This is a genomic window from Myxococcaceae bacterium JPH2 (assembly GCA_016458225.1).
Lineage (GTDB): Bacteria > Myxococcota > Myxococcia > Myxococcales > Myxococcaceae > Citreicoccus.
In genome coordinates this window covers 230001-344057 of the sequence record JAEMGR010000010.1, presented here as the reverse complement: position 1 = coordinate 344057, position 114057 = coordinate 230001, and the positions used below count along the sequence as shown (strand labels likewise).

107 protein-coding genes and 2 tRNA genes (1 of these 109 cut by a window edge) are annotated in these 114057 nt (G+C 68.4%); 56 read left to right on the top strand and 53 right to left on the bottom strand.

Annotated elements, in window-relative coordinates; all coding sequences use genetic code 11:
* From JGU66_18850 to JGU66_18840, 3 genes are all read right to left on the bottom strand, one after another.
* Positions 1-231, bottom strand: the 5' portion of a protein-coding gene (locus tag JGU66_18850; protein ID MBJ6762828.1) for an MBL fold metallo-hydrolase. The gene continues 1359 nt to the left of window position 1, outside the view; the window shows 231 of its 1590 coding nt (coding positions 1-231); the start codon lies at positions 229-231; the stop codon falls past the left edge of the window.
* Positions 232-516: 285 nt separating this feature from the next.
* Positions 517-1068: a hypothetical protein gene (locus JGU66_18845; protein ID MBJ6762827.1), complete on the bottom strand. Its 552-nt coding sequence runs from the start codon at positions 1066-1068 to the stop codon at positions 517-519.
* A gap of 42 nt (positions 1069-1110) precedes the next feature.
* Positions 1111-1992, bottom strand: a complete 882-nt coding sequence (locus tag JGU66_18840; protein MBJ6762826.1) for an NAD(P)-dependent oxidoreductase — start codon at positions 1990-1992, stop codon at positions 1111-1113.
* Between the two features lie 150 nt (positions 1993-2142).
* Here JGU66_18840 and JGU66_18835 point away from each other — a divergent pair, with 150 nt between their 5' ends.
* Positions 2143-2514: a hypothetical protein gene (locus tag JGU66_18835; GenBank protein ID MBJ6762825.1), complete on the top strand. Its 372-nt coding sequence runs from the start codon at positions 2143-2145 to the stop codon at positions 2512-2514.
* Positions 2515-3290: 776 nt separating this feature from the next.
* On the opposite strand, the gene JGU66_18830 is transcribed toward JGU66_18835, so the two are convergent.
* The 4 genes from JGU66_18830 to JGU66_18815 form a co-directional block, all read right to left on the bottom strand.
* Positions 3291-4760 carry a tyrosine-type recombinase/integrase gene (locus JGU66_18830; protein ID MBJ6762824.1) on the bottom strand — a complete coding sequence of 490 codons (1470 nt, stop codon included), beginning with the start codon at positions 4758-4760 and terminating at the stop codon, positions 3291-3293.
* Positions 4761-4785: 25 nt separating this feature from the next.
* Positions 4786-4989, bottom strand: a complete 204-nt coding sequence (locus JGU66_18825; GenBank protein MBJ6762823.1) for a helix-turn-helix domain-containing protein — start codon at positions 4987-4989, stop codon at positions 4786-4788.
* Between the two features lie 536 nt (positions 4990-5525).
* Entirely contained in the window at positions 5526-6401 is an 876-nt protein-coding gene (locus JGU66_18820; protein ID MBJ6762822.1) for a hypothetical protein, read from the bottom strand.
* Between the two features lie 52 nt (positions 6402-6453).
* Positions 6454-6744: a hypothetical protein gene (locus JGU66_18815; GenBank protein MBJ6762821.1), complete on the bottom strand. Its 291-nt coding sequence runs from the start codon at positions 6742-6744 to the stop codon at positions 6454-6456.
* A gap of 224 nt (positions 6745-6968) precedes the next feature.
* Here JGU66_18815 and JGU66_18810 point away from each other — a divergent pair, with 224 nt between their 5' ends.
* The 4 genes from JGU66_18810 to JGU66_18795 all read left to right on the top strand — a co-directional run bounded on the left by JGU66_18810 (position 6969) and on the right by JGU66_18795 (position 9603).
* Positions 6969-7169: a hypothetical protein gene (locus JGU66_18810; protein ID MBJ6762820.1), complete on the top strand. Its 201-nt coding sequence runs from the start codon at positions 6969-6971 to the stop codon at positions 7167-7169.
* 44 nt (positions 7170-7213) lie between these two features.
* Positions 7214-7561 carry a hypothetical protein gene (locus JGU66_18805; GenBank protein ID MBJ6762819.1) on the top strand — a complete coding sequence of 116 codons (348 nt, stop codon included), beginning with the start codon at positions 7214-7216 and terminating at the stop codon, positions 7559-7561.
* Positions 7558-7785, top strand: a complete 228-nt coding sequence (locus tag JGU66_18800; GenBank protein ID MBJ6762818.1) for a hypothetical protein — start codon at positions 7558-7560, stop codon at positions 7783-7785. Before JGU66_18805 ends, JGU66_18800 begins: the two co-directional genes overlap by 4 nt.
* A gap of 111 nt (positions 7786-7896) precedes the next feature.
* A complete protein-coding gene (locus JGU66_18795; GenBank protein ID MBJ6762817.1) occupies positions 7897-9603 on the top strand; it encodes an amidohydrolase family protein in 1707 nt (568 codons plus the stop codon).
* An 87-nt stretch (positions 9604-9690) separates the two neighbouring features.
* Here JGU66_18795 and grrM read toward each other — a convergent pair whose 3' ends face one another.
* Positions 9691-10860: a GRRM system radical SAM/SPASM domain protein gene (grrM, locus tag JGU66_18790; protein ID MBJ6762816.1), complete on the bottom strand. Its 1170-nt coding sequence runs from the start codon at positions 10858-10860 to the stop codon at positions 9691-9693.
* 790 nt (positions 10861-11650) lie between these two features.
* Between grrM and JGU66_18785 the strand changes: the two genes are divergently transcribed.
* Together JGU66_18785 and JGU66_18780 are read left to right on the top strand one after the other, a co-directional pair.
* Positions 11651-12370, top strand: a complete 720-nt coding sequence (locus JGU66_18785; GenBank protein MBJ6762815.1) for a TIGR02269 family lipoprotein — start codon at positions 11651-11653, stop codon at positions 12368-12370.
* Positions 12370-13101, top strand: coding sequence for a hypothetical protein (locus JGU66_18780; protein MBJ6762814.1), 732 nt, complete (start codon positions 12370-12372; stop codon positions 13099-13101). The genes JGU66_18785 and JGU66_18780 overlap by 1 nt, the downstream gene beginning before the upstream one ends.
* Before the next feature lie 276 nt (positions 13102-13377).
* Here JGU66_18780 and JGU66_18775 read toward each other — a convergent pair whose 3' ends face one another.
* The 18 genes from JGU66_18775 to JGU66_18690 form a co-directional block, all read right to left on the bottom strand.
* On the bottom strand, positions 13378-14007 hold the full coding sequence (locus tag JGU66_18775) for a hypothetical protein (protein ID MBJ6762813.1): 630 nt from the start codon (positions 14005-14007) through the stop codon (positions 13378-13380).
* A 50-nt stretch (positions 14008-14057) separates the two neighbouring features.
* A complete protein-coding gene (locus JGU66_18770; protein MBJ6762812.1) occupies positions 14058-14939 on the bottom strand; it encodes a hypothetical protein in 882 nt (293 codons plus the stop codon).
* A gap of 6 nt (positions 14940-14945) precedes the next feature.
* Positions 14946-17855: a hypothetical protein gene (locus JGU66_18765; protein MBJ6762811.1), complete on the bottom strand. Its 2910-nt coding sequence runs from the start codon at positions 17853-17855 to the stop codon at positions 14946-14948.
* A 3-nt stretch (positions 17856-17858) separates the two neighbouring features.
* Positions 17859-18035: a hypothetical protein gene (locus JGU66_18760; protein MBJ6762810.1), complete on the bottom strand. Its 177-nt coding sequence runs from the start codon at positions 18033-18035 to the stop codon at positions 17859-17861.
* Positions 18036-18058: 23 nt separating this feature from the next.
* A complete protein-coding gene (locus JGU66_18755) occupies positions 18059-18445 on the bottom strand; it encodes a phage tail protein (protein ID MBJ6762809.1) in 387 nt (128 codons plus the stop codon).
* Between the two features lie 42 nt (positions 18446-18487).
* A complete protein-coding gene (locus JGU66_18750; protein ID MBJ6762808.1) occupies positions 18488-18922 on the bottom strand; it encodes a hypothetical protein in 435 nt (144 codons plus the stop codon).
* A 14-nt stretch (positions 18923-18936) separates the two neighbouring features.
* Positions 18937-19350 (bottom strand): hypothetical protein, encoded by a 414-nt coding sequence (locus tag JGU66_18745; protein MBJ6762807.1) that lies wholly within the window; start codon positions 19348-19350, stop codon positions 18937-18939.
* 24 nt (positions 19351-19374) lie between these two features.
* A complete protein-coding gene (locus tag JGU66_18740; protein MBJ6762806.1) occupies positions 19375-19785 on the bottom strand; it encodes a hypothetical protein in 411 nt (136 codons plus the stop codon).
* A complete protein-coding gene (locus JGU66_18735) occupies positions 19785-20108 on the bottom strand; it encodes a hypothetical protein (protein MBJ6762805.1) in 324 nt (107 codons plus the stop codon). The genes JGU66_18740 and JGU66_18735 overlap by 1 nt, the downstream gene beginning before the upstream one ends.
* Positions 20105-20764, bottom strand: coding sequence for a hypothetical protein (locus JGU66_18730; protein MBJ6762804.1), 660 nt, complete (start codon positions 20762-20764; stop codon positions 20105-20107). Before JGU66_18730 ends, JGU66_18735 begins: the two co-directional genes overlap by 4 nt.
* An 84-nt stretch (positions 20765-20848) precedes the next feature.
* The gene (locus tag JGU66_18725; GenBank protein ID MBJ6762803.1) at positions 20849-21289 is read right to left on the bottom strand and encodes a hypothetical protein; all 441 of its coding nucleotides are present in this window, start codon (positions 21287-21289) and stop codon (positions 20849-20851) included.
* 65 nt (positions 21290-21354) lie between these two features.
* A complete protein-coding gene (locus JGU66_18720; GenBank protein ID MBJ6762802.1) occupies positions 21355-22563 on the bottom strand; it encodes a phage major capsid protein in 1209 nt (402 codons plus the stop codon).
* Positions 22564-22609: 46 nt separating this feature from the next.
* Positions 22610-23647, bottom strand: a complete 1038-nt coding sequence (locus tag JGU66_18715) for a DUF305 domain-containing protein (protein ID MBJ6762801.1) — start codon at positions 23645-23647, stop codon at positions 22610-22612.
* A gap of 17 nt (positions 23648-23664) precedes the next feature.
* Positions 23665-25026: a phage portal protein gene (locus JGU66_18710; protein MBJ6762800.1), complete on the bottom strand. Its 1362-nt coding sequence runs from the start codon at positions 25024-25026 to the stop codon at positions 23665-23667.
* 42 nt (positions 25027-25068) lie between these two features.
* A complete protein-coding gene (locus JGU66_18705; protein ID MBJ6762799.1) occupies positions 25069-26040 on the bottom strand; it encodes a hypothetical protein in 972 nt (323 codons plus the stop codon).
* 37 nt (positions 26041-26077) lie between these two features.
* Entirely contained in the window at positions 26078-27577 is a 1500-nt protein-coding gene (locus JGU66_18700; protein ID MBJ6762798.1) for a DNA-packaging protein, read from the bottom strand.
* Positions 27574-28092, bottom strand: a complete 519-nt coding sequence (locus tag JGU66_18695) for a hypothetical protein (protein MBJ6762797.1) — start codon at positions 28090-28092, stop codon at positions 27574-27576. The genes JGU66_18700 and JGU66_18695 overlap by 4 nt, the downstream gene beginning before the upstream one ends.
* A gap of 63 nt (positions 28093-28155) precedes the next feature.
* On the bottom strand, positions 28156-28488 hold the full coding sequence (locus JGU66_18690) for a hypothetical protein (GenBank protein MBJ6762796.1): 333 nt from the start codon (positions 28486-28488) through the stop codon (positions 28156-28158).
* A 441-nt stretch (positions 28489-28929) separates the two neighbouring features.
* Between JGU66_18690 and JGU66_18685 the strand changes: the two genes are divergently transcribed.
* A complete protein-coding gene (locus JGU66_18685) occupies positions 28930-29244 on the top strand; it encodes an HNH endonuclease (protein ID MBJ6762795.1) in 315 nt (104 codons plus the stop codon).
* 115 nt (positions 29245-29359) lie between these two features.
* Here JGU66_18685 and JGU66_18680 read toward each other — a convergent pair whose 3' ends face one another.
* Both JGU66_18680 and JGU66_18675 read right to left on the bottom strand, forming a co-directional pair.
* Positions 29360-29917 (bottom strand): sce7726 family protein, encoded by a 558-nt coding sequence (locus JGU66_18680; GenBank protein ID MBJ6762794.1) that lies wholly within the window; start codon positions 29915-29917, stop codon positions 29360-29362.
* 378 nt (positions 29918-30295) lie between these two features.
* Complete coding sequence (locus tag JGU66_18675) at positions 30296-30556, bottom strand: hypothetical protein (protein ID MBJ6762793.1); 261 nt, start codon at positions 30554-30556, stop codon at positions 30296-30298.
* Between the two features lie 47 nt (positions 30557-30603).
* Between JGU66_18675 and JGU66_18670 the strand changes: the two genes are divergently transcribed.
* The gene (locus JGU66_18670; GenBank protein ID MBJ6762792.1) at positions 30604-31134 is read left to right on the top strand and encodes a RusA family crossover junction endodeoxyribonuclease; all 531 of its coding nucleotides are present in this window, start codon (positions 30604-30606) and stop codon (positions 31132-31134) included.
* 41 nt (positions 31135-31175) lie between these two features.
* The gene (locus tag JGU66_18665) at positions 31176-31430 is read left to right on the top strand and encodes a hypothetical protein (GenBank protein ID MBJ6762791.1); all 255 of its coding nucleotides are present in this window, start codon (positions 31176-31178) and stop codon (positions 31428-31430) included.
* Between the two features lie 104 nt (positions 31431-31534).
* Here the strand turns inward: JGU66_18665 and JGU66_18660 are convergent, their stop codons facing one another.
* Positions 31535-31792, bottom strand: a complete 258-nt coding sequence (locus JGU66_18660) for a hypothetical protein (protein ID MBJ6762790.1) — start codon at positions 31790-31792, stop codon at positions 31535-31537.
* A 118-nt stretch (positions 31793-31910) separates the two neighbouring features.
* Between JGU66_18660 and JGU66_18655 the strand changes: the two genes are divergently transcribed.
* Positions 31911-32429: a C40 family peptidase gene (locus JGU66_18655; protein MBJ6762789.1), complete on the top strand. Its 519-nt coding sequence runs from the start codon at positions 31911-31913 to the stop codon at positions 32427-32429.
* A 48-nt stretch (positions 32430-32477) separates the two neighbouring features.
* Positions 32478-34919: a fibronectin type III domain-containing protein gene (locus JGU66_18650; protein ID MBJ6762788.1), complete on the top strand. Its 2442-nt coding sequence runs from the start codon at positions 32478-32480 to the stop codon at positions 34917-34919.
* A 45-nt stretch (positions 34920-34964) separates the two neighbouring features.
* Here the strand turns inward: JGU66_18650 and JGU66_18645 are convergent, their stop codons facing one another.
* The 10 genes from JGU66_18645 to JGU66_18600 all read right to left on the bottom strand — a co-directional run bounded on the left by JGU66_18645 (position 34965) and on the right by JGU66_18600 (position 41421).
* Positions 34965-35699 carry a hypothetical protein gene (locus JGU66_18645; protein MBJ6762787.1) on the bottom strand — a complete coding sequence of 245 codons (735 nt, stop codon included), beginning with the start codon at positions 35697-35699 and terminating at the stop codon, positions 34965-34967.
* 91 nt (positions 35700-35790) lie between these two features.
* Positions 35791-36075 (bottom strand): hypothetical protein, encoded by a 285-nt coding sequence (locus tag JGU66_18640; GenBank protein MBJ6762786.1) that lies wholly within the window; start codon positions 36073-36075, stop codon positions 35791-35793.
* Entirely contained in the window at positions 36075-36863 is a 789-nt protein-coding gene (locus JGU66_18635; GenBank protein MBJ6762785.1) for a hypothetical protein, read from the bottom strand. The genes JGU66_18640 and JGU66_18635 overlap by 1 nt, the downstream gene beginning before the upstream one ends.
* Positions 36864-36872: 9 nt before the next feature.
* A complete protein-coding gene (locus JGU66_18630) occupies positions 36873-37577 on the bottom strand; it encodes a hypothetical protein (protein MBJ6762784.1) in 705 nt (234 codons plus the stop codon).
* Complete coding sequence (locus JGU66_18625) at positions 37574-38524, bottom strand: ATP-binding protein (protein ID MBJ6762783.1); 951 nt, start codon at positions 38522-38524, stop codon at positions 37574-37576. The genes JGU66_18630 and JGU66_18625 overlap by 4 nt, the downstream gene beginning before the upstream one ends.
* Positions 38521-39582, bottom strand: a complete 1062-nt coding sequence (locus tag JGU66_18620; protein MBJ6762782.1) for a hypothetical protein — start codon at positions 39580-39582, stop codon at positions 38521-38523. Before JGU66_18620 ends, JGU66_18625 begins: the two co-directional genes overlap by 4 nt.
* A 172-nt stretch (positions 39583-39754) precedes the next feature.
* Positions 39755-40156, bottom strand: coding sequence for a hypothetical protein (locus JGU66_18615; protein ID MBJ6762781.1), 402 nt, complete (start codon positions 40154-40156; stop codon positions 39755-39757).
* Positions 40149-40493 carry a hypothetical protein gene (locus JGU66_18610; protein ID MBJ6762780.1) on the bottom strand — a complete coding sequence of 115 codons (345 nt, stop codon included), beginning with the start codon at positions 40491-40493 and terminating at the stop codon, positions 40149-40151. Before JGU66_18610 ends, JGU66_18615 begins: the two co-directional genes overlap by 8 nt.
* Before the next feature lie 225 nt (positions 40494-40718).
* A complete protein-coding gene (locus JGU66_18605) occupies positions 40719-40940 on the bottom strand; it encodes a hypothetical protein (GenBank protein MBJ6762779.1) in 222 nt (73 codons plus the stop codon).
* A 407-nt stretch (positions 40941-41347) separates the two neighbouring features.
* Positions 41348-41421: transfer RNA gene (locus tag JGU66_18600), tRNA-Arg, on the bottom strand.
* 558 nt (positions 41422-41979) lie between these two features.
* Between JGU66_18600 and lepB the strand changes: the two genes are divergently transcribed.
* A complete protein-coding gene (lepB, locus tag JGU66_18595) occupies positions 41980-42927 on the top strand; it encodes a signal peptidase I (protein MBJ6762778.1) in 948 nt (315 codons plus the stop codon).
* A 129-nt stretch (positions 42928-43056) separates the two neighbouring features.
* Here the strand turns inward: lepB and JGU66_18590 are convergent, their stop codons facing one another.
* The 3 genes from JGU66_18590 to JGU66_18580 form a co-directional block, all read right to left on the bottom strand.
* Complete coding sequence (locus tag JGU66_18590) at positions 43057-44505, bottom strand: endonuclease/exonuclease/phosphatase family protein (protein ID MBJ6762777.1); 1449 nt, start codon at positions 44503-44505, stop codon at positions 43057-43059.
* A gap of 262 nt (positions 44506-44767) precedes the next feature.
* Positions 44768-45910 carry a hypothetical protein gene (locus JGU66_18585; protein ID MBJ6762776.1) on the bottom strand — a complete coding sequence of 381 codons (1143 nt, stop codon included), beginning with the start codon at positions 45908-45910 and terminating at the stop codon, positions 44768-44770.
* A gap of 109 nt (positions 45911-46019) precedes the next feature.
* Positions 46020-46793: an SDR family oxidoreductase gene (locus JGU66_18580; GenBank protein MBJ6762775.1), complete on the bottom strand. Its 774-nt coding sequence runs from the start codon at positions 46791-46793 to the stop codon at positions 46020-46022.
* 251 nt (positions 46794-47044) lie between these two features.
* On the opposite strand from JGU66_18580, the gene JGU66_18575 reads away from it, so the two are divergent.
* From JGU66_18575 to JGU66_18480, 20 genes are all read left to right on the top strand, one after another.
* On the top strand, positions 47045-48340 hold the full coding sequence (locus JGU66_18575; protein ID MBJ6762774.1) for a hypothetical protein: 1296 nt from the start codon (positions 47045-47047) through the stop codon (positions 48338-48340).
* 534 nt (positions 48341-48874) lie between these two features.
* On the top strand, positions 48875-50422 hold the full coding sequence (locus tag JGU66_18570) for a phage tail sheath family protein (protein MBJ6762773.1): 1548 nt from the start codon (positions 48875-48877) through the stop codon (positions 50420-50422).
* 11 nt (positions 50423-50433) lie between these two features.
* Positions 50434-50964 (top strand): phage tail protein, encoded by a 531-nt coding sequence (locus JGU66_18565; GenBank protein MBJ6762772.1) that lies wholly within the window; start codon positions 50434-50436, stop codon positions 50962-50964.
* Between the two features lie 14 nt (positions 50965-50978).
* Positions 50979-51710, top strand: coding sequence for a hypothetical protein (locus JGU66_18560; protein ID MBJ6762771.1), 732 nt, complete (start codon positions 50979-50981; stop codon positions 51708-51710).
* Positions 51707-52705 (top strand): hypothetical protein, encoded by a 999-nt coding sequence (locus JGU66_18555; protein MBJ6762770.1) that lies wholly within the window; start codon positions 51707-51709, stop codon positions 52703-52705. Before JGU66_18560 ends, JGU66_18555 begins: the two co-directional genes overlap by 4 nt.
* Complete coding sequence (locus tag JGU66_18550; GenBank protein MBJ6762769.1) at positions 52702-53898, top strand: DUF4255 domain-containing protein; 1197 nt, start codon at positions 52702-52704, stop codon at positions 53896-53898. Before JGU66_18555 ends, JGU66_18550 begins: the two co-directional genes overlap by 4 nt.
* A complete protein-coding gene (locus JGU66_18545; protein MBJ6762768.1) occupies positions 53895-55868 on the top strand; it encodes an ATP-binding protein in 1974 nt (657 codons plus the stop codon). The genes JGU66_18550 and JGU66_18545 overlap by 4 nt, the downstream gene beginning before the upstream one ends.
* On the top strand, positions 55865-56140 hold the full coding sequence (locus JGU66_18540; GenBank protein ID MBJ6762767.1) for a hypothetical protein: 276 nt from the start codon (positions 55865-55867) through the stop codon (positions 56138-56140). Before JGU66_18545 ends, JGU66_18540 begins: the two co-directional genes overlap by 4 nt.
* Positions 56137-56775, top strand: a complete 639-nt coding sequence (locus tag JGU66_18535; GenBank protein MBJ6762766.1) for a hypothetical protein — start codon at positions 56137-56139, stop codon at positions 56773-56775. The genes JGU66_18540 and JGU66_18535 overlap by 4 nt, the downstream gene beginning before the upstream one ends.
* Before the next feature lie 7 nt (positions 56776-56782).
* On the top strand, positions 56783-57073 hold the full coding sequence (locus tag JGU66_18530) for a LysM domain-containing protein (GenBank protein ID MBJ6762765.1): 291 nt from the start codon (positions 56783-56785) through the stop codon (positions 57071-57073).
* Positions 57074-57079: 6 nt separating this feature from the next.
* Positions 57080-58222, top strand: a complete 1143-nt coding sequence (locus tag JGU66_18525) for a hypothetical protein (protein ID MBJ6762764.1) — start codon at positions 57080-57082, stop codon at positions 58220-58222.
* The gene (locus JGU66_18520) at positions 58219-58767 is read left to right on the top strand and encodes a baseplate assembly protein (protein MBJ6762763.1); all 549 of its coding nucleotides are present in this window, start codon (positions 58219-58221) and stop codon (positions 58765-58767) included. The genes JGU66_18525 and JGU66_18520 overlap by 4 nt, the downstream gene beginning before the upstream one ends.
* Before the next feature lie 4 nt (positions 58768-58771).
* Positions 58772-59107 carry a hypothetical protein gene (locus JGU66_18515; protein ID MBJ6762762.1) on the top strand — a complete coding sequence of 112 codons (336 nt, stop codon included), beginning with the start codon at positions 58772-58774 and terminating at the stop codon, positions 59105-59107.
* A 1-nt stretch (position 59108) separates the two neighbouring features.
* On the top strand, positions 59109-59465 hold the full coding sequence (locus JGU66_18510; GenBank protein MBJ6762761.1) for a GPW/gp25 family protein: 357 nt from the start codon (positions 59109-59111) through the stop codon (positions 59463-59465).
* 1 nt (position 59466) lies between these two features.
* Positions 59467-62067: a putative baseplate assembly protein gene (locus JGU66_18505; protein ID MBJ6762760.1), complete on the top strand. Its 2601-nt coding sequence runs from the start codon at positions 59467-59469 to the stop codon at positions 62065-62067.
* The gene (locus JGU66_18500) at positions 62064-64595 is read left to right on the top strand and encodes a putative baseplate assembly protein (protein ID MBJ6762759.1); all 2532 of its coding nucleotides are present in this window, start codon (positions 62064-62066) and stop codon (positions 64593-64595) included. The genes JGU66_18505 and JGU66_18500 overlap by 4 nt, the downstream gene beginning before the upstream one ends.
* The gene (locus JGU66_18495; GenBank protein MBJ6762758.1) at positions 64592-66808 is read left to right on the top strand and encodes a hypothetical protein; all 2217 of its coding nucleotides are present in this window, start codon (positions 64592-64594) and stop codon (positions 66806-66808) included. The genes JGU66_18500 and JGU66_18495 overlap by 4 nt, the downstream gene beginning before the upstream one ends.
* 9 nt (positions 66809-66817) lie before the next feature.
* Complete coding sequence (locus tag JGU66_18490; GenBank protein MBJ6762757.1) at positions 66818-71338, top strand: hypothetical protein; 4521 nt, start codon at positions 66818-66820, stop codon at positions 71336-71338.
* A 109-nt stretch (positions 71339-71447) separates the two neighbouring features.
* Positions 71448-77756 (top strand): DUF4157 domain-containing protein, encoded by a 6309-nt coding sequence (locus JGU66_18485; GenBank protein ID MBJ6762756.1) that lies wholly within the window; start codon positions 71448-71450, stop codon positions 77754-77756.
* Positions 77757-77791: 35 nt separating this feature from the next.
* Positions 77792-78376, top strand: coding sequence for a hypothetical protein (locus JGU66_18480; GenBank protein MBJ6762755.1), 585 nt, complete (start codon positions 77792-77794; stop codon positions 78374-78376).
* Positions 78377-78453: 77 nt separating this feature from the next.
* Here the strand turns inward: JGU66_18480 and JGU66_18475 are convergent.
* Positions 78454-78527, bottom strand: a tRNA-Ile gene (locus tag JGU66_18475).
* A gap of 287 nt (positions 78528-78814) precedes the next feature.
* Between JGU66_18475 and JGU66_18470 the strand changes: the two genes are divergently transcribed.
* The gene (locus JGU66_18470) at positions 78815-79426 is read left to right on the top strand and encodes a DUF2716 domain-containing protein (GenBank protein ID MBJ6762754.1); all 612 of its coding nucleotides are present in this window, start codon (positions 78815-78817) and stop codon (positions 79424-79426) included.
* A 16-nt stretch (positions 79427-79442) separates the two neighbouring features.
* Here JGU66_18470 and JGU66_18465 read toward each other — a convergent pair whose 3' ends face one another.
* Both JGU66_18465 and JGU66_18460 read right to left on the bottom strand, forming a co-directional pair.
* On the bottom strand, positions 79443-80075 hold the full coding sequence (locus JGU66_18465; protein ID MBJ6762753.1) for a DUF4349 domain-containing protein: 633 nt from the start codon (positions 80073-80075) through the stop codon (positions 79443-79445).
* 116 nt (positions 80076-80191) lie between these two features.
* A complete protein-coding gene (locus tag JGU66_18460; protein MBJ6762752.1) occupies positions 80192-80404 on the bottom strand; it encodes a hypothetical protein in 213 nt (70 codons plus the stop codon).
* Between the two features lie 139 nt (positions 80405-80543).
* On the opposite strand from JGU66_18460, the gene JGU66_18455 reads away from it, so the two are divergent.
* The 8 genes from JGU66_18455 (at position 80544) to JGU66_18420 (ending at position 90540) form a co-directional block, all read left to right on the top strand.
* Entirely contained in the window at positions 80544-81158 is a 615-nt protein-coding gene (locus JGU66_18455) for a hypothetical protein (GenBank protein ID MBJ6762751.1), read from the top strand.
* A 27-nt stretch (positions 81159-81185) separates the two neighbouring features.
* Entirely contained in the window at positions 81186-81698 is a 513-nt protein-coding gene (locus tag JGU66_18450) for an FHA domain-containing protein (GenBank protein ID MBJ6762750.1), read from the top strand.
* 70 nt (positions 81699-81768) lie between these two features.
* Complete coding sequence (locus JGU66_18445; protein ID MBJ6762749.1) at positions 81769-83046, top strand: Stp1/IreP family PP2C-type Ser/Thr phosphatase; 1278 nt, start codon at positions 81769-81771, stop codon at positions 83044-83046.
* A 97-nt stretch (positions 83047-83143) separates the two neighbouring features.
* On the top strand, positions 83144-86125 hold the full coding sequence (locus JGU66_18440; protein MBJ6762748.1) for a carboxypeptidase regulatory-like domain-containing protein: 2982 nt from the start codon (positions 83144-83146) through the stop codon (positions 86123-86125).
* Positions 86126-86177: 52 nt separating this feature from the next.
* Complete coding sequence (coaBC, locus tag JGU66_18435; GenBank protein ID MBJ6762747.1) at positions 86178-87404, top strand: bifunctional phosphopantothenoylcysteine decarboxylase/phosphopantothenate--cysteine ligase CoaBC; 1227 nt, start codon at positions 86178-86180, stop codon at positions 87402-87404.
* Positions 87405-87474: 70 nt separating this feature from the next.
* Positions 87475-88458: a uracil-DNA glycosylase gene (locus JGU66_18430; protein MBJ6762746.1), complete on the top strand. Its 984-nt coding sequence runs from the start codon at positions 87475-87477 to the stop codon at positions 88456-88458.
* Between the two features lie 28 nt (positions 88459-88486).
* Positions 88487-89494: an alpha/beta hydrolase gene (locus JGU66_18425; GenBank protein ID MBJ6762745.1), complete on the top strand. Its 1008-nt coding sequence runs from the start codon at positions 88487-88489 to the stop codon at positions 89492-89494.
* A gap of 14 nt (positions 89495-89508) precedes the next feature.
* Positions 89509-90540, top strand: a complete 1032-nt coding sequence (locus JGU66_18420; GenBank protein MBJ6762744.1) for an L-erythro-3,5-diaminohexanoate dehydrogenase — start codon at positions 89509-89511, stop codon at positions 90538-90540.
* A 15-nt stretch (positions 90541-90555) separates the two neighbouring features.
* Here JGU66_18420 and JGU66_18415 read toward each other — a convergent pair whose 3' ends face one another.
* The gene (locus JGU66_18415; GenBank protein ID MBJ6762743.1) at positions 90556-92292 is read right to left on the bottom strand and encodes a fibronectin type III domain-containing protein; all 1737 of its coding nucleotides are present in this window, start codon (positions 92290-92292) and stop codon (positions 90556-90558) included.
* 677 nt (positions 92293-92969) lie between these two features.
* Between JGU66_18415 and JGU66_18410 the strand changes: the two genes are divergently transcribed.
* Entirely contained in the window at positions 92970-93575 is a 606-nt protein-coding gene (locus tag JGU66_18410; GenBank protein ID MBJ6762742.1) for a malonic semialdehyde reductase, read from the top strand.
* A 10-nt stretch (positions 93576-93585) separates the two neighbouring features.
* On the opposite strand, the gene JGU66_18405 is transcribed toward JGU66_18410, so the two are convergent.
* Entirely contained in the window at positions 93586-94191 is a 606-nt protein-coding gene (locus JGU66_18405; protein ID MBJ6762741.1) for an ankyrin repeat domain-containing protein, read from the bottom strand.
* Positions 94192-94299: 108 nt separating this feature from the next.
* Positions 94300-95826: a catalase gene (locus JGU66_18400; GenBank protein ID MBJ6762740.1), complete on the bottom strand. Its 1527-nt coding sequence runs from the start codon at positions 95824-95826 to the stop codon at positions 94300-94302.
* A 342-nt stretch (positions 95827-96168) separates the two neighbouring features.
* Between JGU66_18400 and JGU66_18395 the strand changes: the two genes are divergently transcribed.
* The 11 genes from JGU66_18395 to JGU66_18345 all read left to right on the top strand — a co-directional run bounded on the left by JGU66_18395 (position 96169) and on the right by JGU66_18345 (position 104073).
* The gene (locus tag JGU66_18395) at positions 96169-97719 is read left to right on the top strand and encodes a lysine 5,6-aminomutase subunit alpha (GenBank protein MBJ6762739.1); all 1551 of its coding nucleotides are present in this window, start codon (positions 96169-96171) and stop codon (positions 97717-97719) included.
* Positions 97716-98195 carry a hypothetical protein gene (locus JGU66_18390; protein ID MBJ6762738.1) on the top strand — a complete coding sequence of 160 codons (480 nt, stop codon included), beginning with the start codon at positions 97716-97718 and terminating at the stop codon, positions 98193-98195. Before JGU66_18395 ends, JGU66_18390 begins: the two co-directional genes overlap by 4 nt.
* 4 nt (positions 98196-98199) lie before the next feature.
* A complete protein-coding gene (locus JGU66_18385; GenBank protein MBJ6762737.1) occupies positions 98200-98985 on the top strand; it encodes a cobalamin-dependent protein in 786 nt (261 codons plus the stop codon).
* The gene (locus tag JGU66_18380) at positions 98982-99380 is read left to right on the top strand and encodes a 3-aminobutyryl-CoA ammonia lyase (GenBank protein ID MBJ6762736.1); all 399 of its coding nucleotides are present in this window, start codon (positions 98982-98984) and stop codon (positions 99378-99380) included. Before JGU66_18385 ends, JGU66_18380 begins: the two co-directional genes overlap by 4 nt.
* Positions 99377-100207 carry a 3-keto-5-aminohexanoate cleavage protein gene (locus JGU66_18375; protein ID MBJ6762735.1) on the top strand — a complete coding sequence of 277 codons (831 nt, stop codon included), beginning with the start codon at positions 99377-99379 and terminating at the stop codon, positions 100205-100207. Before JGU66_18380 ends, JGU66_18375 begins: the two co-directional genes overlap by 4 nt.
* Positions 100208-100240: 33 nt before the next feature.
* The gene (locus tag JGU66_18370; GenBank protein ID MBJ6762734.1) at positions 100241-101017 is read left to right on the top strand and encodes an SDR family oxidoreductase; all 777 of its coding nucleotides are present in this window, start codon (positions 100241-100243) and stop codon (positions 101015-101017) included.
* Positions 101007-101801 (top strand): class I SAM-dependent methyltransferase, encoded by a 795-nt coding sequence (locus JGU66_18365; protein ID MBJ6762733.1) that lies wholly within the window; start codon positions 101007-101009, stop codon positions 101799-101801. The genes JGU66_18370 and JGU66_18365 overlap by 11 nt, the downstream gene beginning before the upstream one ends.
* Positions 101802-101919: 118 nt before the next feature.
* Positions 101920-102456, top strand: coding sequence for a hypothetical protein (locus JGU66_18360; protein ID MBJ6762732.1), 537 nt, complete (start codon positions 101920-101922; stop codon positions 102454-102456).
* Between the two features lie 123 nt (positions 102457-102579).
* On the top strand, positions 102580-102969 hold the full coding sequence (locus tag JGU66_18355) for a hypothetical protein (protein ID MBJ6762731.1): 390 nt from the start codon (positions 102580-102582) through the stop codon (positions 102967-102969).
* A 181-nt stretch (positions 102970-103150) separates the two neighbouring features.
* Positions 103151-103369: a hypothetical protein gene (locus JGU66_18350; GenBank protein ID MBJ6762730.1), complete on the top strand. Its 219-nt coding sequence runs from the start codon at positions 103151-103153 to the stop codon at positions 103367-103369.
* Positions 103297-104073 (top strand): hypothetical protein, encoded by a 777-nt coding sequence (locus tag JGU66_18345; protein ID MBJ6762729.1) that lies wholly within the window; start codon positions 103297-103299, stop codon positions 104071-104073. The genes JGU66_18350 and JGU66_18345 overlap by 73 nt, the downstream gene beginning before the upstream one ends.
* A 39-nt stretch (positions 104074-104112) precedes the next feature.
* On the opposite strand, the gene JGU66_18340 is transcribed toward JGU66_18345, so the two are convergent.
* The 3 genes from JGU66_18340 to JGU66_18330 all read right to left on the bottom strand — a co-directional run bounded on the left by JGU66_18340 (position 104113) and on the right by JGU66_18330 (position 109452).
* A complete protein-coding gene (locus tag JGU66_18340; GenBank protein ID MBJ6762728.1) occupies positions 104113-105999 on the bottom strand; it encodes a PHB depolymerase family esterase in 1887 nt (628 codons plus the stop codon).
* 233 nt (positions 106000-106232) lie between these two features.
* Complete coding sequence (locus JGU66_18335) at positions 106233-107813, bottom strand: acyl-CoA carboxylase subunit beta (protein ID MBJ6762727.1); 1581 nt, start codon at positions 107811-107813, stop codon at positions 106233-106235.
* Between the two features lie 79 nt (positions 107814-107892).
* Positions 107893-109452: a ChaN family lipoprotein gene (locus JGU66_18330; protein ID MBJ6762726.1), complete on the bottom strand. Its 1560-nt coding sequence runs from the start codon at positions 109450-109452 to the stop codon at positions 107893-107895.
* A 110-nt stretch (positions 109453-109562) separates the two neighbouring features.
* On the opposite strand from JGU66_18330, the gene JGU66_18325 reads away from it, so the two are divergent.
* Positions 109563-112517, top strand: coding sequence for a TonB-dependent receptor (locus tag JGU66_18325; GenBank protein ID MBJ6762725.1), 2955 nt, complete (start codon positions 109563-109565; stop codon positions 112515-112517).
* Positions 112517-113353 (top strand): 5'-nucleotidase C-terminal domain-containing protein, encoded by an 837-nt coding sequence (locus JGU66_18320; GenBank protein ID MBJ6762724.1) that lies wholly within the window; start codon positions 112517-112519, stop codon positions 113351-113353. Before JGU66_18325 ends, JGU66_18320 begins: the two co-directional genes overlap by 1 nt.
* Positions 113354-113384: 31 nt before the next feature.
* On the opposite strand, the gene JGU66_18315 is transcribed toward JGU66_18320, so the two are convergent.
* Positions 113385-113657 (bottom strand): TIGR04563 family protein, encoded by a 273-nt coding sequence (locus JGU66_18315; protein MBJ6762723.1) that lies wholly within the window; start codon positions 113655-113657, stop codon positions 113385-113387.
* A gap of 7 nt (positions 113658-113664) precedes the next feature.
* Positions 113665-113868, bottom strand: a complete 204-nt coding sequence (locus tag JGU66_18310; GenBank protein ID MBJ6762722.1) for a TIGR04563 family protein — start codon at positions 113866-113868, stop codon at positions 113665-113667.
* Positions 113869-114057 lie beyond the last annotated feature (189 nt).

Here is a 114057-nt window from a genome sequence, read left to right as displayed (position 1 = left end):
GACGCGGGCCACCGGGTGGTTGATGAAGGGGCCGCCCATCAGCGCCGGGTTCTGCAGCGCGGCGACGTGCACGTCTGGATTTGCCACGAAGGACTGCATCAACTTCAAATGCAATCGCGTGACAAAGAGCGGCGCGGTGGCGGGAGACAGCAGGAACCACCAGACGTACCACTGGTTGTAGAGCGGCTCGATGGCAACGTCTGGCTTCAGGTACATCGGGCGGTCGAGCATTGGCGGGGAATGTTGTCGAGCAGGGAAACGCCGTCAAGCCCACGGGGCGGGCCCGCCCGAGTGCAATCTTGAAGTCGCGATGAACGCGGCGGGGCCGCTGTCACGAACGACCCAAGGTGGCGAGTAACGCCGAGCGCACCGGGACGCGAAGGTCTGGTGCCTCGGGGCCCCGCGAGAACTCCGAGACGACGTCGAGCGCGCGCGGCCTCGGCTCCGAGCGGGGGCAGCTCGTACTCGACGTGGGCGACGCGCGTGGAGAGGTCGATGTGCGCGGCGTGGTACTTTTCATGCGAGCTTGGGGGGCTGGGTGCGGTGGGGCATCGACGCATCCAGTGGGGCCTCATTGCAGAGGATGCACCCGGCGGCGTGCAGGTAGACGTGATGCAGCTCGCAGCGCCCATATTCCGGGAGGCCTTCATGCCAGCGCCACGTCTTGACCTGGGGCGTTGGGATGGCCTCGCGGGGGAACTGCTCGACCATCTCGCGGACCTGGCGGAGCAGCGTGAGGACCCCGGTGGCGTCATCCAGTTGGAAAGGGAGTCGCTCCCAGCCCTCGCGCGCCATGGCCGCGTCGATGACCTCCAGGAGAAATCGCTTCTGGGCGTCGAAGGCTTCCAGCGTCCACCCGAGCGCGGAGACGTCGAACCCCACCATGCCCAGTCCCAGGATGGTCTGGTCGCTCTCCGCCAGCCAGAGCGCCAACTGCAGCTCCCACTTCGTCCGCGCTCGCGCAGTCGCCGCGAGCGTCAGGACATCGAAGAACGTGGCCAGTGTCCCGTTGCTCGCGTGGACGTAAGGCGCGCCGGGGGCCAGGTCATTCGTGATGTGGTCTCCCATCGGGACACTCCCGCACGGGCGCGCCCCTTGCGGCAAGCGCGCTCAATCCTTTTCCAGGGTGCGGAACACCGCGGGCAGCTCCTGGGGCCCCAGCCCCGCGCCGAGCGCGCGCCGGTAGTTCTCGAGCAACTCCAGGGGGAAGCGCGCGCTGATGCGGGCATCGCGGCTCAGTCGGACGATGTGCTCGATCGCCGCGACATGCGTGTTGAGGCTGCACTGGTCGCCGGAGAAGTCATTGCGCTCGACCATTCCTTGGGCGGCGTCTGCCGTCACGGAGATCAGCCCGAGGAATGAGTTCTTCTGGGCGAAGAACAGCTTCGGGTCGAGCCCCTCGGCCTTGCACATGGCCGCGGCGTGGAGGACTGCCAGGGTGCCACCGTAGTAGGCCTCCAGGATGGCGCAGTCGAGTGTCGCGGCGGAGCCAATCGCCTCGTCGACATAGACCGAGTTCGACGCAATCGCCTGAAGCGTCTCCCGATGGCGCTCAAAGACAGGGCGCGAGCCGGCGTAGAACACGGTGGCGTACTCCGTGGCGACGAAGCTCGGATAGGCGAGGATCGCCGCATCCAGATAGTTCACGCCGTGGGCCTTCGCCCACTCCTGGCCGCTCCGTGCGTCGGCGGGAGACCCGCTGGTGAGCTGGACGAGCGTCGTCCCGGTGAGTGCCGCAGCGACGGAGGGCGTCCCGAACAACTCGGCACTGGCGGCGTAGTTGGACAGCGAGACGACGACGAGTTCTCGGCCCGAGACGGCTTCGCGCAGGTCCTCGAACGCTTGGGTGCTACCGCCCACGGCCTTGGCCTTCGAGTGAGTCCTGTTCCAGACGGCGACGTCATGCCCGGCCGCCGCGAACGCTCGCGCCAGGGCGGTTCCCATGAGTCCACTTCCAATGACTGCAAGCTTCGTCGAACGGTTGGATGACATCTGGATTGGCTCGCTGTCGAAAGGGGAGGTGAGGAAGAAAAGCCGTTTCGTACGTTACTCGCGCGGAACTGCGGAGACGCATTCCAGACCCCATGTCCGTCGCGGGCGTGGAAGCCTCAACCTCAACCCATAGCATCAAAGGACATCCCCATGAAGCGAGCGTCCATCGTTGTTTCGGCGTTGATGATGTCGGTCGGGTTTGCCAGCACTGCCGTGGCGGCCCCCATCACCGTGAATGGCTACGTCTGCTCGGCGACGTACACCCGGCAGCCCAACACCACCTACGGTCAGGGCTACGCGTTCGTGCAGGTGTACACCGGGGCAAACTGCACCGGGAGCTTCGTCGGCAACTACTACTACCTGGGCTCGGGCGCCTCGGCCGGTGGCTACCAGTACAGCGAGGCCGAGCGGCTGGGGTTGTTCGACCGATCCACCCAGGCCGCGACGCAGGGCACGCGAGTCACCTTGTATGTCGAGGGCGCGGGCATCGGCATCCTCGACACGACCTACCGGGGCAACTGACGACGCTGTCAGGAGCGAAGAGGCCGCAGGTACGCAATGACAACCGGCCTGATGATTGTTCATCAGGCCGGTGAGTCCATCGAAGGCCCGTCGTCTGAAGGGTGAGTGTCTGTTGTCACTTGGTGGCTTCGGGAGACTTCGCCCACTTCTTCAAGCCGCAGTTCATGCACCGTCGTGTAAATCCGTTGCGCCAGAGTCCGCGCCGGTGAAACGGCTCCTGACAGCGAGGACACAGCCAGTACTCGCAGCGCAGCGCAGTCACGATGATCGCGAGCAGCCAAGGGAAGGAGAGATAGCTGACCCAGTCCGGAAGGCGCCCCAAGGCGTGCATCTGGTTGCGAGCAAAGTGGAGGAGCGAGAAGAGTCCTCCAATGAGAACGAACCAGAGCGCCGCCGAGCGACGGGCATACTCACGCCAGGCCGCTGCGTAGGGCTCTGCGACTGGAGACACATCACTCATGCATTCCTCACGAGGCGTCGTCGCGAGAGTTCATGGTGGCTCCTCGCCCAGCGGGGCAGAGGGCTGAACTGGCTCGCGATTGCAGATACATCTGAATAACTCCCTCACGCACCGCAGAACAGGAAGCTTGGAGAGGTCAGCCAGCAGCAAACCCATGGGCTGCGGTTTCCTAAACCGCAGGCCCCTCCATCTCCGCGGGCCGGAACTGCGTTCGGCGCCGTAACCCCGAAATGTGCGGAGTGTCCGACAGTGACCTCAAGGGTGTGTGGGGCGCACTCCCAGTCCAACGATCCAAATTCGGAGTCGGCAGGGCCGCCTACGGTCGAGTCCTACGGTCGATACGGGAACGCCCGCTGGAGAGGGCATCGACAGGTGGGAGAATTGCCCACGTGGCGCCCGAGACTTGGCTGGCTCGCTCAAGGGCCAGCCTGCGCTGGAGCAAAAAGGCCAGGAAAATCAGGCTGTTGCGAAGCGGCCCCGACAGGAATCGAACCTGTGGCCTGCGGTTTAGGAAACCGTCGTATGCCATTGGACAGCGCTCCTTTCGTTTGCTCAGTTTTCCTAAGTCTTCAATTGGATTCACGATTTCGGCTGCGGCGCCATGAGGGCGAGTGCTCACCTTTGGCTGGATTTCCTCTCGATTCTTTCCACGAGGAGCCCATGGCGCCAGCATGGCCGCCGTGGCTTCCGCGCCCGCAACAACATGCTCTGGGAGTGCGACGGCGTAGTGCTCTCGCGTGGTCTCCATGTCCGCGTGCCCAAGCACATCCGCCACCAAGCGCAGGTCCTTGGTCACGCTGTATGCCGTGGTGCCCCACGTGCTCCGCAGGTGTTTGAAACGCAGGTCCACCGGGAGGGCCTTCCATCGCGCCTTGCGCCCGCAGTTCGGGCACGTGGCCTGCCCCACCTCGAATGCAGGTGCGTCTTTCCACTTGCACGACCGGCGCAAGCAATATGGGCGCCAAGCCTTGATCATTCCAATGCGGACTAGCGCTCGCGCCATGATGTCATGGACGCGCCAGTGCGCGCTGTGTGGCTCGCTGTCGCCGGGCTTCGGGAAGAGATAGGGGCCAGGGGTCTCCATTTGCGCCTCGATGAACGGGACCAACAGTTCTGGGATGGGCACTCGGCGCTCACGGCCCCCCTTGGTTGTCTGCCGATGACCTCCTCCGGCGATGAGGATGTATCGCTCCCGTAGATTGACCCACTCCTTGCGCATTGCGCGCACTTCGCCCTTGCGGACTCCAGTCATTAGGGCTGTTGCCGCTGGCGCCCGGTACTCGGGCGCCAGCGTCTCAAAGAGACGCGGTAGCATGTCGCGCGGGTAGACACGCACCTGTCTCTTGGGGACCGAGACAGGACCTGCGTCTTTGAAGGGATTGTCGCCCTTGTACTTTTTGGTCTTCGTCCGCATGAAGGTAAAGAGGCCTTGCCCCGTCATGCGGATGTGCTCACGTGTCTGAGGGGCCAGATGCGTGAGCTTCGCCAGCATCATGAGCACGTCATCGGCGGCGACACTCCCGAGCTTTCGCGCCCCAAGCGCCGCTTCGACGTATGCGAGCTTTTCGCGGAGATTCTTGGCGCTGGCGAACTCGACGGGGAGGGCGGCCAGCCGAAGCGCGATTGCTTCAGACACAGTGAGCTCGACCGGGCGCGCATCCGCCAGGCCCTGTCGCTCCATCCATGCGGCCTCTTCAAGTTGGTGCGCCTTGCGGCGCGCCTCTGCGCGCGTGGCCGCTGGGATAACCTCTTTGGCGACCGAGCCATCCGCGCGCCGCCACCTCACCCGAAAGCTCCCCGAGGGTAGCTTCTCACCGCTGGGCATTGTCGCTCCCGCCAGCTGCGCGCCACGCACGCAGCTTGGATGGCTCAAATCGGAGCGCTCCACCAACCTTGTAGTGGGGCACCTTCCGCTCATTGGTGAGCCGATACAGCGTTCTCGGTGAGATCCCCAAGAACTGGGCGGCACGCTCGACCTCCCAGCCATCCTCAAACTGCGCGCTCTGAGTCTCCATGAACTTCCCCCTACTGATACAATTGATACGTCTAATTTTCTGGTATGGACCTGACAGGTTGTCAGGTCGGCCCGAAATGCTTGCGTGACGCAACGGCCTAGCCAGACAGCAACGGTCAGGCCATCGAGCGGCGTCTACGCGGAGTGGGGGCGGGCGTCGGAGCGAGTCTCGGATTGGGCGCACGCGCAGTGCATCGGCGCTCCGATGGGAGACATCGTGTCCAGCGGAAGAGACGGGAGTCGGCCACCGTGGCGCTCGGGTACGAGCTGCTCATCAGGGCGGGGAGGTGTCTTGTCGGGCTAATCATGCGACCCCCAGCAGTAAGTAGCCCTCGCCGTCGGACCATTACAAACGACGGCGAGGGCCGGAGGGCGGGCGCCTCACCGGTGGTGGGGCGTCGGCCTTTGCCGGTCGCCAAGGCGATGCCGAGGCGAAATCTGTGGGGGCGCGAACCGGTAATGGTCCCAGCAACGGGTCGCGAGCGCTACGCGATAAGCGGTAACACAGGGCGACCCCGGAAAGCAAATCGACTGCCGCTACTTATCCCGCTTCGGCGCGGGCTGCTCCACTCCGACCGCGTTGTAGCACTCGCCGTCATGCTCAAAGAGCACGCCGCAGGGCGGCTTCTTACGCTTCACGGCGGTGAAGCATCCAACCTCGATGAACTCCTCCGCCGCGTCCGCATCACAGTTCGAGGTCTTTTGCCCGGGAAGGGGATTCTTGGGGATGGGGCGCGCGATGCCTCCGGAGGGGGCCGTGCGCACCACGAGACTGACCACGTCAACAGGCATGGGCAGGGCAGCCAGGATGTCGCCCTGCGGGATGAGGAGCGCGCCGAACAGCATGGCAGCCACGGCAGCCATCACCGCACTCCCATTCGCGATAGGCCCCTTCGTGCGCCGAACGAACTCGCGCACGCGCCGCTTGATGAATCGGGCGCGCATGCTCGGGAGCCGCGGGCGCTGACGCGCCCGCAGGTGCGCCATCGTGTGCCTCAGTCTCGGAGCCGTCATCGAGCCAGCGATCATCAGTTTGGCCACCCTCAAGCCTCTCTCCATGTTGTCGCGGATGGCGACGGCGTCCGCCCAGGAGGGGACGCCGGAGATGCGCAAGCGCGCTCGCGGTGGCTCGGTGGCGGTCCTCTGTCTGAAGCTGAGGTGCATGTCGTAGTCATGCAACGGGTGCAGGTGCTCAAGCCGCCCGTTGATCTCCATGTCGAGCGCCGGAGCGCCCGTTGCCGAGTCCACCGTTTGCCGCATACGTCCCGTGAGCAGCCCCCTGTAGCGGTGCACGACGAGCGTCGTCGCGCGCTTCCACCAGGTCTGCCTCCGCGTGGTTACGCGCTGGGCCCTCTCGGGCTCGCGCTCCTCGTCGGACGATCGACCCATCCAGATATTCTCGGCGTTCCTCATTGCGGCTCCCGGTGCGTGGGCGGAGTCTACGGGGTGTTCCGGACTCGCAGGGCTACTTCTTGTTGTCGGCCCGCCCTGGGAAGGGGCGCCCATGGTCGGACCGCGCGGAGGCAAGAGACGGCTGGACCAGCTCCGCGACGATGACGGCCACCGTCACCTTGCGGATTTTCGCGCGCTTCTCAAGTTCCGCCCAGTCCTCAACCCCGAGCAGTTCCTCCAAGTCACGCATGTGCCGGAGCGCACGGAAGATGGTGGCAGTCGCCTCTCCACCGGCCTCCTGAGCACCCTTCAAAATCACCTGGATGTCCGCCGGTGCCCTGAAGGTGACGAGCTTCGGCTTCACCTCCGCCGGTGCCGGTGCCGGTGCCGCCGTAGTCGCTGCCTTCCGTGCCATTCGCTCCCTCCAAGTGGGTTAGCCAAGGGGTCTTACCTCGTACTGACTGAGCGCGGCAACGTATGTTCCGAAATCGCCTAGTAACTACCGACAATCATTTTGTATATACAAGTATTGACTGAAGCGTACGAGGAGCGCATAGTCCCCCTCGCAGCACATCAAGGGGGCCGCACATGGGCAGCGAGATGACGGGCAGCACGATGCAGGTCCATTACTTCCGGGTCGAGGAGCCGCTGAAGGATGTGCACAGCCTGGAGAGCGCGCTCCGCGTCGCTGGCACGCGCGCCCTGACCGAGTCGGAGTTGAGCAAGGCCCTCGCGTACTACCGGGCCCTTGAGGCGGAGTTGGAGCGCCTCCAGCCGCGAAACGAGTAGCGGCCCCGGGCGCCCTCCAGACGAGGGCGCCCCTTTCCGGCGGCATGACGACACCCACGACTGCATCCCTCGCCACGCTCCTCGAGGAGGGCGCTGGGGCGCTCGACACGCGGGAGGTGGGCGCCTACGTCGAGCGGTGCGCCGCGGTGCTGGAGCAGCTCCGGGAGGCGCGGGTCGCGGCAGCCGACGCGGAGCTGGCCCTCGCGCGCGAGTCGGACGATTCGTCCGACTGGCACAACCGCTGCGACTGGGCGGGGGAGGCTCGGCGGGCCGTCCTGCGCGCCCTGCACGACGTGGAGGTGCTGCGCACGGAGCTGGAGCGGCACGCGCGCTCCGCACGCCTCCGCGCGCGGGTGGGCGCCCCTTCTGGCGTGAAGGAGGCAACGCCGTGAGCTACTTCCCCCGCCGCACCCGTGTCATCTCTCCAGAGGTTCAGCGCCACCGCGACGGCCGAGCGGACTACTTCGCCAAGCTGGATGCCCTCCAGGGCAAAGCCACGTCCATGCCCACCGAGCCGCCCGATCCCGGCTCCGGTGAGCGGTGCCCCACGTGCCGCGGTCGGATGGACCGCACCAAGTACGGGGCGTTCTGTTTGAGCGGCCTGCACTCAGACTGATTTATCTGAGGCGCCCTCGTGGCGCCGCCTGGGCGGGGCGGGACGCAACCCCCTCGCTCGCCCTGTCCAGGCCCTCAGTCTCACCACGCAGTACAACCAAGAGGTACGCATATGGACTGCCGTCCTGCTGTCTTGTCGTGTCTGCTGTTGGCGCTCGCGTTGCCACCTGCTGCCTGCGCGGGCAATCCCTTGCCGCCGTCGGCCTCTGCAACCCTGTATGTCAATGGGCGTGTCTGGCTGGGAGAGGGGCAACCGGATGGCCAGGCGTTCATGGTCTCCCAAGGACGCATCATCGCCGTGGGCGCCACGCACCAGCTTGAGGCCCGGCCCCATGTCGCCGTGGTGGACCTCAAGGGGCGCCGAGTCATCCCGGCGCTTGTGGATGCGCACTCGCATCCGGAGTCGTTCGCCAACCCCGATTGGATCGCGAATGACACCAAGTGGGTCGAGCGAGGCGAGTACGGTCCCACGGCCGAGGAGGTTCGGGCACTCGTGGCCGCGAAGGCCGCGGAGCGCCCGGCCGGCACACCGGTCGTGGTCTTCGTTGGCATCAATTTCTACAAGACGTGCCCGAAGGACGTGCGCGCCTTCCTTGACGACGTCGCGCCGGCTCACCTCGTGCTTGCCGCCGATTGGGGCGGCCACGGCCTGGCAGTCAATTCGCGGCTCCTTGCTGCGGCAGGGTACGCAGACGGCGCGCCAGACAGTGAGACCGGACGCCTGTCTCGCGACCCGAGCGGCAGGCTGACCGGTTTCATTCAAGAAATGATGGAACTGCCAGTTTTTCAGGCCCTTACGGCCTATCTTCCGGACTCATTCCTCACTGACGGGCTCGTGCAGTACGGCCAGGCATGGGCCGCCTTCGGGGGCGGTGTCGTCTACGACATCAACTTCGCGGTCTCTGGGGCGCGCATCGAGGGCATCCGCGCTGCGGTGGCGAGCCGGACGCGCGTCCCCTTCATTCCGGTTGATATCATCACTGCGAGCGGCCCGCGTCCCGGGCCGCACAACGGCCGGCGCGTCTGGAAACTGTTTCTGGACGGGGCTCCTGGAGACTGCACGGCGGCCCGGCTGCCCCAGCCTCCGCTGGCGTACTCTGAGCCCTCGACCTGCCCGTACACGTTTAATGCACCCTGGTATGGCTCAACCGACGTCAGCAAGGCTTTCGCTGTCTCGGTACTGCGCGACGCGCGAGCAATGGGGGCGCATGTTCTGTTTCATGCCCTCGGCGACGGCGGAGTCGAACTGCTCCTCCAGTCGCTGGCCGAGGTCGGTGGCGGGTCCTGGGCAGGCGCCATCACCATGGAGCATGGCGACCTCGTGACGCGCAGTCAGCTCTCGCGTCTCGCGGCCTATGGCGTGCCAGTCATCCAGAACGCCACGCACCTCGCGTCAGTTCCGGGCCTCACGACGGCCCGCCTCCAAGCGCCTTCGGTCGCAGATACCGAACTGCTCCAGTCAATGCGCGACGCCGGAGTGTCCCTTGCCTTTGGGACGGACGCGTTTGGATATCCGACGTCGCCCTGGCTCGAAATGCAGATTGCCACCACGCATCCATTCAACCAGAGGGAGGCGATCAGTCGGGAAGCGTTCTTGGCGGGTTACACCACCATCGCTTCGAGCGCTCGAGGTCAGGCGCCTGACTCTCAGGGGCGAATCGCTGTCGGACAGCGCGCAAGCTTCGCCATCCTCGACCGGGATGTCATCAATCCGAGGGCGGTCCCTCCGGAGGACCTGCCCAAGACGGTAAGCGTGTTGACCGTCTTGGACGGAGAGGTCGCGTGGAGCGACGGCACATTGGCTCCGCGCTCGCCGTAGCTCTCTGACGTGCCGCGGGCGGTGCAGCACGGGCCGCCCGCTCCTCTCAGCAGTGATCCATGCGTCCAGTTCACCTCTCGGGCGCCGTTATGGTGAACCGCGACGACCAAGCTTTTTCGTCGCGCGGAATGCGTGTGACTTCTCGATGAGGGCGCTAACGACGACGTCGGCCAATGTCTTCCGTTGGAGCTGGCAGAACATTGTCGTCGTTGTGTCAAATGATCCATTCTCGAAGTACTTATTGCCTGGAACGCCGCCTCCACACAGCGAGTAGTAGCCGCACTCACGGCGACAGTTCTCGACTCCAGCCGTGACGTCTCGAGCCATCTGCTGGTAGACGGAATTGGCTCGGATGTCATCAAACGATGCGAGCGAATGTACGTTCCCAACGATGAAATTGTGGTAACGGGAGCTTGTGGCCCCCACTAGCTCCGGCGAGAAAGGAACGATGTCGCCGCGCGACGATACAGAGATCATCGCGCCAGGCTTCGTCACTAGAGGTGCTGGGACGAACTCAGGGTCACGATTCAGATTCTCTGCCACATCGATAATGAACTCGAACTCCCGAATTCCCACGCGCTCTCGGTGTGGCCACCAGAGTTCGAAGAGTTCTGCGATAAAGCGACCATACCGCTCTTGCTGCCGACGGGGGTGGCGAGCAAGTGACGATTGGTCGTGGCTATTCTCTATTTCCTCAATGTTTATCGCGATCTGCGAGATGCCAGCGTCGAGAAAGAATTGCAGGAACGATTCGGCGTGATCGAGCGACTCCGACGTAATGACAGCTAACGCGTGGACGTCAACGCCATGTTTCTGGAGAAGCCGGACACCGCGCATCGTCTTGGCGTGACTGCCCGTGTTTCCCCATGTTCGTCGAGAACCATCATGTATCCACTCTGGGCCGTCGAGGCTAACTCCAACTCCGATCTTATTATCCTGGAAGAAATGGCACCAGTCATCAGTGATCAGGGTGCCATTTGACTGAATCGACTGCGTCGCATCGGCGAGTACTGAGTATGATCGTTGTGCAGCAACGGCGCTGCGGAAGTACGGGAGCCCCACTGTCAGAGGCTCGCCCGCATGCCAGAGCAAGTGCAGGCTCTTCGCAATATGAGTCGACTCTTGGAGACACTCGTAGACTCGCGTGAGCGTCTCGGCAGACATCGGAGAAGTGTTGCGCCGTCCCGGAACATAGCAGTACGTGCAGTTGAGATTGCACAGCGATGTCGGCTGCAGGACGAGGTAGGATAGCGTCACGGTTGCGTCTTGCCGAAGGGGGTCCCAGAGCCGGGTTGAGTTGAGGCGTCGTTAAAGTCGTTCAGCCACTCCGCCTTCTTTTTCTTGATCTTGCCTCTTGCTACGGTCGCGCTTCGGCCGCGAGCGATAGTGACCGAGAGCGACGTGATCAGCCCGCGGTCTACGACAGCAAGCTGCTTAAGAATCGCATTCTTTGTTGAAGATGACCTCTTCCCGCGACGACTGCTGCTCTTCGATTCCGCGTCCTTTGCAGTTGGCTTATCCTGCTTTGTTGGCATGATGCCTCCCTAGAATAGCTTCGCCGCGACTTGGCGAGTCTGTCAACCAGGCATTCCGATCTCTGAGTTCTGTAAGTAGTAATGACGAGGTGCGGCATGTGGCGTTGGCACAGGTCGACTTCCGCCGGAAGTTAACGCGAAACGCGCAGCCACACCACGTGCTTGGACCTGTGGGAGAAAAGCAGGAAGCCGTTTGCCTTCGCCACACAGTTGGGCGCCCTCAATCTCCAGGTGCGCTGGCCTCTCATCGCCGCGCAAGTCCTAGCGGGCAACTGCCACGTCTACCACTCATTGCGAGACGTGCTCCACCTAGCTCGATGCGGTGGACGTCAAGTTCGCCCACCAATTCCAGCATCCCGCACACCAGAGCCAGGAGCACGCCGTTCCACCGAGGTGAGCGGGAGCCACATCGGATGCGACCCCTGTGTCGTCTAATGAACACCCCGTGCCCGTGTGCGCTTGCCGCCTGACTGGGCCTCCTACGCTGCTCCCCTCACACCTCGGGGGAGTGCATGCGTTTGCCGTTGCTGGTGCTGCTGGCTGTGTCGCTGTGGAACTGCGCGTCGGGTCCGGAGCTGCGCGAGGGCTCGCCCCTCGCGGTGTGGCGAGAGGCGGAGGAGCCCGACAGCGAGGACGACGACGGCGACGAGGACAGGTGTCTCGTCCCGGTCTGCGCCACCTCGGGGCACTGCGGCCTCTTTGACTGTCGCGACGTCGCGCCCGGTCGCGTCGTGCGTGCGCTCGACATGGGCGGCGGCGCCGTCATGGTCGCGCCCGGCAGCGGCCCGGCGCGCACATGGGGCAGCGCGCAGGGCCTGCCCGGGGACTCGCTCCCCGTCTTGGTGTTCCGGATGCACTCAGCTCCCGAGGAGGTGCTGCCCAGCGTCAGGGCACGAGAGCAGGCATGGGCCGAGTACAAGACCAAGCGCAAAGAGAAGCACCACATCTTTCCGCGCGCGTTCTGGGAGCACTTCATCGGCCGCGGCATCAACCCCCATCAGTGGGTGATGCCCATTCCGCTGGACATCCACCGCTACATTCACAGGGATGGGCGTGGGGGGCCGTGGAACTCTGATTGGAACGCGTTCATCTCGCACACCGACAGCAATACGTCCAACGACGACTACTTCAGGTTCGCCGGGGCGCTCATGACCAAGTACGGCCTGGTTGGCCCCATGGGCACGTACTGGCAAGCTTGGGACCTGTCGCCCCAGGCGGCACGGGAGAAGTGATGCGGTACTACGAACTGCAATCGACACCAGGGGACAAGCTGGTTTGGAAGGGCCACTACAGCGCCGGCCGCCGGTGGATGCTGCCGTCTGTTGACTGCCCCGAGTGTGGTATCTGGGCGACCGGCTACTCGCTGCCCCTGGTGGACTTGAGTGCATGTCCGCAGCGCATTGAGCTGATTCCGCAGATGCCGGTGTCCCTCGCGAGGTACACGCAGCTCCTGGAGTACGCGCAACCCTATGCCCCCGACGCGCCCCTCGGCCCTGGACAGCACCTTGGGCCACTCGTAGGGACGTCAACGGGCCGGTTCGGGCCAGTCCACTGCTACCCGTCATGGGAGCTGGTCGTGCGGGCGGACACGCTCGCTAGGCTTGAGGCTGCCGGCCTGCGCGGCCTCATCCCCGTGCCCACCCGCATCAGCCAGCGGAGCAAGAGCGCGCCGCCGCTGATAGAGCTCTACGCGCCTCGCGTCGCGCAGTTCATCCCGGAGGGACCGCACAAGGACGCCTGTCCTGTGTGCGGTCGTCCACCGCGGCGCGCGGGCAGGACCGACGTCCTTGATGGGTCCACCATCCCGGACGCGGATGTCTTCGGCGCGACGAACAGCCTTGTGCCCATCGTCTCCGAGCGTTTCGTCGAGGTCGCGAGCGCGCTCGGGCCGAGCGACGTCATCTATCGAGAGCGGTCCGTGCAGGACCTGCGCGGCGACTCGCCAGCGGCGCAGCTCCACTAACGCCAGCGGGCCGCCCCAGTGCACCGGAGCGGCCCGCCTTGCTGTCTCTGCTGCTCGGACATCAGAGGCCGAACGTCCACCGCGCCCCGATGCCCGCCATCCGCTCCCGCCCGTTGGCCTCCCCAAACCCGAAGAGGCCCAGATTGGTCCGGAGCCGAGCCCCCGCCTCCAGGCGCGCGTATCCGCCCGTGAGGCTGGAGACCCCCGCGGTGGCCTCCAGGTACCCTGTCCTGACCGATGTTCCGGTCAGGACTCGCGAGAGCCCCGCGGCAACCTCTAGCCGCGGGGCATCTGAGGGACCGGCGCGCTCGGCACCTGGATGGCCGGCTGGGCCATGATGGCCGCAACGCCGGACGCGCCCAGCTCGAGCGGCCCCAGGGAGACAACGGGCTTCGCCCCACTGGCCTTCATGCGGTCCACGGCGGCCTCGATGAGTCCGCCCAGGTAGACCCCGATGTTCCCGGCGGTCAGCCGGAGGACGTCCTGCAGTTCCTTCAATCCGTGCTCGCCCAGGCTGGCCTTGAGCTGCGCCACAGCGGCGGCCTTGATCTTCGCCAGTTCGTCCGTCGTGAGCACTCCGTCCGCGGCCGCCTTCTCCAACTCCGCGCGCAGCGTCACTTGCACCTCGCGGACGACGGCCTCGGCGAGCGTCGATGCCCGGGACAGGACTTGCGCGAGCTTGGACTCCGTGCCCTGCGCGGACAGCATGCGCGTGAGGGCGTAGAGCGCGGCGGCGATGAGGCCCGCCAGCGCAGTGCACACGACCGGCAGCGCCTGGACGACGGCGCCGACCAGCGCGGACCCGATGGTGGGCTGTGAGGGGTCGCCCGTCGCAGCGAGCGCGATGGCGGGCGCGCCGATGAGCGCCGCCAGGGAGAGGCCGAGGATGTACTTGATACGTTTCATGGTTGGTGTGCTCCAGGTCTGCGAGGGAACGACGAAACACAGAAGGGGCGTCACGTGGCCGGCTGCTGCATCAGTTCAAATTCCAGGCGCTGGCACTGGACGCGCTCGCCGCGCTCGGACCACTCGACGGAGGTCGCTTCAGTCACACTGCCGAGGACCTCGGCCACGCGACCTGGCACGAGCGCGCCAGCCATGTAGTGGTACGGGAGGCGGCCGAACCTGAAGGAGCGGCCCCACTGATACATTTGGCGTGGCCAGGACGCGGGCACCGACGGAATCGGCAGTACGACCAGGTCGTCAAAGCTGATGATGTCCGTCGGGCCGTCGCCCCAGTTCCACCCAAGCCTGATGTGCCCATCGGCATACGCCTCAACCGCGACACCAACCTCCGCCGCGATGTCGCTCTGCGCGAGCCAGGGCTCGCCGTCGAGCCACGAGACGTCATTCAGGCTGTCACAGACGAGGTGATGCCAACCGCCGTCCAGGATGGACGGCCGGCGGACCCATACGGCGATGACGTTGTTCTGCGCGGCACCCAGTCCGACCTGCCACGTGACCTCAGCGAGATCCGGCGCGTGATACAGGAGTTGGAGTCCCGGACCAAACTTGCCCGCAGTCGAGCCGCCCACGCTGATGCCGCCCTCGGTGTAGCTCGCGCACGCGAGCCCCTTGCTACTCGTGAGGCCGTTGATGCCCGCCGTAGTGAAGCCCCAGTAGTGCCCGGCGCCCTCGATGAGCGCGCGCACCGCCTGCGCCTCGTCGACGGACATGGGCGGCGTGCCGCCCGACCAGGTGTCCACAACGGTGCGCACGCCCGACTGTGCCCAGCCGGCAAACGTGCGCTGCTTGCCCCCAAGGTACGTCGGGCGCTGGGTGAGGCCGCGCTCCGTGGAGACGCGGACCTCTATGCCGGAAAGGGACAGATAGGCCATTCCCCACTAAGGGGTGCCGTAGCGTGGCCCGAGCCGCTGCGCGCCGCCAATCGCGCGGCGCGCCCACTCGAATCCGAGACGTCCCGCCAAGTCCTGCGCGCGCTGCATGGCGTCGTCTATGTCCGTGCCGTGGATATTGACTTGCAGCGATCCCACGCCCACCGTCGTGTTGCCGGTGATGGGGCTCGCGCCATGCTCACCCGGGACACCGCCCGTCGCGCGGTCGATGTCCGCTTGCGTGGGGATGCCCGCGCCGGGCACGGAGACACCGCTCGTGCCGGAGCTGCCCTGTCCACCGCGCTCCTCGGGGTCCTCCGCGTCGAAGCGGCGGAGCGCGACTCTCCACGCGCTCGGCACGTTGCTCAGTGCTTCAGTCGCAGCCTGGAGCGCGTCCGTGTTTTTCAACACTTCCGCCGTCTCCTGCGCCTTCGCGAGCGCTGCCGACCAGGACAGGTGCTCCATTTCCTGGATGGCTTTGGCGAGCGACTCCGTGTCCACCTTGACCTTGCCGAGCGAGTTTGCCCAGCCTTTGAGAAATCCAAGCGGGTGGGCGCCAAAGACACTGATATCGCCGAGCGCCTTGAAGACTGACTGGATGGCACCAATGATGCCATTCCACAGTCCGCCGATGCCCTTCACCACCCAAAGGATAGCGATACCAACGTAGCGAATTGTTTCAAAGAGCCCTCGGATGACCACCTCATTGAGCCACATTAGGGGTTTCATTGTCTTCATGAGCCCCTCAATCAACAGCGTCAGCACAGGTTGGAGGCCCTGGAGGAGCAGGGCCACCATGGCAATGGGCTTGAGGAGGGGCTCGATGGAGCGCCCAATCGCATCCAGCAGTGGTTTCAACACGCCCATCACCACGTCGATGATCGGCTTGACCGCCCCGACGAGGGTCTGGGCCCCGCTCGCGAGCGCGCCGAGTCCGTCGGACAGGTCCCCGATGACAGCATTCGTCATCGCGATGAGGTCTTGAAACTGTTTGGAGCCCAGAAACAGTTCCGCGACAGCGCCGATGACCGCGCCCCAGATGCCCCCGGCCTGAAACCCCTCGACTGCGCTGTTGATGACCTGGCCGAGACGCCCAAGGCTGCCGACCACCTTCTGCATGAATCCGTTCTTCGCGTCCTCCAATGCCTGCTCGGCAGCGTCCGCGAACGCCGCGGCCTCATCGCGCATCGTGCGGAACGCCGATTCCCCGGCGTCAGTGGCCGAACGCATTGCCGCGGTCAATTCGGCACGCGCCTCCTCGGACGCATCCGCAGTCAGCTCGGCGAGTTCGTGGTCGTGCTGCTCCTCGGACGCGTAGCGAGTCATTGCCGCGCTGAACGCCGCGGACTCGGCCTCCTCTGCGCGCCGCATCTGCCGCGCCATGTCCTCATCCTGGTACGCCTGGAGCTGCGCGTAACTCAGGTTGCGGCCATGCTCCTTCTTGTCGCGCTCGGCATCCACCTCCGTCTGTCGCCCCTCGGAGTACCGAATGCGCGGCTTGCCGGGCTCGCCGACGTCTTCGAGCTGCATGGCCGAGAGCTTGGCGAGACCGGTGCTTTCTCCGATGGCAGCGCCCAACTGCTTCACGCCGTCGATCGCGTACTTGAGTCCGTCCCCCTTCATCCAGCCGAACTGGTAGTCGAAGACGGCACCGCCGATCGTCTTGGTCGTATCAACAAAGTCTTGCGCGCCGGCCTTGAGCGCATCGGTGATGGCGCTGCCCACCGGGCCCGCCGCACTCTCCATTTTCGCAGTCGCCACGCCGATGACGTTCGCGGCCTTCACTCCGACGGAACCGAGCCCTGCGGCCAAGTCCTGCCCCGTCAGCTTCCCGGCCGCAGCCAGTGCCGCCTCGGTGTCTCGCATCTTCGCCGCGCGCGCGACAGGTGCGAGGAGGCGAGCGGACCCGGAGACCAGGTAGGCGATGAAGTCGAGCTGCTTCTCCACGAGCGCGCGGATGACTGAGGTGATGCCCTCGAACATCGTCGTGAAGACGCCCCAGACCTTCTTCCCCAGGTCCGCCACGACGCCCATCACCTTGCCGATGCCCCTGGTCATGGCGGCGGCTGCATCGCCCGCGATGACGCGCAGGTCTCCCCAGCCCCTGTACAAGCTGCCCACGAGCAGGGTGATTGCCGCGAGCGCCGCAGCGACCGCGAGGATGGGGACCAACGCACTGCCGAACGAGCCGAGCATCTTCCCTATGCTCTGCATCGCGGACGGGGTCGCCTTGGCGAAATCGGCAATCGCTGTGCCCGCCGCCTTGAGCCCCGCGCCGAACGAGGCGAACGTTTGCTTGATCGAGAGTTTGGCCAGTGACGAGCCGATGTCGGCGCGCATCAACGACTGAAACGACTGGGCTGCCTTGGCGGCGGCCGGCCCCACAGTATTGAGCACCGGGCCGAGGCCCTTCATGGTTTCGATGAGGGAGCCAGTCACCTGGATGGCAAGCCCCGCCCCCTTGGCCAACCCCTCGACCACGCCCGCGAGCTTGCCGACAGCCCCAATAGCGAGCCCAGCGCCAGCCACCCATGTGGCCCACTGCGCCGCGTGCTGCTTCAACTCGGGCGAGAGCGCCTGGAATCTCGCTACGAGTCGCGAAACTCCGTCCGTGAGCTGCTTCACGAGCGGACGGAACATGTCTCCAATCTCGGCCACCACTGTGTAGAGGAGATCTCGGAGGCGGGTGATCTCCTTCTTGAGCTTCTCGTTCGACTGCGCGGCGGCGGCGACGGCTGCCGCGATGCCAGCCGCCACCACCATGCCTATCTCGCCGATGTCCTTCGACGCCTCCTTCACCTGCTTCGCGGCCTTCTCGACCGACTTGACGAGCTTGCCAAGGTTGGCGATGGCCTCACCGACTGACGTCGTGACTACGACGTACAGGTCTCCGACTTTCAGTCCGCCTTCGCCTGCCATGACTCACTCTGCCTTTCGATAGACAAACGTTCGGCTTTGGCTCTTGCTACTACCCGCGCCGTTGCCTACTCCGCTCCGTGCGGCCTTGAGTTCCGCCTCTTCTTCCGCGCAGTAAGCGAGGATGTAGACGATGTCCTCCCAGGGCCACGTGCTCACCTCGCGCGGCGAGCAACCCATCATTCGCGCCACCCCGACGAGTGCTCTTAGCTCGGGGTGGCTTCGGAGTTTCCCCGGGCTTCAGCAACCGTCTGGCCGGCGAACGCTGCCGCGAAGTCCCGGCCGTACTGCTCGAGCCAGGGCTCATTCTTGACCGTCGGCATGTCCTCCTGCGTGAAGACGTGGGTCGAGCTGCTCGGGTAGTACAGGCTCGCGATCGCGGTGCGTGCGAGGAAGCGCAAGCCAGCCGCGTAGTCCACGGGCTGGTTGTTGGCGTCGAGGTCCCCAGCCTTCTGGCTCGCCACGAGGACATCGATCTTCTCTCCGCTCGTGGGGCAGCGGATGTCGTACTCGGTCTTGTCGATCTCGATGCGCTTGTGGAACTGCCGGAGGGTGCCCACCGGCTTGCGGTGCTGGATGGTCTCGTTGCTCATGCTGGTCTCCTGGTGTTGCGGGTGTGATGAGAAGAAGGGCCGCTACACGTCGAGCGGCGCACCCTGTCCGTCGAACGCGCACGACAGCTTGCGGACGTCCGTGCTCGGCCCGGTCTCATCAAAGGAGGTGATCTTCACCGCGTACCGGACGCCCTTCTTGCCGGGGGTGCCCGCCTCGTTGGTGATGATGGTCAGGTAGCCATCGGCCCCGCTCATGAAGTGCTGCTTGAGCAGTCCTTGCGACGTGCTGCCCTCGAAGCGGTGGCCGCCGAGGCTGCCGGAGAACTTGCGGAGGGTCAGTGCGGAGCTGCTCCAGCCTCCGCCGCCGTAGTAGTTCTTCGGCGTGGTGTCGGACGTCACGGTGACCGTGACTTCGTTGATTCCGTCGAGCAGGTCGGCCGCCACCATGTCGGCGACGGGGGTGGGCAAGGCGGTGAAGTAAACCTTGCTCAGCATGTTTGAGATGGGTTCGGACATGACGTCGCTTCTCCTTACTTGGGTGGAAACTGCTTGGTGAGATAGTCCTTAAGGGCTTGCGTGACGCCCTTGCGCGCACGTCCGCGGCGCGCCTTGAAAGCCAACTTGAGCCATTCGGGTGCGGGGTCTACGGTCTGTGAGCCCCAGTGAAATCCCTCGTGGATCGCGCCGGCCTGCGGGTGCTCGTATCCGCACGACCAGGACGACGAGAGCGCTGCGGACATGTTGCGGTGGGGGCCCGAGACAAAACCCGACTCGAGGAGATTCGAGTCGTCGTCTGGGTCGCCGCGGGGCACCATGAATCGCGACAGCGAGAGGATATCGGCGACCGCTGCACGCATCGGCACGTCGAGCGCGTCAAGCACCTGCGGCGCGTGCACCTGGAGGTGCTTCAACTTCACGATGTCCAAGACCACCTTGACGGCCATGCCCCTCTTAAGGGGCGCCCTCCGTCATGCCGCGTAGCCGAGCGTGACGGTGAAGGCGAATCGGTGCGCCTCGGCACCGTCCGGCCCCATGTAGCTGGGCATTCCCTGCGCCAGGCACGACGAGTACCCGGGCACCTGCGCCCGGTGAAGGACTGACCAGCAACGCCGCGCCAGCGCTTGGGCGGCCTGGTACTGACGGGGCTCGCCGCGGACGTAGACCTGCACATCGGGCGCGAGCCAGCTCCGGCCCGTGCCGAGGTAGTCGAGCGGGGCATCGCCCGCCACCTCGCGCACGACCACGAGCGCGTGGCGAGCCTGCTCGGGGAACCGCCCCACGTAGAGCGACGGAGGTTTGCTCGACATCGACAGACCGAGCCCGGCCGCATCGAGCACCTGGGCCACGTGCAGTTCGACGTCTCGAAGAGTGGCGCCCATCAGACGAACACCTCGTAGTGGTCGAGATTGCCGCTCATGTTGTAGCGAGGAGTGACGCGGAGAGGTGGTCTCCCCATGGACTCGTCTTGGGGGTCATCCCCAGGACGCCAAAGCAGGTCACCGGAGCGCACCTCGACAGGGGTGTAGTAGACGCCCTCCGTCACGGCCATGTCCCCATTGGTGTCCACCACGCGGCGCGTGCTGCCCTGGTAGCGGCACCGATACGGCACGGGGTCCGCGTACTCGGTCATGCCGCGGGCATCGGACTGGAGCAGCCGCGCGAGGTGAAACCGCTGGTTGAATCGGTGCCCGAGTAGCGTCACGACGACACCCCCACACGCGGGCGGATGTACTGGGCCACGAACTGCCGTGCGCGGGCGGGCAGCGCGGCTACCTGGCCGTCCTCGCCTGTCGTCCGCGTCAGCGACGTATCGCCGATGGACTCCGAGACGACATCGTCCTCCGCGCCGTCACGCTGAATCATCGCAGTGGCCACGAGCTGCGCGGCGAGCGCCACGTGCGCGGGCAGATCCACCGCGAGCGATGGGTCCAACGCGGCCTGACCGGGCGTCACCCAGCCCGCGTCGTAGGTGACGACAACTTCCCCCGTGGCCTCGGCGTCCAATGGCGTGGACGACACGCCCGTTGTCCAGGTACCCGTGAACGGCCCGCGCCGCCCGCGCGCCACCATGCGGCCCATGCGCGGCGACTCCAGCGCGTACGCGTCCGGAGGCACCTCGGCGCCGCGCACCACGACACGCGTCACCTGCCGCACGGCGCCGGAGCCCAGCCACAGGTACGCGCCGCCCTGGCTGGCCACGGCCTCGATGATGCCCGTCCGGCGGTGCAGGGGATAGCCGACGTACTCCGCGAGCGCGAGCGACGCGGCCGTGATGTGCAGAGGGAGCCGCTCGGGGTCGGCGGTGTCGCGCACGCTGGCGGGGAGCTGCGCGACGGTGAGCAAATCTTCAACGGGCATGTGCACCTCAGACGAAAGAAGGGCCGGGAGGCGGACGAATCCACCTCCCGGCCCGCGTCAGCACGACCGGGAGCGTCGCGCCAACTACAGAGGCAGACGCCGCCCGCCACCCAAGACGAACGTCGCGCCCGTCACGACCGCGGGCGCCGTCCCTCCGGTGAACGCCACCGTCTCCACGGTGCGGATGAAGGAATGCCCCGGGGTCGCATACTGGAGATTGAAGTCCTTCTCCGCCGCGACTCCGCCGGCCGTGGCGGTGAGCACGACCGCGTTGTTGTCGATGTCCTTCAACGCCACCCATCCACTGGAGCCGTCCGCCGTCGCACTCGTCTGGAGCGCGTAGGTGATGGTAGTTGCGGTCGGCGTGCCGCTCGCGGCGCCGACGTTGGCGACGATGGTGCCGGAGCCGTAGCCGCTCACGTTGATGGTGTTGCCGTTGCGCGTACCCGCCGCGGCGCTGGCCGGCGGGACGGCCTGGACGTCGGCCTTGTACCGGTGCCCGATGTTGACGATGTCAGAGTGCATAGTGCTCCTGGTGGTGCAGTGAGAGGGAGGAGCGGGCCGGCCCAAGCGAGCGCCGGCCCGAGGTGTCAGTAGTTGATGCCGGTCACCTCGCCGAACGCCTGGCGGTAGCGGAGCAGCCAGTCCACCTGGGTGACACCGCGCATCGTGAACAGGTCCGAGCTGAAGTCGTCGGCGTCCTCGCCCGTCGCCACCTCGAGCGGCACGGCCTCTCCGAAAATGAGCTGCGCGGCCAGGCCGAACCCGAGCGTCTTGTCCCCGGCGAGCAGCTCCCCGCGAATCACCGGGAAGCCGTTGAGCTTCGGCGCCGTCGCGTCGCGCAGCTCCGGGAACACCCAGCCCGCGTTGTCGCGCGTCTGGCGGAGCGCGTAGAACGTGTCCGTGGAGCAGTAGTAGAACGCCTTGTTCGCCTCCAGCCCGCCCGGGATGTTCGCCTTCTCGACCAACTTCATCGCCGCGTCGGTGTCGGTGATCTTGTTGGCCGCCGTCGTCCCGGAGCTGGCGACCACGTTGCCCGAGTCCATCTGGGAGCGGACGCCGTTGGGCTTCGAGGGGCCGGTGCCCTTGATGCCCGTGATGTCCACCTCCTGGGCCACCGCGGCGCTCATGTCCTGGCCGATGAGCGCCGACGAGTCGATGGTGCCGAGCCGGAGAAGATCGTTCGAAACGCGAGCCCGCGCGATGAGCTTGTGGGCGTTGAGGACCAACGCTCCGCCCTTCATGGTGGAGAGCGCGGCCGGCCGCCCCTCCGCCGACCAGTAGACCTGGACTCCCTCGTCCACCACGCCCATGGTGAGCTTGGCGCCGTAGTTGGAGATTGTCCGGACCCCGGCGCGGAAGAGGATGCTGTTCGGGCGAATCAACTCCACCAACTCCGTGGAGACCGTCTCGCGCAGGAAGGAGCCTCCCTGCTCGAAGACGGAGGCGAACTGACCGAGCGCCTTGGTGCGCTCAATGAACTTCCCGAGCTTGTCGAAGTGCTCGCCCTGCGCCTGGCCCAGTGCCTTCGCGCGGGCGAGGTACGCAGCCTTCATCCGGAGTCCCGTGTGCGCATACAGCTTCGCCTGCCGGCTGGGTTCGCTCAGGTCGAGCTGGAGATCCTTCGCGCCGGAGGTGTACGGCCCGGCGTTGGGTGGCGCGCTGGGGCGCGAGGCGATGGCGGCCTCCACGGCCTTGGTCGCGGAGACCTCCACCGCGCGCTGGAGCTGCGGCGGCAGGGCGAGAGGCGGGGTGGTGTCGGTGGTGGACTTCGCCTTGGGCTTCGTCGTCGTGGACATGATCAACCTCTGCAATGCGGTGTGAGAGAGATAAGGGGCGCCCAACTCAGAGGAGCGCGTCGTACGAGCGCAGGTTGCGGACGCTGAACGTGCTGACGTGCAGGGAGGAGAAGCCGTAACCCTTCGCGACGCGGCGGCGCAGTTCCTTCAACTCCTCGGGCGGGATGTCCTCCTCGTCCTCCGGCTCCTGCTCCTCCTGCTCCTCGGCCTCTTCCTCCGGCGTTTCCGTGGACTCCTCTTCGGGCGAGCCTTCGAGCGCGGCCATCCAGTCCTTGAGGACGCCGATGGACTGGCCATCGCGGATGGACTCGGCCAGCGGCACGAGCACGTCATCCTCCGCGCCCGTCGCGAGGAATGCGTCAGCCATTCGCGCCGCGGCCTCCTGGTGCGCGAGCATCGCGGCGGCGAAGGACTTCGGCGTGGGCGGCTCCTCTCCGTCCGCCGGCTCGGACTCGGCATCCTCGGGCGCGGACTCCTCGCCCTCCGGCGCCTCCTTGTCCTCCGGCTCCGCGTCCTCCTCGGGCTCCTCGAGCGCTTCATCGTCTGCCTTCGCGAGCACACCCAGCACCGCGACGTGGCTTTCGAGCAGCTTCGCCATGGCCTGGCGCAAGCTCCGGCCCGGTGACTCGCGCTCGTGCAGTGCACGCAGGCGCACCGCGTCCGCGTTGGCCGGCACGTTGACGATGGAGACCTCCACCAGTTCGACCAGCGGGTAGTCGTAGCCGCCTTCCTGGTTGGGCACGGGCGCGGAACCATCGACGTCCACGAACCCGATGGAGCAGGCGCCGAGCGTGCCCGCCTTCACCTTCGCGGAGACCAGCTTCGAGGTTTCGTCGAGGCCATCGAAGATGGGCTCCATGACCCAGACGTCGCCCTCGCGGTAGCAGCGAGCCTGCCCAATGGCAGGGCTCCACCGGTCGTGCTGCCACAGCAGCGGGACGCGCACCTCGGCGCCCTCGGCCTTGATGCCCAGGACGCGGTCGCGGTGGCGGTCGAGGTTGGAGGAGGTGATGCGGAACACCGGCACTCCGCCCGCGGCGGGCGGAGCACTGGCGGAGAGCAGCTTCTGACGGAGCTTGGCCATGCCCCTGATAAGGGGCGCTAGACGCGGTCCTCTTCGCCTCTCCGGTCGCGCGGCGGCTCGGGCGTCGCGTTGGCCGCGGCGCTCTCGACGTTGTTCCCGCCGCCAGGTCCAGCCCCTGGCATCGCCCCGGGGCGCTTGCCCTCCAGCTCCGGGAGCGCAGGCAACCCAGCGAAGGCGCGGTACTCGTTAAACTGGACGTGCTCGGCCGCCGGGGTCGTCATCGCGCGGAACGTCCGGTCCCACTCCTGGGGCCGCGGGTCGTCGTAATCGAGGATGACACCGCGGTCCACGAGCGGCACCAGGCGGTGTTGGAGAAACGCCCGCCAGAACTCCAGGCGCGGTGCAATCGCATACTCCGCAAGGTGATACTTGGCCGCCTCCGAGGTGCTGCGGTTACTGCTGGAGAGATCGCCCACCAACTCCGGCGGCACGTTGAACGCCTGGCGCACGTAGGCGCGCAGCGCGGCGGCAATCTCCTTCGTTTGCAGCTCGCGGTAGTTCACCTGCACCTGCGCCAGCGAAACTCCGGTGGGCGCTACCCAGACCTTGCCGGCGTTCCTAGGTCCCTGGTGCTCCGCGGCGAATCGCTTCTCCAGGTCAGCCGCTGCCTCGGACGTCGTGCTCCCGTCGTCTGTATTCTTCGTGCCAAGACCGATGACAGCAGTCGGGATGCCGCCGCGCTCGAAGGTCGCCTTCGTCGCCTTGTCGATGGCCTCGATCGTGTCGAGCTTGTCACCCAACGCCATGCCGCGCCCGGCTCCGCGGCCGTCCGGATCCTCGGGGTCGAGCGACTTCGGCCAGAGGACATCGCCCTCGGGGATGAATCCGAAGAACCGCCCATAGGAGACAAAGAACGTTCGTCGCTCGCGCTGCGGCGTCATCGTCACGCAGTGCGGGGGCACCAGCTCCCAGCCGACGATGCGGCCGGCTTCATCCCGGAGAAGCACCATGAATGCTTCCCCTACGAGGTCCACGTGAATCTGGGCGAGCTTGCGGTACTCGCGGCCCGAGTACACAGGGTGCGGCGACTCCATGAGCGCTAGCAGTTCGTGCCGCTCCAGCTCCACCAGTTCGCCCTGCGCCACGGCACCGTCAATCGCCTTGCGCCTCTCCCATCGGTCGAGGGACTTCCAGCGCGGGTCCACATGCTTCTCGGCCCCGGCGCGTAGTTTATAAACGCGCCACCGGGGCGTGGCGACGCCATCGGCGACGGTGTCCACGACGGTGCGCAACCAGTCGTCCTCGCGGTACGCGGCGAGGACTTCGCGGGCGCCCCTCCGAGGGCCGTAGCTCCAGAGGGGCAGCGAGTAGGCGAGACGTTTGATGCCAGCGCCGATGAAGCCGAGCGCCTTCAATGCGCGTCGAAAGAGAGAGGGCATGCCGCCCAGAAGGGGCGGCAAGTTGCATCGGGAGTGCCGGCTCTACTTCGAGCCGAGTCGCTGAAGCAGCTCAACAGCCGTCGCCTGGGGGAGAGGCTCTGCCTGGTCCACGGAGTAGCCGCTCGGCTGCGCCGCGAAGATCGTGCTAGCGGCCTGGGCGAGTAGCACATCCTTGACCTTCTGGTCGGATGTCGTCTCACCCAGGACCGCGAAGGTCTTCAATGCCAGTGCTCGATGCCTGTTGACTATGGCGTTGTGCTGGCTCGCCCTGTAGTTCCGCCCCGCGAGCGCAAGGCCATAGAAGACGACAGACAGAATGACGACGCGCGGCGCGAGAGCAACTAGCAATGCTGGAGCGCTCAATGTGTCAGGAATAGAGGGCGGGAACAACATGGAGGCTCCGGCGAGAAACAGCGCAAAAGCACTGACCCCCAACACCGTATTCAACCACTGTGTAGCAGTTGCAGAGTGAATGTTGGACTCAAGGGCAAAGTGCTCTGACTTGTCGATGGCGATAGTAGTCTTGACTGATTCGCGGGCAGTGGCGAGCAGGTCGTCAATCGCCTTCTTGGTCTCCATTACTTCGGCCGCATATGTCGTCAGTCCTTGTCGGCGCTCTTGCTCGTCTACCGAGAGATCGTGATTGGCAACAATCAGCGGAATGGAGGCAGTGAAGAGCGCCGGGTACGTTACCGCGATCGTATTCTGAAGGGTGCCGAACTGTGCCGTGCTGCTACTTCTTTGGTTATGAAACACCGCCGTCGACTCCAGCACATTGGACAGAGCCTCAGCATGCGTTGCGGCAGCAGTAACGATGTCGTCCGGCACCAAGCTTGTGTCAAGCGTAGCCAGCTTGCGCAGCAGGGCAAGCGATGCGGCTATGGAGTCCCTCTGCGTTTCGAGCCGGAGGGCGCCCCTGTACGCCTCCCCAACGACGCTATTGACCGTCAGCTCTCTAATGGTGGCTGCGTATTTTTTGAATCGCTGGTCCTGCATGAGCAGATGCTTCTTCATATGGCCTAATGCTACGTGAACGCATGCGGACCCTCAATCACTCCGGCTCGCTGCCCGCCGCCCCCACGTTCGTCCGCCGCCGCACGACGTGCTTGTAGATGGGCCAGACCATGGCATCCACGCGGTCATCCCGGGCGTGCCCTCCGGCTTGGCCGGTGAAGCGCGAGAGCTGCTCCTCCAGGTCCTTGTGGCGCCCCACCATGTGCACGAGCCCGGCCTCCGCCTGTACTGACACCGGAGCTGCGCGTTCGGCTTTTGAGTTGCGGGCGCGCTCGGTGAGTAGCTTCACTTTGGCGATCGAACCGATGACGTGCTCCACCATGCCTCGCCCGGCCGTGTTCGTCTCAGCGAAGATCCACGCTCGCGGGCGTCCGCCATCATCCAGCTTCGCAAAAGGCGTCCATGCCCGCAGCGCATCCACGGCCTTCCGCGCCCACGCGCTGGGCTCGGGACTCCGGAGTGAGAGGTCCGCCAGGACGTACGAGTGCTCCCTCCCGTCGGCTTCGCGCCGCACTCCGACCACGACAATGCCGTGCATGTCTGCTGACTTTTTCTCTCCCGTCGCGGGGTCAATCGAGACAACGACGAAGTCGAACTCCTTCGGCATGTCCTTCGGGTCGATGCGCGTCTTGTCCCATCGCACGGCGCGGAACAGCGCAGGGTCCAGGTTGAACTCCAGTTCCCCGTAGAACTCGCGGCGGCCAATCGCAGACGCCGCGGCGTCCCGCGCCTGGAGCACGTAGTCCGCATCCAGGTTGACGCTGTTGTCCAACGTGCTGGAGCGCGAGAGCACGAGCCCCTTGCGGTCCTTGAGGATTTCGCGAAATAGCTCCGTCGGCGCGGGCGTCGTCGTGATGACCTTGCGCGAGGAAAGGCCGAGCTTCCGCATCCTCGAGGAGCTGCCGCGCCCGACGCGCCCGCACTCCTTCCACACCGCAACCGGGTCCTTCTTCCACGCCACGATCTCGTCCAACCACTCGAAGGTGTATCCGTAGCCGCGGAACTTGTCCGCGTCCGCCGCGGGCAGGTAGTCAGCCTTCACTCCGTTTGGCCAGACGAGTTGCTTCTTCGACTTCAGGTGCTCGGGGCGGAACCAGGGCGGCGACAGAGTGATGATGCCACTCGGACCTTCGAGCTGGTTCTTTTGGATCTCCGTGTAGGTCGGACCCACAATCAGGATGCGCGCCTCGGGGTCCGCGCGCGCCTCCCGGATGACAGCGGAGGCGCCAGCGTGAGTCTTGCCCGCGCCGCGCCCTCCGAGGAGAAACCACGTGCGCCACGTTGCGAGCGCCGGGTCCAGCATGTCCGGGGACTGCTGCGCGGGGCGAAGCGAGTACTCCGGCTCGTAGAACAGGACCAGCAGCTCCTGCGTGGTGAGCCCGAGTTTGTCCGCGAATCCTTCCACGCCGCCGAAGCGCTCGCGCAACCGGAGCGCCAACCTATCCAGCGTCGAGTGGCGCCCGTGCGTCTCGGGGCGGACGACAGGGAGTCCAGCGAGAGGGTCCGCGTCCTGCGTGACTTCTTTGGCCTTGGTCATACCCGAGGGGAAGGGGCGGCCGGCGGTGGCAACGTGGCCTTGCGCTCCTCGTCGCCGAGGAACCGCGAGAGGCGATCCGCGAGCGTTTTCTGGGCGTCGTCAGGCGACACCATGTCGAAGGCGCCCTTCTCGGCGTCCTCGGTGCGGACGCGAGCGAAGTTCTTCGGGTCGGACACAGCCAGCCGCCAGTGGACTCCCTTGTCGTTGAACGCGCGGTTGCCGATGTTGTCGAGCTGCGCCCGCATGAGAGCACCGCGGAAATGCGCACCAGCGGCGCCGTACTCCATGACGAACGCCGTGTAGATGTTCGTCTCTCCGCGCTCGATGGCATCGCGCCCGCGCGCGAGCCAGCCCTGGACGACGGTGTCCGTCGTCCCGGACAGGTGCGCCGCATCGCGGAGCGTGAAGCCCTCGGCGATGCAGCGGCACAGCTCGAACCCAAGCCGCTCCGTCAACGTGGTGGCAGGGCCCGGCTTGTTGATCGGCCTGTAACTGTCGAGAGGCTTGATGCTCACCCCCTCGGGGATGTCCGCCTCTGGTTCCTCCCGGTGCCGTGCCATGCCCCCAAGAAGGGGCGGCTACTCCTGCGCGACCGGCGGCGTCGCGAGCTGCTCGGCGCGCGCCATGAGCCGGAGCACCGAGGCCGCGATGGAGGACACGGCCTCCTTGTGCATGTGCATGCCGTTGTCGCCGCAGACGTGCAGCGCCCCGACGAACGCCGCGCCGGCCGTGACGATGGATGCGATGTCCTCCATCCGCACGGGGCGGGTCTCCTCGCGCCAGGGGATGACGCGCGGCTCGGGCAGGGAGGCGCGCGGCACTCCTGACGGAGCGTCAGCGGCGTTCTCGGTCTGCTCCTCGGCGGCGTGGGACTGCGACTGCGCCTCTACAGCGGTCTTGGGTTTGGTCATGTCCCCCTGAAGGGGCGCCAGAGGGCCGCCAAACAACCACCCAAGAACTGGGTAGTTGCCCAGCCGCGACGAAGGAGGAACGCACCAGAGGCCACCCAGGCCCCGAGGTTGGGAAAAAATCGGGGGGTCGTCTCAGAGATAGGCGGGAAATTTTGGAGATTCGCAGAGCCTCGGATTTTTGCGCGCCGAGCAATCCTGTCCGGCGGCCCTCCGGCCGGTTTCCCACCCCGAGGGGGGCGGGCTGTCCCACTTATCCCACCTCGCCGCCGCGCCCCATGTTCCACGTGTGCGCCCCGCGTTCTCTTCGCTCGAAATACGCGGAGTCGTGGATGTCGATGGGGCGACCCGTACTGAGGCGCGGCCGCCCCTCCCTGGAGGGCAGTACCTAAAGTCATACGCTGTACTCAAATGCGTGGAGTCCAGCAGACAGGAGGAGTCGAGATGCGGAAGGTTGGCAGCAAGCGGACGGGGGCGGCGTTCTCGCCACTGGAAGTTCAGGCGGTCTGGAACAAGGCGCAGATTGTTGTCGGCGCGGATCCGAACCGCGTGAGGAAGGACGCCTGTGGCGCGTGGATCCATCTCGACCAGTATGGCAACACGGACTCGGACGCCGGGTGGGAGATCGATCACATCCGTCCGGTTGCGCATAACGGCACCGATGACCTCTCCAATCTCCAGCCGCTGCAGTGGCAGAACAATCGACACAAGAGCGACAACATCCAGTGGGCCTGCGCGGTCACTGCTATCGCCAGGTGACCCAGCCGCTACTTCACTGATGAGCCCATAGGGCGCTGTTGGGCTCATCAGTGACTCCCAAGCCAAACCCCGCCGGCGCCCCATCTTTCACAATGGTGCGATGGGCGCGCGCCGGTCACCTGCGCCAGTCGCCCCGCGCCACCAGCGCCCGCCGCACCTCCGCACGCAGCCGGGCCGCTGGCAGCTCCGCGCACAGGCGCCGGTACAGGGCCGCCTTGGACTTGTTCCGCAGCCCCTTGGCCGCGTTGCGCGACTCCAGGAGGGCGAGCGCTTCTGTGCGCCAGAGCAGTCGCACTGTGGCCGCCGCGTCGGGCTCGGGGTTCCGTCGCCCGCGCCGCACCGACTGCAGCTCGAGCGTGTCCGCCTCCCAGCGCGCCAGCATCAGCCCCCACCACGCGGGCACGAGCTTGGTCACCGCGTCCAGGTGGGCGGGACCGACCACGAGCGTGCACCTGTCGAGGGCCGCGCTGTAGGCGTCCACCTGTCCCGGCAGGCGTCGGAGGGTGTCCGCGTCCGCCTTGATTTCGTATCCGTGCAGGGCGTCAGGGGCGAGGGTGGCCACATCCACGCGGACTCGGCCGTGGTCCAGCCCCAGCTCGTCGAGCACCAGGGCATCAGGAGTCAGCGCGGCTACGAGCTGGCGCAGGGGAGGGCGGACGTCCGAGTCATGCATGCCCGGGGGGAAGGGGCGCCGCTCACTTCGTCCGGGCCTTGTCCGGTACGCTCGGCGGCCACGTCATGCTGCGGCCCGCGCTGCAGGCACGAGAGGATGCACATGCCCGAGGAACTGCCCCCGCCGCGACAAGCCATCTGCAAGCGATGCCGTGCGGTTCTCTGGGATGGGGAGTCGATGTCGACCACCCCGGATTTCCGCCACCGCATGCCCTCCGCCTGTCCTCTTGCCGATGTCGAGCTGAAGCCCAGCGAGTGGGCAGTCTGGCGCCCCAAGAAGGCCCGGCGAGAGCGCCACCGCGGGGCGAAGCTCGCCCGCCGCCTGCGTCCGTAGTCAGAGCCGGCATCGCAGCTCGAGGGGCACGCCCACGAGCGCCACTCACCGCAGCACGGTGGAGACCGTCCCGCCCAGCACACGCGAGGGCGTGACGCCCGTGCCTCCCTGTGGCGGCGCGCCGATGCCGCCCAGGCTCGACCGCTCCGGCCTGTAGCCGCCCAGCACTCGCCGCCCGTGTCCCGCGTCCCGGATGGGTGGCAGCTCCGGCCCCGGTGGCGTGAGTGCCCAGCCATCCAGGGGGACGAGTCCGGGGCGAGGCGGCGGGCGCACCACGCACAGGCACCAGGTCACCACCCGCTTCAAGGTCGCATCGCGCATGTCGGCGGGAAGGGACGGCCCTTCTGCGATGCATGAACGCGACCCTCTATTTCTCCCTCCCGTATCCGCCGTCAGCCAACACGTATTGGGTGCCAGCACGTGGCCGCGGGCTTGTGCCCTCCGATGAAGCCAAGGCGTACAAGGCGGGGGTGGCACAGGGCGCAGCGCTCCGCCGCATCCAGCCCCTGGCGGGCCCCGTCTACATCAGCGTCACCGCGTTTCGGCCGCGCCGCTCGGGCGACTTGGACAACGTGCTCAAGGTCTTGTGCGACTCGCTCAATGACGTCGCGTGGTTGGATGACGACCAGGTGGTGACCATCCACGCGCAGCGCGAGGACGACCCGAAGAACCCGCGCGTCGAGGTGGCGCTCCTGGCCGAGCGCTACGCGACGCCCGACGAGGCCGCCGCCCACCGGCAGGCCCGCGCCGAGCGCGCCGCCAAGGCGAGGGCCACGCGCAACCGCAACCGCGCCGCCAAGGCCCGGGGCGCCTTCTCCTCCCGCCTCAAGCCGAGCGTTGCGGCACCCAGGAAGCCCCGCGCGCCGCGGAAGTCCGCACCCTGACGCCCCTTCTCGGGGGCATGCCGCCCTCCATCGAAACCGCCGTGTTCACCCTGGCCGTGAGCCAGGTCCTCGTCCCGCTCCTGCACGGCCTGCTCTCCCGTCGCCAGTCGCGACAGGAGGCGGCGGTGGAGCAGGTGCCCTTGTTGGTGCAGAGCATGGGCGCCGTTGCCTCCGATGTCCGGGAGATCAAGGCGGAGCTGCGCCGCGTCGGGGAGCACGAGAGCGCGCTGCGGCTGGTGGAGCTGCGCCTCGACGCGTTGGAGGAGTGGAAGACGGAGCAGCGCGCGCGCCAGTAGGGCTGTTTGAGCGGGCCGCGGATGACTCGCGGCCCGCCCTCTACGACAAGCCGGTAGTGCAGGGGAGGGGGCTGCGTAGGCGCTACTGCACAGTTCCCACGCCGTCAGTGTTGTCTGGGGGGACACGCGACAATGCAGGCGTCCCATTCGTTATCGCAGACATCTTCCGCGGAGGCGTTACCGTTGGCGGACCGCATGCAGTCCTTATACGCGTAGTAGCAGGCCGTCGTGCAGACGCTCAGGGGCTGTGCAGACACCCCAGTGGCGGAATCCGCGTTGAGGCTCTCCGCCATCGAGGCGCCCTCTTCGCCGCCACAGCCGGCCAGCATCCCGACAGCCATCAGCCCTGCGATGATCGCCATTCGCATTTGGTTCTCCTGATTTGATGGTTTGTTCTGCCTTGCCAGGATAGCGCTGCCATTCATTGGGCACCAGACGCCCCTTCCGGGGAGTGCACCCGCAGTCCCCCGGAGTCACGTCATGTCCACGTCCCCCCGCCGCGCCGTCTTCCTCGCTTCCGCCCTGTCGCAGATGAACGCCCCCTATCGATGGGGCGGGAAGGGCGAGCGCTCGGACATCGAGGGCCCGAGAGTCTTCGATTGCTCCGGTCTGGTGACTTGGTCACTGCACCAGGCCGGAGGGCCTGACTGGCGCCCCACCCACAACACGGACGTCTTGTGGGCCGAGTGCACGCCCGTCGCGAGCGAGGCCGACCTGCAGCCCGGGGACCTGGTGCTCTACGGGAAGGGCGGCGACCCCGAGCACGTCATGATCTACGTGGGCGCCGGGTGCGTCGTGGGCGCCACGGGCGGGGGCCACAAGACGCTCACCCTCGCCGATGCGTACCAGGCCGGCGCGCGCGTCAGGGCATGGCCGAGCATGCGCTACCGACAGGATGTCTTGGGGTTCCGCCGGCTGCCGTACCTGGATGACGTCCAGTCCGCGCCCACGCCCGCGCTCGGCATCCCGGCCGTGACGGTGCCTGTCCCGCGCGCCTGAGTCGGCGCCCCTTCCTCCTGACGGACTCACCACCCGTCAGGAGATTGCATGCGCGCGCTGTCATTGCAGGACCGGGCCGCCCTTGAGTGCGCGGCCGGATTCGCCTCTGTCCTCCGTGTCCGCGTTCTGCGCGGCACACAGTGGGTGGACCTCTCAACCCTCATGGGCGGCGACATGCTCATGGGGGCCAAGTGGAGCACCAACCTGGACGCCCAGGTGGCCCAGGCGACCCTGAGTGTTGCTCGCAACGGGCCCGATGGCCGGGCGCTGTCCTTGGCCCCGCTCGTGGCCAGCAGCGCCCTCAACAGCGCGGGGCCGATCTTGCGCGTCGGCGCGTGGGTGCTGATTGAGGTAGCGACGGTGCCCCTCGGCACTGCGCGCTCCTCGCCGCTGGTGACCGACGGTTTCCGCGAGGTGTTCCGAGGCCGAATCGACCAGCTCGACGTCGGCGCCGAGGAGATCAACGCCACGTGCTTGGACGCGGCCAGCGTCATCCAAGACACGTTCGCGGAGTCAGAGAAGGAGTACGGCAGCGACGCGGGAACCCCGGTGCAGGTCGTCATGCAAGCCATCCTCAACGACTGGGGCTTGGGCTCGCTCCCGGCGCAACTCGGCGTGGGCCTGTACGTGCCCGTGGATCCGCTCAGCATGCGCGGCAAGTACCTCCAGCGCACGGGGCCCGTCCTCGATGCTCTCCGCGAGCTAGCCGGCCAGATTGGCTGGGACGTGCGCTACAGGTGGCGCGCGGACACCAACGCCTGGGCGCTCAGCCTGTGGAGCCCCGACCGCCTCGCGACGGCGCCCGTGTGGCGGTACGGGCCCGAGCACTACGTGGAGCTGTCGAGCGTGGCCCAGTCGCTCGCCGACATCCGGACGGACGTCGAGGTGGTGTACTCGGACAAGGCGGACAAGGACTCCACCGGGCTCGCGCGACGAAAGAAGGTGTACGCCGAGAACCCGACGGCCCGCGCGCTCTATGGGCGCCGCTGGATGCAGGTGGCGGAGGCCAGCACCAGCAACATCAACACCGCGCCCGAGGCCCAGCGCCTGGCGGATGCGGCGATTGCGGACCTGTCGCGCGCGGCCCTCCAGGTCACGATGCGCCTCCAGGGTGTGCACTGGCACCTCGAGGTGTCGGACCTGGTGGCCGTCGGCGCCAACGGCGTGCACTTCGACACGGACCAGGCTCTCGGCGTTGTGTCCATCGAGTGCGAGTGCGGCAGCAATGGAGAGGCGCGGACTACCGTGCAGCTCCGCGGCGCGCCCTCGACGTCGATCATGCAATGGATGCAGCGCGAGGCGGCGCCCGGGTGCGCGCCCTCGGCGCCATTCACCGGCCCCTCGGCCCCGGTGGATCTCGTGCCGACCCCGACGGTCAACGGCTTCGCGCTCACGTTCAAAGCGTCCGCGAGCGGCGCCACGTGGGACAGCTACGAGCTACACGTGAGCCCGACGGCTGGGTTCGCTCCGTCGTCGGGCACGTTCAAGACGGCATCGAGGGCGACGCGCTTCGAGGTGGCCGACCTCACGCCTGGCGCGAGCTACTACGCGCGAGTCGTGGGGAGGGACAGGACGGGGAACCTGGGAGCGGCGAGCGCGGAGGTGGCTCTCGCTCCTCGGTATGTCGAGCCGCGTATGTTGTTCCCTCGGGTATCGTACGCGGCACTCCCGCTCAACAGTGACTTTGAGGCAGCCACGTCAGGTGTGAACGCCCCGCCCGATGCATGGGTGCTCAATTCGGGAGCGTGGGGAGCCTCGGTTGGGTTCACCTCAGACGCCTATGCAGGCTCGTCGGCGTTGCGATTCATCCCAAGCGCCGCTACGAGCATCTCGTCGCAGCCGTTCGTTGTCCGTGGCGGGGAGACGTGGATTGTGTCTGCCTACGCAAAGCAGGATACGGCTAACGTAGCGGCAGGGCTCCTCGTGTTTGAGTTTCTGAACTCCGCCTTTGTCGCTGTTTCGAATGTCACTGTGTCACTGGGAGGCGCTACCACTCCCGCGAACACCTACTCACGCTTCGCGCTTCAGTCCCAGGTCCCGGCGACTGCCCGCTACGCGATCGTCACTGTGTCGCGATCGAGCACATTCGCAACGGTGCTGACGCTCGACTCCGTCTCCGCAGTGGCGGTGCCCACATTCGAGTCGTGGAGGCGCGTAATGCCTTCAACGGACACGTCCATTTCCAAGTTCGGTGCTGGGTTCGGCAATGAAAACGAGAGTGTTTATGGGCTTGCGGAGTATCGCCGGAATGACCTGGGTGATGTGGAGTTCCGCGGCAACGTGGCAACAACTGCCGCGATTGCCTCGGGGGCAACGCTGCTGGCAAATTCCGTGGACTATCGGCCAAGTCGCGCGCTGAAGTTTTATATGGGCAGCAGCGCCGGGATTATTCCGGTTATAGTGTTGCCCACCGGCGGAGTGACTGTGTCAGTCGGTCTTGCGATGGGTGTTACATTCTCCTTGACGAGCCTGAGGTATTCTCTGAACTGATTGAGAGGCCGCGTGGGACTGCCTCGATGCTGGTTATTATAGGCGCTACAAGTCGTCTGTCGCGCGATCAGCGATCTCATTCTGGAGTTGCAACGCGAGCCTTACGCTCGCGTACCCTAGTTGCACGAGCACTCGGCTTCCTTTCCCCTGGGCAGTGATACTGATTACTGTTTCAGGACCATTCCATTTGGCCTTTAATTCGACGTGCCCCAGAAGGAGCGCTGTCCCGAAGTTCTTCGGGTCACCTCTGAACAGCTCCTGCTTCCAGGTTGTTTCGTCGATGCTTGGCTTTCCGTATTTGCGCTGGAGTAAGTCTTTGAGAGACCTGTAGTCGGCCTCATACTGGTCGGGTGATGAATGCAAATCGTTGACGTTGACCATTACCACTGCCAAGCGATTGCGTGCGAAGAAGAAGAACGATTGCGTGTCGAGGTCCGCCGTCGTTCCGCTTAACGCCCATACCCCGTCTTGAACTTGCTGAAGGCTGGGGTAGAGTTTCTGCACCTCGGCTGGCGACATTCCCCAGCGCGCTTTCTGGAATCCCTCGGCACTGCGATATCCGCTTGGAGGGTTGAAGTACGCCATGTTCGGCGAGCCATCTGCGAGCTTCATCGGAGTTCTGCCGTCAGAACGCTCCATCGCCTTAGGCGATACCTCGCTGCCAGTTTCCGACCTTCTGGCAGTGCCTGCGTCCAGGTATTGGGGCTCGCCCAGCGCTGTCGTGCCTCCATCGGGAAGCGATGATGCTGCCAGGAGTACCAGTGTGGTGACGTAAAGCATTCGCCCCTCGCCGAAAAGGGCAAACGGTAGATCATCGCCTCCCGGTGAAGGCACGCCACGCCCGTTCAGTATCTACTGGGCGTGCCTATCGTCATGGGTAACATCGCGCGCAGCGGACCCGCCACCGCTTGATGTAGCGCCCGGCCTGCTCCCGCTCCCCGGCCAGGACGAGAGAGCCCTCTCGGGCGGGCACGCGCGCACCACACGCGCAGATGCCCGCCCGGAGGTTGACGCGGCGGCCCTGGGGCGCGTTGGCGCACTCCAGGTGCCGCGCGCCCGTGCCGGCCGCGTACTCGACAAACTCACCGCGACGGATACCGCCTCCGCACCCGTCCGCGGTGCACGTCCCGTTCCTCAGCGCGACGATGACGGGCATTAGGCACCTCCCTTGCGCGCGAGGCGCTTGCGCAAACGCGTAAGGGCCGCTTGCTGGATGGCGCGGATGCGCGCGTGGGGCACCGACCAGCGCTCGGCCAGCGTCGCCACCGACGCGGGATGCCCTCCGGGCTCGCCCACGCCCATCCGTGCGGAGAGGGCCGCGCGCTCCAGGCGGGGGAGGCGGTGCAGCTCCGCCATGGCGCGCTCCATCAACGCCAGCGCCCCACGGGCCTCGCCGCTGGCGTCAGCCAGGCCGAGCAGCGCGTCCACCGGCATCGCCGCATGGACGGTGCCGTCGCCCAGGGCGAGCTGAGTGTCAGGGTCCAGGCCCTGGGCGGCCATCGCATCTGCGAGCGGGATGTCCTGCTCGCGGGCAGCGCGCTTGGCCCGCCCCAGCTTGCGCCGCGCGTGGCGGGTGACGTGCACGGCTGAGCGCTCGACTGTTGCCGCCGTCAGCATGCGCTGGCGAGCGAGGGTAGACACGTAGGCCGCGTAACCCGCGCCCTCGCGCCGCGGGTACTTGCGCCAGAGGCGCAGCGTCTCGGCCATCGCCTCTTGGACGAGATCCTCGTGCCGCGCGCCCCACTCGCGGGCGATGCTCCCGGCGATGCGTGCCAGCATAGGCAGGAGGAGTTGCGCGAGGCGGGACTCCGCGAGCCGAGCCGCGGCGCACCCCTCGGGCAGCGCCTGGAGCTGCGCGACGAGGGCCTCAACTTCGCCCGTTGGCGTGAGCGAGCGGACGATGCGGAGGGGCGAGGTACTGGTGACTGACTGAGTCGCGTGCATGGTGTGTCCTCAGCGCAGCGACGGCCGGTCGGCCTCGGTTCGGATTTCGTCGGCAATCTCCGCGAACTGCACCCCTGCGCGCCCGACTGCGACGTGGACGGCTGCCCGCGTGACTCGCGCCTTCCGCGCTGCGCTGGCGAGGGCGCCGTCCTCGAAGTGCCAGTGCATGAACCAGCGCGCATCACGCACGGCCCTGGCTCGCTGCGCACGTGTCGGGGGCAGGTGGGCATGCTGGCGCCGAGCAAGGATGCGCGCAGCGAGCGCGGGCTCAATGCTCGTGACGAGTCTCCGAGCATCGATGTCCGCGGTGATGTCGCAGTCAGGGGCGAGCAGGGTGTCCTCGACGGTGCGCATGTCCGATGCGTTGCGGGTGAGGCGCGCGCTGGTGGACACCTCCCGCGAAGGGGCCCAGGGCAGGCGATGGGGCAGCGTGACGGCGCGCGCGTCTGCCCGCTCGAAGAGTTGGAGCCGGCAGTGAATCCCCCAATACACGCAAGTGGAGAACGCACCGCGCTCCGGCTGCCACCTCCGAGCCCCCTCGACCAGTCCGAGGAGCGCCGCGCTCCGAATGTCCTCGCTGTGATGGGCGAGGCGTCGAGAGCGGGCGAGGAACTCACCAGCCATCGCGAGCGCGAAGTCCTGCCACTGGACACACAGGTCCTGCCGCTCCTTGTCGAGCCTGGGCATGAACTCGGAGCTTGGGGTGCGCTTCATCGTGCGCCCCCCATCCACTGGGCCCCGGGCACCTGCACGTCGCCCGACCAAAGGACGTCCCCTTCGAGCACGAGCGCACGCTCCTTGACCCGCCGCCAGATTCGCCCCGGGCCTGCCTCGCCGCGCTCGCCGTCGAAGCGCTTGGCGATCTCCGCGCAGTTGAGCTGCGAGGTGATGATGGTGAGGGCGCCCCGGCCATAGCGGACGTCCATCAGCTCCGTGAGCGCGGCCTCCGCGGTAGCGGAGAGCTGCTCGGCGCCCCAGTCGTCCAGCACGAGCATTTCGGCGGCGCGCAGCTCCTCGTGCATCTCGTCCCACGCCGAGGCCCGCGCCAGCGTCTGCACGCGCACCAACAGCCCCGGGCGGCGCTGGACGCCACCACCCGGACGGCTGTTCCAGGGGAATGCCTTCGCCCACTGCCACAGGCCATACGTGGCCGCGAGCGTCTTGCCGGCGTCGGCATCGCCGAGCAGCGCGAGCCAGGGGCGCCGCGGGCCGCGGGCAAGCATGCGCTGCGCGAGGGTCGCGCGCATGGCCGGGCGCCCCTCGCACTCGTGGCGCGCATCGAGCGAAAGCGAGTCCCACCAGTACCGCGCCGCAAGCAACGGGATGCGTCGCTCGAGCTGCTTGTGAGGCGCGGCCGACAGGACATCGACGTGCACTTTATTGGCCCCCATGCGCGCGAGTTGCCGGGGGACGTTGGGCGTCTCGCCCTCGATGACCGCCCGCTGGAGCCTGCACTCGTATTCGGCCTGGTGCGCCATGCGCGCCATGTCGCCGAGCGTCCTGGCATGGGGGATGCCGGGGCGCAGGTCGGGGCAATCGCAGAGGACAATCTCGTCGGCCTCGCGCTGGCGGCGCGCGTGCTCCGCGGCGGCGCGCATGATGCGGGCCTTGAGGCAGGTGTCTGCCGAGGGCGGCAGGTCGATGGAGTTGATGGGCGTCATGGGGCGGGGACCTCCTCGGGGGCGTCGGGGTTGGGGATGCTCACTGCGTGCGGCGTGCGGCTCTTGGCCCAGGTGCTGCCGTGCGAGGGGGCACGGCGGGCCTTGTCTGCGGCATGGGCGCTCGGCGGACCCGTGCCGGCGCGGTGCTCGGGCGTCGCGTTGGCCTCCCAGCGCTGGACCAGGTCGCGCAGGGTGTCGCACCGCTGGCGGTACTGCGCGCCGAGCCCATGGCGCCAGCGTTGGAGCACCTCGGGCACTCCGGCGCCGTCCGCCTTCGCCCGCGCCAACAGGGCCAGGGCGGCCGTGTCGTCGCGGTGCGGCTGCCACGTGTACGGTTTGCCCTTGACCTCCAGGTGCACGCGCATCAGGCCGTCTGGGAGAGACTCCTCGCGCACTGCTGCTGGCGGCGCCTCGAATGGCAGCGAGCCATCCGCGTGCCTGGCGGGGGCAGGCTCGGGGCTCGGCGCCATCGTCAGCCCCTGGCGAGGCGAGGGCGAGGTGGGGGCCTCGCGCGCTTCTGCGCGCGGATCCCCTCTCGTCTCCTCTCGTCTCGTCTCTTCTCGTCTAGTCTCGTCTCTTCTAAGGGTGACGTCGTGTGACGCCGTGTGACCGGACGTGACCGCAGGCGTGACGTCGTGTGACCGAGCGCGCTTGTTCTGCGCCTGGATGTCCAGGCCAGTCACACTGGCAGTCGCCCCGGAGGACATGGCGTCCGCCCGGTCCCGCTCGCGCTGCTCCGCCTTCCGGGCGCGGTCCGTCTGCCGGGCCTGTTGCGCGGCCGAGAAGTTGGGGATGACCAAACGGTCTCCCTCAACCTGGAGACACCCGTCCTCCTCCAGTTCGCGGAGGGCGGGCTCAAGGCGCGAGGGCCAGAGATCCATCGCACCCAGCAGGACCGCTACGGCACGGCGACCGTGGCGGCCGAGGGTGAGAATGCCGGCGCGGTCCACCTTGCGCACGAGCTGCAAGAAGAGGCAGCGCGCGTCATAGGAGAGCGCGAGCCAGTTCACCGTGTCGCGCGTGTAAATCTTCACGAAGTGTTCGTCTTCCCAGCGCATGACTACGCTTCCCCCCGAGGAGCGGGGTTGCAGGTGTGGGGGATGTGATGCGCGGCGCACCACCAGGTGAGGCACCCCGAGCACTGGCGCTTGCGTGCGCCGCAGGGGCACGACGGCGCGCGCGGCGGAGGGGGCGTCGTGCTCGGACACTCGGGCGACTGAATCCGGACGGTCACGGCGTCACCCCACGGATTCCGCGAAACACCTCGGACTCCGTCAGCCCCGCCTGGGCGGCAATCCACGCCGCGGTGGACTGGTGCCGGGCGATGTCTGCCCGCGAGCGCGCGCAGTCGCAGCGCGTGGAGCACGTGCCCTCGTCGCGCTCAGCCTCCTTGTGGCCGCTCGTCTTGTGGCCGCACGTGCCGCAGCGGAGAACGGCGACCTGGAGCACCAGCTCCATGGGCGTGGGGGTGACGACGTTGCGGACGTTGCGCCCAGTTCCGAACCGGACCCACCAGCTCCCGTTTGGCTTGCATCCCTTGAACCGTCCGCCGCGCACGGCACGGACGAGGAGCTGCACCCGCCGAAACTCGGCCACGTGACGGTCGATGTAATCCCAGACGGCTTCAGCCACGGGACACCTCGCCCCATCCGAGCCCCACCGCGAACGCGAAGCCGCACGCCTCCTGCTCAACCTGCCGGCGGCGCCGAGCCTCGCGCTCGCTGCGCTCCTCTGCCTCGTCGGCCCGCGTCTCCGCGGCATCGTTCGTCCACTCCGCGGAGTCGAGGTCGCTCCGCAGGCCCTCCACTTCGTGCAACGCGACCTGCGCCTCGCGGTAGGTCGGCGCCATCACCTGGACGTACCGAGCCAGCTCGCGACACAGGGCCGCGTCGGCATGCCCGAGCAACAGCGCACGGTCAGCCGCGATGCTCGCGCTCGACACATCGGACTCTGAAAGCTCAATCGGCACGGGGCACCTCGGGGGACTCGGTGCGCACGACGCGCAGCGCGCGACCGCGCCGCGGCTGCGAGACAGGAAGACGCGGGGAGGGGTGGGACCGCGGCGGGCGATCCGTCGCCATCAGCTCACGCACAGAAAGGGCACCGATGGCCCGGTCCAACAGGAGAGCCGCGCGGCAGAGCACCTTGCGCAGACTGCGGGAGACCCGCCTGTCCAACTCCCGGAGGATGCGCCTCATCGCGCACCATCCTTTCCGGTCAGCTCCTCGAGGGCGGCGTCCAGGTCCGCGATGTCGCGCTCCTGGGCCTGGAGGGCGAGGGCATCCACCATGAGGACAAGGCCCGTCAGGACGTTGGCGGGGATGGCCTTGCGGTCGGACAGCGTCTCCTGGACCTGCATCAGGATGTCGCGGATGTCGTGCAGGGCGGTGTTGGCGCGCCGGACAGGGGCTGCCATCCGGGCGCGCAGCTCGGCGCGGAGGGCTTGGCTGTCTTTGCTCGGAGGCGGGAGGACCGGCCGGCGGGTTGAGCGCGTCATGACGCACCCCCAGACCCATCCCGAGCCCCGGACGGGCGCCCCGGCGTCAGGACCCCGAGGCGCGCAAGCTGCCCGACAGCAGCCTCAAGGGCATGTGGGATACACGCGCGGGCGACTGTCGCGGACTCGGCACAAGCCGGGCAACCCGCCACCGGAGGAACGCACTCTCGGTATGAGTCCGCCAGGGGGGCCAGCGCCAGCGATGCAGGGGCGGGAGGGGCTCCAGTCGGGGCTTTTGCCCACGTGGTGCCCACGACCCGAGCGGCCTTCTCTACGGCCGGATTCCCCCGAGACGAAAACCCCAGGAAAATCCGGCCCTTAGGCAGCGGCCCCGACAGGAATCGAACCTGTGGCCTGCGGTTTAGGAAACCGCCGCTCTATCCAACTGAGCTACGGGACCAACGAACTGGGTACGGCTGAAGCGCGCGCAAGCTACGGCATGTGGCGACGAAACGAAAGGTCCTCGTGAAGCGCCCCCTCGGGGGCGAACGCGTGCTGACCTCCGGCGGCGCAAGATGCCGGCATGAGTGGACCCTGGCACGGCGGGCGTTCGCGTCAGGCACCCTCCGATGCACCGCAGCTCATTTCAGATTGGACTGCGCCACGGGCGCGCGGCGTCCATCGCGAAGAACAGGTGACTCGAGGTTCAGCAGCGCTTCGGCCTGGTCTTGGTCCGCGAGCTTCGGGCGTCCCAGAGGGATGCCATTGATTGACAATAGGGCCCGGGCCTGCCGACTCAAATCAACGGCGCGCCGAGCATCATGACGGGAAAAGAGCTCATTGCAGGCTGGAGCGTGTTGGAGGCGCTGAGTCATTCCCGTTCGAAAGGGATGGGCTACGAATCCATCCTTGCCGGCGATGTTCTCAAGTGCTGGCTTGTCGGATAGAACGATTTTCAATGACGACTGACGCCGTGACAGGCCCCTATTCCCCAGGACGAGCCCGGAGGGTTCTTGCGGTGATCGCCACTCTGCTGACGACTCCTGGAATTGGCCACATCATCATCGGAAGGCCGCGCAGAGCCGCCGCGCTCTTGGCCCTTTCCTTGGCTGTACTTCTCACGGTCCTCTTCGCTCCCGTCATCGGGATGATTGCTTCGAGCGCGGTCTGGATGGTGGTTGTGGTCGATGTGTTGCTCGTCTCGCGTGTCCCTCGCGACTCGCCGCTTCCTAGTAGAAAGAGGACCATCCTCATGTGTCTGGGCTTCTGGGTGCTTGGGGGCCTGCTCGTCAATGGCGTCAAGTCTGGGTGGGCCGAATCGTTCCGAAGCCCCTCCTCCAGCATGAACCCAACGCTGCTCCTGGGCGATCTGTACCTCGTCGACAAGCGTGTATATGGCCTTCGACTCCCTTTCACCAAGCACACTCTGGTCTCATGGGGCGTCCCTCAGCGTGGAGACGTCGTCGTGTTTCAGGTGCCGAATGAAGAGAAAGACTTCGTGAAGCGAATTGTGGGTCTCCCTGGCGAGGTTGTTGCTGTCCAAGATGATGTTCCCGTCGTGGATGGTCGAGCCTTTGGCTCCGTCGCGCGTCCGGACGACTGCTTGGTTGAGCGCGATGCCGACGGAACGTATGAGCGCTGTGTGATTCACCGGGAATCCATTGATGGGCTCGGCTTCGATGTGATCCTGAGGAAGCCCGCCATGCACCGCGAATTTCCCGGGGCGGATCAAGGTTGCCCTGCTGGAATGCAGCGGTCTCAGGAGCCCAATGGCTGTGTTGTTCCCGAGGGCACCGTGTTCGTCATGGGGGACAACAGAGACAACAGTTCCGATTCGAGAGCCTGGGGACCCGTTCCCATCGAAAACATCAAGGGAACTGTTTCGTTCGTCTGGTGGTCGTTCGGCGCTCACCGAATTCAGTGGGAGCGGCTCGGTTCCTTCAAGTCCTCGAAAGGGCCGGGATAAGGTTTTGCCGTGCGCGCCTGGGCGGATCCCTTTGAGAACTGCTACTCCGCCTACCTCGCACCCTGACGGGACTGGTCAGAGGCGAGGAGGCGAGGTGTTGGATGGGACAGCGCGTCCCATTCGCGCAGCTCAGTGTCTCAGGTTGAAGCGGCTGAGGATGGGGTAATGGTCGGAGGTCGTGGAGCTGTACTGTGAAATCTTGGGGTGGAGCACCGTGGTCGAGTCGGGCATGTAGTCGGCCCACAGCTCATTGGTGACGAGCTGGTGATCGATGAAGGTGTTGCGGCTCGCGGTGCTTCCGACTCCCCTTTGTGACAGGGCCTGGGTCGTGAAGGTGTAGCGGCTCGGGTCATCGAGGAACGTGCGATAGGGCGTGTCATACGGCTGGCCAGTCGAGGAGGAAGTGATGGACATGTCCACGTCATCGTTCCAGTCGCCGAGCACGATGGCTCGCTGAGTGGTCGGTTGCCCGTCGAGGTAACTCTTGAGGGCATTTGCCGCGCCAACCCTGCGCGCGTAATCGTCCGGACTCGCAGCGGCCTTCATGTGGACGATGATCGCTGTCACGTCCTCCGTGGTGTCGCCTCGCTTGACGCGCAAGTCCACCCGCAGCGGGGGCCTCCCCGCGAACTCGTAGAGGAAGTCCGTGAGAACGACATCTGCTCGCAGAACTTGAACCACGTCTGACTTATAGAGCACGCCCTCTTTCTGGTCGCCGGGCCCGTAATAGTATGTCCCAGACGACACGCGCGAAGCGTCGTTGGCGAGGAAGCCGTCGTAGCCAGGGAGCAGGGCCTTCAAGGCATTGAACTGCGAGTTGTCGACGATCTCGACCAGACCCCAGAAGTCCACGTCCGCGTTGGCGATGACCGCCTGCGCATTGGCCAACTGCAGTGGCTCGTTACTCGGGCCATGCAGCGTGTCCCCGAACCACTCGATGTTCCAATTGGCCACCGACAGCGGGACGTTGGGGCCGAGGACCACCAGCTCCTTCGTCACCTCTGACGTGACGCCGTGGGGGTCTCGCGCCTGCAGGTGAAGAACATACGTGCCGCGCTCCTGCGAGAGGCCGGACAGCACTCCGTCCTGGGAGAGTGAGAAGCCGCTCGGGAGCGTGTCGTCCTCCATCAGGGACCACTTCAGCGGAGCGCACCCCGTGGCGACGAGGGTCTGCTTGTAATTGACGCCAGTCGTGGCGCTGGGAATCGTGGCATTGGAGATCTCAGGCTCGGGGCAGACCTTCAACGCATACGTGCGGGTGTCCTCGTCACCCGATGCATCTCTCACCGTCACGGTGAGCGAGTAGTCGCCGGCCTCCGTGCCTGAGCCCGTCAGTCGTCCTTCCGCGGTGTAGAAAGAGAAGCCAGGCGGCGGCGTCAGGAAGTAGCGCAGAGGCGGTGCGCCACCCGTCGCCGTGAGGAAGGCCTCGTAGTTGAGTCCCACCGTGGTGGAGGGGAGCTCGACCTCCGGGAGTTCGAGGCCACCATCGGTGGACCTCCGCCCGCCGGAGCAAGCGGACAGCAGGGTGAGGATGGCGACCATCCCCACCATTCGAGAGAGGCCCGCGCTGACGGGCATGGGGGACCCTGGTTGGGTCTGCGAGCACCAGCGCAATGGCTGCATTCCATGTTCGCGCGCCCCCGATGCTTGGGGGCGCTGCGTGAGTGATTCTTTGATGGAGGAGGGCCTGACTTGAGTCCTGCAAAGCATTCGTGTTCCCCGAAGCGTGAGTTCGCAGCCCTCGCCATGCGCAGCCGCACTGGGAGAGCGCCGCGTGGGTTGCCAGGAGCAGACTCCTGCAATCGCTGGGGGAGGGCCTCACGCCCGGTTCACACTTTCTTCATGGTTTACTCATTAATGCTTGATTTGCTGCTTTGTGGGTGGGTTGTGATTCCGACCCCGCGCTCAAGGTGCTTTCGACCCAGGCGCGCCAAGCGGGGACATCGTCGCCGAAGTCCTGGCGGGACAGGGCGCGCAGCACATCGAGCGCGGGCTTCCGTTCAACCAACTGCTTCGTGCCCGCCATCTCCAGGAGGAGGTCCCCTGTCTCCCGGAGGATCCGGTCGCGTGCCGAGGCGTCCTTGTGGACGAGGGCCGAGAGCAGTCCCGCGGCCTTGTTCCGGTCGGTGATGAGTGGTCCTTGGAGTCCGCGCAGGACCTTCTCGAGGGGCACCATCGGGTGGTCCGCTTTCTCCTGCAGCTCCCAGAGGACTCGCATCGCCGCGTTGCGCGGCGCTTCGTGCGGATCGCTCATCGCGGGTACCAAGGCTTCAGCCACTGCTTCGCGCGTGGGGCCATAGGCCAGCAGGTACGCGGCCGTCTCTCGCTTGCTCGGGTCCGTGTCCGTGCGAAGCATCAGGACGAGTGTCGCGAAGTGCTTCGGCACGCCCGCCAGGATGGGCTCCTCCAGCGTCATCAGCTCGGGGTGGCCAGGGCCGTAGAAGCAATGGAAGGCACGGCAGGGCTCCGTGACGTCGGATGAAATGGCGCCCGCTTTGACGAGCTGCCACATGCGTGTCGTGTACGCCGTCCAGGCGGCCAGCAGCCCAGCGGGATCGGCCACCGAGCCCGTGGGGGCTGCATCGTACTGAAGCCTCCACGCGTCCTCGCGGTCCACCACGTCCACGGTGACGCGCAGCGTTCGGTCCTTCTCGTAGGCCGTGACGGAGTTGCGCACCATCGCGAAGCCGTACTGCGCCAACAGCTGCTCCTTGCCCTTCGCCAAGATCTGGATGAACGCGTCGCCGTCCTTCGACGCCATGTCCAGCAGCGTGCCCTCGGCGGGCATCGCGCCGAGGTAGGGCGCCAGCAGCTCCGCCTGGGAATGGCGCCGCGAGCCGAAGGCTTCGATGCCGTCGAACCGATACGTCGTCGGCGATGAGGGTTGGTGCGGCTTCTCGATGGGCGTGTGCGTCTTCGCCGGGTGACTCGCACAACCCACGAGTATCAGCAGGGAAAGGATGCAGCTCAGGCGTCTTGGCATTCCGCTACGAGACCACTCCTCGTCGAGCGCGCGCAACCCTGTTCCCGGTGGCGCGGAGGTCAATGTCTGTCCAATGGGAGGGGCGCACCCCGCGCATGAAGGTTTCGCCTTACACGATGGTGGGAGTGATTCCGCCATCGACACGGATGGCCGCGCCGTTCGTGGCGGCGGAGAGCGGGCTTGCCACATAGGCAACCATCGCCGCGACCTCTTCCGGCTCAATCATTCGCTGGATCAGCGAGGTGGGGCGTTCCTTGGCGAAATAGGCGCGTTCAATCTCCGCGTCGGGTGCATCCGGGTCGTCCGATACGCTCTTGAGGAACGCGACGATGCCCTCCGACCGAGTGGTGCCGGGCAGGACGGAGTTGACCGTCACCCGGGTGCCCTTGGTGGCTGACGCGAGTCCACGGGAGATGGCGAGCTGCGCCGTCTTGGTCATCCCGTAGTGGATCATGTCGGGCGGCACGATGAGCGCCGAGTCGCTGGCGATGAAGATGATGCGGCCCCAGTTTCGCTGGAGCATGACGGGGAAGTACGCGCGAGCGAGCCTGGCGCCGGACAGGACGTTGACCTCGAAGAACCGACGCCAATCGTCGTCGGAAATCTCGGTGAAGGGCTTGGATTCGTAGATGCCCAGGTTGTTGACGAGGATGTCGACGGCGGGCACCGCGGCGAACAGCGCGGCGGCGCCAGCCGCGGTCGAAGGATCCGCGAGCACCCCTCTGGCGCCTGTCTGCGCCGCGGCGGCATCCAGCTTCTGCTGATTCCGACCGCAGATCACCACCTGGGCGCCCTCGGTGACCAGTCGCCGCGCGATGGCAAGGCCGATGCCCGCGGTGGCGCCCGTGACGAGCGCCAGCTTCCCTTTGAGCTGCAGGTCCATGTTCGAGCCTCCTGTGTGCTGCGTCGGCACGTACACGGGTTGCCGGTTGGCCACGAGGGCTTCGTTCGGGGGGGAGTTCACTCGGAAACCTCGACGTGCCCCATGGACGGACGCCCTCCGCGCGGCGCTCCCGTCCGCTGCCAGTCGCGGAGTCCACAATAGGCGGCCCCGCACCGGGTCGTTTGAATTCCTAGGTGGGGCAGGATAGCGCAGGTTGGCGCAATGGATCGGGCGTGCGCCACGGAGGATCCATGCGTTCACGATGGGCTTCGATCCTGTTTCTGGGGATGTCTGTCATTGGCGCGGGATGTGCCCACGGTGGGCGTTCCGAGACGGTCCAGGATTCCCAGCCCCGCTATGAACACGTCTTCCAGAAGCCACTGGCGGAAGCCCTGGGGGAGACGCGCAAGCTGCTTCAGGAGCACGGCTTCGTCTTCGAGAACACCCAGGATGAGACCCAGTTGCTCACCACCTGGAAGCCTCCAGCGCAGAAGGGCTCGGGCAACGTTCAGTTCTCGCGATACCTGGTGACGGGCTTGCGCGTGGCGCCTCGGCAGTCCGTGGTCCGCATCTTCCGGATGTCCACGGTCCAGATGGGGAACGACGTGGAGCATCAGGAGCAGTGGTGGAAGATGCTGCGGGAGCGGGCGGAACAGAACGCGGTCCTTCGCTCCAGGGGGCCCACGCGTCTCTCCGCGGGCCCCGACAACCCCGAAGGCGAGCAGCGCGGCGTTCAGGTGGGCCAGCGAGATCTGGAGCTGGAGAAGGCGCTCACGCTTCGGCTGGAGTCCGCACCGTCCCTGGAGTTGGTGGGCGGCGACATCGTCGACGAGCCGCGACTCACGCCCGTGCGCGAAGCGGACTTCTACGTGGCGCGCTGGAAGGAGCGCGAGTCTCTCCAGGGGAAGTGCGGCGAGCGGGTGCGCGGGCTCGAGCCGCTCATCTCCCCGACGCTCACGCTCTTGATTGGTGAGCAGCTCGGCTCGAACGAGATGCCCCAGTCCGTGGGAGACATCCTCTGTCAGCTCGCCGAGACGGGCCTGCCCGTCGTCCTGGGGCTGTCCATTCCCGCGACCGAGCAGGCGCGTCTGGATGCCTACCTCGCTTCGCCGGGTGCCCCGGCCAATCAGGACAGTCTGCTGGCCGGACGCTTCTGGCAGAGGCCCTATCAAGACGGGCGGAGCAGCCGCGCCTCTGCTAGCCAAGGGCTCGGCGCCAACGGTTCTGGAGATGGGCTTCGCGCAAGGCACGCGATGGGGTTGCGACTTGAACCCGGAGGGGCGCCTCGTCTGTGGCGTCGTGGGCGCGACGCCCATGGACAGGCTCCGCTCCATGCCAGGGCAGAGCGCCTATATCCAGCTCGACGAGAAGACTTCGGACGACGGTGCTCGGGGTGTCTTGTTCGTGGGCACGCTGACGCCCTCACTGCCGGCCATCCTGGGGCCTCACGTCCAGAGTGCTCCGTCCATCTCGCTGCCTTCCTCCACGAACGCCTCGGACACCTGGAAGCCTGGGATGTGGTGACGCGCACCCGGCGGTTTCGTTGAGAGAGGTGCCGGGGCGGCCTCGGTCGCCCCGTTGCACCTCCGAAACCGAGGGGCGTGCCGCGCGGATCCGATGGCGGGTTCACAGTGGCGCCTGTGCGCGCCGCAATTCCGCTCATGGGGTTCTTCTTCAATGTCTCTCAAAACCCCTGCGGCGTGGTGCGCCGCGGCAAGGATGCGCGAACTGAGCTGGAAATGATGAGTCATTGTGTCTGGTGATGGGATGTTGGAGGTCTGTGATTGCGTCCTCTCCATGGGGTAGGAACGGGCTGGGTTGGGGATTTTTGTCAAGGATTGGGTGACAGGGCGTTCTGATTTTGGCATTGTTGCTGGGCGACTTTGTATGCGTGGAATCTTCAGGGATTCCTCGGCGGGGGGCCGATGCATCAGGAAGTCATTCGCGAATCCATGAGCTGAGTTCACGGACGTGCTTGCTGCACCGGTGCGCGAGGCCTTGGTGCGCGCGCCGCTAGGCCCTGTCTGCGTTCGAGCCGCGGTCCGGGCATTCAGAACCCATTGCATTGGGAGGGCGACTCTATGCCGGCTGCTGTCAGCTATCCGGGCGTCTACGTCGAGGAGATTCCAAGTGGGGTTCGCACCATCTCGGGTGTGCCCACGTCCATCACCGCCTTCGTAGGGCGCACGCGGCGAGGCGCCACCAACGACCCGGTGATCGTCAATGGCTATGGCGACTTCGAGCGTGTCTTCGGAGGACTGTGGTTGGGCAGCCCGCTGACCTTCGCGGTGCGCGACTACTTCCTCAATGGTGGCGGGCAGGCCATCGTCGTGCGGCTGCAGAAGGACGCCAAGGCCGCCACCTTCCTGTTGGGCACGGCACCGTTCATCGCGGCGAGCGAGGGGACGTGGGGCAACAACCTGCGCGTGGTGGTGGACTACAACACCGCGAAGAGCGGGACCCAGAGCGAGGACGACAAGCTCTTCAACCTCACGCTCAACGACGTGGGCACCAACGCGACGGAGACGTTCCTCAACCTCTCCATCGACTCGACGAGTCCTCGCTACTACCCCAACGTGCTGGCGCAGAACTCCGACCTCTTGCATGTGGACCTGGCGGCGCTGCCGTCTCCGGCGCCTCGGCCTCCGGCCTCGACCGTGACGGACAACAAGCCCGTCCCCTCCACGCCGACGACGCAGGGAGATGACGGCGCGGTGCTCACCCGGGCCGAGTTCACCTCGGGCACCGGGCTTCAGGCGGACAAGAAGGGCCTGTACGCGCTGGAGAAGGCAGACATCTTCAACCTGCTGTGCATTCCGCCGCATGGGTTCGCGGACGACGGCGACATCGAGTCGGCGCTGGCGGTGGATGCGGCGACGTACTCGCAGGCCCGTCGCGCCATCTTCGTCGCGGACCCTCCTCGCGCGTGGAACACCGTGGCCAAGGCGGTGGCGGGCTTCAATGGCAGCTCACTGCGCAGCAAGAACGCCGCCATGTACTTTCCCTGGTTGGTGGAGGCCAACCCCTTGCGGGAGGATCAGCTCGAGTCCTTCGCGCCGTGCGGCGCCGTGGCTGGGGTGATTGCCCGGACGGACACCGCGCGCGGCATCTGGAAGGCGCCCGCGGGCCTGGACGCGCAGCTGGCGGGGGTCTCCAAGCTGAGCGTGCCGTTGACCGACCTGGAGAATGGCCAGCTCAATCCGCTCGGGCTCAACTGTCTGCGCTCGCTCCCGGCCGCCGGGCGCGTGGTGTGGGGCTCGCGCACCACGCGCGGCAATGACTTGCTGGCGGACGAGTGGAAGTACCTGCCGGTGCGGCGCCTCGCGCTCTACATCGAGGAGAGCCTGTACCGGGGCATCCAGTGGGTGGTGTTCGAGCCCAACGACGAGCCGCTCTGGGCGCAGATCCGCCTCAACGTGGGCGCGTTCATGCAGAGCCTCTTCCGACAGGGGGCCTTCCAGGGGGCGTCCCCGCGCGCGGCGTACTTCGTCAAGTGCGACAAGGAGACGACCACGCAGGACGACATCAACCGGGGCGTCGTCAACATCATCGTGGGCTTCGCGCCGCTCAAGCCGGCCGAGTTCGTGGTGCTCAAGCTGCAGCAGATGGCTGGTCAGAGCGAGGCGTAAGGAGACTCCCCATGGCCCAGTTCAGCGTCAATGCGCAGCGGTTCGATCCGTACAAGAACTTCAAGTTCCGCGTGAAGTGGGACGGCAAGTACGTGGCGGGCGTGAGCAAGGTGAGCGCGCTCAAGCGGACCACGGAGGTCGTCAAGCACCGCGAGGGCGGCGATCCGAGCAGCAGTCGCAAGTCGCCCGGCCGCACCGAGTACGAGGCCATCACCCTGGAGCGCGGCGTCACGCACGACCGCGAGTTCGAGCAGTGGGCGAACAAGGTGTGGAACTACGGCTCCGGACTCGGCGCGGAGGTGTCCCTCAAGGACTTCCGCAAGGAGCTCATCATCGAGGTCTACAACGAGGCCGGGCAGCTCGCGATCTCCTACCGCGTGTTCCGCGCGTGGGTGTCGGAGTTCCAGGCGCTGCCGGACCTGGATGCGAACGCGAACGCCGTCGCCATCCAGCACCTCAAGCTGGAGAACGAAGGCTGGGAGCGCGACTACGAGGTGGGTGAGCCCACCGAGCCGAGCTTCCTGGAGCCCCCCAACTCCTGACCGGGTGACGCGCGATGCGCTCGCTGTCGGCGCCAGAGCTCCTCGGCGCTTGGGAGGCAGGTCATCCGCATGCGGGACCGGGGCGCGCGCTCGCGCTGTTGTGCGCGGCGTTCCCGGACGCGACGCCCGAGGCGTTGGCGGAGCTGTCCGTGGGCGAGCGGGACGCGCTCCTGCTCGCGGTGCGCGAGGGGACCTTCGGTGCGCAGCTGGTGGGGCGGGTGTCGTGTCCCGCGTGCGGCGAGCGGGTGGAGCTGACGCTCTCGGTGAGCGCGCTGCGGGTGGCACCGCCGGAGGTCGTTCCGGAAGTGCTGGAGGTGGCGCGAGGGGAATACGTGGTGCGGTTCCGGCTGCCTGACAGTCGGGACCTCGCGAGCCTGTCCGGACTGGATGCGGGCGGGGCGCGCAGGCGGCTGCTGGCGCGGTGTGTGTCGGAGGCGATCCGGGAGGGCCACGCGGTGAGCGTTTCGGAGCTGCCAGCGGAGGTGGAGGTCGCGGTGGCGGACGCCATGGAGCGCGCGGATCCGCAGGCGCGCGTGGAGCTGGCCGTGGCGTGTCCCGCGTGTCGACACGCGTGGACACCGATGTTCGACATCGGTGAGTTCCTGTGGCGGGAGGTCGAGGCGTGGGCGCAGCGCGCGCTCCATGAGGTGCACGTGCTGGCTCGCGCCTATGGCTGGTCCGAGGAGCGCATCCTCGCGATGAGTCCATGGAAGCGGCAGCGCTACCTGGAGATGGTGGCGCGATGAGCGACTACTTGAGCCATCTGGTGAGCCGGCAGCTGCAACCCGAGTCCGGGGTCGGGCCACGCATCGCCTCGATGTTCGCGCCCGCAGAGCTGATGCCAGAGGCGGAGGGCGGGGCCGTTGCGTCCGAAGGGGAGCCCGCTGGCGCGCCCATGCCTGGGGCGATCCGACAGGCCCCGTGGCTCCAGGTGACTCGGGCGCTGTCGTCGCCGGATGCGCTGCCCGCGCACGCCGCGCCGACGCTGTCCGCTCCAGTGCCGCCGCGTGCCGAGCCGAGTCGTGCGGGCGCTCCGATGCGCGGAGCCTCCACGGTGGTCGTGGATCCAGGCGGTGAGGGAAGTCCGCTCGTTGCTGTTGGAGCCGTGACAGGTCGCGGTGACGTCGCGCCTCGCCCTCAAGGGAGTGGCGAGGTCGCGAGGCCCGAGCCCTTGGAGCGCGAAGTCGCGCTGCCCGTCCCCAACGTTGTCGCGGCTCCGCAGCCGAGTGCAGTGGGCCACCGTTCGGAGACGTTCCTGCCCAGAAATCCCGCACGGCGCGTTGAGCCACGCGGGCCGCAGCCGGCTCCCGAGGAAGGCGTCGGGGCGCGAGCGCGGGAGAACGTCGACGTGCGCGACGTCGCCGCGGAGGCGCGGGAGGTCGCCGCGGGGACGCATGTCGCGTCGCGGACCCGCGCCCCGTTGTCCGCGCGGACGATGAGCGGCGAGCAGCCCACGTCCGGAGCGCGGCGGGTGTCGCGTGCGCTCGCAGAGGATGGGCTGGTGGCAAGGCCGCTCACGCGAGAGGGGGAGTCCGCTCTCCCTGGGTCCTTGTCGCGGGGGCGCGAGCGGGTCCTGGAGGGAGGGGAGGGCGCACCAGCGCCCGTGGTGCAGGTGACCATCGGTCGCATCGAGGTGCGGGCCGCGGCGCCGGCGGCCTCGCCGAAGCCGCCTCCTTCGCGTGGGACGCCGTCGCTGTCCCTTGATGAGTACCTGCGCCGCCGCAACGGAGGTGGGCGATGAGCAACCCCCTCTCCATCGCGGCGGTCACCGCCACACTGCGAGCCCTCCTGTTCAATCGGCTCCACGGCGACACACCCGACCTCGCGGTCACGACCGTGCCTCCGGATCGAGCGCGCGACAAGGACGCGTCGACCCATCAGCTCAACCTCTTCCTCTTCCAGGTGAACCCGAACCCGGCGCTGCGCAACATGGAGCTGCCTGCTCCAGGCCGCGCGGGTGAGGGTGGGATTCCGCCGCTCGCGCTTCGCCTTGGCTACCTGCTCACGGCCTACGGACCAGGCGACGATGACGTCGGAAGTCACTCGTTGCTGGGGCGCGCGATGCTGGTGCTGTACGACCACGCGGTGCTGGGCCCCGAGGAGATCCGCACGGCGCTCCCGGGCAATGACCTCTACCAGCAGGTGGAGCGCGTCCGCCTCACGTTGGATCCGATGCCGCTGGATGACGTCTCCAAGATGTGGACGGCGTTCCAGACTCAGTACCGCATCTCCGTCGCGTACCAGGTCTCCGCCGTGCTCATCGAGAGCGCGCGTCCGCGCCGGTCGCCGCTTCCGGTGCTGAGCCCCGTGATCACCACGCACCCGGAGATGACCCCGCCGTTCCCGGTGCTGGAGTCCGTTCAGCCCGTGGATCCATTCACGGGGGCGCGGCTCGGCGAGACGGTGACGCTGCTGGGGGCGAACCTCGCGGGGGACTCGGTGGCGGTGCGCTTTCATCACCCGCGCTGGACGGCGCCGGTGGATCTGTCCGCATCGGTGGCGTCCGACGCTCGGATCACCGTGGTCATTCCGAACGACCCGGTCGCATGGCCCGCCGGCATGTACTCGGTGGCCGTGGTCATCCAGCGGCCCGGGATGCCTCCGCGCGTCACCTATCCGCTGGCCATGGCCCTGGCGCCACGAGTCAGCGCGCTCAGTGTGTCCGCCCGGGCACCGGATGATTCCGTCACGGTGACCGCGACCTTCGCTCCCCAGGCGCGCGAAGCGCAGCGCGTGTCCTTGCTGCTGGGCGATCGCGAGGTGGCGGCACCCGCGCGAGGCGGCCCCGTGGGGACGATTGCCTTCACCGTGCCGTCCGCGCCCTCGGGCATGCACTACGCGCGCGTGCGGGTGGATGGGGTGGAGTCGCTGGTCGTGGATCGCAGCGTGACGCCGCCCGTGTTCGATGCCGCTCAGCAGGTGGTTCTCCCATGAGCGGACCGTCGGCGGAGCGCTCGTGGCAGGAGGCGAACCAACGCACGCTCTCGGCGGCGCTGAGCGTGGTGCGCGCACACCTGCTGGTCCATGCGCGAGCCACGGGGGCGGAAGTTCCAGCAGGGGTCGATGACCTGCCAGCCGCCCGGGCCGCGCTCGCCGAGGCCCAAGCGGCGATGCCGGCGCCCTCCGCGCTCGATGTCCTCGTGGCGGCGTTCGGTCTGTCGCCCTTCGAGCGCGACATCCTGTTGTGCAGCGCGGGCCTGGAGCTGGGCGCGGGGGTGGGCGCGGCGTGCGGGGCGGCGCAGGGAGAGGCGCGGCGACCGTGGTTCACGCTGGGCCTGGCGCTCCGGGCGCTGCCGGACGCGCACTGGAGCGCGCTGACGCCCGTGGCCCCGCTGCGTCGGTGGGAACTCGTGACGCTCGCGCCCGGTGACGGGCTCACCAGCTCGCCGGTGCGCGTCGATGAGCGCGTGCTGCACTACCTCGCGGGGCTCTCGTATCTGGACCGACGGCTCCGCGATCTCGTGTCGCCCGTGGCTCCCGCCCTGTCGTTGCCGCCCTCTCATGCCGCGCTGGTGGAGCGCATCCGCGTGGCCTGCGAGCGGAGTCCGCAGGGCGGCGGGGTGGTGCAGCTGAGCAGCACGGATCCCGACTGCGCCCAGGTGGTGGCCTCCGCCGCCTGTTCGGCGCTCGGGCTCCGACTGCACTCGCTGCGCGCATCCAATCTGCCCCTCTCCGTGGAGGACCGCGCGACGCTGGGCCGCGTGTGGGAGCGCGAGGCCGTGCTCTCCGGCAGTGGCCTGCTCGTGGAGTGCGACGAGGCGGCGGGAGCGGAGGGGCTGCGTGCCGCGGCGTCCTTCATCGAGCGCTCGCTTGGACTCGTCTTCGTCACCAGCGCTGAGCCGCTGCGGCTGCGCGGACGGACCGTGCTGCACCTGGAGGTCGGCAGGCCCACGCGTGACGAGCAGGGGGCGCTGTGGCGCGAGGCGCTCGGGCCTTCCGCTGCTCTCGTGAATGGCGCGGTGGAGGGCGTCGTCTCCCAGTTCGACCTCTCGATGCGGGCCATCCGGGCGGCCAGCGCGGAAGTGCGAGGCGGGACCCAGGCTTCCTCCTCGGCGTCGCTCTGGGCCGCATGTCGGCTCCAGGCCCGGCCTCGGTTGGCGGAGCTGGCGCAACGCCTGGAGCCTTCGGCGGGCTGGGATGCGCTCGTCCTGCCTGAGTCCCAGAAGGCGCTGCTGCGCCAGGTGGCCGCCTGCGTTCGTCAGCGCGTGAAGGTGTACGAGACGTGGGGCTTCGCCGAGCAGGGCGCGCGCGGATTGGGCATCAGCGCGCTGTTCTCCGGGGCCAGCGGAACCGGCAAGACGATGGCGGCCGAGGTGCTCGCGCGAGAGCTGGGGCTCGATCTGTTCCGCATCGACCTGTCGCAGGTGGTCAGCAAGTACATCGGCGAGACGGAGAAGAACCTGCGCCGCGTGTTCGAGGCCGCGCAGGAGGGCGGGGCCATCCTCTTGTTCGACGAGGCGGACGCGCTCTTCGGCAAGCGCACCGAGGTGAAGGACAGCCACGACCGCTACGCCAACATCGAGGTCAGCTACCTCCTGCAGCAGATGGAGGCGTACCGGGGACTGGCCATCCTCACCACGAACATGAAGGACGCGCTCGACACCGCGTTCCTCCGGCGCTTGCGCTTCGTGGTGCCGTTCCCGTTCCCGGATGCCACGCAGCGCGCGGAGATCTGGCGTCGCATGTTCCCGCCCTCCACGCCCACCGAGGCGCTGGAGGTGACGCGGCTGGCGAAGCTGAGCGTCACGGGCGGGAACATCCGGACCATCGCGCTCAACGCCGCGTTCCTGGCGGCGGACGCCGGCGAGCCCGTGCGCATGGCGCACCTCCAGCGCGCGGTGCGCGCCGAGTTCAGCAAGCTGGACAAGCCCTTGGCCGAGGCCGAGGTGGCGGGGTGGACATGAGGCCGCAACGCATCGCGCTGCACATCGACGAGCTGGTACTCCAGGGCGTCCCCGCCGCGCATCGTCACCGCGTCGCGGAGGCCCTGCGCGAGGAGCTGTCTCGCCTCCTGGGCGAGCAAGGCCTGCCCGCGCACGTGGACGCGTCCGCGCTGGCCTCCCGATTGGCGCGAGGGCCGCTCACCGTGACGCCAGGCGCCTCGCCCGAGGCGATGGGCACGAGCGTGGCGCGCGCCCTGTACTCGGGCTTGAACGCGGAGGGGCGGCGACGATGAGCACCTTCCCGCGGACCCCGCGCACGCAGCGCGGCGCCATCATCGGCATGGATCCGATGAACCCGGTCTCCAGCGTCGTGGTGTTCCAGTACAACCCGGACACGATGACGCGGACGCTGCAACCCCAGATGGCGGGGGACAGCGGCGATCGCACCGAGGCCCAGCGGCTCAAGGGCCCCCCGCTGGAGACCATCAAGCTGGACGTGGAGATCGACGCCACGGATCAGCTCGCGTCGGCCCAGCCCATCGCGACGACGATGGGCATCTACCCGCAGCTCTCCGCGCTGGAGATGCTCGTCTATCCGAAGACGGCGCAGGTGCTGCTCAACGCCGGGCTGATGCAGGCGGGCGTGCTGGAGGTGCTGCCCAACGTGTCGTCCATGACGCTGTTCGTCTGGGGCCCGAAGCGCGTGGTGCCGGTGCGCCTCACCGAGTTCTCCATCACCGAGGAGGCCTACGACCCGGCCCTCAATCCCATCCGGGCCAAGGTGTCCCTGGCGCTGCGGGTGCTCACCTACAACGACTTGCCCTTGGGGCACCCGGGCTACGCCCTCTTCTTCTCTCACCAGGTCATCAAGGAGGCCATGGCCGTGGTTGGCAGCGTGTCGGGTGCTGCCAGCGCGCTGCCGAGGTGACTCGCGCATGTTCGATCCCACCAGTCGCTACGCCGTGCTGGAGACCGTGACCCTGACGCTGCCGGACGGGCGCGTGGCTGCGTACAAGCGCCGCCGCTTCCTTCCCTCGGGGCAGGAGATGCGCCTGCTCGCGGAGATCACCGTCACGGAGGGAGATCGTCTGGACCTGTTGACCGCGCGCACGCTCGGCGACCCGGAGCAGTTCTGGCGCGTCTGCGATGCGAATGACGTGCTCAACCCTTTCGACGTGATGGAGGAGCCGGGGGCGGTGGTGCGCATCGCCATGCCGGAACTCTGAGCGACCATGAGTCTCCTGGGCGTCAACCTCCTGATGATGGTGGGACCGGTGGTGCCGGTGCCCGCGCCGCAGCCGCTCATCGAGGCGGTGCAGCGCGTGGAGGTCACCCACACCGACCAGGGGCGCTCGGGCTTTCAGATCACCTTCGGCGTGGGCCGCGCGGGGCCGCTGTCGCTGCTGGACTTCGGGCTGCTGTCCAACCCGCTGTTGCAGCCCTTCAATCGCGTCGTCCTGGTGGTGACGTTCAACGTCGTGCCCCAGGTGCTGTTTGACGGCGTCATCACGCATCGACAGCTCACGCCCTCGGAGCAGCCCGGCGCGTCCACGCTCACCATCACGGGCGAGGACCTGAGCACCATGATGGACCTGGAGCAGTCGGTCCACGAGAACCCGGCGCAGGTGGAGCCGCTCATCGTCGCGCAGCTCATCCTGCGCTACGCGAAGTACCAGATGCTGCCCCGGGTGCTACCGCCGCCCGCGATCGATCCGCCGCTGCCCATCATCCGCACGCCGGTCTACCGCGGCACGGACTACGCGTACCTCCAGGAGATGGCTCGCCGGTTCGGGTACGTCTTCTATGTGGAGCCAGGGCCCGCGCCGTTGATGAACACGGCGTACTGGGGCCCGCCCCTTCGCGCCGGAGTTCCGCAGCCCGCCCTGTCCGTCAACATGGGCGCGCAGACCAACGTGGACTCCATCAGCTTCCAGTACAACGCGCTGGCACCCACGACGGTGTCTGGCAATGCCCTGGTGTTTGGGAAGGCCATCCCCGTGCAGACGTTCATCAGCACGCGCCTGCCTCCGCTCGCCGCGCTGCCCGCGCTGCTGGTCCACCAGCCCCACGTGCGCAAGACGCTGCTCGAAGTGCCTGATGCCATGTCCTACGTGCAGGCGTACGCGAAGGCCCAGTCCATGACGGACGAGTCCACGGACACGGTGCTCACGGCCTCGGGGGAGCTCAATGCCTCGCGCTACGGCAACCTGTTGCGCCCCCGTGGCCTCGTGGGCGTGCGCGGGGTGGGGTGGATGCACGACGGCTTCTACTACGTGAAGAGCGTCACGCACTCGCTTCAGCTCGGTGAATACAAACAGCGCTTCACCCTCACGCGCGAGGGGCTTGGAGCGCTCACTCCAGTGGTGCCGCCATGAGCACGTACTTCGGGAAGTACCGCGGCGAGGTGGTCAATAACATCGACCCGCTGATGCAGGGCCGCGTCCAGGTGAGCGTGCCCACCGTGCTGGGGTCCAGCCGATTGTCGTGGGCCATGCCGTGCGTGCCCTACGCCGGCAAGGGCGTGGGCTTCTTCGCCATTCCCCCCGTCGGCGCCAAGGTCTGGGTGGAGTTCGAGCGCGGCGATCCGAACTACGCCATCTGGGCAGGGTGCTTCTGGGGCGAGGGCGAGGCGCCAGCTCAACCCGCCGTGCCACAGATGAAGATGTGGAAGACGGATGGCATCACCCTGACGTTGAGCGACTTGCCGGGCGGTGGAGGCTTCACCCTCGAGGTGAGCCCTCCCGTCGTGACCATGCCGCTCAAGGCCGTCTTCAACTCGCAGGGCATCGAGCTGTCGCAAGGAGGGGCGACGAAGGTCGTGCTCGCCGCCACGGGCATCGAGCTGTCGTTCGCCCCGGCCAACGTGAAGCTCGGCCCCACGGGCGTCAACGTCAACAACGGTGCGCTCGAGGTGATGTGACGCCATGCCGGGATTCCTCCTCCATGTCGGCGCCACGGTGATGTGTCCGCACTCGGGGCAGGTGCAGGTCTCTCCGGGCAACCCACGGGTGAAGGTGGCGGGTCAGCCGCTGGCCACGATGGCGGACCAGTACCTGGTGTCCGGTTGTCCGATGCAGCCTCCGCCCAACGGGCCCAGCCCATGCATTCGCGTGCAGTGGCTCGTGCCGGCGACGCGCGTCCGCGCGAGCGGGCAGCCGGTCATCCTCCAGTCCAGCACGGGCATGACCTTCACCGCCCTGCAGACGCCCGCGGGCCCGCCCCAGGTCGTGATGACCCAAGTCCGAGTGAAGGGGACCTGACATGCAGATCGCCTTCCCATTCCGCATCGACGGGCGAGGCCGTACGGCCGACGCGGACCTGGACGCTCATGTGCGGCAGCTCATCGAGCAGGTGTTGTTCACCTCGCCCGGCGAGCGCGTGAATCGGCCCACGTTCGGTACGGGCCTGGGGCAGCTCGTCTTCGCGCCGAACAGTGAAGAGCTGGCCACCGCGACCCAGTTCCTGGTGCAGGGCGCGCTTCAGCAGTGGCTGGGGGACCTCATTCAAGTCGAAGCCGTGGAGGTGCTCGGCGTCGAGAGCACGTTGCAGGTGACGGTGCGGTACGTGGTGCGCCGCACGCAGCAGCGGCAGGTGGCGCAGCTTTCCCGGGGGACATGACATGGGTGAGCGCTACGTCTGCAAGAGCGAGCGGCGGCGTCAGCTCGTCGCGGCACCGAACTCCGGGTTCAACGGCATTGATTACCTGGAGGTGCTGGACGCCGAGGCGGTGGTGCTGGGCGTGCCTCGGCAGAAGACCCTCTGGGTGCACTTCTTCAAGCCACTGCCGGACACCCTCACGCCCGAGAACGTCGCCATCGAAGGCGGGGTGCGCCTGCGCGACGTCGACGTGGAGTGGGTGTATCGCCTGGACCGCATTCCGGCGGAGGTCGATGACGGCGCCTGGAGCACGGCATCGACTCGCTCCGATGCGAAGGAATGGCTGGTGGTGCGCACGGACTCCGTGGGCGACTTCTCCACCTACGCCTTCGTGCTGCGGCGCTCGGTGGATGACACCGTGCCTCCCGCGGGCTTCGACGTGCTGCTGTCCCGCGTGGATTTCTCCTTCAAGGTCGAGTGCCCCAGCGAGTTCGACTGCGCGCCGCCGTCCATGGGCGCTCCCGTCGTGGGCGCGGACCCCCAGATTGATTACCTCACGCGCGACTTCGCCAGCTTCCGGCGGCTGATGCTGGACCGCCTGTCGCAGGTGTCGCCGCAGTGGAAGGAGCGCAACGCGGCGGACCTGGGCGTGGCCCTCGTGGAGGTGATGGCCTACGCGGCCGATCACCTCAGCTACTACCAGGACGCGGCGGCCACCGAGGCGTACCTCGGTACCGCACGCAAGCGCACCTCGGTCCGGCGGCATGCGCGGTTGCTCGACTACCCGATGCACGACGGCTGCAACGCTCGGGCTTGGGTGGCGGTGGAGGTGTCGGAGGGCGCGGACGGCTTCGTGCTGGAGGGCCCCACGGAGCTGACTCCGGGGACCCTGTTCCTCACCACCACGGCGCCTGGACCTCGTGTGCTCAACGCGTCCGAACTCGACGTGGCGGTGAGCGAAGGCGCCGAGTGTTTCGAGTCCCTGCACGACCTGCGACTCGTCTGGAAGCACGGCGAGATGTGCTTCTACACCTGGGGCGAGGACAAGTGCTGTCTGCCCGAGGGGGCGACCTCCGCGTCGCTGCTCAACGAGGACGACGCGCTGAAGAAGCTGGCGGTCGGACAGGTGCTCTTGATGGAGGAGGTGCGTGGCGCCGTCACGGGTCATCCGGAGGACGCCGACCCCACGCGGCGTCACGCGGTGCGGCTGACGCGCGTGGCCTTCACCGAAGATCCATTGCTCGGCAAGCACGTGGTGGACATCGAATGGGGCGCGGAGGACGCGCTGCCCTTCGAGCTGTGCCTGTGGGACGTGGAGGCTCCTGCCGCCCTGCCGAAGCGGAAGGACTTCACGGGCGGCGGCGAGACCCCTCCGCCCGCGGAGAAGCTGCCGGTGAGCGTGGCGCGCGGCAACGTGGTGCTGGTGGACCATGGGCGGACCTTGCGCGCAGAGCCGCTCGCCGCGGTGCCCGAGGAGGGCCGCTATCGGCCTCGGCTGTCGCGAGGACCGCTGACCCAAGCGCGGCGGGCCGAGGGGGGACGGCGCGCGGTGGATCCGAAGGCGTCCGCCGCTGCGGCCATGGGCGCGAACCTGGAGGGCGAGGCGCAGACCGAGGCCTTCGCGCGGGTGCTGCCCGCCCTGTGGCTCCAGGAGCGTGAAGGCCAGCGCGTGTGGTCGCCGCAGCGCACGTTGCTCAACAGCGGGCGCTTCAGCCGGGAGGTGGTGGCGGAGGTGGAGGAGGACGGCCGCGCGCAACTGCGCTTCGGCGACAACGTCCTGGGCGAGCGGCCCTCGGCCTCGGACACCTTGCTGGCCACGTACCGCATCGGCAACGGCACCGCGGGCAACGTGGGCGCCGAGTCCATCTCCCGCCTCTATCACCCGACGGGTGGAGACTGGCGAGACGCCGTCATGCGCGTGCGCAACCCGTTGCCCGCCACGGGCGGCGTGGAGCCGGAGTCCCTCGCGCAGGTGCGCATCAACGCGCCCCAGGCCTTCCGCGTGCAGCAGCGTGCGGTGACGGAGGTGGACTACGCCGAGGTGACGCAGCGCCATCCCGAGGTGCAGCGCGCGGTGGGGAGCCTGCGCTGGACGGGGAGCTGGCACACCATGTTCGTCACCGTGGACCGCAAGGGCGGTCGGCCCGTGGACGCGGCGTTCTCCGAGACGCTCGCCGCCTTCTTGGAGCGCTTCCGACTGGCGGGCTACGACTTACACATCGAGGGGCCCATCTTCGTGCCGCTCGACATCGTGATGACGGTGTGCGTGCAGCCCGGGTTCCTCGCCAGCAACGTGAAGGCGGCCCTGCTCGAAGCCTTCAGCAACCGAGACCTGCCGGCCTCGCGGCGAGGCTTCTTCCATCCCGACAACTTCAGCTTCGGCCAGCCCGTCTACCTGAGCCGCATCGTCGCCACTGCCATGGCGGTGCCGGGCGTCGCGTGGGTGGACACCGAGGAAGGGGAGGGCCTTCCCAATCGCTTTCGTCGCTGGGGACAGGTGTCTCGTGACGAGTGGAAGGTCGGCTTCATCTCCATGGAGCGCTTGGAGATCGCCCGCCTCGACAACGACCCGAGCCAACCCGAGAACGGGAAGATCGACTTCCAGATGCAGGGGGGCCTGTGAGCACACCCGGGACGCAAGGCGGAACGGACTGCGACGCGTGCGCGGACACGGGCGACCAGGAGCCCGCGCCGCTGTTCAATCGACCGGGACAGCCGGCGCTCGCGTATCGCCTGGGGACACACGCCAGCTTCCTTCAGCGGATGGCGGCTCGGCTGTCGCGCGAGTTCGTCACGACGGAAGAGGGACAGGTCGGCCCGCGTCCGCTCGCGTCGCTGACCACGCGCAGCCCGGAGGATCCGGCCATCGCGTTGCTGGATGCGTGGGCCACCTCGGCGGACGTGCTGACCTTCTATCAAGAGCGCATCGCCAACGAGGGGTTCCTGCGCACCGCGACCGAGCGACGCTCGGTGCTCGAGCTGGCGCGCGAGATTGGCTACGAGCTGAGGCCCGGCGTCGCCGCGAGCACCGCGCTGGTGTTCACGGTGGAGACCGCGCCCGGCTCACCTCCGAGCGTCCAGGTGCCGATCGGCGTCCAGGTGCTCAGCATCCCCGGCCAGGATGAGCGCCCTCAGACCTTCGAGACCATCGAGGCGCTGGACGCGCGGGCCGTCTGGAACGAGCTGCGCCCGGCGCGCACGACGCCCCAGGTGTTCAATTCACAGACGCAGCGGCTGTATCTCCAGGGACTCCAGACGGGGCTCCAAGTCGGAGACCTGCTGCTGCTCGTGGGCCCCGAGCGCGAGAAGTTCCCCGGAAGCGAGCGCTGGGACTTGCGTGTCGTCCAGCGCATCACGTTGGCGCCAAACTCGGAGGAACCCGGGCGCAGTCACACCGTGGTGGATTGGGCGACCACGCTGGGCAGCGAGGTGCCGAAGATGGCGCCCTCATCCACGCCGCGTGTCTTCGTGCTGCGCTCGCGCGCCAGCCTCTTTGGCTACAACGCCATCGACTTCATGATGTTGCCGCTGGAGATCCGGAAGCTCTACCAGGAAGAGGGCAAGCCGCTCCCGACCGAGTGGCCCGACTTCAAGATTCGGACGACCGACGACCGCGAGTTCGATCTGGATCGCGAGTACCCCTCGCTGATTCCTGGGAGCTGGGTCGTCCTGCAGAAGTCGAGCTACACGGAGCTGTATCGCATCCAGGTGGCGAAGCCGTATGCCCGCGTCGACTTCGGTCTCACGGGTCGAGTGACGCGGCTTCAGGTGGATGCGAAGGAGCACCTGAGCTGGTTCCCGCTGCGAGGCACCTCGGTGCTCGCGCAGAGCGAGGAGCTGCCCATCGCGGAGGCGCCGCTCGACACTCCGGTCGAGGGACTCACCGTGCTGTTGGATCGCCTGGTGCCGGGGTTGCTGCCGGGGCACGTCCTGATCGTGGAAGGCCCCTTGACCGAGGACCCGACGGGCTCGCTCGTCCGAGAGCGTGTCGTCCTCGCGCGGGCGACCGCGCAGGGTGGTGCGACGCTCTTGGAGCTTCAGCGCCCCCTGGTCCACTCGTATGTGCGTGAGGCGGTGCGCTTCTACGGCAACGTGGCGGCGGCCACGCATGGCGAGACGGTCATCGAGGTGCTCGGCAGCGGAGATGGTTCGCGAAAGAACCAGCGCTTCGCACTGAAGAAGCCACCGCTGACCTACGTGGCGGCGTCCACCGCCACGGGAGGCGCGAGCACGCTGGAGGTGCGCGTCAACGGAGTGCGCTGGGAGCAGGTGCCCACGTTGTTTGGCCAGGGCCCGCGCAGCCAGGTGTACATGGTGCGCCACGAGGACGACGGCTCGGTCGTCCTCACCTTCGGAGATGGCGTGTCCGGAGCGCGCCTGCCGCCCGGCCCAGAGAATGTCGTGGCGACGTACCGCTCCGGTATCGGCCCGGAGGCAGAGGTGGATTCAGGGCAGCTCGCACTCCTGCGTGTGCGGCCACTCGGCATCCGGACCGTGACGAATCCGCAGCCCGCCACGGGCGCGGCGGCCCCTGAGTCCCGCGACGACGCTCGTGCTCACGCGCCTTCCTCCGTGCTCACCCTGGAGCGCGTGGTGTCCCTCCAGGACTACGAGGACTTCGCCTCCACGTTCGCCGGCATCGGCAAGGCCCAGGCCATGGACCTCACGAATGGCGAGCGCATCCTCGTGCACCTCACCGTCGCGTCGAGTCAGGGCGAGGCCATCGGTACCAGTACCGCGCTGTACACGAGCCTCGTCGCCGCGCTGACCCAGGTGCACGACCCCGTGCGGGAGTTCGTCGTGGCGTCGTTCGAGCGCCTCGCGTTCCGACTGAAGGCAACGCTGCGCGTGGACGCGCCTCGCTATGTGCCCGAGGACGTGGTGGCCCGCGCGGAGGCGGCGCTGTCCTTGGCGTTCTCCTTCGAGACACGACGCTTTGGTCAGGCCGTCAGTGCCGCGGAGGTGACCCGGGTGCTCCAGGAAGTGGAGGGCGTCGTCATGGTCGACCTGGATGCGCTCTACCTCGGTGACACGCCGGCCTTGAGCTCCCTGCTGAAGGCTCGCGTGGCGCGGTGGGAAGGCGCGCAGATGAAGCCGGCCCAGCTCCTGCTGCTCGACGACGTGTCTGGCAGTCTGGAGGTGAAGCCGTGAGTCAGGTGTCTCAGGATCGGCTCTATCGCCTGTTGCCCGCGGTCTACCGGAGCCGGGATGCGCTCCAGGGTGAGCCCCTTCGCGCGCTGCTCGGCATCATCGAACGCGAGCTGTTGGCCATCGAAGAGGACATCGGCCAACTCCACGACGACTGGTTCATCGAGACGTGTCGCGAGTGGGTGGTGCCGTACATCGGCGACCTGCTCGGCGTTCGCGACCTCATCCCGGTGGACCCCACGCTCATCAGTCAGCGTGCGTATGTGGCGAACACCCTCGCGTACCGGCGTCGCAAGGGCACTGCGGCCATGTTGGAGCAGCTTGCCCGGGACGTGACGGGGTGGCCGTCGCACGTGGTGGAGTTCTTCCAGCACGTCGGCACCACGCAGTTCGTCAACCACGTGCGGCCCCACGCGCTGCGCACGCCAGACCTGCGGGACGCCAACGCGCTGGAGTGGGTGAGCACGCCCTTCGAGCAGGCGCTGCGCACCGCGGACGTGCGGCGCATCTCCCCGCGGCGCGGCAAGCACAACCTGGCGAACGTGGGGGTCTTCCTCTGGCGCCTGGAGGCATATCCCGTGGTGGGTGCACCGGCCGCGCTCGTGCGCGTGCACTCGGAGCCCCATGTGGATGGGCCCGGCTTCTTTCGCTTCAACGTGCTGGGCTGCGACACGCCCCTGTTCAATCCGCCGCAATCCGAGACGGCCATCACGTCCCTGGCGGCGGAGAGCAACGTGCCTGGCAGGCTACGGCGCAGGCCGCTGTATGCCGAGCTGGAGGCCCGTCGCGCGGCGCTGGCTCGGGGTGAGGCCCCCGACGAGCTGTACTTCGGCGCGGCGCCCGTCTTCACGCTGTTCTGGGCGAACGACCCCGCGAACCCTACGCCCGTGGAGCCCGAGAAGCTGCTGCTGTGTGACCTGTCCACGTGGCACCGCCCGCCGAGTCACCTCACGTACCCGGATGCGGACGGTCACGACGTGCACCTCCCCATCCTCGCCGGGGTGGATCCGGTCACGGGGCGCATCGCGTTCGCGAAGGGCAAGGCTCCGGAGCGCCTGCATGTGTCGTACGCGTATGGCTTCAGCAGCGAGGTGGGGGGCGGCTTCTATGACCGACGGGACACCCTGCCCGAGCCCGAGCTGCGCGCGGTCTACCGCGCCTCCTATGACGGGCCCTTGTTCACGTTGGGCGATGCGCTCGCCGCGTGGCGGGATGATCTGGACGCGGGGCGCGGCGAGGCGCGCGATGCCCTCATCGAGCTGCAAGACAGCGGAGTCGAGGACTTCGCTCAGCTCCACGTGCCCGCGGGCGTGAAGCTGGAGCTGCGAGGCGCGAACCTCCAGCGGCCCGTGCTCGACCTCCCCGATGACCCCTGCGTGCTGCGGCTGGATGCAGGGGCGTCCCTGGTGCTCAACGGCTTCCTCGTGAAGGGCGAGCGGCTGCAGGTCATCGCTGGCGATGATGCGGCGCTCACGCTTCGGCACTGCACGCTGGTGCCGGGCCACGTGCTGCGCCCGGATGGCTCCCCGCGGAGACCGAATGCTCCCAGCCTCGAGGTCCGCGGGGCGAGCGTTGGCTCATGCGCGGTGACGCTGACCCGTTGCATCACCGGACGCATCGTCGCGGGCCGCGCCACGCGATTGCGCGTGGAGGACTCCATCGTGGATGGCCTGGCGGGACCGGCCCTGGTCGGTCTGCCCGTGGCCCATCCGGATGACCTGAGTGGGTGGCCTCCGCCGCCACCGGTCTCCACCGACTCGGGCGCGACGGGCTCGCTCATCGTGGTGGCCAGCACCGTGCTGGGCAGCGTGGAGGCCACAGTCCTGGAACTCGCGAGCGACAGCCTCTTCACCGGACTGGTGAACGTGGTGCAGCGCCAGAAGGGCTGCATGCGCTTCAGCCATGTGCCCGCGGGCTCGCACGTGCCCACGAGCTTTCGCTGTCAGCCCGAGTACGCAGAGAACGCTGCGACCGACGTGAAGGCCGAGGAGGAGCGGCGCGTGTGGCCCGTCTTCACCTCGCTGCGGTACGGCGACCCCGGCTACTGCCAGCTCCTCGTGGACGCCGACGACGGCATCCGTCGGGGCGCCAGCGACGAAGGCGAGATGGGCGTGTTCCACCACCTGCAACAACCCCAGCGCGAGGCCAACTTGCGCGCGAGCTTGACCGACTACCTGCGCTTCGGACTCGAGGCGGGGATCTTCTTCGTGACCTGAGGAGACGCCATGAAGGGCGATTTCAGCCGGAACACCTTCCGGCCCGCGAAGCACTACTCCAGCGTGCGCATGCAGCAGGGCCGGGTGCAGCTCGACGCAGACTGGAACGAGCAGCTCGACATCCAAGCGCATCTCGACGAGACGACGAAGACGGACGTCATCGGTCGCGCCGGCGGACCTCTGGAGGAGGGCACGCCCATCTCCGAGACCGGCTTCGCCCTCTTCGTCCAGGACAGCCTGCCGTGGGTGCGCGGCGGGCGTTACTACGTGGAGGGCATCCTCTGCGAGAACGAGTCCGATGCCTCGGTCGTTGCCCAGGAGGACCTGCCGGACGTCACGCTGCCCGATGAGCCCGGCGCGTATCTCTTCTATCTGGACGTGTGGCAACGACACCTGACGGCGCTGGAGGCCCCGGCCATCCGCGAGGTGGCGCTCGGTGGCCCGGACACGGCCACGCGCACGCGCACCGTCTGGCAGGTGAAGTGGCTGCGCGTCTCAGGAGAGGACGCGCTGCGGCCTTGCGAGGTCTTCGGCACCGACGAATGGACTCCGTCGTCGCTGCGCAGCACGGGGCGGATGGCCGCGCGTGCTCAGCCGGAGGAGGGCAGCGCGGATCCGTGCGTGGTCCCCGCCGCCGCGGGATATCGCCGGCTGGAGAACCAGCTCTATCGCGTGGAGGTGCACGACGCGGGTTCGGCCAATGGCACGGCGACCTTCAAGTGGTCGCGCGACAACGGCGTGCTGGTCAGTGGGGTGAAGTCCATCAACCCCAACCTTCGCCACGTCATCGTCGATGCGCCGGGCAAGGACGCCTACCGCCGGTTCATGCCCAACCAGTGGATCGAACTCACGGACGAAGGGCGCGTGCTGCGCGGCGAGCCCGGGGTGCTGTTGCAGATCGAGAGCGTCACGGGCTCGCAGTTGGTCGTGACGGAGTGGCCCGCGGGAGCGCCGACCACGGGCACGTTGACGGTTCGAGCCTGGGACACGGTGGCGGCGCATGGCGTGGTTCCCGTGACGACGGGCGCGATGCCGGGCACGCCACCCCTGGCCCAGGACTGGATTGCGCTGGAGAGCGGCATCCAGGTCGCGTTCCGGCCGGGCACCTACCGCACGGGCGACTACTGGCTCATCCCCGCGCGCACCGTCACCGGTGACGTGGAGTGGCCACTCGACGACTCGCGGGCACCTGCCTTCGAGCACCGGCAGGGAATCGTGCACCACTACTGCGCGCTCGCCATGTTCGAGCGCCAGGCCGGAGATGGTGGCTGGTCCCTGATGCACGACTGCCGTCGCCTCTTTCCGCCGCTCACGCAGCTCAAGTCGTTGGCCTACGCGGGTGGAGATGGGCAAGAGGCGATGCCGGGGCGTTGGCTCGCGCGTCCGCTGCGCGCAGGGGTGTTCAACGGTGAAGTCCCCATCGAGGGCGCGAGGGTGCGCTTCTCGGTGCTCGTGGGAGATGCCAACGGGGTCATCGACACATCACCCGGTGCGGGCACCGCCCAGGCGACGATGGTGGTCACGACCGACGCGAATGGCATCGCGGAGGTGTACTGGCGGCCCGACGACACGGATTGGACCACGGACGCCATCCACTACAGCCAGCGCGTGGAGGCGCGGCTGTTGGATCAGGACGGCAGCGAGACCCACGGCCCCATCCACTACGGCGCCAGCCTGAGTGTCGCGAGCGAGGTGGCCTATCACCACGGCTGTCCCAACCTGAGCGAAGCGACGACGGTTCAGGAGGCCATCGACACGCTCTGCAACCAGTTGGAGCTGTCGTACGAGGGCGGAGACGGACAGGAGGTCCTCCCGGGCGCCGCGTTGGATCAGCCGCTGCGCGTGGGCGTCGCGCGCCATCAGCGCCCCGAGCCCGGGCAGACCGTGCGCTTCACGACGACCTCGGGCCAGTTGTCACTCGATGGCGTCACGTATGCGGGGCAGGAGGTCGTGGCCACCACGGGAAGCGATGGTGACCTGCTGGGCATCGCGCAGGTGTACTGGCGGCCCGACGGCGGCCCCGAGGCACTCATCACGCAGCAGGTCCACGCCCGCTTGGAGCTGGCGGGGACGCCTGTGCACCTGCCCTTGGTGTTCACCGCTCGGCTGAGCGTGGCGTCGCGCGTGGGGTACACCGCGGGCTGCTCGAACCTGACGGATGCGGTGACGGTGCAGGAGGCGCTCGACACGCTCTGCAACCAACTGGAGCTGTCGTACGTGGGCGGCGACGCGCAGGAGGCCATGCCCGGTCAGATGCTGTTGCTGCCCTTGCGCGTGGGGGTGGCGCGGCACCAACAGCCGGTGGGCGATGCCACGGTGCGCTTCACGACCCAGAATGGCGAGCTGTCGCTCAACCGGGAGTCGGGTTGGAGCCAGGACGTGGTGGCCACGACCGGGACCGTCGATCCGCGTTTGGGGATCGCCCAGGTCTACTGGCGCCCGGACGGCGGCCCCGATGCGCGAACCACGCAGGAGGCCGTCGCGCGACTGGAGGTGGATGGGGAGGGGGTCCACTTGCCGGTGCGCTTCTCCGCGCATCTGAATCGCGCCGTGGCGGTGGCCTACGAGCCCAGCGGCTGCACCACGTTGCGCAATGTCGCCACCGTGCAGGAGGCGCTGGACACGCTCTGCCGCGCGCGCTCGCTCGGGTACGTGGGCGGGGATGGGCAGCAAGGGGCGCGCGGACAGTTCCTCCCGTCGCCGCTGGAAGTCTCGGTGGTGACGGGGGAGACGCCCCTGGTGGGCGCGATGGTGCGCTTCCGCATCGTCGACGGCATTGGCGGAGACGCGATTCTTCGCCGCGTGGATGATCCGCGCGTCAGTGGCGTGGTGGTGGATGTCCCCACGGATGGGCAGGGCATCGCCCACGTGAGCTGGAAGCTGGATGGACAGACGGCCACGCAGCGCGTGGAGGCCGTGCTGTTGGAGACCACGGGCGGGACCACGGCCGTGCCTCCGCTGCACTTCACGGCGGGCTTCGCCGAGGTACCCGGTGAGCCCGCGCTGCGAGTCGTGGACCTCAGCTGGGGCAATCCGCAGATGGGGACGCTGGCCAACAACGGCGGCTACACCTACTGGTTGGATGGCCTCCTCCCCGGCATCCGCCTCACCTGCAATGACTTGCTGCAAGAGTTCGAGTCACTGCCCCCGTTTGTCGTCACGATGCAGGTGGAAGTGCCGTTCCCCATCACCTCGCAAGACACGAGCTACTTCCGGGGCCTCTGGACCAACTACGGGCTGGGAAGCATGCCCGCTGTCATCGGCTACCAGCCCTTCACGCTCATCGGGAACGTGAGGACCCAGGGCAACACCATCACGTGGGCTCCGCCTCGGGTGACGGCGGATTGGCTCGCGGTGCTGACGGGCCAGGCCTGGTACAACGGCGTCCGCATGCGCCTCACCGTGAAGGGCGGCTTCATCCGCTCTCGCGACGGCAGCCGCGTCCTGGACGGAGAAGTCTTGTCTCGCTCCAACGCGGAGCCGTGGGCCATCGCGCTGCCGAACTCGGGGGACGGTCGGCGCGGCGGTGACTTCGAGCTGTTCTTCTACCTGTTCCCGGTCATCATCGGCCTCGTTCCCATCACGAGCGGCACGGGCGGGGTGACCTCGCATCTGCCTGTCGCGGGCGGACCCCTCACGGCTCTCACCGCGTCGCCCGGCACTCGGTCCGCACTCGGTGGAGTGCCTGAGGCGGTCGCGAAGCCTCGTGTGTTCACGGGGCTCGAACAGTCCTGGGGCATGGTGCGTGATTCACGCCGAGCCGAGTTGCTCGTCGCGGACACCGCCGCCCAGGCGCTCGTTCGCTTCGACCTGAAGGCGGACGCGGGCGCGAAGCCCGTGGAGCGGATTGATACGGGGCTGGATACGCCGACCGGCCTGGCGCTGAGTCCGGAGCGCGATGAGGTGTTCGTTGCGAACAGTGGCGACGACTCCATCGCGGTCTTCGCACGAGACGCGAAGGGAGGATTGATTCCGAGTCGCACCCTGTCGGGCCGCAAGACCGGCTTGTCCGGGCCCGTGGGCCTCGCCCTGGATACGGCCCGGGGGACGCTGATTGTCGCGGGGGCGGGGAAGAACCCGCTGGGGAACACGACGGGCGCGCGCTCCGCCAAGACGACCTCCGTGTCTGTGTTTGACGTGGACGCGAGCGGGGACGTGGCGCCGCGGCAACGGTGGACAGGTGAGCAGCTTGAGCTGACCAAGGCCGTGGGATTGACGGTGGATTCGCAGCGGCGGGAACTCTTCGTCGCGGACGCGGGCGCGGATGCCATCGCGGTCTACTCGCTCGATGCGCTCCTGGCGGAAGGCGAGGCCGTGGCGCCGCTGCGAGTCCTGCACGGCAAGCGGACCGCGTTGGGGCAACCGGTGAGCGTGTCACTCGATGCGCGAGGCGAGGAGCTCTGGGTGGCCAACGCTCGGACCGGCGTGGTGACCATCTACCCACGGGACGCGCGAGGTGACGTGGCGCCCGCGCGCACCGTCGAGGTCCCCGCCGAGCAGCGGAAGGGACTGCGAGGCGTCCTGGCGTAGCGGGTTCACGGGGGAAGGAGGCGCTGGCGTGGCGGCTCGGGCGAGGACGAAGGCAACGGCGAAGCCCGCGGCCCCCACTCCGAGGGCCCGAGCATCGTCACGCCCCAAGGTGTCCACGGCAGCGCTCGCCCAACAGGCGAGGCCCGCGCTGGAGTCCGCGGGCCATGCCTTGGAGCCGGGCACGCGAGCGCTCATGGAGGCGCGCTTCGGTCACGACTTCGGACAGGTCCGAGTCCACACGGACGGGAAGGCCGCCGAGGCAGCCAAGGCGCTTCACTCGCTGGCCTTCACGCATGGGCAGGACATCGTCTTCGCGGAGGGGCAATACCAGCCACAGACGTTGTCTGGACAAAGGCTGCTCGCGCACGAGCTGGCCCACACGGTCCAGCAGCGCGGGGCTCCACGACGTCTGGACGACGCGCGTGAGGTGAGCCATCCAGGAGCGACCCTGGAGCGCGAGGCCGAAGCTGTCTCGGCCCGGGTCGCGAACGGCGCGACGGTGGATCCGTCCGCGCTGACCGTGGGGGCGATAGGCGCCCGTGGCGTGATTGCTCGGCGTGTCGCGCCTACGGCGGTAGGGGAGTCCGAGCAGGTGATGCTCGACTCCACGCGAGTCATCGACACGCTGGTTCGCACCATCCTGCTCAGCTTGCAGGTGGATCCATCGGACAGCTCCGAGCGGGTGCGAAGGCAACTCGAGCCGCTCCCCGCGACGGTGCGGGACGCGGTCGTCGCGAAGCTTCGAGTCCATGTCGCGCTATCTCGACTTGAAGCCCTCTTGCCGATGGAGCCAGCCTCCAGCGAGGCGACTGCGAGTGAGGAGTACAGGTCGGCCCAGGCGGAGGGGCTTGCCCGGGGCAACGAGCCGAGCGAGCCGCGCACGACGGAAGAGGCAGCGCGAGAAGCGTGGCCCTCACCTGGGGCTGAGAGCACGGCGTCTCCACCTCCCGCGGTGACCGAGGCGCTTCAAGCCCAGCAACCACCCGCCGAGGTCGCCTGGGCACGAGCACGAGGTGTGGATCCTGGCGCCACGGATTCAACGGGTGCGAGCATCACTGCCGAGGGCGGCGAGTCCACGCGCACAGACTCCGGGCTGCCAGCACAGGAGTCGGGAACCCAAACAACACGCGCTGGATCCGAGGCCGATTCGCGCGGAGGAACTCAGACCGAGACCTCGTCGCGGAACCGAAGCAGGCTGCCGACGGCCCGTAGCGAACCGCAAGGCGGCGCCGCCACGCCATCGGGCGCGCGAGACGCAGCGACCGGTTCGACGCAGGCCTCGCCACTGTCTTCGTTTGCGACTGGCATCGCATCCGTTCTCGGCTTCGCGCCCACCTCGCCCCTCGCGACGTCTCCAGGTGCTGCGGTGTCGGGGGGTACACCTGTTCCGACAGCGTCGCCGTCTTCCGCGAGTGGAGCAGGCGCGACCCCTGAGGCTTCGAGGGGTGGCGCCTCTTCTGCTTCGACCGTGTCTGCATCCGCGCTGAATGGCGCACGTGCGGCGCGTGAGCGTTCGGCTCTGGCGACGACCGCTTCGAGCCGTGGGGAGCGGGCGAGTGCGAGAAGTGAAGCTTCGATACGCGGCCCCGCGATCGAAGGGGCCGTGGCTTCATCCTCCGCCGATGAGCGCGCGGGCGCTGGCAGTGCAGGATCGCCATCGGAAGCCTTGGCTGGGGCATCGCTTGTCAGCCGCGACAGTTCGGGTGCGGGCTCGATGTCGGGGGCGATGCCCGCTCAGAGCGAGGCTCCGGCTCGGGTCGACGCGTCGGGTGTTGCACCCACCTCATCCGCGCCCACGGCGCAGGCAGGCAGTCCGGCGGCAGCAGGCGCTGCTGAACCCGCGTCGGTGGAGTCCGCGGGCTCCTCGGGGGCGGGAGGCGTGGCGGGCCCGGCAATGGGGGCAGATGCCACGACTTCAGGCGCAGGCGCCTCGTCGGCTGTCGGTGGTTCGGCGGAGATGGGGGCCTCGAAGAGCGGCGCGGGAGGTCCCGCGAGCGATGTCGCAAGCGACGGTGCCTCTGCGAGCGCAGGAGGACCGGAGGGTGATGCCACTGCATCGGCGACAGATGCCGGTGCTCAAGCCGAAGAATCAGGCACGAGCGCCGAAGCGACTCCGGATGCAAGCCGCGACGAGTCCGCCCAAGAAGGCGCTGCTCCCGAGGCTTCAACGAATGAGGCCCGCGCTGAGGCAGCCGATCCAGTCACCGCTGACGCGGATGCAGAGCCCGTTGAGCCTGAAGCCGTCGCTGCTGCTGAAGAGGAGGGCGCGGTTGCGCAGGTGCTACCTGAACCTGTGCCGGATGCCCTCCCATCCGGCTCTCCACCAGAAGTGCAACCTGGGCCTTCGCTCCAGGAACTCGCCACGTCCGGACCCTTGGGGCCGCCAGCCGAGTCCGTTGGCGAACCTGCCGACGACACGGCCACGGAGCCCGCCACTTCCGAGGCACCGTCGCCCGCGCCTGCGGACAGCACTGGCGATGCAAGTGCTCGCGAGGTCGCGACGTCTCTCGGTGCAGCTCCCGAGGAACTCGAAGCCCTTCCGGAGTCGAGCAACAACACCGTGCCCGAGGCGGAGGCACCGGCTCCAGCGTCTGTCTCCGAGCCCGACGAATCGAGCGCGCCCGCCCCATCCCCGTCGGACTCGGTCGCCGTGGGGGCGAGTGGGGCGACCACGTCGTCCCCGCAGCGGGATGCAGGTGAGCTGGCGGAGATGTCCGGGGCCGAAGACCTGGGCGGCGGTGAGCAGGTTGCCGCCTCGGGTGGAGGCGGCGGTGGAGGTGGCAGCGCGGTCCAAGAGCCGCCCGCTCCAGATGTTCCCGATGTGTCCCAAGCGGATCCGATCTCGGCGATGGGCGCGGTCGGGCATCTGCCCGCGGTTCAACTCGCAGCGGCCCTGGGCGGCGTCCGTGCCTCGGCCTCTCGACGTGTGCAATCGCAGCGAGACGACCTCGCCGCGAGTCCGCCTTCCCTGGCTCGGCCCTCGGGTGCTCCAACGGCAGGAGAGCGCCGAGAGAGGCCCGCTCCAGCGACAGCTGCGTTCCAGCGCCGCGTCGAGCGCGCACCGGAGGGCCGGTCCGTCCCGGTGGCCCAGCCCACGCCGCTCCCCCAAGCGCCAGTCTTGCCGACAGCCGCGGTCGCGGCGCCTCGCATCACGGGCACTGCCGAGGTCTCCGCGGCAGAGGTCCAGCAGGTGGCGAGCGCCGTGCGCGACCTGCCCACTCGGGACGCGGCGCTGGAGGTCTCCGTCGGGTCGGCACCGACGCTCAACTTGGAGGGCAACGCGGATCCGTCCCTCATGCGCGAGCAGCGCGCTCGGCTCGAAGTCGGGACGCAAGAAGCCCTGGCTCAGGGGCAACATGACGTGGTCCAGCCCATGGGCGAGGACTCGGTCCTCCCCGAGGTTCCGGAAGAGACGCTGCGCGCGCGCCCCGCATCGGGTGGTGGTGCGAGTGGGCCACGGTCAGGCGCGAGTGCGAGCAGCGCGGCGGGTGGGCCAGCGACCGCGAGCGGAGGCGGGGACGACGTCGCGCTGTCCGTCATCGCGGAGCAGGAGCGCGGCGAAGAGATACGCGCCAGTGTGACGCAGGCCCGCGCGGACCTGGGGGCACGGGTTCGCGAGCACGGAGAACAATCCTCAGCGGAGCGCGCTCGTTCGCAGGAGTCGATCGACCAGCTCGTCGACGAGAACACGGGGGCCCAGAGCGCGGAGCGCTCGCGTGTGCGCGGCGAAGTCCAGGCCCGGCGCGAGGAGTGGCGTCGCGAGCAGGGCGAAGCCGTGGCGGAAGGACGGGATGCCGCGAGCGAGGTCGGAGCGCAGGGTGCGAGAGATCTGGAGCGCGAGCGCACCGACGCGGAGGATGTCGCCGCGGGCCACGTGCGTCAGGGCAACGCCGAAGTCGCGGATGCGCGCGAGGAAGCGGAGCAGAACGCTGCCCGTGAGCGTCGAGAGGCCGAGCACGAGTCGGATGGAATCTTCGGATGGATTGGTTCGCGAGTCCGAGCCTTCTTCGACCGCGTCAAGCGAGCCATTCAGGAAGGCTTCGAGCGCGCGCGGCGGCTCGTGCGTGCCGCCATTCAGCGCGCGCGACAGCTCGCGATGGAGGCCATCGAGCGAGGTCGCCGCGCCATCGTGGGCGTCATTCGCTGGGCGGGCGATCGACTGCTGGAGATTGGCGACCGGCTGCTCGCGGCCTTCCCTCGCCTGCGTGAGCGCTTCCATCGACTCATCGAAGAGGGCGTGGCCCGTGCCGAGGCCACCGTCAATCGGCTGGCCGACGCGTTGAAGGAGGGCGTGCAGCGCGCACTGGATCTCCTGGGCTCGGCCCTGGATTCGCTGCTGGGGCTGTTGGAGCAGGGGCTGCTCGCCGCGGTGGATGCGGTGAACCAAGCGGTGCAGGGGGCCTTGAACGCCGCGCGCGCCATCGCGCAAGCGCTCGGGATGTTCGCGCAGCTCATTCGCGACATCGCGGCCAATCCGGGGCAGTGGCTGCGCAATCTCGGCGCGGCGGTGGTGGACGGTATTCGCAACCACCTGGTGAATGCGTTCCGGCAGGCCATCCGCCAGTGGTTCAACGACACGGTCGAGGGACTGCTGGGCCTGGGCTCGACCCTCCTGAACCTGCTGCGCAACGGAGGCATCTCGTTCCAGCGGATCGCGCAGATGGCGTGGGAGGGGCTGCGCTCGGTCATCCCGATGATGCTGGTTCAACTGCTCATCGAGCGACTGGTGTCGATGATCGTCCCGGCCGCGGGAGCGGTGCTCGCCATCATCCAGGGGCTGCAGGCGGCCTGGGGGACGATCAGCCGCATCATCCAGGCGTTCCAACAGTTCTTTGCGTTCCTGCGCGCGGTGAAGGATGGGAATGCGGGCCCGCAGTTCGCGCAGGCCCTGGCCTCCGCGGCCATCGTGGTCATCCAGTTCGTGGCCTTCTTCCTCCTTCGCCGACTGGTGCGGCCCGCCGCGCGAATCGGCCAGCGGCTGCGTGCGATGGCCCAGCGCATCGGCCGGATGTTGCAGCGCGCAGCCCGCGCCGTGGTGAGAGGCGTGCGGACCGCGGGGCGGGCCGTCATGCGCGGTGTGCGCGCGGTCGGCCGTGTCGTGGCGCGAGGAGCAAGGACTGTCCAGCGTGCCGTCGCGCGAGGCGCGAGGGCTGTGCGGCAGCGGCTCATGCGGACTCGCTTGGGGCGCTTGATGCGTCGCGGGTGGCGAGGCGTTCGCCAACGCGTGCAGCGCGCACGCGAGCGGATCCGACAGTGGCGCGAGCGCCGAAGGGCGCAGCAGCCGACGCCCCAGCAGCGGTTGGATCGGGCGGTGACGGCATTGCGTCCGAGGGTGGAGGCGCTGATCCGTCGCGGCGTGTCCCGACTGCGCATGCGTGCGCAGCTCGCTGCCTGGCGCGTCTGGTATCGGCTGACCGCGTTGGAGGCGCGGCTGTCGGGCCACGCGCTCCACATTCGCGCTCGGGTCAATCCCGAGGCGGAGCTGGCCGAGGGCTACACCTATCCGATCGACACGCTCCTGCGGATCCTCCGCGAGGTCGCCGATGAGTTCTTCCGACTGCACCTCGGGCGCAGGACCCAGGCGGACCGGGCCGCTCATGACGCGGACCTCGCGCGAATGCAGACGTCCGCACAGCAAGCGCAGGCGTACCAGCCCGGTCCCAACCGCGCATCGACGGGCGTCTTCCAGCCCACGCGTCCGCTGGATGACCTGCGACTCGCGACCGAGATGAACCGGCGTCGCGGCCCACAGCGCTCGCATGATGTCTTCCACGGAGAGAGCGGGGGGCCGACCGCGCAGACGCGTCAGCGCGCGGGAGGGGGTCGGTTCATGGAGTCCGTCGACGCGACGACCGGCTCGGCGGGAGGAGGGCTCGACTACGACCAGATTGTTGAGAACCTGACCGGTGCGGGAATCCGGCCGGATGAGGTCGCCAATGTTCTGCGAGACATGCGGATGGGACGGCGGCTGGATGCATCCGTCCAAGGACAGGTGAACACCCTGGCTCAGCTGCGGAACCTCATGTTCAACGTCGAGGTCCAGCGCGACCGGCGCAACCTGGTCTTCTCGGCCATGACGGAGGGCCTGCTTGCGTCAGGGGATATCAGCGTGGAGGAGGCCTTCAGTCGCACGCCGGGACGTGGACTCCACCCGGCGACGATGCAGAACGCCTCGGCCGGCTTCAGCCGACCCGGGACACTCTCTCCCTTCCTGGTCAACGCGCATGGGGGAAACCGAGAGCAAGCCCGAGTCACCACGGATGCCGCGCGCGCGGAGAATCACCGACGACAGATTGCGTTGCTCCAGCGCTGGTTCCAGGCGCAAGTCGCGGCGGGCAATGAGCCCGTGGCGCACGACACGGAGTCCCTGCGGCGGTTCATCCTCGCCTGGGTGGAACACAACTATCAGGTTGCGTAGGGTCGCGCGGAGGAGCGCGGCGTCCGGGAGCGAGCATGAAGTTCGAGGCCTATCTGGAGGAAGTCCTTCCTGCCGACACGACGTTCGAGCAGGTGAAGCAGGTTCTCGACGGCCGAGGGTGGACGTGGGTCCAGCGCATCCCGGCCGCGGAAGGACAGTTTCTGGAAGAGATCTGGCTCGTCGATGGAAACCGGGGCGCGGTGCGCTACATCCGCGACCACTTCCTGGACGTCTCCATCCTTCGCGCGGAGAGCAATGTCGACCTGATGGTGGGGGGGATCCTGAACGAGTTGGAGCCCCTGCTTCACACCTTCAGGCTCCTCACGCTGATGAAGATGGGCGACGCCGCGGACCCCCGGGAGCGTGCGTTCGCCCTGTGCGGGATGGCGGCGATTGGGGAGAGGTTCTACGCGGGCATCTTCAATGCGCTGAAGTCCGCGGCCGGCGATCCGGATCCGCGGTTCCGCGAACTCGCGGTGCGGTGCATCTCCCGCTACCCGTGGTTCCAGTTCATCAAGGTGCTCCAGGAGGTGTCGGCGCGTGAGACGGTGCCGGAGCTGCGGGAGTCCCAGCTCGCGCTGATTGACGGCATCCGTCAGCACGGCAAGCGTGGCATCTGAGCGGAGCCTCGCCGCGGGCGGGGCAGGGGGCCAAAAAGAAAACCCCGAAATCACTCAGAGAGTGACTTCGGGGTCTGTGGCCAGGGTCAGACTTGAACTGACTACCTGCGGATTATGAGACCGCCGCTCTAACCAGGTGAGCTACCTGGCCGTGAAGCGACGCCCGTATAGCGGGACGAGCGCGTGGCTGCAAGTGCTTCGGAACGGAGATGGCACCCTCGCGCGTCGAAATCCACCGGCGTGGGCCACGGATGTTGCGCCCGGCGGGGGCAGTGGCCTCTCCGGCACCGAACGGTTCACGTGTTCATGGGCGGCACTCCAGGCCGGACTGGAGGGCCCTCAGGGTGTGGGCGGCGACACCTGGCCCCGGGGGCAGGGGGCCACCCTTGCTCCCCTCCGTCGCGCTGATCCATACCCGTCCCAGGAGGCGTCCCCCGCATGAGTGATTCCGAGCCCCTGGCCTGGATTGCCTTGGTCGAAGAGGAAGAGCGCCTCGCGCTGGCCCGCTCGTGGCCCTCCTCTCGCGACGGCGGCGTCCAGTTCGTCGTGGACGAGACCGTGCTCCGGCTCGACCACGACGAGCGGCTGGCGCTCTACCGGGACCTCTCCGAGAAGATGCTCGCGGTCTTCCGCGCGCTGGTGCCCCCCGGAGGTTGGCTCTACGCGCTGGATCCGCACCACCCCTGCTATCGCTTCTTCCCCCATGTCCCCTTCGAGGCCGGCGCCACGGTGGAGCAGATGACCGGCCTCTACTCGCGGGAGCACTTCGCGCTCGCCGAGCGGGGAATCCATCCGCCCCCGCTCGAGCCCCGCTGGGCCATGGAGGTCCATCCCGCGGGGGACCCGGAGCACGCGTTCGCCTCGCCGGACTTCCAGTTCGTCTTCGCGGCCCGCTACCGCGTGGGCAACCTGGATGGCGGCGAGGCCCCGGGCCGAGGCCCGCTCGAATCCGAGACCTACGAGCTGCTCGGGCGCCCCTTGGTGGAGGCCGTGGAGCGAGACCTCCCGGAGCTCTTCCGCCGCGCCCGCCGGCACGACGGAGACACCTGAGGCGTTCCCTGGGCCATCAGTCCCAGACGAACAGCCACTTCACGCCCTTCACGAGCCCATAGAACAGCCACCCGACCGGGCCCGGCTGCACGGGTCGGCTGAACTCCACGTTCACCGAGGCCAGCGCCACGCGGCCGTCCATGGCCTCCAGCTGCGCCTTCATGGACTCGTACTCGGCGGTGACGCGCTCCAGCTCCTTCTCCACCTTCACCGCGTCGTCCACGGACGCCGCGCGCTGGAGCAGCTCCAAGTAGCGCTCACGCACCCGCGTGAGGTTGTCGAACCGGACCTGCAGGTCCTTGCGCGCGTCCGTCACGTCCTCGGCCGTCACCGTGCGCCGGGACACCTCGCCCAGCGTCGAGACCGCCCCCAGGAAGGCATCCAGCCGCTCCGCGGGGATCCTCAGCCGCGCGCCCTGGGTGGAGACCTGCTCGGCATAGCCGCCGTGCGCCTTGGCCAGCGCCACCGCGAGGGGCGGCCCCGCGGCCGGATCCTTGCGCTCGACCTCCAGCGACGACCAGCGCGCGATCGCACGCCCCGCGCCCGGACCGCCCAACAGGTCCGGAGATGGCGTGAGCGCCCGTTCATGAACAGGCGCGCTCGCGCAGGCGATGCACAGGGACACCAGGAGGAGGGAAGCGAAGCGCACGGAAGTCCTTTTTAGAAGGTCCCCAACAGGGAACTCCAGGGTGGACGCACCGGCGCCGCGCGCGGTTCCTCGCGGGGGAGATTTTCTGGGGGAAGACGGGCGGAGGCCCGGAGGCCTCAGGACGCCCGGGTCACGGCGCCGGGAGACTCTTGGGTGTCTCCCTCGTAGTAGATGCTGGCGCTGCCCTTGCCATACACAACGAGCACCCGATCGCTCTGCTCGAGGAGGCCGGAGGCCTTCTCGGTGGCCTTGCGGACCAGGGTGTTGAACTGCGTGTCCATCGGCGCCGAGCGATGTTTGTTGCCGGCTCGGACAGTTACGACTGGCATGCGGGGTCCAGCTCCTTGAGCCCCCCGGCGGGTGGTTCCGTGAACGACCGGCCCCGGCCCATCCGTAGGTGACCCCCCAGTCATAGCCAACCGAACTGTTGGTTGACAAGCACCCCGTGGCGTGGGGGAAAGGGCGTTCATGCTCCGCAACCTCCGTGTTTTGCTGGTTTTTTCGCTTGCTCTGAGTTCGGTGGCGATGGCCCAGGAAGAGGCGTCCGCGTCGAAGTTGGAGACGCATCAGTCGCCCACGCCGTTCTGGTTGCCCCGCAACGTCTTCATTGGGACCACCTTCCGGAATGGCGCGGTGACGCCCCAGCTGCGCCTCCAGTGGGAGCCGACGCTGTTCCAGGATCGGCACGACGCCTGGGTGGCCATCTTGGAGGGCGGCGTGGCCTGGGCCGCCTCCCTGCCGGACACGGCGGTGGAGGGCTACGACGTGCCGGTGTCGTCGTACTACGAGCACACCGTGCAGGCGGGCTTCGGCTACCGCAACCACCGCGATTCGGGCGGCCTGCACTGGGGCTTCCAGGTGTCCGGCGGCCCCGTCTTCTACGGCGCCCACTTCACCAACGTGCCCGCCGACAAGCGCGTGGCCGGCATCGTCTCCGGGCGCGTCCAGGTGGGATACCAGTGGGATGCGGTGGGACTCGGGGTGGCGGTGGGCTACTCCGAGCCGTTCATGCTGAAGCGCCGAAGTGTTGCCCGGGACTTCGTAGGCGGCCCGATGGTCGGATTTTTCGCGGATTGGCGCTAGCGCGAGGAGTAGACTCGGCCCATCCCCATGGCCGAGCTGCTCAGCGCCCACGTCTCCCGGTACCTGCGCAACCGGGGCGAGTTTGAACGCGGCCTGCCGCCTGGGGTGCTCGTGTTCCTGCCGGCGCCCGTGGAGGGCCCGCAGGAAGAGGCCGAGGAGTACCGGCTGCGCACCGTGACGAACGCGGGGCCTCCCACGCTGGGCTGGGACGGCCCCGTGGTGTTCCCCCTGGTCAAATCGCAGGGCAACGCGTTCGGCCGGGGCATCACCGTGGGCCGCACCGGCAACAACGACGTCGTCCTGGATGACGGCAGTGTCTCCCGATTTCACGCGTGGTTTGCGTGGGATGCGGGGAAGTCCTGCTTCCTCCTGACCGACGCGGGCTCGAAGAACGGCTCGTGGGTGGCGGGGGGCCGGCTCACGGCGCGCAAGGCGACGGTGCTGGAGGACGGGACCCGGCTGCGCTTCGGCCAGGTGGAGGTGTCCTTCTATCTGGCGAGCGGATTCACGCGGTTGCTGATGGCGCGACTCAAGTCCTGAGTCTTGCCACGTCTTCCGCAGCCTGCGTAACGTGCGCAGTCACCCCTCAGGCATAACGGGAGCGTTCGCGGTGGCCTTGACCACAGAAGCCTTCGGGCTGACCGATGTTGGCCGGAAACGGCAACACAACGAAGACGCCATGTTGGTCGATGTGCCGCTCGGCCTCTACATGGTGGCCGACGGCATGGGGGGCCACGCGGCCGGCGAGGTGGCGAGCGCGCGCGCGACGGAAGTCGTCAAGCAGCACGTCTCGGCCAACCGGCACCTGCTCAAGGATTTGGCGAGCAACCCCACGGCGGACAGTCGCTCGGCGGCGGCGGCGCTGGTGGAAGTCGCCGTGCAGCGCGCGTGCGCGGACATCTACCGCACGGCGATGACGGACTCGACCAAGCGCGGCATGGGCACGACGTTCGTGTGCCTCGCGGTGGGCGGCAACAAGGGCGTCATCGGGCACGTGGGCGACAGCCGCGTGTACCTGGTGCGCCACGGCCAGTGCCACCGGCTGACCGAGGACCACACGCTCGTGGCCGCGCAGCTCAAGGCCGGCACCATCACCAAGGAGCAGGCCGCCACCTCGCAGTACCGCAACGTCATCACGCGCGCGGTGGGCATCCAGGAGTCGGTCCAGGTCGACACGCTCATCGTGGACCTGATGCCCGGCGACGTCTTCATCCTCTGCTCGGACGGCCTGCACGGCTACATCGAGGACGAGGAGATCCTCCCGCTGGTCGCCGGCCTGCCGCCGGTGGACCTCCCGCGTCGCCTCATCGACATGGCGAACGAGCGGGGCGGCAAGGACAACATCACCGCCGTCGTCGTGAAGGTCGCCGGAGACAGCGCGACGCTCGCCAGCGAGGAGACGAGCGAGGCGCAGTCGCGCATGGAGGCGCTGCGCAAGATTCCGCTGTTCCGCCACCTCACCTACAAAGAGCAGACGGCGGTCCTGTCCATCGCCACCACGCGCACGTACCCGGCGGGCCGCGAGATTGTCGTGGAGGGCCAGCCCGGCGAGGAGCTGTTCGTCGTCATCCGCGGCCGCGTGGCCATCGAGAAGAACGGCGTGGAGATCGCCGAGCTGCGCGCCGGAGGACACTTCGGCGAGATGGGCCTCATCGACAACGCGCCGCGCTCGGCCACGGTGCGCGCCACCGAGCCCACGCGCACGATGGTCATCGCCCGCTCGGACTTGATGGGGCTCATGAAGCGCGAGTCCATCCTCGCGGTGAAGATGCTCTGGAGCTTCGTCCAGGTGCTGAGCGACCGGCTGCGCGCCACGAACTCCGAGCTGAGCGAGGCGCGGCAGGAGCTGGCCGTGGCCCAGGCCATCCAGCCCTTCGCCGAGGAATAGCCCCGCGCCCCCGTCCGGGAGACGACGGTCCGGAATTTCCTGGAGGAATCGGGGGTTTCCGGGCCGGCCGCGAGGTAAGGTCCCGGGCCGCGTGCGCATGCGCAAATGGGTCTTCATAGGCGGGGTGGCCGTCGCGCTGGTCGCCGCCCTGGCCGCGACCTTCTGGCCCCGCGTGGCCCCCGCCGCTCGTCGTGGCGAGGTGCCTGGGTCAGTCTCGCCCCGCTCGCTCCCTGACTTCGCTGCCGTCCAGGTGACTTCCGGCGAGGGCGAGGGGTTGGCGCTCACGGGGCGCGTGCTGGACTCGGCGGGCAAGCCCGTGGCGGGCGCGGACGTGTCGCTGGCCGCCTCCGCCGAGCGGACCCTGGTGGACGTGCGCTGCGATGAGTGTGGCCAGGCGCTGCTGGCGTGCACGGCCCACGAGTCCACGCTCCACACGCTGGAGTTCTTCGAGCAGCAGCGCGGCTTCCTCACGGCGCGGGCCACGGCTCGCTCGGACGCGGAGGGGCGCTTCCGCTTCGAGCATCTGGTCGGGGTGTCGTTCTCTGTCTGGGCGCGGGCACCCGGGTTGGGCGTGGCCTTGCGAGACAGGGCGGCGCCCGGTGAGCCGGTGGACCTGTTCCTGCCGCCGCTGCGCGCCATCTCCGGGCTTGTGGTGGATGACGCGGGTCGGCCTGTCGCTGGCGCCCGGGTGCGCGCGGTGTCTCGCAAGGTGCCGCTGCCCTTCGAGGTGAGCGCTGGCGCGGATGGGGCGTTCTCGCTGAGTGGCCTGGGCGAGGGGCCGTTCTATGTGCTCGCCACCGCGGCGGGGTTCCAGCCCACGGCCGAGTCGCAGGTGGAGGCGGGGCCTCAGGCGCTGCGGCTCGTGCTGGCGCCTTCCCGGACGCTGGAGGTGCGGGTCACCCGGAAGGGACAGCCCGCGCCGGCGCGGGTGCGGATTCGCGGCGACCACCTGTCGCGCGAGCAGCGCACGGAGGGGCCTCCGCTCCAGTTCACGGGGCTGTATCCGGACGAGGTCGTCGTGACGGCGGAGGCGCCCGGGTTGGGCTCGGCGCCGCGCACGGTGACGCTTTCCGAGCGCGTCACCCAGGTCACCCTGGAGCTGGAGGAGGCGGGGCGGCTGCTCGTCACGGTGGTGGACGAAGAGGGGCAGCCCGTGCCGAAGCCGGAGCTGTTCCTCCGCACGGTGCGGAACGAGTTGCTGCGGAGGGACCGCCTGGAGACCGGGGCGCTCGCGGACCTGGGGCCGCTGGCCTACGGCGACTACGTGGTGAACGTGCGCGCGGAGGGCTTCAAGGACAACCAGGTCCCCGCGCGCGTGGCCAAGGGCGAGACGTCACTTGAAGTGGAGATGTCGCGGGCCACCACCATCAGCGGCCAGGTCCTCGACGAATACGGGCGCCCCGCGGCCAACGTCTCCGTGCTGGTGAACCCCACGGGGGACGCGGTGCTGGCGGATGCGGACGGGCGCTTCATCGCGCAGGTGCCGATGCCCGGCCTCTACGAGCTGCACGCGCACCACTCGGAGTGGGGCGGCGGGAAGGTGAAGGTCACCGCGCCCGCCTCGGGGGTGGAGCTGTCGCTGGAGCCGCACGCCGCGCTGGAGGTCACGGTGTCCAGCGGGGGCCGCCGGGTGGAGGGGGCGGACGTGATGATGTGGGTGGAGCAGGACGGCATCTTCCGCAGCGACCGCTCCTCGGGCTCGGACGGCGTGGTGCCCATGCGCGGCCTTCCGGCGGCGACGTACTGGTTGGTGGTGTCGCATCCGGAGTACGTCCCCTCGGATCGGCAGCAGGTGACGGTGGTGGAGGGGCAGACGGCCAAGCTCGCGGTGGAGCTGGACGCGGGGGCGCCGCTGCGAGGCGACGTGGTGGACGAGCAGGGCGCGCCTGTCGCCGAGGCGATGCTGGGCCTCATCCCGCGCGGTGCCGAGCCGGCGCAGTCCGACGCGCGCGGCCACTTTGAGTTCCGCTCGCTCAAGGCGGATCGCGCCTACCGCATCGAGGTGCATCACCCTCGCTATGACATGGTGGATCGGCCCGAGGGGCGTCCCGGTGGCCCGCCTGTGCGCGTGACGCTGCGCCGCCGCGATGTCTTTCGCGGGCGGGTGGTGGGGAGCGATGGCCAGCCCGTTCGGCGCTTCCGCGTGGACGAGAACGACGTGGCCAGTGAGGACGGCCGCTTCGAGCTGCCGTTGCCCCGGGCCGGGGACCGCGTCATCGCCGCGGTGGAGGCCGCGGGCTACGAGCCGACCATGGTGGACCTGCCCGCGCGCGAGGACTTGGGTGACGTCGTCCTGGAGAAGGCGCAGACCGTCTCGGGGCGGGTGCGAGACGAGAGCGGAACGGCCGTGGCGGACGCGGTGGTGACGTGCGATGTGTGCGACGAGTCCGTGCTCTCGGGCCCGGATGGGCGCTTCACGCTCACGAGCCCTCCCTATGTCTCGCAGTTCACCGTGTCCGCGCGGAAGGGGCGGTTGAGCGGGACGCAGGCCGCGCCTCGGGGTGGCTCGGCGCCGATCGAGGTCGCCCTGCGCCCGGCCACGCACCTGACGGGGCGCGTGTTCCTGTCGAACGGGCAGCCCGCCGCGGGCATCCAGGTGGACGGCATGAACGCGGACCGGAGCGAGTCGGTGTCCCTCATCACCGGCGCGGACGGGCGCTACAGCGCGGACATCGAGCCGGGCAACTACCGCTTCGCGGTGGGGGACCCGAGCGCCCGGGAGTCACCGGAGCAGCCGGCGCTGGTGGTGCAGGTGGCCGGCTCGGACATGCGCCTGGACCTGGGGCCCGTGCCCGGGAGCGCCAGCCTCACCCTCGTGCTCGCGCCCGCGCACGGCAAGGCCCTCTGGGTGGTGGCGGGCGAGGTCCCCGGGGTCGGAAATCCCCCCTTGGAGCTGCTGCGCTCGCGCTGGGCCCAGCTCATCTACCAGCCGCTGGCCGAGCGCGTGGTCGTCCAGGGCCTCCCCCCCGGGCGCTACACCGTGGTGTGGGGCAACTTCCACACGGAGAGCCCCGGAAAGGGCCCCGTGGTGCGCGTGGTCGAGGTGCCGGCGCGCGGCGAGGTGTCCCTGCTGGAGTAACGGAGCCTCGGCTCGGTTGCGAGCCGACGGGGCGGCGCGTAAGGAATGGCCCATGGACGCATCGGCACTGAAGGGCCGCCGGGTGGTCGTGGGCGTGGGGGGCGGGATCGCGGCGTACAAGGCATGTGAGCTGGTGCGGGAGCTGGGCCGTGCGGGCGCGGAGGTGCGCGTGGCCATGACCGAGGCCGCCCGCCAGTTCGTCACCCCGCTGACCTTCCAGGCGCTCTCCGGGCACCCCGTGCTCACGGACTACTTCGACCCCGCGCAGGAAGGGAACTTCGGACACCTGGACCTGGCCCGCTGGGCCGAGGCCTACGTCGTCGCCCCCGCCACCGCGGATCTGCTGGCGCGCCTGCGCGCGGGCCTGGGCAACGACGCGGTGACGACCTCGCTGCTCGCCTTCCGAGGCCCCGTCGTGGTGGCCCCCGCCATGAACGTGGCGATGTGGGACAACGAGCGAACCCAGGAGAACGTGGCCGTCCTGCTCGCGAGTCCCCGGTTCACCGCGGTCGGGCCCGGGGCCGGGATGCTGGCCTGTGGCGACGTGGGGGCAGGGCGCCTCGCCGAAGTGCGGGACATCGTCGAGGCGGTGGCCTCGCGGCTGGGGACAGGGCCGCTCCATGGGCGGCACGTCCTCGTGTCGGCCGGGCCCACGCGCGAGTACCTGGACCCCGTCCGCTTCATCTCCAATCCCTCCACCGGGAAGATGGGCCTGGCGCTGGCGCACGAGGCCCGGGCCCTGGGGGCCCGCGTGACGGTGGTCCTGGGGCCCGTGGGCGCGGTGGACCGCACCGGGTTGGACGTCGTCGACGTGGTGAGCGCGGAGGACATGGCGCGCGAGGTCCTCGCACGGGTGGAGTCCGTGGATGCCTTCATCTCCACCGCGGCCGTGAGTGACTGGCGCCCCGAGACGCGGGCGCCCCAGAAGGTGAAGAAGGGGGAGACCCCGGAGACGCTGCGGCTCGTGCGCACCCCGGACGTGCTGCTGGAGGCGTCGCGTCGGGTGGCGGCCGCCGCGCGGCGGCCCCTGCTGGTGGGCTTCGCGGCCGAGACCGAGCACGTGCTGAAGCATGCGCGCGAGAAGCTCGAGCGCAAGGGCCTGGACGCCATCGTCGCCAACGACGTGTCGGCGCCCGGCGCGGGATTTGGCACCGAGACGAACCGCGTCACGCTGCTGACTCGCGCGGGTGCCGAGCAGGTCTTCGAGGGCACCAAGCGCGACGTCGCGCGGAGCCTCCTGTCCGCGCTCTTTGTGGCGCGAGCGGCCCCCGTGGGCTAAGCGTGGGGGCACCTTCAGAGCGGTGCCTCCTTGCCTCCCGGGGCCTGCTCCGCTACCGATCCACCCCACCGTGAACGACGAGACGCTCGAATCCGCGCAGGAGCTGGCCGACGTGCTTCAGGACGTGCGCCGCCACCTGCTCTGGCAGGAGGAGACCGGCGGGCGAGCGCTCCTGGTCGACGCCCAGGTGGCCGCGGAGCTTCGGCAACAGCAACGGGCCGCCTCGTCGATGCGCGCCATGCTGCCCCGCGCGAAGCCCGCCGAGGCCGCGCCCGCGCGCCCCGTGGCCGCATCAGAGCCTCCCCGCACGGCGCCCTCCGCGCCGCCGTTGGCCGAGGCTCCGCGCGCCGCGCCTCCCGCTCCGATCGCGTCTCCGGCGACGCCGCGCGCTCCAGCCCGGGCTTCCGCGGCCTCGGGGATGCTCGTCGACGTGCCTTCGCAGCCAGCCCGGGCGGCGTCAGGTCTGCCGGGCGTGGTGGAGGGCGAGCGGCCCACGTTGGATCAGATTCGCCGCGAGCTGGGCGACTGCAAGCGCTGCAAGCTGTGCAGTGGGCGCAAGAATATCGTGTTCGGCTCGGGCAACCCGCGCGCGGAGCTTGTCTTCGTGGGCGAGGGTCCGGGCGAGAACGAGGACCTCCAGGGCGTGCCGTTCGTGGGCGCGGCGGGTGAGCTGCTCACGAAGATGATCGAGGCGATGGGCTTCCGCCGCGACGACGTCTACATCTGCAACGTCGTGAAGTGCCGGCCGCCGGGCAACCGCAATCCCGAGCCGGATGAGATCGCCGCGTGCGAGCCCTTCCTGCGCTCGCAGCTCCTGGCGCTCCAGCCCAAGGTCATCGTGGCGCTCGGCAAGTTCGCGGCGCAGACGCTGCTGCGCGATTCCACGCCCATCACCCGGATGCGGGGGACGTGGCGCATGTATGAGGGCGTGCAGCTCATGCCCACCTTCCACCCGGCCTACCTGCTGCGCAACGCGGCGGAGAAGCGCAACGCGTGGGCGGACCTGCAACAGGTGATGAAGCTCTTCGGAAAGCTTCCGGGCTCTCGCGCGTGAGCGAGGGTCCCCGGAGGGGGAGACACGGATGAAGGGAACACTCGAGAGCCGCGAGCTGCAGTCGGTCGCGCTGGAGTCCAACCCGCTGGGCGACCCCTCCCGGCGCCGGCTGACCGTGTACCTGCCGCCGGGCTACAGCGAGGACGAGCGCCGCTACCCCGTCGTCTACTTCCTCCACGCATTCGGCAATGGGGCGGGGTCCTGGACCAACGCCTCGGGCTTCGCGCCTTCCGTGCCGGAGCGGCTGGACGCGCTCATCGCGTCCGGTGAGGTGCCTCCCGCCATCGCGGTGTTCCCCGACGGGTGGACCTCGCTGGGCGGCAGCCAGTGGATGAACAGCGAGGCGCTGGGGCGCTATCGCGACTACGTGGCCAAGGACGTGGTGGGCTTCGTGGACCGCACCTGGCGCACGCTGCCCAAGGCCGCCGCGCGCGCGGTGGTGGGGCACAGCTCGGGTGGCTATGGCGCGCTGATGATGGGCCGCTACCACCCGGAGCTGTTCTCGCACCTGGGCGCGCACGCGGCGGATGCGTACTTCGAATATTGCTACCTGCCGGACCTGCCCAAGGCCGCCGCTGCGCTGCTGAAGGCGGGCGGCGTGGAGGCCTGGTTCGCGGACTTCAAGAAGCGCGTGCGCGAGACGAAGGCGCGGGGCGAGGACTTCCCCGTGGTGAACATCCTGGCCATGGCCGCCGCGTACTCTCCGAAGAAGGGCGAGCCGCTCAATCTGGAATTGCCCTTCGACGTGCAGACGGCGCGGCTGCGCTCGGACGTGTGGAACCGTTGGCTCGTGCACGATCCCGTGCGCTTCGTTCCCAAGTTCCTGGATGCCTTCCGCAAGCTGAAGACGGTGTTCCTCGACTGCGGCACCCGCGACGAGTTCAACCTGCGCTGGGGCACGCGGATGATGGCCGAGGACCTCAAGGGCGCCGGCGTGGAGCTGGTGCACGAGGAGTTCGAGGATGGCCACACGGGAGTGTCGTACCGGTTCGAGCGCTCGCTGGCGGTGGTGATGCCGCGGCTGGCTCGGGAATGAGGGAGAAGGGGACCATGAGCATCGACGTGTATGGACTGGCCCGCGTCGTCGGGGAGAAGGGCGTGCTGCCGCAGCGCGCGCGCAAGCTGGATGCCTCGCTGCCGTGCCGCGAGTCAGAGCTGCTCATCGATGTGGAGAGCCTCAACATCGACGCGGCGTCCTTCAAGCAGATCAAGGACGAGGTGGGCGGGGACACGGGCCGCATCGCCGCGCGCATCCAGGACATCGTCCGCGAGCGCGGCAAGATGCAGAACCCCGTCACGGGCTCGGGCGGCATGCTCATTGGCCGCGTGAAGGAGCTGGGCGCCAAGCACCGCGCGCGCGGCGTGCTCCAGGTGGGCGATCGCATCGCCACGCTGGTGAGCCTCACGCTCACGCCGCTCGTCATCGACGAGGTGAAGGCGGTGCACCCCGAGATCGACCGGCTGGACATCCGCGGCCACGCGCTGCTGTTCGCCAGCGGCATCTACGCGAAGCTGCCCTCGGACCTCCCGGACACGCTCGCCCTGGCGGCGCTCGACGTGTGCGGCGCTCCCGCGCTGGTGGCGCGGCACGTGCGCCCGGGCATGACGGTGGCGGTGCTGGGCGCGGGCAAGAGCGGCGCCCTCTGTCTGGCCCAGGCGCGGCGCAACCTGGAGAGCCGCGGGCGCCTGCTGGCCCTGGACATCTCCCAGAAGGCGCTCGACGCGCTGTCCGCCATCGGCCTGTGTGACTCCGCCCTGAAGGTGGACGCCACGCAGGGGGTGGACGTGATGGAGGCGGTGAGTCAGGCCACGGGCGGTCAGCTCTGCGACCTGGTGGTCAACTGCGCCAGCGTGGGCAACACGGAGATGGCCACCATCCTCTCCGTCAAGGATGGCGGCACCGCGATCTTCTTCTCCATGGCCACCAGCTTCACCGCGGCGGCCCTGGGCGCCGAGGGCGTGGGCAAGGACGTCACCATGCTCGTGGGCAATGGCTACGTCCCCGGCCACGCCAGCCTCACGCTGGAGCTCTTGCGCACCGAGCCCGCGCTGCGCCAGCTCTTCGAGACGCGCTACGTCTGAGCGCGTCCCGCGCGCTCACTGCGCCAGGAACGACGTGTAGACCGCCTGGAGCAGCGGGTCTTGCTGCCCGGCGGGCGCGTTGGGCAGGTGGCCCTGGTTGATGGTCCAGATGATGGTCCCTCCCAGGGCCTGCTCGCGCGCCCACCGCCCCTTGGCGGACACCGAGCGGGGATCCTCGAACGACACGTAGTTGCAGTGCTGGGGCCCCGCCGCGGAGGGGAAGCTCAGGTAGCTGGCCTGGGCCGCCTCGTCCCAGCGCAGCGCATCCGGCGTGTAGTACCAGGTCATGATGTTGGCGTAGCTCATGGCGTTGTCGCTCTGCTGCTCCAACACCGTGCGGTCATCGAGCGGCGTGCCCGGCGCCGTCACGCCGCGCCAGCACGAGCCGAAGAAGCCGATGCCCATGCCCAGCCGGCCCCGAGGCACGCCCGCGTCCAGATAGGCGAGCACGGAGCTGGAGACGGACGTGGGGTGGTGCGAGTCCTCTCCGAGCAGGGCGCTCGAGTGCCAGCTCTGCCAGCCGCCCCAGTTGCCGCTCATGACGTAGGACATGACGTTCATCTGGTCCACGCGCGCGGCCAGCTCACGCGCGAAGGCCTTGTCCGCGTCGCCCATCTTGAAGTTGGCGTTCACCCAGCCCACCGGCACGGTGATGAGGATGTCGGGGCGCGCGGCGCGCAGATCATCCAGCAGCGCGAGCAGGAGCTGTCCATCGTTCCCCTGCGGCGGCAGGTTGATGGGCTCCCAGTCCACGTCGACGCCGTCGAAGCCCAGCTCGGTCATCGTCGTGAGGATGTTGCGCACGAAGTACGCGCGGCTCGCGGGCGACGCGGCGCCCACGAAGCCGTCATGCTCACCCATGCCGCCGAGCATCATGATGGCCTTGCGGCCCGCCTTGTGGGCGCGGTCCGTCAGCTTGCGCGCCATGACCGGGCCTTCCGTCGCGCTCACGTCGAAGTCCGTGATGAGGAACCCATCCGCGCGGGGACGCACGCGGCCCACCGCGAGGTGCGTGAGCAGCGAGAGGTCCACGGTCTCCACCGGATACAGGCCGCGCTGATAGCCCACGTAGTAGCCCATCACCCAGTTCGCCGGCAGGCCGCCCGAGCGCGGACGCACCTCGCCGGAGCGAATGGTGGGGCCCTCGCCCGAGGCGTTCAGCGCGACGACCTCGAACGCGTAGTTGGTGTCGTTGCTCAGGCCCGTCACCACCGCGCTCGACGAGGGCGCGTTCACCGTCACCGACGCGCCGCCCGGGTTCGCGGTGATGCGGTAGCTCTGGAGCGCCTGTCCGCCGAAGCTCGCTGGCGGCAGCCAGCTCACGAAGGCCTGCCCGTTGCCCGCCGTCGCGCGCACCGCCCGAGGCTGGCCCGGGATGGTGGGCGACGGAATGGCCATGCCCGCCTGCGGCGTGACGAACACCGTCTCGACGGACGCCTCGCTCTCGCCGAACTCGTTCACGGCGCTGACGTGAAAGACATAGGGCTGCCCGTTGTTGAGGCCGCGCACGGTGGCTTGCACGTCCGGCGCGGACACGAGCGCGCCGCCACAGTCCGGATTGCACCGCACCACGTAGTAGAGGAGCGGTCCGCCGCCATCGGAGGCAGGTGCCTTCCACGTCAGCAACGCCAGCGCATCTCCCGCCTGGGCCGTCACCGCGGTCGGTGCGCCAGGCGGTCCATCCTCGGGTCCGGTGTGGCCTCCATTGGCCGGCCCGCATGCGGTCAACATCAACCCCAACACTCCGCCCATCCAGCTGCACCACGGATTCGCGACTTGCTTCTTCACTAGAATACCTCCAGCGATACTGGAATATGTGGACAGAAGTGTATGTCGAGTCAAGCGTGGAGGTTGACGGCTTGTACGTGGGTTGCGTGGAAAACGCTGAAGGCGTCTTCCATGCCTCCAATGCCGTTCCTGCGGCGAAAACCCGACAGGTTGAGTGGGTCCTGCAAGCACTCGCGCGTCCTCTTCCGGCTGGCGCCATCGCCTGTTGGGGATGGGCTTCGGAGCGCGTGATGCGGCCTCGCGAGGAGGTGATGACGGCCGCGGACGCTACGCCAGCTCATCTGCGCGCGGCGATGCATCTCACGTGACGACTGCGTTTCGCGCCGCTTCGCAGGGGAGGTCGGATCCGACGCCACGCGAGGTGCGTGAGAGCCATTGACCCGGGTCGCGCGCGCCACCGGTGCGCAGGAGGCGGCGCGCTGTCCAGAAGTCATGGCGCGAGTCTGCATGGGCGGTCCGACGCCGAACCGCCGGGCTGATCCGCATGCGCGATGGAGCCGAAGCCATGCGAGGCGACACGCCACCCAACTGGCGCTCCGCTCGGGCGGAGGCCTGCCCTGGCGGGCGCGGGCGGGCAGGCGGGACGCGTTGGAGACAGGTGCTTACGTTTGCGGCGCGACTCGCAACCCCAGGGACTCTCCATGACCGTGCAGACGACCCCCACACTCGCCGCCTCGGCGTTGGATCAACTCTTTCGCGACGCGCGCACGCACTTCGTCTGGCACGACGTGCCCGTGGAGGACTCAGTGTTGCGCGAGCTTTACGCGCTGGCCCGCCTGGCTCCCACGGCGGCGAACGCCCAGCCGCTGCGCATCGTCTTCGTGAAGAGTCCCGAGGCGAAGGCGCGGCTGAAGCCCGCGCTGTCACCCGGGAACCTGGACAAGACGATGACGGCGCCCGTCACCGCCATCCTCGCCTACGACACCGAGTTCTACGAGAAGCTCCCGAAGCTCTTCCCCGCGCGAGACATGCGCACGGGCTTCGCGAACATGCCGCCCGCGGCTCGCGCGCAGACGGCCGTGGTGAACGCCTCGCTCCAGGCCGGCTACCTCATCATGGCCGCGCGCGCGCTGGGGCTCGACTGTGGACCCATGGCCGGGTTCGACACGGGGAAGGTCGACGCCACGTTCTTCCCCGATGGGAAGTGGAAGACCGTCCTCCTGCTCAACCTGGGGCACGGCGACGCGACGAAGCTCTTCCCGCGCAACCCGCGGCTCGACTTCGACGAGGCGTGCCGCATCGAGTAGCGCCTCGGGCTCACCTCGCGGCGGTGGGGGCATCCGGCGCGGGCGCCACGGGAGACTCGGGCGCTTGGGTCCGCGACCAGTCCTCCGCGCTGCGTCCACTGGCATCGCGGACAGACGTGGACGCGCCGTTCCCTCGCAGTTGGCGGGCCACGTCGTCGCGGCCGAAGAGCACGGCGAACATCAACGCTGTCTGACCCAGGCGGTTGGTCTGATCCACCGCGCACGGTTGTTCTTGAAGCACCGCGACGATGTCCGCGTGGCCCTTGAACGCGGCGCCCATGAGCGCGGTGTTGCCGCGATTGTCGCCCGCGCAAGCATCCGCGCCGCCGGCGATGAGCGCGCGCACCGTGTCCACATGGCCGTGATAGGCCGCGAGGATGAGCGGAGAGAAGCCGCGCGAGTCACGTGCGTCCACGGGCGTCCCCGCCTTCACGAGCCCCGTCACCACCTCGGTGTCGCCCTCCCGCGCGGCGGCCAGCAGGTAGCGCTCCGCCTCGCTCGTCGCGAGCAATCGACCCTCGCGGGGCGGCGCCCGCAGGGACCACCAGGCCGCGACGAGCACCAGCCCCACCACACCCATGAGTCCCACGACGGCGAGCAACAGTCTGCGAACCATGACGACCTCCAGGTGTCCTCGCGCGGACCGATGAGGCGCGCGAGGGCAGGGCGGAACGAAAAGGAAACCCCTCGACGCTGCGTGCGCCGAGGGCCGGCAGCGCTCGACCTATCGCGCGGCGAGGGTGGCGCGGGCGTCGTCCAGCGTCACGCCCACGGCCTTGGCCAGCCGCGTGCCGTAGTCGGCGTTCGCGCTGTAGAAGAAACCGACCATGCGCGCCTTCACCTTCGCGTCGCGCACCTGCCCCAGGTCCGCGGCGAGGTTCTTCACGAGGCGCTCCTTCTCCGGGGCGCTGAGCGCCGCGTAGAAGTCACCCGCCTGCGAGAAGTTGTCCGCCTTGTCGATGGGCCGCTGCTGGGTGCTGCCCGTCAGGGGCGCATCGGACAGGAGGTACGCCGGGGCATCGGCCGTCTCGCGCGTGATGCTCGGCTCGTAGTTGACGTCCGACTTCGTGTGGCCCGCGTTGAGCGCTCCGCCCTGGTTGTTGTTGTGGACGGGAGCCTGGGCGCGGTTGATGGGCAATGACAGGTAGTTGGCGCCGATGCGGTAGCGCTGCGTGTCCGCGTAGGCGAAGAGCCGGCCTTGCAGCAGGCGGTCCTCGGAGGGCTCGATGCCTGGAGGCACGACGCCCGGCGAGAAGGCGGCCTGCTCCGTCTCCTCGAAGAAGTTGTCCGGCATGGCGTTGAGCGTGAACTTGCCGAGCTTCACGGAGGGCACCTTGGCCTCGGGCCAGACCTTGGTGGCGTCGAGCGGGTCGAACGTGAACGCATCCAGGTCCTTCGGATCCAACACCTGCGCGCTCAGCTCCCACACGGGGAACTTGCCCTGTTGGACGGAGGTGTAGAGGTCCTGCGTGGCGTGCTGGAAGTCCTGGCTCGCGACGCGCGCGGCGTCCTCGGCGGTGAGGCTCCGCACGCCTTGCTGCGACTTCCAATTGAACTTCACGTAGCGGACCTCGCCCTTCGCGTTGACGAACTTGAAGGCGTGGACGCCGTGGCCGTTCATCTGGCGGTAGTTCGCCGGGATGCCCAGGTCCGAGTAGACCTGCGTGAGCATGTGCGTCGACTCGGGCACGTGCGAGAAGAAGTCGAAGAAGCGATTGGGGTCCTGTCGGTTGGTGACGGGTGACGGCTTGAGGCTGTGCACCATGTCCGGGAACTTGATGGCGTCGCGGATGAAGAAGACGGGCAGGTTGTTGCCCACCAGGTCCCAGTTGCCCTCGTCCGTGTAGAACTTGAGCGCGAAGCCTCGCGGGTCGCGCAGCGTCTCGGGCGAGCCCGTCGGATGGATGACGGTGGAGAAGCGCACGAACATCGGTGTCTTCTTGCCCTTGGCTGAGAAGAGAGACGCGCGCGTCAGCTGCGAGAAGTCACCGTAGCTCTCGAACGTGCCGTGCGCGCCCACGCCGCGCGCGTGCACCACGCGCTCGGGGATGCGCTCGCGATCGAACCGCGCGAGCTTCTCGATGAGGTGGAAGTCCTCCAGCAGCACGCCGCCGCGCGGGCCCGCCGTCTTGGAGCTCTGGTTGGTGCCCGCAGGCGCCCCCGAGTCGGTGGTGAGGGGAGGCGGCGTGCCGGCCGCCAGGGTCGGAGTGCCAGCGAACAGGGCCGCGAGGACCAACGAATGGACTTTCATGCGGGGGCTCCAGTGGGGAAGAGGGCGTTGCGCCCGACCCCTTGAGCAGCCCGCGTGCCGTCCGCCTGGGTTCAATGAATCCGAGAGCTTGGATGTGAGCCGTGGCATCTCGCCACCGTCCCCTCGGTGCGTGAACCGGGATTTCGGTGGTTGGCGTCACCGGGATTCCGGTGTGGTGGCGTCAGTGCCAAGGGAGGCGCACGCCCGGCCCGGGTTCCGGGGCGCGCGGGTTCACGGCGCGGTGCGGCGAGCGTGCGAGCCTTGGAAACTGAGGACCTTGGAGGGGGTTGCGTGCCGGGTTTCTTGAGCACTTCCGACCCTTTGGCGGGTATGGTGCCGCGCATGCCAGGCCCGTTCATCGACGACGCGCAGATAGCTCATGCGCGCACGCTGGCGGAGGAGATCGTCAACCCGACGTTCGACCTCATCCGCCACAACACCACTGTTTCTATCGAGCGCACCGTTCTTCGGTTCTTCGGCATCTCGGGTGCCGGGGCGCGCGGGGTGCCGCTCGCCAACCTGATGGTCGACAAGCTGAAGGCCGCCGGGGTGCTCAACAAGGGGGCCGCCTATTGGTACGGCCGGGCCCTCCAACTGGGGGCGAAGAGTCCGCTGGAGGCCGTGGAACGCCTCACCGCGCTGCCCACCGAGAAGCTCGCCGCGCTGTCTCCGGAGATGGAGCAGAACCTGCGCGCGGAGGTTCGCGCCGAGGCCCGCGCCGCCATGGAGGACATGCGCGCGCGCATCAGCCAGCGAGACGACCTGCGCAAGCAGTTCCCCATGTCTCCGGCGCCGCACAAGTACGTCATCGTCGCCACCGGCAACATCTACGACGACGTGGATCAGGCGCGCGCGGCGGCCCAGGCGGGCGCGGACGTCATCGCGGTCATCCGCTCCACCGCGCAGTCGCTGCTGGACTACGTGCCCCACGGCGCGACCACCGAGGGCTACGGCGGCACCTACGCCACCCAGGAGAACTTCCGCGTCATGCGCGAGGCCCTGGATGACGAGAGCCGCAAGCTCAAGCGCTACATCCAGCTGACCAACTACTCGTCCGGCCTCTGCATGTCGGAGATCGCCTTCTGCGCGGCCTACGAGAAGCTGGACATGCTCCTCAACGACGCGATGTACGGAATCCTCTTCCGCGACATCAACATGCGTCGGACGTTCATCGACCAGTACTTCAGCCGCCGCATCTGCGCGCTCGCCGGCATCATCATCAACACCGGCGAGGACAACTACATCACCACGGCCGACGCCTACGACGCGGCCCACACGGTCATCGCCAGCCAGTTCATCAACGAGTCCTTCGCCAAGCGCGCGGGCCTCAAGGACTGGCAGCTCGGCATCGGCCACTCGTACGAGATTGATCCGTACCGCGACGACACGCTCCTCCTGGAGCTGTCGCAGGCCATGCTGGTGCGCCGCTGCTTCCCCGACGCGCCGCTGAAGTACATGCCGCCCACCAAGCACAAGGAGACGGACATCTTCTTCAGCCACGCGTACGACGTGATGGCGGACCTGGTGGCCATCTGGACGCGGCAGGGCATCCAGCTGCTCGGCATGATGACCGAGGCCATGCACACGCCGCTGCTCGCGGACCGCTTCGTGGCCCTCAAGTCGGCGGCGTACATCCACCGCGCGGCGCGTGGCATCGACGAGGAGTTCACCATCCGCGAGGACGGGAAGATCGCCAACCGCGCGCGCGAGGTGTTCGGCAAGGCGATGGAGCTTCTCCAGGAGTGCCGTGACGAGGGCATGGTGGCCGCCATCGGCAAGGGGCGCTTCGGCGACGTGAAGCGCGAGGAGACCGGCGGCAAGGGCCTGGATGGCGTGCTGGAGAAGGCTCCGGATTACTTCAACCCGTTCCTGGAACTCCTGGAGGCGTCATGATGGTCGGCACCTTTCTGTCGTTGATGCTGGCCGCGGGCGGCTCGGCGGATGCGCTGTCGGCGTACCCGGTGAAGTCCATCTCGCTGAAGGTCCCGGCGGCATGGACCCACTCGATGGCGGAGGGCTCGGACAAGTTCCTGGCGCCGTCGGGGGATGCCTACTTCCTGGTGGACGTGGGCGCGGTGCAGACCGCGGGCATGAAGGCCCAGGTCTGCGTGGACAAGATTGTCCGCTCCATCGGAGGCACGGGCTGGACGCGCCTGTCGGTGGGCGGTCAGCCGGCGGCCTGGCGCACGGACTCGGACACGGCCGCGGATGGCAGTGGCGCGGTGCAGACCATGACGTACGTGGGCTGCAACGGGAAGACGACCTGGTCGGTGGTCTTCCATCTGGAGCAGGGCAAGCAGGACCGCTTCGCGCCGCTGGCCCAGAAGGTGGGCACGAGCGTGATGTTCACGCGCGCAGGGGGGAAGTGAGCCGATGGTGAAGCCGAGCAAGCAGATCATCCGTCCGTACGGAGACCGTCGCGACGACGGCGTGGTGCAGCTGTCCTTCACCCTGCCGGTGCCGCTGTCGGAGAAGGCCAAGGAGGCCGCGGCCGTGTTCGCCCGCAAGATGGGCTTCACGGACGTGAAGGTCGCCGCCGCCGAGCGCGCCGCGGACACCTATACCTTCTTCATCGTGTACGCCCGCTCGGGCATGTACCTCGACTACTCGGAGATCGACGTCCCCGAGGTCATCGTCCGCAAGATGGGCTTCGATGACCTCAACGGCCTCATCAAGGAGAAGGTGGGGCGGCGCATCGTCGTGTTCGGCGCGTGCACCGGCACGGACACGCACACGGTGGGCATCGACGCCATCCTGAACATGAAGGGCTACGCGGGCGACTACGGCCTGGAGCGCTACCCCGGGTTCGAGGCGTTCAACCTGGGCAGCCAGGTCCCCAACGAGGACCTCATCAAGAAGGCGATGGCGAAGAACGCCGACGCCATCCTGGTGTCCCAGGTGGTCACCCAGCGCGACGTGCACAAGGACAACTCGCGGCAGTTCATTGACGCGGCCAAGGCCGCGGGCATCCACGGCAAGGTGCAGCTCCTCTTGGGCGGCCCGCGCGTGGACCACAAGCTGGCGCTGGAGCTGGGCTTCGACGCGGGCTTCGGCCCGGGCACCAAGCCGTCGGACGTGGCCAACTACATCGTTCACGCCTTGCTCAAGAAGATGGGCAAGGAGTCCGCGGACGCGCACTACCAGGGAGAGCCGCAGTGAGCACGGGAATGAAGGCGGTCATCCGCCTGCGCATGAGCAGCCACGACGCGCACTACGGCGGCAACCTGGTGGATGGGGCTCGCATGCTCGGCCTGTTCGGCGACGTGGCCACCGAGCTGTGCATCCGCGCCGATGGCGACGAGGGCCTCTTCCGGGCCTATGACGCGGTGGAGTTCCTCGCGCCGGTGTACGCCGGGGACTTCATCGAGGCCGAGGGCGAGATTCTTTCGGAGGGCAACACGTCCCGGAAGATGCGCTTCGAGGCGCGCAAGGTCATCCGTCCTCGCACGGACGTGAACGACTCCGCGGCGGACGTGCTGGCCGAGCCCGTGGTGGTGTGCCGCGCCACGGGCACCTGCGTGGTGCCCAAGGACAAGCAGCGAGGCGCGCGATGAGCCTGCCTCCCATGGTCATCACCGCGGCGATGGTGGGCGCGGAGACGACGCGCGCTCAGACGCCGCACCTGCCCATCACCGCCGAGGAGATCGCCGAGGACGCGGTCCGCTGCCGCGAGGCGGGCGCCGCCATGGTGCACCTGCACGTGCGCACGGCGGACGGCAAGCCCTCGCAGGACGCGGAGCTGTTCCGAGCCGCCATCCGCGCCATCCGCAAGCGCACGGACGTGCTCATCCAGACGTCCACGGGCGGCGCGGTGGGCATGACGGTGGACGAGCGCTGCGGTCCGCTGACGCTGACGGGCGCGGACCGGCCGGACATGGCCACGCTCACCACGGGCACGGTGAACTTCGGCGAGGAGGTCTTCTGGAATCCTCGCCCGCTCGTTCGCGACATCGCCAAGCGCATCCGCGGGGCGGGGCTCCGGCCGGAGCTGGAGTGCTTCGACGTGGGGATGATCGACGAGGCGCGCTACCTGGCGAAGGAGGGGCTCGTCGAGCTTCCGGCGCACTTCGACTTCGTGCTCGGCGTGCCGGGCACGCTCCAGGCCCGTCCCGAGGTGCTGGACTTCATGATCGCCTCGTTGCCCGAGCACTCCACCTGGACGGTGGCGGGTGTGGGTCGCTTCCAGCTCCCCTACGTGGAGGAGGCGGCGAAGCGGGGCGGCAACGCGCGCGTGGGCCTGGAGGACAACATCTACGTGTCCAAGGGCGTGCTCGCGAAGGGCAACTGGGAGCTGGTGCAGGACGCGGTCCGGCGCGCGAAGGCGCACGGCCGTGAGCTGGCCACGCCCGAGCAGGCTCGCCAACTTCTGCGCCTGGGCTAGAGCCCGCGCCAGCGACGTCGAGGAGACAGGCACATGGATACGGGGCTGAGCGGCCACGGCGTGCTGGTAACAGGAGGCGCGGGCGGCATCGGCTCCGCGCTGGTGCGCGCCTTCGCGGAGGAGGGCGCGCGCGTGGCGGTCCACCACCACGCCAACGTCGCCAAGGCCGCCGACCTGGCGCGTGAGGTAGGAGGCGTGGCGGTGCGCGCGGACCTCACGGTGGAGGCCGAGGTGGATGCGCTCGTCCCCGCCGCGGTGTCGGGGCTGGGGCGCTTGGATGTGCTCGTGTGCAACGCGGGCGTGTGGCCTCCCGCCGACGAGGCCGTGTGGCAGATGTCGCTGGCCCGGTGGCGGCGCACGCTCGCCGAGAACCTGGACAGCGTGTTCCTGAGTTGCCGCGCCTTCCTTCGGCACGTGGCCACCACGGGTTCGGGCAACATCGTCATCATCAGCTCGACAGCGGGGCTGTTCGGCGAGGCGGGCCACGCGGACTACGCGGCGGCCAAGGGCGCGCTCACGGGCGGCTTCCTCAAGAGCCTGAAGAACGAGCTGGGCCGCATCGCGCCGCTGGGTCGGGTGAACGTGGTGTGCCCGGGCTGGACCGCGGTGGATCGCCACCGCAACAAGCTGGACGACCCGGCGTTCGTGGGGCGCGTCACGCGGACCATGCCGCTGCGCAAGGTGGGGCAGCCCGAGGACGTGGCGCGGGTGGTGGTGTCGCTCGCGTCAGACCGGATCAGCGGTCACGTCACCGGCGAGGTCATCACCGTTGCCGGTGGCATGGAAGGAAGGGTGTTGCATGAAGGCTGAAGTGGATGTGCGCGCGTACAACCGCGAGGCGTGGAATCAAGAGGTCACCAAGGGGCAGAACCGCTGGACGCTGCCCGTGGGGCCTGAAGTCATCGCCGCGGCGCGTCGCGGCGAGTGGTCGGTGTTGCTGACGCCGACCAAGCCGGTGCCGAGGTCCTGGTTCGGGGACCTCAAGGGCAAGAAGGTGCTGGGGTTGGCGAGCGCAGGAGGCCAGCAGGGCCCCGTGTTCGCGGCGGCGGGCGCGGACGTCACCGTGTTCGACAACTCGCCCGCGCAGCTCGGGCAGGACCGCAAGGTGGCCGAGCGCGAGGGGCTGAATCTCCGACTCGTCGAAGGCGACATGCGCGACCTGTCTGTCTTCGCGGATGAGAGCTTCGATCTCATCTTCCACCCGTGCTCCAACGTCTTCGTGGATGCCATTCGGCCCGTCTGGAAGGAAGCCTTCCGCGTGCTGCGCCCGGGGGGAGTGCTCCTCTCTGGCGTCTGCAACCCCGTCAGCTTCCTCTTCGATCCGGTGCTGCAGGAGCAGGGGCATCTGCAACTGAAGTACACGATGCCGTACTCGGACTTCACCAGCCTGACGGATGAGGAGCGGCGCCGGTACTCCGACAAGGGCGAGCCGCTGTGCGTGGCGCACTCGCTGGAGGAACAGCTCGGCGGACAGACGGACGCGGGCTTCCACCTCATCGGGTTGTACGAGGACAAGTACATGGAGGGAGATCGCCTCTCGGAATTCCTCTCTCCCTTCATTGCTACGCGCGCGCTGAAGCCCGCTCGGCCGTAGCGCGCGTGTCACGTTCCAGGCGCACCCATTCCACCGAAATGGGTGTTGCGTGGGGAAGCTGGAAAAGCTCCCATGCGCGCGGTCCGGACTGCTCCGGACCTCTCCCAAAGGAACGCGAATGCATTTCTCCTGGAAGCTCCCGTCTGTCCTCGTTCTGGGCTGCGCCGTGCTGGGGCTCGGCTGTGAGCCCGCGCCTCAGGCGCCGAAGGGCGACACCACCGCGGCGAAGCTCGCGAACAAGAAGGACCGCGTGACCTCGAACACGCTGCTGTACTGCGAGCAGCCGCAGGACGGCTCGTTCATCGAGATCGTCCGCACGGCCTCGGGTGGCTATGAGGCCGCGACCGTCACGGAGGAGTACGATCCGTGGGACTGCCGCTGCACGTTCGAGAAGCGCACGGTCTTCGGTCAGTACACCACGTGTCGCGTGGCGGCGTCCGATCCGCACATCCTGAACTGCTACCGCGTGGAGCCGAACGGCTCGATCGGCAAGGTGGTGGTGTCCACCACGCGCAACGTGCGCACCCAGACGGTCATCGGCAGCTCCCAGGAAGTCACGTACACGGAGCTGAACGTCGCGCTCATCAACCAGGACCCGGGCCACACGCCGCGCCAGGACTTCAACTACGACATGGGTGACTGCATCACCCAGTAGTCGCCGTCACTCGGGGTTGGCCGTGGATTTAACCATCCCGGGCCCCGTGGGTTCTTCCCTGTGAAACGAGCGCCGCGCCTCACTGTCGAGCCGCGGCGCTCCCCAGCGACAGAGGAACCCGTCATGCGTTCGTCATCCCTTCTCCGTTCCACGCTCGCCGTCGCGCTGTTCGCGCTCCCCGCGCTCGCGCAGCAGGCGCCCACGACGTCGAGTTCGCCCGCCACCTCCACGTGCGAGCACTCCGAGCGCGGGCATGGGGGCCACCGCGGGGGACGTGGCTTCGCGAAGCTGGAGCATCGGTTGGACCGCCGTGTGTCCGAGGGCCGCCTGAGCCAGGCCCAGGCCGACCAGTTCAAGACCGAGGCCCGTCAGCTCCGCGACGAAATGAAGGCCGCGCGCGAGTCCAGCGGCGCGCCGCTCACCGAGGCGCAGCGAGAGCAGTTCCGCGAGCGTCGCCACGCGCTCCACGAGCGCATCCGCGCGGCGGTCGCGCCCCGTCCGCAGGGCGCGTAAGGCCGCCGTCAGTTCCAGCGCGGTGCCGCGGAGTTTCCATTCGCTCGCGTACTCGCCGCCAGCCAGCACGAGCCACGGCGAGCTCTCGGATCCGATGGCCGCTGAGGTGTGCATCGCGTGACGTGCGCGAGCGGGTGGCGCAGACTGGTGGCTCCTCGTTGATTCGGAGCCTCCATGCGTCGTGCGCTTCTCGGTTCGGTGGCACTCCTCACCCTGGGCTGCGGTGCGCACCGTGAGGCCGCGCCGAGCCCACGGAACACGGCGCAGGCAGCGGCACCAGCGGCACCGAAGCCGTTCCTGGACACGCTGCTCGAAGAGTCGGAGCTGGTGCGCATCCAGGCTCGGGCTCGGGCCATCGTCGCATCGGAGCAGGGGGCCATCCGGGCCTCTGACCTGCTGAGCGAGCGCCAGGATCTGGATACCTCGGGGCTGGGGATGTTCTTCACCGTGGCGCGTGGCAACGCCTGGTACTCCGTCTTCGGACACCTGGAGGGCACCGAGCGCTTCGTCCCGGTCTACGCCTACCGGGCGCCCGTCGAGTTCTCGGAGGAGATGGAGTCGTTGCCCGTGGGTGAGCTGCCCGCGTCGTTCGATGGTCTGGCGCGCGCGGTGAGCGCGGCCACCGAGCGCACGTTCAAAGCGCATGGGCGACGGCAGATGAATCCGGTCGTGTTCGAGGACTCCGAGGGCATCACGGTGTACGTGATGCAGGGCATGACGGATCCGGAGCGCTTCCTGCTCGGCGGGGACTTCCGCTTCCGCTTCAGTCTGGATGGCCGCACGGTGCGCGAAGAGGTCGCCCTGCACCAGGGGATGATCCCCGTGGACATGAGCGAGGACGCGGAGGGGAACCATCCCACCAGCTCGGTTCACACGCATGTGCTCATCGCGGGGCCGCTGGAGACCGAGCTGGCGATGGTGATGCTCTACCCGCAGCTGGGCACGGTGTGCGTGGGCGCGCACGGCCAGACAGCCATCTATTGCATGCGGCCGGATGGCACCATTCGCGCCCTGAGCCTCAAGCGGAAGGAAGTACTCCGGGAGCTGCGAGGTGATGGCACGTTCGGTTCGTCCGAGGCCACCTCCAGCCCCGTGGACCTCTGACGGCGGGGGCACGCGCCGCCCGCCGTCCGCCCGGATGGCCTACGGCGTGTAGAGGACCGTGAGGGTGGCGCTCGCGCCGTCCTTGATGAAGACATACGCGGTGCTGGTCGGATCCTGCGCGAAGCGGAGCCGAAGCTGTGTGCGGCCCGCCGTGTTGAGCGAGGAGAGCCCCGCTCCCGAGAAGTCCACGGAGTTGGCCGTGCCCGACGTGAACTTCGCGATGCCCACGACGGCGCTGGCCGTGGCGCTCGCGGCCCAGTCACTCGTCTCCAGCGTGGCCGCGTTGAAGGGGCCGGAGTTCACGTCGACGACGAGCGAGTTGTTGGCGGGACTCGCCCAGGGATCTCCCGAGCCGGAGGAGTACGTGACGGTGACGAAGGCGCGCTGCAAGGTCGCGCCCTCGGGCAGGCTCGATGTGTCGAACGAGAGGATGGCGCGGTTCTGCTTGCCGTCCGTCCCGCGTCCGAGCGCGAGTCCCGTGAGCGTTCCCAGCACGGGGGCACTGCCGTCCGCGTTCGCCTTCACGTAGCCGTCCTCGGCCGTGATGCTCGAGAAGGTCGCGGTGGTCGGCGTCGTGCCGCCGCTGTTGCTGACCGTGACGGAGGTGTCCGCGTCGGTGCTGGAGTTGCCCGCCGCATCGAAGGCCCGGGCGCTCAACGCGTGGTTGCCGTTCGCGACGGTCGTGGTGTTCCAGGCGAGCGCATAGGGCGCGGTGGTGTCCGTGCCCGCGAGGCTCCCGTCCACGTAGAACTCCACCCGCGCCACGCCCACGTCATCGGACGCGCTCGCGGTCACGTTGACCGTGCCGCTCACGGTGTTACCCGAGGCAGGCGCGGTCACGTCCACCGTGGGTGGCGTGGTGTCGGTGGGCGGGGTGCCGGTCTCGGTCAGGCCGAAGAACTGGGCCTGGGCGTAGGTGCCGCACAGGTTGACGTCGGACAGGTACGCGCCCGTGGCACCGCAGACGGTGCTGGTGCCGGGGAAGCTGTACTGCGGATCCACCGGGACGGCGTGGCCCATGCCGGTGATCTCGTAGGTCTCCACGAGCGCCGTGCCCGCGCTGTTCCGGTAGACCTTGTGAGGGAAGCCGCCGACCGTGTCGCTGGTGTCGGCCACCTGGTCAATGCCGTGCACGTTGGTCCACTGCTCCATGGACTCCGTGAGGTTGGAGGACTTCACCGTGAAGTCGCTGGTGCCGTGCCAGATGGAGACGCGAGGCCACGGACCCAAGTAGCCCGGGTTGGCGTTGCGCACGAGGTCACCCCAGGCCGCGGGCGTCTTGTCGACGCCAGGGCTCATGCATGAGAAGCCCTCGGTCATCGAGTTGGCGCAGCGGTACGGGCCGCCCGAGTTGATGGCGCCCGCGGCGAACACGTCCGGGTAGGTGGCCAGCATGACGGGGACCATGTAGCCGCCCGCGGAGAACCCCGAGACGAACACCCGCGCCGAGTCGATGGAGTACGTGGCCTTCATCGCGTCCACCATCTGCTTGATCGACAGGGCTTCACCCCCGCCGCGCACTGAGTCACCGGGCTCGAACCAGTTGAAGCAGCTCGTGGAGTTGTTGCTGCTCTGCTGCTGCGCGTAGACGACGTAGAACTTGTAGACGTTGGACGCGGCCGTCCAGCCACTGGACTCGATGGCCGACGCGCTCTGCGTGCAGCCATGCAGCACGACGACGAGCGGCGCATTGGCGGGCATGTTCGCCGGCACCTGTCGATACATCAGCAGGTTGCCGGGATTCGAGCCGAAGCCCGTCACTTGCGTCAGCTCCTGTCGCGTCTGTGCAACGGGCTCGCGCGTTCTCTCCGCGGAGTCCGTACCGACGGGACCGCAGCCCGTCACGACGGTGGCGAGCAGCGCGCCGAGACGCAGCCAGGGGAACGGCGTGAACGACGGAAGTGGGCGGATGCCTCGACCGCGCATGGTGCCTCCCGGGCTGCCCGCGAGGGGGATGGAGGGGCGGCCGAGGGTCGAGACCTGACTGTCTTTGGATGTCTGGATTCAAGGCGCGACGCGTCGCGCGCGGCTGAATCCTGAACCACCCTTCAACTTTTCGGGCGGTTCACGCTGCGCGTCATTCCCAGCTCAGCGTCGGGGTTGGGAAGAGCGGGGTGGGCGCTCACGGTGCGAGCGCGCCACCCCGTCGGTGCCGCCAATCAGACGGGAGAGATTTCCCGGCGGCGGAAGGGGCGCTCCACCTTCTTGTTCGCGGTCCGCTTGAGCGCTCGCGCGAGCAGGCGGCGCGTGTCGCGGGGATCCACGACGTCATCCACCATCGCCATGGCGGCGGTGCGCTCGATGCGGATGTGCTGGCGCAGGCCGTCCGAGAGTTCCTTCTTGAGCGCGGCGGCGGCCTCGGGGCTCTCGGCGCTCTGGAGCAGCTTGCGCGCGGCGATGGACACCATGCCCTCTGGGCCCATCACGGCGATCTCCGCGCCAGGCCAGGCCACGAGCAGGTCGGGCTCGAAGGCGCGACCGTTCATCACGTAGTAGCCGGCGCCGTAACCCTTGCGCACCACCACGGTGAACTTGGGGACGGTGGCGCTCGCCGCCGCGTACATCATCTTGGCGCCGTGGCGGATGATGCCCTGCTGCTCCACCTTGGTGCCCACCATGAAGCCGGGGACGTCCTGCAGGAAGAGCAGGGGGATGCTGAAGGCGTCACACAGGTTGATGAAGCGCGCGGCCTTGTCCGCCGCGTTCACGTCGAGGATGCCGCCCAGGTACATGGAGTTGTTGGCCACGATGCCCAGCGGATAGCCGTCGATGCGCGCCAGTCCCGTCACCACGTTGCGCGCCCAGCGCGGCTTCATGGGGAAGAACTTCCGCTCATCCACCAGCGACAGGATGACCTTGTGGATGTCGAAGGCCTGGCGAGGGCTCTCGGGAACAATCTTGAGCAGGTCCTCGTCGCGGCGATCGAACGGATCACTCGTGGGGCGGCGGGGCGGCTTGTCCTCGCAGTGCGACGGGAAGAAGCCCAGGTACTCGCGCACGGCGGCCACGCAGGTGGCGTCATCGGGGTACTCGGCATCCGCGACGCCCGACAGCTCGTTGTGGACCTTGGCGCCGCCCAGCTCCTCTTCGGAGACCTTCTCGCCCACCGTGGACTCGACGAGGTAGGGACCGCCGATGGCCAGGGAGCTGGTGCCCTTCACCATGGGGACGAAGTCCGCGAGGCCAGGGATGTACGCCGTGCCGGCGGCACCGGGGCCCACCATGGCGGCCACCTGCGGCACCACACCGCTCATCACGACCTGCTCGCGGAAGAGGTAGCCCGTGTCCGCGAAGCTCGCGATGCGGCGCGGATCCACGCCCGCCGAGGCCTCCAAGCGCGCGCCGGCCGAGTCCACCAGCCACACGATGGGGATGCGATTCTTGAGCGCGAGGTCGCGAAGCCGCGCCACCTTGCGCTCGCCAATCTCTCCGATGGAGCCCCCGAACACGGTGAAGTCGTAGACGGCGGCGGCCACCGGGCGACCGTCAATCTCGCCCGTGCCGGTGATGACGCCGTCGGCGGGCGAGGGCTTGTCCTCCTCTTCTTCCGGGAGGTTGCCCAGGTGCGCGGCAAGCAACCCCATCTCCTCGAAGGTGCCGGGGTCGAACAGCAGCTTGAGGCGCTCGCGAGCGGTCAGCTTGCCCTTGGCATGCTGTCGCTCGATGCGCTCGGGGCCTCCCATGCCCTCGTTGCGCTGGCGCTGCTCGGCGAGCTTCTCCACGCGTTCGGTCATCTTCATGGCGGCGGTGCTCCCTGGATTGATTTGCGAATCAAACCAGGGGGCGGGCTCGCCCGGAAGAGGGGAGTGACGCGTGGGTTCAGGTGTGCACGCGCTCGGTCCACGCGAAGTAGGCGCCGCGTGGGTCATCGAGCGGGTCGCGGAACAGCGCGCGGATGTCGGCGGTGTCCACGTGGCCCGCATCGAAGGCGCGGTAGAGCGCGTCGCCCAGCAGGTATCCGAGCGCGTGGCTCACGCCGTGGAAGAGGTGATCGCGGCGCAGGGGCAGGAGCTTCACGGCCTCCTCGGGGCCCTCGGTCTCCGCCGCCTTGTGCGCGAGCACGAACGCGGCGACCTGGCGGTCCACGCCTCGGGACGCACCGAAGCGGCGAGCCCACTCGGCCACTCCCGGGCAGGTGCGGCGCGGGTTCACCAGCTTCGAGCCGAAGAACCCGAGCGCCTCTTCCAGGCAGCGCGCATAGAAGGCCTCGGACGCGCCGCGGGGTGCTTCCATGGCGTCGCCCACGGCGCAGTGCCGGACGAAGTGCGCGGCCTCTTCCGCCGCGTGATTGAGCGAGAGCGACGCGAGGTAGGCCGTGCGCGCCCGGGGGATGTAGCCGCTCTCGCGCGTCAGGATGTGCTTGCGGAGCTGGGACACCTCGGCCTGGGTGAAGCGGCCACGCCGACGGATCCGCGCGAGCACGTCGCTGTCCGCCGCCGTCGTCACCTCCACCGAGTCCAGCGCGCGCCCGACGGGGACGCCCGCGAGCCGGCCAATGAGTTCGGACATCTCGCGGAAGCGCTCCGCCGCGGTGCGATCCACCTCGAGCGGCGCATCTCCCGCCTCTGCCTCCAGGTAGTCCAGGAAGCTCTGCTGGCACATCACCGGGGAGGCGTTCAGGAGGCACAGCGCGCCGTCGGCCAGCTCCACGGCCTCGGCTTCGCCCACGCGCCCCTCGCGGGCCAGGCGCCACCAGAGGCCTTCCGCGTTCTGGTAGACGACGAGCCCGCGGCGCGCGTGGTCCTCGCCCAGCGCGCGCTCGACCTGAAGGGGAAGATGGCAGGGCGCCAGGTGGTACTGGCCCACGAGCACGAGCACGAGCGGGCGATCCTCGGCGCGGGCCGCGCGGGCGATGCGCTCGGCGGCATAGGCGTCTCGCAGCGCGAGCGAACGCTCACCCTGGGCGCGGCGGTCGATGCCCACCACGTCCAGCTTGTGGCGCCGCGCGAACGCGAGGACGGCGCGGCTGCCCGTGGCGGGCCCGAAGGTGGACGCGCCGGAGAGCCCGAGCCGGGAGAACAGCGAGCGCTCCGGGAGACGGCCCGCGAGATAGGCGTCCACCGCACCCTGGTGCCGGCCTTCCACGCACTCGAGGGCGAGAACGACGCGGCGGCCGGACGTGAGCGCGTGCTCGACGAGTTCCAGGTACGTCTGCTGCGCGAGCGGCAGCGTGTGGTAGTCGCCCACGTACACCACGTCCGAGGCCTGCAACTGCTGGTGTACGAACGCGAGGGGCACCACGCGTGAATACGCGGCGGTGCGACGGCGGTACCGAGCCTCGTAGGCGCGGAAGGCCTCGGTCCGTCCTTCGACGACTCGGGCAATCTGGGCCCTCTGTCGACGGAAGAGGGAGAGGTGAAGGGCGAGCGACGCGCGCATGGAGCGGGGGCACCGTCGCACGCGCTGCGTGAGGCGGCAAAAAATCGGCCTGAGCCGTGACGTGCCGCTCCTTGACTCTCCAATCATGGCAATGGACCATTCTCGTGCCCTTGAAGACCGCACTCGCTCGCACGATCTCCCTCTCCCTCGTGCTCCTCGCTGGGCTGCCCGCATGGGCCCAGGAGCCGACGCTGCTGCATTCCGCGCCCCCCCGCGCCGAGGCCAATCAGCCCCTGCGCTTGGACGGAACGCTGGTGGACGGCGGGCACGTGCTCGACCTGCTCATCCGCTACCGAGGCCCGGGCGAGTCCTACGCCCAGGTGGCGATGGAGCGGCAGTACGGGGACCTCTACCGCGGCGTCATTCCCGCGGATCATCTGGTGGCACCGGGCGTCGAGTACTACGTGGAGGGCGTCACCGCGGGCGGTGAGCGGGTGGCCCTCTTCCAGTCCGCGGCCCGCCCCGCGCGCGTCCTCGTCGGGGGTGAGCCGCCCGCGTCTCGGACCGTGACGGAGGCGCGGCCCGGGAGCCGCGCCCCGTCGCCTCCGGTGGAGACGCGGCCCGCGCCGCCCCCCGAGGAGACTCGCCCCGCGCCGCGCACGAGCGCATCGCCCCCCGCCTCGCGCACGCGGAGCACCGCCACGACCGATGACTCGATGGCCGCGCTCACCGCGGACCTCCCTGCGTCGGAGCCGGCGCCCGCGCCCCGCATGCCGCCCGCGGCTCCGCCCCCGCGCATGCCTCCGCCCGCACCGCCGCCGCGCATCGCCTCGGCGGCGCATGAGTCCAGCGCTCCGGAGTCCTCCGCCTCGGCGTCCCGGGAGCCTGGCACTCGCGCCGCGACGCCGCGCGAGTCCACTTCCTCGGAGTCCTCGGCGCCGCATGACGCTCACGCGCGCGCCCCGGGGGCGCACGAGCCTGCTGGGTCGTCGGGCGCGCACTCGGAGCTGGAGGATGATCTCGCGCTCTACAGCGCCGAGGACACCCTGGCGTTGGCCACGCGCCACGAGGAGAAGGTGCGGACCGTTCCGGCCATTGGGTCTTCCTTCGGGCGAGAGCAGCTCCGGGCGCTGGGGGCGAGGACGGTGGCGGACGTGCTCGACGTGGTCCCGGGCCTGTCGGTCAGCCGTGACGTGCAGGGCTTCCACCGCACCGCGATTCGCGGCCTGCGCAGCGACGCGGAGGTGCTCTTCCTCCTCAACGGGCACCGGCTGAACAACTTCTTCGACGGCAAGGCGCTGATGAACCTGCCGGTGGAGAACCTGGAGCGCATCGAAGTCATCCGCGGCCCCGGCTCGGCGCTCTATGGCGCGGGCGCGTTCCTGGGCGTGGTCAACATCGTCACGGACCGCTCCGAGGGCGTCCGCATGTCGGCGTCGGGGGGCGGCTTCCCTCAGGATGGCGGGGGACTGGCGCTCACCACGGATGGCCACCTGTCCGCCGCGACCACGTCGGGCGATCTGCGCCTGTATGGGGACGCGGACGTGTGGCACCAGGATGGTGACTCGAAGGTCATCGAGCACGACTCGCTCGATGACGAGTCGCTGACCCAGGGCATCCGCGATGTGTTGGATCCCGCGGGCCACACGCGCGACAACCGCTTCCTCGTCAACGTGGGCGGTGGCGCGAGCTACAACCTGGGCGGCGCGGGGACACTGGGCGCCTCGGTGCGCTTCCTCACCGAGAAGCGCGGCGCGTTGCTGGGCCTCTTCGACACGGTGGGCGAGGACTCGGAGCTGCGTTGGAACGTGCTCCTCGCGGACCTCACGTGGGAGCGCGACCTGGGCGGGAGCGTCCAGCTTCGGGCGCGGGCCGCGTATGATCAGCAGTCCACCGACCGCCTGTTCCAGCTGACGCCCAAGGGCTTCCGCACGGGCGCTGGCGGCGACCAGCTCTTCCCGTCGGGGCTCCAGGAGCAGACGCGGGTGCTCGTGCGCACGCTGGCGGGCACGCTGGATGCGGACGTCGCGGTGGCGCAGGGCAACCGGTTGACGCTGGGGCTGGTGGCCGAGCAGCAGGTGCTCGCGCGCTACGACTACGAGACGAACTACACGCTGGATGGGAAGCTGCGGCCCGCCTTCGCGGTGCCCGAGGGCGTGTCGGACCTGACGAAGCTCGCGGATGGCGCGGCCACGCGGCGGCTGACGGTGGGCCTGTCGGCGCAGGACCAGTGGACGGTCATCCCGGCCCTGACGCTCACGTTCGGCGTGCGCCTGGACGCCACGCAGCTGCCCACGGTGGATGGCGCGGGTGTCCTCAATGGCTCCAAGTTCGTCCCGCGGATCAATCCGCGCATGGGCCTGGTGTTCTCGGCCACCGACGCGCTGGTGCTCAAGGCCCTCTACGGGCGCGCCTTCCGCGCTCCCACACCGCAGGAGCTGGTGGAGCGCATCCCCGACACGACCTACAACCAGGGGCGCTTCGAGGGCGACCCGAGCCTCCAGCCCGCCACGGTGGACACCTTCGAGCTGGGCGTGGACCTGGTGCAGTCGGCGGGGGATGCGCGCGTGCGCTTGCGCGGCAACGTGTTCCTGGAGAACTTCGCGTCGCCCATCGTCCCGGTGGACACCACGGGCAACATCGTCCCGCTGGAGAACCGCGAGCTGGGCGTGCGCGTGTACGGCGTGGAGGGCGAGGCGCGGCTGGAGGCGTCTCGTCGCGCCGCGGCGTGGATCAACGCGAGCGTCTCCCGCGCGCAGGACCTGGAGCTGCCGAGCCAGTCCCGCTTGCTGACGGACGTGCCGCAGGCGCGCTTCAACGCGGGCGTGTCCATGCCCATCGGGGACTGGGTGAACTTCGATGTCATCCTTCGCTCCGGAGCCGAGCGGCGCAACAACAGCCGCTCCACGCTGGAGCTGATCCGCCGCTACAAGATTCCCGCCTACAGCCTCATCACGGCGCAGCTGCGCACCGAGCCGCTGATGGACCACTGGGAAGTCGCCCTGGTGGCGCAGAACCTCTTCGACCATGACTTCCGGGACGATGTGCCGCGCCCGGACCGAGTCACCGGATTGCTGCCGCGTGAGGGAGTCTCTGGCTATCTCACCGTGAGGGCCCGCTACTGATGGAACGCCGTCCACTCTTCACCGCGCTGGTGCTCGCGCTCTGCGCGCCCGCCCTCGGCTGCCTCGCGTACAACGACTCGTGCACCCCGCTCGTGGATGACCCCGACGCGGTCGTGGGGTACCTGGGCGAGGACGTCTTCTTGGACAAGCCCTTCGCCCGCCACGCGAACAACGCGCTCGGGCAGCTCTCCGCGGATGCCTTGCTGCACGCGGAGGACGGCTCGTCCAAGCCCGCCGAGCTGGGCGTCGTCAACGGTGGCTCGCTGCGCGCGGAGGGCCTGTGTGTCACGCGCTCGTCCGTGCGCAAGGGGCCGCTCACCGACGGCGTGCTGCACGAGATCATGCTCTTCGAGAACCTCGTGGTGACGGTGGACCTCACCGAGAAGCAGCTCGTGGACGTCTTCGAGAACTCGGTGGGCGCGCTGTACTCCGAGGGGCAGTACATCTCGTCGCCCTCGGGCGCGTTCCTCCACGTGTCGGAGGGGACGTCGGTGCGCGTGGACTGCTCGCACACGAAGGGCCAGCGGATCCGCGAGCTGAAGGTGGGCTCGCGCGTCGTGCAGATTCCCGCGCGCACGGATGAGTCCATCCGCTACCGCGTGGCGATGTCCGCCTTCTTGTTGGGAGGAGGGGATGGCTACGGCGCCATCCTGGGCAGCGTGGGGCAGGATCCCGCGCGCAACCCCGTGCAGGCCCGCAAGCTGGGCGGCACGGACGTGAACCTCACGGCGGCGTACATGAAGGAGAAGTATCCGAACGCGTCGCAGGCGCTGACCGAGGCGCCGCGGGTCGTGTTCGAGAACTGCGCGCTGCCCGTGCGGCCCGCCACGCGATAGCGAGGTGGCGGGCCGGTGAAGCGGGAGAGCCTCAGGTCTTCGTGGGCTCGCCCGCTGCTGCTGCTGCGACGACGGGAGCCGAGGACGCAGTGGGCGCGGGAGCTGGGGACGCATGCCGAGGAGGCAGCGGGCTCAGCACGTCGTTGACCGAGGGCATCTTGCGAATATCGGCCCGGGCCACCTTCCACGCCTGCTGCACAATCCACGACAGCGAGCGATCCTGTCGGTTCGCTTCGCGTTGGATCTCCTCGAGCATCTCCTCGGGGAAATACAGCGACTGCTTGCGGTGGTCCGTGGTGGCCATGGCGTCGCTACTCCTCGCGCGGATCCTGCCGCTCGTCGCCAGTCACGTCGTTGACCGCAGGGAATGACTTGATGCGCTCACGGGCGATCTTCCACGCCTGCTGCACCACCCACGAGAGCGAGCGGTCCTGCCGGTTCGCTTCCTCCTGGATCTCCTTCAACATCTCCTCGGGGAAGTACAGCGACTGCTTGCGCTTGTCGGTGCCTGCCATACCTGAGTCTCCGGGTCCGGGGCGGATTCGAGGTGACGACCTGAACACACCGGGGCCGTTATCCGACAGACGCCCTGAAGGGTCAACGGTTTCGGAGGACTCGTTCCGTGCCCCCGGATACTGAACGTTCAAGCACGCGCGGGCGTCCAGCGGGGCGCGAAAAGGGGGGCGCAAAAGGAAACGCCCCGG

Coding starts and splice junctions, on each gene's coding strand:
- JGU66_18845 (MBJ6762827.1), bottom strand. CDS start 1,068: ATGGGAGACCACATCACGAATGACCTGGCCCCCGGCGCGCCTTACGTC.
- JGU66_18840 (MBJ6762826.1), bottom strand. CDS start 1,992: ATGTCATCCAACCGTTCGACGAAGCTTGCAGTCATTGGAAGTGGACTC.
- JGU66_18835 (MBJ6762825.1), top strand. CDS start 2,143: ATGAAGCGAGCGTCCATCGTTGTTTCGGCGTTGATGATGTCGGTCGGG.
- JGU66_18825 (MBJ6762823.1), bottom strand. CDS start 4,989: ATGGAGACTCAGAGCGCGCAGTTTGAGGATGGCTGGGAGGTCGAGCGT.
- JGU66_18820 (MBJ6762822.1), bottom strand. CDS start 6,401: ATGAGGAACGCCGAGAATATCTGGATGGGTCGATCGTCCGACGAGGAG.
- JGU66_18810 (MBJ6762820.1), top strand. CDS start 6,969: ATGGGCAGCGAGATGACGGGCAGCACGATGCAGGTCCATTACTTCCGG.
- JGU66_18805 (MBJ6762819.1), top strand. CDS start 7,214: ATGACGACACCCACGACTGCATCCCTCGCCACGCTCCTCGAGGAGGGC.
- JGU66_18795 (MBJ6762817.1), top strand. CDS start 7,897: ATGGACTGCCGTCCTGCTGTCTTGTCGTGTCTGCTGTTGGCGCTCGCG.
- JGU66_18785 (MBJ6762815.1), top strand. CDS start 11,651: ATGCGTTTGCCGTTGCTGGTGCTGCTGGCTGTGTCGCTGTGGAACTGC.
- JGU66_18780 (MBJ6762814.1), top strand. CDS start 12,370: ATGCGGTACTACGAACTGCAATCGACACCAGGGGACAAGCTGGTTTGG.
- JGU66_18775 (MBJ6762813.1), bottom strand. CDS start 14,007: ATGAAACGTATCAAGTACATCCTCGGCCTCTCCCTGGCGGCGCTCATC.
- JGU66_18770 (MBJ6762812.1), bottom strand. CDS start 14,939: ATGGCCTATCTGTCCCTTTCCGGCATAGAGGTCCGCGTCTCCACGGAG.
- JGU66_18765 (MBJ6762811.1), bottom strand. CDS start 17,855: ATGGCAGGCGAAGGCGGACTGAAAGTCGGAGACCTGTACGTCGTAGTC.
- JGU66_18760 (MBJ6762810.1), bottom strand. CDS start 18,035: ATGATGGGTTGCTCGCCGCGCGAGGTGAGCACGTGGCCCTGGGAGGAC.
- JGU66_18755 (MBJ6762809.1), bottom strand. CDS start 18,445: ATGAGCAACGAGACCATCCAGCACCGCAAGCCGGTGGGCACCCTCCGG.
- JGU66_18750 (MBJ6762808.1), bottom strand. CDS start 18,922: ATGTCCGAACCCATCTCAAACATGCTGAGCAAGGTTTACTTCACCGCC.
- JGU66_18745 (MBJ6762807.1), bottom strand. CDS start 19,350: ATGGCCGTCAAGGTGGTCTTGGACATCGTGAAGTTGAAGCACCTCCAG.
- JGU66_18740 (MBJ6762806.1), bottom strand. CDS start 19,785: ATGGGCGCCACTCTTCGAGACGTCGAACTGCACGTGGCCCAGGTGCTC.
- JGU66_18730 (MBJ6762804.1), bottom strand. CDS start 20,764: ATGCCCGTTGAAGATTTGCTCACCGTCGCGCAGCTCCCCGCCAGCGTG.
- JGU66_18725 (MBJ6762803.1), bottom strand. CDS start 21,289: ATGCACTCTGACATCGTCAACATCGGGCACCGGTACAAGGCCGACGTC.
- JGU66_18720 (MBJ6762802.1), bottom strand. CDS start 22,563: ATGTCCACGACGACGAAGCCCAAGGCGAAGTCCACCACCGACACCACC.
- JGU66_18715 (MBJ6762801.1), bottom strand. CDS start 23,647: ATGGCCAAGCTCCGTCAGAAGCTGCTCTCCGCCAGTGCTCCGCCCGCC.
- JGU66_18710 (MBJ6762800.1), bottom strand. CDS start 25,026: ATGCCCTCTCTCTTTCGACGCGCATTGAAGGCGCTCGGCTTCATCGGC.
- JGU66_18705 (MBJ6762799.1), bottom strand. CDS start 26,040: ATGAAGAAGCATCTGCTCATGCAGGACCAGCGATTCAAAAAATACGCA.
- JGU66_18700 (MBJ6762798.1), bottom strand. CDS start 27,577: ATGACCAAGGCCAAAGAAGTCACGCAGGACGCGGACCCTCTCGCTGGA.
- JGU66_18690 (MBJ6762796.1), bottom strand. CDS start 28,488: ATGACCAAACCCAAGACCGCTGTAGAGGCGCAGTCGCAGTCCCACGCC.
- JGU66_18685 (MBJ6762795.1), top strand. CDS start 28,930: ATGCGGAAGGTTGGCAGCAAGCGGACGGGGGCGGCGTTCTCGCCACTG.
- JGU66_18680 (MBJ6762794.1), bottom strand. CDS start 29,917: ATGCATGACTCGGACGTCCGCCCTCCCCTGCGCCAGCTCGTAGCCGCG.
- JGU66_18670 (MBJ6762792.1), top strand. CDS start 30,604: ATGAACGCGACCCTCTATTTCTCCCTCCCGTATCCGCCGTCAGCCAAC.
- JGU66_18660 (MBJ6762790.1), bottom strand. CDS start 31,792: ATGGCGATCATCGCAGGGCTGATGGCTGTCGGGATGCTGGCCGGCTGT.
- JGU66_18655 (MBJ6762789.1), top strand. CDS start 31,911: ATGTCCACGTCCCCCCGCCGCGCCGTCTTCCTCGCTTCCGCCCTGTCG.
- JGU66_18650 (MBJ6762788.1), top strand. CDS start 32,478: ATGCGCGCGCTGTCATTGCAGGACCGGGCCGCCCTTGAGTGCGCGGCC.
- JGU66_18645 (MBJ6762787.1), bottom strand. CDS start 35,699: ATGCTTTACGTCACCACACTGGTACTCCTGGCAGCATCATCGCTTCCC.
- JGU66_18640 (MBJ6762786.1), bottom strand. CDS start 36,075: ATGCCCGTCATCGTCGCGCTGAGGAACGGGACGTGCACCGCGGACGGG.
- JGU66_18635 (MBJ6762785.1), bottom strand. CDS start 36,863: ATGCACGCGACTCAGTCAGTCACCAGTACCTCGCCCCTCCGCATCGTC.
- JGU66_18630 (MBJ6762784.1), bottom strand. CDS start 37,577: ATGAAGCGCACCCCAAGCTCCGAGTTCATGCCCAGGCTCGACAAGGAG.
- JGU66_18625 (MBJ6762783.1), bottom strand. CDS start 38,524: ATGACGCCCATCAACTCCATCGACCTGCCGCCCTCGGCAGACACCTGC.
- JGU66_18620 (MBJ6762782.1), bottom strand. CDS start 39,582: ATGCGCTGGGAAGACGAACACTTCGTGAAGATTTACACGCGCGACACG.
- JGU66_18605 (MBJ6762779.1), bottom strand. CDS start 40,940: ATGGCAGCCCCTGTCCGGCGCGCCAACACCGCCCTGCACGACATCCGC.
- JGU66_18590 (MBJ6762777.1), bottom strand. CDS start 44,505: ATGCCCGTCAGCGCGGGCCTCTCTCGAATGGTGGGGATGGTCGCCATC.
- JGU66_18585 (MBJ6762776.1), bottom strand. CDS start 45,910: ATGCCAAGACGCCTGAGCTGCATCCTTTCCCTGCTGATACTCGTGGGT.
- JGU66_18580 (MBJ6762775.1), bottom strand. CDS start 46,793: ATGGACCTGCAGCTCAAAGGGAAGCTGGCGCTCGTCACGGGCGCCACC.
- JGU66_18575 (MBJ6762774.1), top strand. CDS start 47,045: ATGCGTTCACGATGGGCTTCGATCCTGTTTCTGGGGATGTCTGTCATT.
- JGU66_18570 (MBJ6762773.1), top strand. CDS start 48,875: ATGCCGGCTGCTGTCAGCTATCCGGGCGTCTACGTCGAGGAGATTCCA.
- JGU66_18565 (MBJ6762772.1), top strand. CDS start 50,434: ATGGCCCAGTTCAGCGTCAATGCGCAGCGGTTCGATCCGTACAAGAAC.
- JGU66_18560 (MBJ6762771.1), top strand. CDS start 50,979: ATGCGCTCGCTGTCGGCGCCAGAGCTCCTCGGCGCTTGGGAGGCAGGT.
- JGU66_18555 (MBJ6762770.1), top strand. CDS start 51,707: ATGAGCGACTACTTGAGCCATCTGGTGAGCCGGCAGCTGCAACCCGAG.
- JGU66_18550 (MBJ6762769.1), top strand. CDS start 52,702: ATGAGCAACCCCCTCTCCATCGCGGCGGTCACCGCCACACTGCGAGCC.
- JGU66_18545 (MBJ6762768.1), top strand. CDS start 53,895: ATGAGCGGACCGTCGGCGGAGCGCTCGTGGCAGGAGGCGAACCAACGC.
- JGU66_18540 (MBJ6762767.1), top strand. CDS start 55,865: ATGAGGCCGCAACGCATCGCGCTGCACATCGACGAGCTGGTACTCCAG.
- JGU66_18535 (MBJ6762766.1), top strand. CDS start 56,137: ATGAGCACCTTCCCGCGGACCCCGCGCACGCAGCGCGGCGCCATCATC.
- JGU66_18530 (MBJ6762765.1), top strand. CDS start 56,783: ATGTTCGATCCCACCAGTCGCTACGCCGTGCTGGAGACCGTGACCCTG.
- JGU66_18525 (MBJ6762764.1), top strand. CDS start 57,080: ATGAGTCTCCTGGGCGTCAACCTCCTGATGATGGTGGGACCGGTGGTG.
- JGU66_18520 (MBJ6762763.1), top strand. CDS start 58,219: ATGAGCACGTACTTCGGGAAGTACCGCGGCGAGGTGGTCAATAACATC.
- JGU66_18515 (MBJ6762762.1), top strand. CDS start 58,772: ATGCCGGGATTCCTCCTCCATGTCGGCGCCACGGTGATGTGTCCGCAC.
- JGU66_18510 (MBJ6762761.1), top strand. CDS start 59,109: ATGCAGATCGCCTTCCCATTCCGCATCGACGGGCGAGGCCGTACGGCC.
- JGU66_18505 (MBJ6762760.1), top strand. CDS start 59,467: ATGGGTGAGCGCTACGTCTGCAAGAGCGAGCGGCGGCGTCAGCTCGTC.
- JGU66_18490 (MBJ6762757.1), top strand. CDS start 66,818: ATGAAGGGCGATTTCAGCCGGAACACCTTCCGGCCCGCGAAGCACTAC.
- JGU66_18480 (MBJ6762755.1), top strand. CDS start 77,792: ATGAAGTTCGAGGCCTATCTGGAGGAAGTCCTTCCTGCCGACACGACG.
- JGU66_18470 (MBJ6762754.1), top strand. CDS start 78,815: ATGAGTGATTCCGAGCCCCTGGCCTGGATTGCCTTGGTCGAAGAGGAA.
- JGU66_18460 (MBJ6762752.1), bottom strand. CDS start 80,404: ATGCCAGTCGTAACTGTCCGAGCCGGCAACAAACATCGCTCGGCGCCG.
- JGU66_18455 (MBJ6762751.1), top strand. CDS start 80,544: ATGCTCCGCAACCTCCGTGTTTTGCTGGTTTTTTCGCTTGCTCTGAGT.
- JGU66_18450 (MBJ6762750.1), top strand. CDS start 81,186: ATGGCCGAGCTGCTCAGCGCCCACGTCTCCCGGTACCTGCGCAACCGG.
- JGU66_18440 (MBJ6762748.1), top strand. CDS start 83,144: ATGCGCAAATGGGTCTTCATAGGCGGGGTGGCCGTCGCGCTGGTCGCC.
- coaBC (MBJ6762747.1), top strand. CDS start 86,178: ATGGACGCATCGGCACTGAAGGGCCGCCGGGTGGTCGTGGGCGTGGGG.
- JGU66_18425 (MBJ6762745.1), top strand. CDS start 88,487: ATGAAGGGAACACTCGAGAGCCGCGAGCTGCAGTCGGTCGCGCTGGAG.
- JGU66_18420 (MBJ6762744.1), top strand. CDS start 89,509: ATGAGCATCGACGTGTATGGACTGGCCCGCGTCGTCGGGGAGAAGGGC.
- JGU66_18415 (MBJ6762743.1), bottom strand. CDS start 92,292: ATGGGCGGAGTGTTGGGGTTGATGTTGACCGCATGCGGGCCGGCCAAT.
- JGU66_18410 (MBJ6762742.1), top strand. CDS start 92,970: ATGACCGTGCAGACGACCCCCACACTCGCCGCCTCGGCGTTGGATCAA.
- JGU66_18405 (MBJ6762741.1), bottom strand. CDS start 94,191: ATGGTTCGCAGACTGTTGCTCGCCGTCGTGGGACTCATGGGTGTGGTG.
- JGU66_18400 (MBJ6762740.1), bottom strand. CDS start 95,826: ATGAAAGTCCATTCGTTGGTCCTCGCGGCCCTGTTCGCTGGCACTCCG.
- JGU66_18395 (MBJ6762739.1), top strand. CDS start 96,169: ATGCCAGGCCCGTTCATCGACGACGCGCAGATAGCTCATGCGCGCACG.
- JGU66_18390 (MBJ6762738.1), top strand. CDS start 97,716: ATGATGGTCGGCACCTTTCTGTCGTTGATGCTGGCCGCGGGCGGCTCG.
- JGU66_18385 (MBJ6762737.1), top strand. CDS start 98,200: ATGGTGAAGCCGAGCAAGCAGATCATCCGTCCGTACGGAGACCGTCGC.
- JGU66_18375 (MBJ6762735.1), top strand. CDS start 99,377: ATGAGCCTGCCTCCCATGGTCATCACCGCGGCGATGGTGGGCGCGGAG.
- JGU66_18370 (MBJ6762734.1), top strand. CDS start 100,241: ATGGATACGGGGCTGAGCGGCCACGGCGTGCTGGTAACAGGAGGCGCG.
- JGU66_18365 (MBJ6762733.1), top strand. CDS start 101,007: ATGAAGGCTGAAGTGGATGTGCGCGCGTACAACCGCGAGGCGTGGAAT.
- JGU66_18360 (MBJ6762732.1), top strand. CDS start 101,920: ATGCATTTCTCCTGGAAGCTCCCGTCTGTCCTCGTTCTGGGCTGCGCC.
- JGU66_18355 (MBJ6762731.1), top strand. CDS start 102,580: ATGCGTTCGTCATCCCTTCTCCGTTCCACGCTCGCCGTCGCGCTGTTC.
- JGU66_18340 (MBJ6762728.1), bottom strand. CDS start 105,999: ATGCGCGGTCGAGGCATCCGCCCACTTCCGTCGTTCACGCCGTTCCCC.
- JGU66_18335 (MBJ6762727.1), bottom strand. CDS start 107,813: ATGAAGATGACCGAACGCGTGGAGAAGCTCGCCGAGCAGCGCCAGCGC.
- JGU66_18330 (MBJ6762726.1), bottom strand. CDS start 109,452: ATGCGCGCGTCGCTCGCCCTTCACCTCTCCCTCTTCCGTCGACAGAGG.
- JGU66_18320 (MBJ6762724.1), top strand. CDS start 112,517: ATGGAACGCCGTCCACTCTTCACCGCGCTGGTGCTCGCGCTCTGCGCG.
- JGU66_18315 (MBJ6762723.1), bottom strand. CDS start 113,657: ATGGCCACCACGGACCACCGCAAGCAGTCGCTGTATTTCCCCGAGGAG.
- JGU66_18310 (MBJ6762722.1), bottom strand. CDS start 113,868: ATGGCAGGCACCGACAAGCGCAAGCAGTCGCTGTACTTCCCCGAGGAG.